The sequence below is a fragment of the Ochrobactrum sp. BTU1 genome (assembly GCA_018798825.1).
Taxonomy (GTDB): domain Bacteria; phylum Pseudomonadota; class Alphaproteobacteria; order Rhizobiales; family Rhizobiaceae; genus Brucella.
In genome coordinates, this window is record CP076354.1 from 459436 (window position 1) to 574778 (window position 115343).

Consider the following 115343-nt stretch of genomic DNA (forward strand, 5'->3'; position numbering starts at 1 on the left):
TGCTGTTTTTGAAGCACTTGAAAAGAAGTGGGGCAAGCTCGACTTCGTCGTTCACGCCATTGGTTTCTCCGACAAGGATGAACTGACCGGCCGTTACGTCGATACCAGCGAAGCAAACTTCCAGAACACCATGCTGATTTCGGTTTATTCGCTGACGGCAATTTCACGCCGCGCCGAAAAGCTGATGGCTGATGGCGGCTCCATTTTGACGCTGACCTATTACGGCGCTGAAAAAGTCATGCCGAACTACAACGTCATGGGTGTTGCAAAGGCTGCTCTTGAAGCAAGCGTCAAGTATCTGGCCGTTGATCTTGGCCCGCAGAATATCCGCGTCAATGCGATTTCGGCAGGTCCTATCAAGACTCTGGCTGCATCCGGCATTGGTGACTTCCGCTATATTCTCAAGTGGAACGAGTATAATGCGCCGCTGCGCCGCACGGTTACGATTGATGAAGTGGGCGATGTTGGCCTTTACTTTCTCTCTGACCTCTCGCGCTCGGTCACGGGTGAAGTTCACCACGCTGACAGCGGCTACCACGTCATCGGCATGAAGGCTGTTGACGCTCCGGATATCTCAGTCGTTAAAGACTGATTGGTGTAAGACGAAATCCCGAAAAGTTGACCGACTTTTCGGGATTTTTCTTTTGTCTTTCCGTCAGCGGGAAGGTTATCCAAAGAATGGGCACTAGCATAATGTGCGCCAGAAAATCATTTAGCGGCAGATAGAGGTAACGCTTTGGCTCGGGAGATCATCTACTTTTCGCGTCACGGTGAGACGGATTGGAATGTCTCGCAGCGCATTCAGGGGCAGCTTGATATTGATATCAACGCCCATGGACGTACACAGGCAGACCGTAACGGCGATATGCTGAAGTCACTGATCGGCGACGGTGCCGGTTATGATTTCGTTGCAAGCCCGCTGCGCCGCACACGCGAAACAATGGAGCGCATTCGCCTGCGCATGGGTCTCGACCCATATGATTTCCGTACTGATCCGCAGCTTATGGAAGTGAATTTCGGCGATTGGCAAGGCTTCATGATGGAAGATATTGCCAAGGAGCGTGATGACCTTGTGCAAGCGCGCGCTCGCGATAAGTGGAACTTCATCCCGCCGGGCGAAACGGCTGAAAGCTATATGCGTCTTTCTCAGCGTATCGGGCGCTGGGTTGAAGCGGTCGAATGGCCAACCGTCTGTGTGACGCATGGCGGCTGCATTCGCACCCTGTTTTATCTCTATGGTGATATCGACGGCCACGATGCTGCAAATATCTCCATCCCGCAGGACAAGATATTGAAGTTCGAAAACGGCAAGCTTGATTGGGTTTAAAGCATTTCCAGCAAAAGTTGGAAGCGGTTTTGCATAGGGATAATGCGTAAAAACAAAAAGATAGAGCGGTTCCAACGGTTCAATATTAACTGGAACTGCTCTTAAAAGCCGGGTAGCTTTTGATGTCGATGCGCTGCGTCATTGCGGTCGTTGAAAAGCCCTACTTAGCGAGTGTTCATGTCATTCAAACGCTTTGCGGTTATTGCTGACATTCATGGCAACAGTGATGCGCTGGCAGCAGTGCTTGCTGATATTGATGCCCTGAATATCCAAACCATTATCAATCTCGGCGATCATTTAAGTGGGCCGCTCGCTGCGCGCGAAACAGCGGATATGCTGATGGCGCGTGAGATGATTGCAATTCGTGGCAATCATGACCGTTGGCTGGTTGAAAAAGCCGTGGAAGACATGGGCCCCTCTGATCGCGTTGCCTATGACCAGCTGGAAGAGCGGCATCTTGCCTGGCTGCGAGATATGCCCGCAACCAAAGTTCTCGCAGATGGCCGCATTTTTCTGATCCACGGCACGCCCACGAGTGACACGACTTACTGGCTCGAAACTGTGACTGCTACTGGCGATGTCGTGCTGAGGCCGAAAAAGCAGATTGAAGCGGAAGCAGAAGGCATTGCCGCATCACTGATCCTCTGCGGTCATACGCATACGCCGCGCGTTGTGCGGTTGAGCGATGGTCGCCAGATCGTCAATCCCGGCAGCGTTGGCTGTCCCGGTTATGATGACGATCATCCCGTGCCACATATTGTGCAGACCGGAACGCCGAATGCGTCTTATGCCGTAATCGATGATGATGCAGATAACTGGCGTGTTACATTCCGCAGTATCCCATATGCCCCATCTCGAATGGCTTTGCTTGCTGAGAAGGCAGGCAGGGAAGAATGGGCACATGTCATTCGTACTGGATGGCTTCGCGTCGAATAAGCGCGTGAATTTCCGATTTCTTGCCATTTGGCAAAATTATGCTATCTTTCCGCCATAAGGAAGGTGTGCCATGGAGCTTCAGCCAATCAGCATAACGCCTGCGGGCAATCTGTCGAAGGTAATCACCGACGAAGAAGCGGGTGCATTGGCGCGCACCACGGTCAATTTGTTCAAGGCGTGGAAACTGTCAGATATGGAAGCCAGTACGCTTTTGGGTGATATGTCCCCGCGAACATGGGCGCGCTGGAAAGAAGGTAGCATAGGCCGCATCGACCGTGACTTGCGGATGCGTATGGCGCATCTTATGGGCATTCACAAAGGCCTGCGCTACATGTTCCGCGATGCTACGCGCGGCTACACCTGGATCAGAAAGCCAAATGGCGCATTCGGCGGTTTGTCGGCGCTCGATCTCATGTTACGTGGTGAAATCTCAGATCTTGCTGCACTGCGAGAATGGCTCAATGCGGAGCGCGGCGCATGGTAAGCGGACTGGCTCAAAAGCAACATGTTCACTGGCCACAGACTTTCCGCATCATCCGCTCCATTCATCCGCCAATCGACCTGTTTGAAGATATCGCTGATCCGCGTGATTGGGAAGCGCTGGCTTCGGTCGAGGAAAAGACAAACCCACGCATTCGTTTCGAAATTGGCGATCTTGGCAAGGTGCCTGCTGATCGGCGCGTTGCCGGGCAGGGTGCAACCTATGTCATGGCACCCTTTGTGCATTGCTCGACAACCCGCCCGGGGCGTTTCAGCGATGGCAGCTACGGTATTTATTATGCCGCTGATCGTGAAGATGTGGCGGTGGCGGAAACCATCCATCACCATGAAAAATTTATGCGGGCAACCAATGAAGAACCCGGTTGGACTTCCGATTTTCGGGTGCTGATTGGCAGCGTCGAACGGGAACTGGACGATGTGAGCAAAGTACCGGGCGTGCTTGATCCGGTTGACTATGGGGCTTCACATACTGAGGGAAAAGATCTGCGCGCAGCGGGAAGTAACGGACTTCTCTGGCCAAGTGTGCGGATGCGCGGTGGCTCTTGTATCGGGATTTTCTGGCCAAATGTTATAACGATTCCGGTTCAGGGTCGGCATTACAGCTATCACTGGAATGGAACCCGCGTCGATTTCGTTCGCCAATACGACACGGGTCTAGTGCTTGCGGTAAGCTGATCTTATGGGGCTTCCTGAATGTCGGTGACGAAGCGCGTATTGTCGGCTTCATCATAAAGAATGATGACCTTCATGCCTTTGTTAATAGCGGAATAATCAAACTCTCCCGGCAACTTATAGGTCTTGCCGTCATCCAGTGTAATTGTTTCCTTATCCTGATTGATGCCGGTGATCTTGCCTTCGACATCATCCGCCATGGCAACGGTCGAAAAGAGCGAGGCAATAATGAAGAGCAGTCCCACAATATACTGCATGGGTGTCATCCTCCTTTTGAGTGCCCGACCGTCAACTGACTGATTCGACACGAATTGCATTTTGCGCAATTGCTTCCCTCAAAGTTTATATGAGCCGACAGTATGGGCTGAAACTAAAGGGCGCAACTTGATTGTGGACGCATTTTAGCCGACGGAATGTGTCAAAAAGAATGCGGTATGTGGATGATCCGATGGAAATTTTGCGAACGGTATGTGGCTAATCCCAGCTATAATTTGACCGTTGCTCAAAAGGCCAATAAAACCGGCCCATATCTTGCCGGCAAAGGCGCTCCGTAATCAGGCTTAGCTCATGTCTCATAACAGTTTCGGTCATCTGTTTCGCGTAACCACCTGGGGCGAAAGCCATGGTATTGCGCTTGGTTGTGTCGTGGATGGTTGCCCTCCTGGCATTACCTTTACCGAAGCCGAAATTCAGTCCTATCTCGATAAGCGCAAGCCGGGTCAGTCGAAATATACGACCCAGCGTCGCGAGCCGGATCAGGTTCGTGTGCTTTCTGGTGTGCTTCTGGGCGACGATGGTGTCACCATGACCACCACTGGCACGCCGATTTCGATGATGATCGAAAACACTGATCAGCGCTCCAAGGATTATGGTGATATTGCAAAGCAGTATCGTCCGGGCCATGCCGATTATGCTTACGACGTCAAATACGGCATTCGCGATTATCGCGGCGGTGGTCGTTCCTCGGCACGCGAAACCGCAGCCCGCGTTGCGGCTGGCGCAATTGCTCGTAAGGTTGTTCCGGGTTTGCAGGTGCGTGGTGCGCTCGTCTCGATGGGCGTGCACGACATTGATCGTTCGCGTTGGGACTGGAACGAAGTCGATAACAACCCGTTCTTCACGCCGGATGCTGGTTCTGTGGAGGTCTTCGCGGACTATCTGGATGGCATCCGTAAGAATGGCTCTTCCATCGGCGCGATTATTGAAATCGTCGCAGATGGCGTGCCTGCAGGCATTGGCGCACCGATCTACGGTAAGCTTGATCAGGATATCGCCAGCCTGCTGATGTCGATCAACGCCGTGAAAGGCGTCGAAATTGGCAACGGCTTTGAGGCTGCACGCCTGACAGGCGAAGAAAACGCCGACGAAATGCGTATCGGTAATGATGGTCAGCCGATGTTCCTGTCCAATCAGGCGGGCGGCGTGCTTGGTGGTATTGCAACGGGTGCGCCCGTGGTGGCACGCTTTGCAGTGAAGCCGACGTCATCGATCCTGACGCCACGCAAATCCATTGATAAGGACGGCAAAGAAGTGGATGTGATGACCAAAGGACGCCACGATCCTTGCGTGGGCATTCGCGCTGTGCCGATTGGCGAAGCGATGGTCGCTTGCGCAATTGCCGATCACTATCTGCGCCATCGTGGACAGACGGGACGTATCTAAAAAATAGAAAGTTCAGTTTCAGGAACTGAGGGCCGGTTTTCGACTGAAGCTGTGGTACAACCATTGAGGCTGAAATGAGCTATAATCAGAAACAGGTCGTTGATGCGCTGCGCGCTTTTGAGCGTGGCGAAATTGTTGTGGTCATGGATGATGATGGGCGCGAGAACGAAGGCGACCTGATCGTTGCAGCCGTTCACTGCACGCCGGAAAAGATGGCCTTCATCGTTCGTTACACGTCGGGCATCGTCTGCACGCCAATGACGCGTGATGAAGCCAAGCGTCTTAATCTGGCGCCGATGGTAGCGGAAAATGAGTCCGCTCACACAACGGCTTTCACAGTCACGGTTGATTATCGCCACGGTACAACGACCGGCATTTCGGCCGAAGACCGCACGCTCACTGTCCGCAACCTCGCAAATCCGAATGCCGGTGCTTCGGATTTCGTGCGTCCCGGCCATATTTTTCCGCTGATCGCCCGCGAAGGCGGTGTGTTGATGCGCTCCGGCCATACGGAAGCAGCTGTTGACCTCTGCAAGCTCGCAAATCTCCCGCCAATTGGCGTGATCTGCGAATTGATCAATGATGATGGCACAGTCATGCGTGGCCCTGATGTGACGGCATTTGCTGAAAAGCACACGCTGCATCGCGTTACGGTAGCTGATCTCATCGCCTATCGTCAGCGCAAGGAAACGCTGGTCAAGCGCATCAGCGACGCGCCAGTGAAAACCTGTGCAGGCCCAGCCCATGCCTATACTTACGAATTGCCTTGGGAGCCGATGCAGCATGTCGCTGTTGTCTTTGGCGATATTCGTGATGGTGAAGAAGTCCCTGTCCGTCTGCACCGCGAAGACGTGATCAACGATGTTTTCGGCAGCACCGGCAACAATCTCGACGCGATTATGAAGCGTATGGGCAAGGAAGGCCGTGGCGTTCTGGTTTACCTGCGTGAAGGTTCTGTCGGGGTTCGTGCAGATCACCGTGATGCGCGTGCGCGTGAAGCGCTGCTTGGCGAACACGAAGCTCATGCTGAAGCTGTTGCTCGCGAAGAGGAATGGCGCCAGATCGGTCTGGGCGCACAGATTCTGAAAGACCTGGGCATCACATCGATCGTGCTTCTGGCATCGCGTGAACGCCACTATGTTGGTCTTGAAGGTTTCGGCATAAACATCGCCCGCACCGAAATCATCTGACACAGTGTTGTCGGCTAAAGATGCTACAGGATCGCAATGACAACACGGCTTTACTGGCATCCTACCTATCTTGAACATATAGTGCCGCCCGGACATCCCGAGCGGCCTGACCGCATTCGTGCGCTGATGAGCGAGCTGGAAGGACCGGATTTCTACCGTCTCGACCGTGTGGAAGCGCGGATGGCATCAGAAGATGCCATCCTGCTCGTGCATCCTGAAAGCTATGTCGACGAAATCCGTAAGCAAATTCCCGATGGCATAGACGATGAGGAAGCGCCGCAACCGATCAACAAGCTTGGCGTCGATACCTATGTGAGCCCGAAAAGCTGGGAAGCAGCATTGCTAGCCATTGGTGGCGCAAATGCTGCTGTCGATGATGTGTTTTCCGGGAAAGCTGATAACGTCTTTGTCGCTTCACGCCCGCCCGGTCATCATGCCGAGCTGTCAACGGCAATGGGCTTCTGCCTGTTTAACACTGTTGCTATCGCAGCGCGTCATGCGCAGCGCAATCATGGTGCGGAACGCATCGCAATCGTTGATTGGGACGTGCATCATGGCAACGGCACGCAAGATATCTTCAAAGATGATCCGAGCGTTCTTTACTGTTCGACGCACCAGTTTCCGCTTTTTCCTGGCACAGGCCGGAAAGATGAGGTGGGTGTCGGTAACATCGTCAATGCTCCGCTTTCGCCCAATACCGGCAGCCGGGAATTTCGCGAGGCATTTAATAGTCGTGTATTGCCTGCTTTGGACAACTTCCGGCCAGATTTGATCCTTATTTCGGCTGGCTTCGACGCGCATTTCCGCGATCCTCTTGCCGAGATCAATCTCGATGAATCGGATTTCGATTGGGCGACGGGCAAGCTCATGGAACGTGCTGAACGGTTCTGCAATCACCGACTGGTGAGTGTGCTTGAAGGTGGATATGATCTTGAGGGCTTGTCGCAGTCCGCGTCTTCTCATATTACGCGGCTGTTGAAAGGATAAACCATGGTAACCGAACCGTCCAACACCGACATTGCAGTTATGAGCTTTGAGGATGCCTTGAAGCAGCTAGAGAAGATCGTCGATGATCTGGAGCGGGGCGATGTGCCGCTGGAAGAATCCATCCGCATCTATGAGCGTGGCGAAGCGCTGAAGAAGCATTGCGATACGCTGCTCAAATCTGCAGAAGACAAGGTCGAGAAAATTCGCATTGGCCGTGACGGTCAGCCAGCGGGTACAGAACCGCTCGACGCTGAATAAATCTCAGACTTAAAACATCGCCTTGAGCTGGGCGGCGTAGGGCGCAAGCACGCCGCTCAGGAGATAGGGCCCTAGTCCCCAGACGAGTGTCCAACCGGCAGCGCCAATCACATTGGCAGCCAGAAAATGCATAGGGTTCATTTTCATGGAACCTGCGACAATGCCGTTTAATTGTCTAAGCAGGACGACAAAGCGCGCTGTCGCGACCACATAGATACCCTTGCTCTCAAACATTTTCTCGAATTTATCGAGACGCTCCGGCGTCAGTTTCACGTAGTGCCCGTATCGCAGAATGAGCGCGCGCCCGCCAAAGCGCCCAATCGCATAGCCGGTACAATCACCTAAAACCGCACCAACAAACACCGCCAGAATGACCATCTCGATATTGAGTGTGCCATGCAGCGCTAAGAGCGAACTTGCAATCAATGCGCTTTCACCGGGAAGCGGTGCGCCAAAAGACTCGAAATAGACGATGACGAAGAGGGCCAGCGCGCCATAGGCGGCGATATAAGGCTCAATAAAGCTCATACGGAAACCACGCTAAACATGAAAAGGCTCCGGCGCGAACCGGAGCCTAAGCACTATAGTTGGTTTTGTTAGCCGATGGAACGCTTGCCGGTGATCTTGTGGTAAGCCCACAAGACGATAATGGAACCGATAATTGCAATGATCAGGCTCATTGGATCAAATGCGCCTGTGACGCCTCGACCGAAAAGAGCGGAAGAAAGAACGCCGCCAACGATTGCTCCGACAATGCCCAAAGCAATGTCGAAAAACACCCCCTGACCGCTTTTATTGACGATTTTGCTGCCGATGAAGCCGGCAATCAAGCCTAATATAATCCAGCTTATTACAGACATCTAATATCTCCGATTGCGAAAATAAGGTTTTGCATCAGACAGTTAGAAAATTTTCACAATAGTTTCGATTTGGCAAGGTATAATGCTTGTCAAAGGCGGAAACTTATTTCACCTTAACTTATCGCGTGTGAGAAAACCACAGCGACCAACAGGGAGTATCGTGTGATGGGAAGTTATGACGACAATTCCAACAATTCGCCGATCCCCGGCGGCAGCCTTGCCAAGCCGGTTCTGATCGCGCTCGGTGCGCTTCTGGTCGGCAAGATGCTGAAAGGGCATAGTGAGGAGCCTGAACAGCCAGCTTCCATTCCAGACCAGTCTGCTCCTCAGCAGGCGGATAACGGTGGCGGTCTGCTTGGCGGTATTCTGGGTGGCCTCGGTGGTTTGCTGGGTGGTGCGCTCGCAAGTGGCGGTGCAGCTTCCGCACCGACTGCTCCCGGTCCACTTGGCGGCGGCTTAGGCGGTCTTCTCGATCAGCTCAAACAGGCAGGTCTTGGCGATAAGGTGGATTCCTGGGTTGGGCAGGGCAGCAATCATCAGATTGAACCGGGTCAGCTCGGAGATGCACTCGGCCAGAAGACTTTGAGCGAAATCGCTGCTCATGCAGGGATTGATCAGCAGGAATTGCTTAATCAGCTATCGCAAGTTCTTCCGGGGCTGGTGGACAAGCTGACGACCAACGGACAGGTGCCAGACACAAACGAATTGTCGCGCCTGTTGCACAATCGCTAATACGGTCTTATTTTTCTACATCACGCACCGGCAAACGGCTTGCCGGTGCGCTTTTATTTGGTGGCAGTCCGATGAGTTTTTTCCCTTGTCCTGATCCGGTTCTTGGCGACAAGACTTCCGTAGATGCAATCGAAACTCTGGTCATTCCGCGTACGAGCGATATTGGAGGGCTGGAAGTGCGTCGAGCTTTGCCGACCGTACGCAGGCGTCTGGTTGGGCCTTTCATTTTCTTTGATCGCATGGGACCTGCAGTTTTAAAGGATGGCGATGCGCTTGATGTCCGCCCGCATCCGCATATCGGTCTATCTACCGTGACCTATCTTTTCGATGGTCATATCCGCCATCGTGACAGCCTCGGCACTGAAATGGTGATCCGTCCGGGGGATGTGAACCTCATGACGGCAGGTCGTGGCATTGTCCATTCCGAGCGTTCGCCTGAAGAAGAACGCAATGGACCGCTGTCGATTTCCGGCGTGCAGACATGGTTGGCACTGCCGGAGCAATTTGAAGAAATCGATCCGCATTTCTATCATACCAATTCGCCCGATCTGCCACTGATGGAAGATCGCGAGTTTAACGGGCGTTTGATTATCGGCTCGCTGCATGGCGTTTCATCGCCGGTGATCCAGCACGCGGAGACACTTTATGCCGATATTGAAGTGTTGCCTGGAGGGCGCTTTCATATCCCGCCGACCACGGAAGAGCGTGCTATCTATACGCTGCGCGGCAATGTCGGCATTGGCGGTGACGTGTTTCCAGCGGACCGCCTGCTGGCTTTCCGTCCGGGTGATGATATCGTGGTGCAGGCTGGCCCTGACGGCGCGCATTTTATGCTATTTGGTGGAGCGGCACTTGGTTCCAAGCGATATGTCTGGTGGAATTTCGTTTCGTCTTCCAAAGAGCGTATTGAACAGGCCAAAGAGGAATGGCGCACTGGACGCTTTGATATTGTGCCGGGCGATGAAGAAGAATTCATACCTTTGCCGGAATGATGGAGCATTTCCAGTAAAAGTGCGAAGCGGTTTTGCGTTGGATAATGCGACAAAACAAAAAGCCGCCGCATAGGACAACATGTCTCGCTGGGCACAATGTGATCTTTGGTCCGCTTGATCTGCGTATAATGCTGCTATACCGACAAACCAAGATCTTACCAGAAACAGGTTGTTTCAATGTCCCGACCCATTACCCCGCTGCTCGACAAGGTGCCAACGCCTGATGCCTTGCGCGAATTGCCGGAACAGGATTTGCCAAAGCTTGCGGAAGAACTGCGCGCCGAACTGGTCGATGCAGTCTCCACGACGGGCGGACATCTCGGGGCGGGGCTTGGCGTGGTGGAACTGACCATCGCGCTGCACCATGTCTTTGACACACCGCATGACCGCATCATCTGGGATGTGGGTCATCAAGCCTACCCGCACAAAATCCTGACCGGACGCCGCGACCGTATCCGTACGCTTAGGCAGGAAAACGGCTTGTCCGGTTTCACCAAGCGTGCTGAGAGCGAATATGACCCATTCGGTGCCGCGCATTCCTCGACCTCCATTTCGGCAGGTCTTGGCATGGCAGTCGCTGCTGATCTTTCGGGCGAAAAGCGCAATGTGATCGCGGTCATCGGCGATGGCTCCATGTCGGCTGGTATGGCCTATGAAGCGATGAACAATGCCGGTGCGCTTGATGCGCGCCTCATCGTCATTCTCAATGACAACGACATGTCGATTGCCCCGCCGACAGGTGCCATGAGTGCCTATCTGGCGCGTCTGGTATCTGGCAAGACCTATCGCAGTGTGCGTGAAGCCGCCAAGCAGGTAGCCAAGAAACTACCGAAGTTCTTGCAGGACAAGGCGCGTAAATCGGAAGAGTTTACGCGTGCCTTCTTCACCGGCGGCACGATGTTTGAAGAGCTTGGCTTCTACTATGTCGGGCCGATTGATGGTCACAACCTCGACCATATGCTGCCGATCCTCAAAAACGTGCGTGATACGCAGGACGGCCCCGTGCTGATCCATATGGTGACGCAGAAGGGCAAGGGCTATGCGCCTGCCGAAGCTGCTGCCGACAAATATCATGGCGTGAACAAATTCGACGTCATCACCGGCAAGCAGTCGAAGCCACCGGCAAATGCGCCAAGCTACACCAAGATTTTCGGCACAAGCCTTATTGAGGAAGCCCGTCACGACGACAAGATCGTCGCTGTCACGGCGGCAATGCCGACCGGCACCGGCCTTGATCTCTTTGGCGAAGTCTTCCCGAAGCGCGTCTTTGATGTGGGCATTGCTGAGCAACATGCGGTGACATTTGCTGCGGGCTTGGCATCTGAGGGCTATAAGCCGTTTTGTGCGATTTATTCGACCTTCCTCCAGCGCGGCTATGATCAGGTCGTGCATGATGTGTCGATCCAGAACCTGCCCGTGCGTTTCCCAATCGACCGTGCAGGTCTGGTGGGTGCCGATGGTCCGACCCATGCTGGCTCGTTTGACACGGGCTTCCTCGCGGCGCTTCCGGGCTTTGTGGTGATGGCCGCGTCTGACGAAGCCGAACTGCGCCATATGGTGCGCACGGCGGCGGAATATGACGAAGGCCCGATCTCCTTCCGCTATCCGCGTGGCGATGGTGTCGGCGTGGAACTGCCGGAACGCGGTTCTGTGCTTGAAATCGGCAAGGGCCGCATCGTGCGCGAAGGCACCAAGGTTGCACTTTTGTCATTTGGTACCCGCTTGCAGGAATGCCTTGGCGCTGCTGATGAGCTGGCCGCTGCTGGTCTTTCTACAACGGTTGCCGATGCACGTTTTGCCAAGCCGCTTGATCATGATCTCATCCGTCGTCTGGCGCGTGAGCATGAAGTGCTGGTAACGATTGAAGAAGGTGCGGCGGGTGGCTTTGCTGCCCATGTGCTGCAATTCCTGGCGACCGACGGTCTGCTGGACCGTGGCCTCAAGGTGCGCGTGCTGACCCTGCCAGATACCTATCAGGATCACGCCAAGCCGGAAGTCATGTATGCCAATGCCGGTCTTGACCGCGCTGGCATCGTGCACACGGTCTTTGCAGCACTGGGTCGCGAAGAAATCGCGACACCTTTCCGCGCCTGATTGATGAGCGAAGCATCATTGGATAACCGCCCGCGTCTTGACCAGTTGCTGGTTGACCGCGGGTTGTTCGCCACGCGCTCGCGTGCGCGTGACGCCATTCAGCGCGGCACGGTGAAGGTTGACGGCAAACCCGTCACCAAGCCGGGGCAAAATGTTCTGCGTACGGCAGAACTAAGCGTGGATGATCCCGCAAGCGCCTATGTCTCGCGCGGTGCGCTGAAGCTTATCGCCGCACTCGATCACTTCAATCTCGATGTGAAGGGCCTGAGCGCGCTTGATATTGGCGCATCGACCGGCGGCTTTACGCAAGTGCTGCTTGAGCGCGGCAGCAATCATGTCATCGCCATTGATGTTGGGCATGACCAGTTGCATGAGAGCCTCCGCAATGACCCGCGTGTCACCAACAAGGAGGGCGTTAATGCCCGTGTGCTGGATTTCAGCCACCTTGATGGCCGCGATATTGGCTGCGTTGTTTCGGATGTGAGCTTCATTTCCTTGAAACTCGCTTTGCCACCGGCATTGGCCTTGGCGCAAAAAGATGCTATCTGCGCGCTTCTCGTAAAGCCGCAGTTTGAAGCCGGGCGTGAAGCCATCGGCAAAGGTGGCATTTTGCGTGACCCGAAAGACGGCGAACGCATTGCGGAAGAATTGAAATCATGGCTTGAGACGCAGCCCGGTTGGCGCGCGCTCGGCCTTTGCCCGTCACCCATTGAGGGCGGCGACGGCAATCGTGAATATCTCTTGGCAGGAAAGAAAGACCAATGACGACCCAGGTAACAATCCGCTCGATGGGTGCGGGCGGCGATGGCGTCGCCAATCTTCCCGATGGTCAGCTTTTTGTGCCTTTCACACTGCCCGGCGAAGTGGCCAATGTGGCGCGCGACAAAAACCGCGCGACAGTGATGGCATTGCTTGAAACCTCCGCTGAGCGTCAGGACCCAGCCTGCCAGCATTTTGAAGATTGCGGCGGCTGCGCTTTGCAGCATTGGCAGGATGAGCCTTACCGCGCATGGAAGCGCGAACTGGTGGTCTCTGCCTTAAAGGGCAGGGGCCTTGAGGTTGAAGTCGATGAGCTGGTCGCTTGCCAGCCACAGTCGCGCCGCCGTGCAACCTTTGCTGCGCGCAAGACGGAAAAGGGCGTGCTGCTTGGCTTTAACCGACACCAGAGCCACGAGATCATCGATATTGTCGAATGCGCCGTCACAGTGCCGGAAATCATTTCGCGGCTTGATGACCTGCGCGAAGTGGGCGCGTTGATTGCACCCGGCTCCAAGCCGTTCAAACTGGCGGCAACCGTAACCGCATCGGGCCTTGATCTGGCGGCAAGCGGCTGCGGCAAACTCACCGACGAGCAGCGCCGCGCGCTCACCGCACTCATTATGAAGAAAGGCTTTGCCCGCCTTTCGCATGAAGGTGAAATCATCGTCGAGCCTAAAAAGCCAGTTATTCATATCGGCAATGTGCCAGTTCCGGTGCCTCCGGGTTGCTTCTTGCAGGCAACGGTCGATGCAGAAGAAGCGATGGTGTCGCTGGTTCAGGCACATCTTGGCAAGGCCAAGCGCGTTGCAGACCTCTTCTGTGGTGTGGGCACATTCGCGCTGCATATTGCGGAAAAGTGCGCGGTCCACGCGATCGAAAACGATGCTCCGGCGCTGGCAGCGCTTGATCGCGGTATCCGCCATGTGCAGGGCCGAAAACCTGTCTCGGTTGAACGCCGCGACCTCTTCCGCCGTCCGTTGATGCCAAAGGAACTGCTGCCTTACAATGCAGTGGTCTTCGATCCGCCGCGCGCGGGTGCAGAAGAACAGGCGCTGGAACTGGCTAAATCCAAGGTGGAGAAGGTTGTCGCGATCTCGTGCAACCCGGTAACGCTTGCCCGCGACCTCGCCATTCTGGTGAAGGGTGGCTACCGCATTACCCGCGTCACACCGATTGACCAGTTCCTCTGGTCGCCACATGTCGAAGCCGTGGCGACGTTGGTGAAGAAGTAAAGTTGAGAGAAGAAGCCGGGCAATAAAGCTCGGCTTTTTTGTATTTCATTTTCGCGGGGGCGCTTATGAAAATTCCAGATAAGCTATATCGTTTTAGGCCGTTGGATGAGGCTCTCATAGAGCGAGAGTTGGACGCGCTTAAAAACAGTTATTTGTATTCTCCATCGTTTGCCAGCATGAATGATCCGATGGAAGCCTTTTACAATTTGGGAGATCCAGCGGACGCCATTGTTAATTCTATGCTCGAAGTGTCTGGGAAAAGCGTGGAGCATTTATATGGCTTAGCTAGAAATACTATAAGCGGTTTTGGCTTAGTTTCATTTTCAAATTCGTACGAAAATTTGCCGATGTGGGCATACTATGCCAGTAATTTTGCCGGTATGTGCTTGGAATTTGAAACCACAGATTTGCATATAGGTGATTTTCAAAACGAGAATGTTTACCCTGTGAAATATGAGCGGGATGCGCTGCCCGCTATTGGCTTTGTCGAGTTAGCTAACGGCTTTCCACACACCATCCAGGAAAGATTTACTCGCAAACGTATCGAGTGGAAACATGAGAACGAGTGGCGGCTTCTTGTTGGCAGTGTTGGGCGTAAGTACTATTTAGATGATGCGTTACGTCGAGTGTTCCTAGGGCCAAGAGTTAGTTCAGGCCATGTTAAGAAAATATGCTCACTTTTAGATCGACGTCCAGTTGAAATACTACAGGGCGAAGTTGAGGGATTCACATTAAAGTTTCACACCATAAAATCTGCTCGACCATTAGAAGAATGTGAGAAAACAGGCGCGGGGAGATTTGACTCAGACGACGCGTTGTACTCAGATTCATCGATAGCCGATAATATAATGGTTCCGATGGATGTTCTGCTTAAGCACTGTCAAAAAATCGCACTTCGTCCCAATTTGGAAGAGTTATCCTATATTGGCGTTGATAGCAGTAATAAGGACCAATTTTTTCTATCGATGCGGTTTAAATTGCGGAGTGGTCGTACAGTTTACCACACGCAATATCTAAGCAAGCGTTGCGAGTTGATTGAGGGAGCGCCTTGAAGTGGGGATGAAAATCACTTTTCGCTTAGCTTAACGCCCAATCAACCGCCGCTTCTGCATGTAGCCGTGTCGTGTCAAACACCGGCACGGGGCTGTCTTCTTGACCAATCAGCAGCATGATTTCGGTGCAGCCGAGGATGATAACCTCTGCGCCGCGCTCGACGAGGCGTTGGATCACCGCGCGGTATTTTTCGCGTGAGGCATCGCGCACTTCGCCAACAACAAGTTCTTGATAGATGATGTCATGCACGGTTTTGCGGTCGGCATCGTCGGGCGTCAAAACTTCAAGCCCATGCCTGGAGGCGAGGCGGCCTTTGTAGAAATCCTGCTCCATCGTGAAAGCGGTGCCGAGAAGGCCTACTTTGGAGAGGCCTTGGGCCTTGATCTTTTCTGCAGTCGGGTCTGCAATATGCACAAGCGGGATTGATGTGGCGCGTTCAATATCAGCGGCCATTTTATGCATCGTGTTGGTGCAGATGAGGATGAAATCCGCACCGCCCTTTTCAAGGTTTTGAGCCGCCTCAATCATCAGCTTTGTCAGTTCGTCCCATTTGCCCTGATGCTGGAGATGCTCGATTGCACCAAAATCCATCGACCACATCAGGCTCTTTGCCGAATGCGTGCCACCAAGCCTTGCACGGATTTCCTGGTTGATGATGCGATAATATTCCTGCGAGCTTTCCCAGCTCATCCCGCCAATCAGTCCAATCGTTTTCATCAAGCCCTCCCGGATATAATGAAGGGCGGATCGCTCCGCCCTCATTCTTCAATCACGCATAATGGTTCAGTGCGGTGATTACATCTTTTCGATGATTTTTGGATCGCCTTCATGCGCGCGGCCATTGGCAGCGAGGATTGCAGGCACGATGTCTTTGGCCTGATCGATCACCAGCGGCTTCACCTGATGCGCGGTGTGCAGGAAGCCCTCATTTGTCATGTGCTCAAGCAATGTGAGCATTGGTTGCCAGAAATTGTTGATATTGGCGAAGACCATCGGCTTGCGATGCTTGCCAAGCTGCGCCCATGTCATCATTTCCACGATTTCTTCAACCGTGCCAATACCGCCGGGAAGGGTGACGAAAGCGTCAGACTTCTGGAACATCAGATGCTTGCGCTCGTGCATGTCGCCGACGATGATGAGTTCAGTCAGCTCCTGCGCCTTTTCAAGGCTTGCTTCTTTGTCGAGCAGGAAGGTCGGGATGATGCCAGTGACTTCGCCACCAGCTTCCATCACACCCTGCGCAACCGCGCCCATGATGCCGCGTGTGCCGCCGCCATAAACAAGGCGAATGCCGTGTTCTGCAAGGGAACGACCGAGCGTCAAACCTGCTTCACGATAGATTGGATTTAAGCCCGTTGAAGAGCCGCAATAAACACAAATGGATCGAATCTCAGACATGATTTCTTGTGCGCCTTTGGCGTTTGAGCGTCAAGCTTTGGCTAGACTTTTCAAGCCAGACCTATAACTCTGGAAAGGTAAAATTTTGACAGGGAGTTCGATGGCATGAAGAAATGGATTTTGTTGGCAGGTCTTTCGCTGGCTGCATCGAATGCATCGGCAGGTGAGATCACGATCCAGCTTCCTGACGATGTTGATGTGACTGTAAATTCAGTGCTCTACAAATGCGGTGATCAGAATGTTTCTGCTACCTATTACAATGCGGGTGATAACTCGCTTGTTGAACTTGAAATGGAAGATAACACGGTCATCGCAGCCAATGTCCTTTCCGGTTCCGGTGCTAAATATGCGGGCGGGATTTACGTCTGGTGGACCAAAGGTGAAACTGCCGATTTGTATAATCTGATGGATGATCCGGAACAGGAAAAGCCGATCAGCTGCAAGGAAGAGTAATTTCACAGCAATAATCATTCGGATAGCGCTCGCAATTCGGCTCAACTTCTTGTGAGGTGCAGAAAAAAGCGATAAACCCGGAGGTTAATTTATCTCTTGTGGGTTTCGGGCCGAATGCAAAACTATAGATATGGGGTTATCGGTGTTCTTCTCGTCCTCGTTCTTGGCGGGGGCGCGTATTATTGGAATTCTCTGAAAGAGCAGGCTGTTACGTCGGATTCGGACGTTGCTGCAAAGGCTCCTGAAACCGGCAGTTCATCAAAGTCTGCCGAGGCGCAAGCGCCCGCTGCAACACAAGAGCCAGAAAAACCAGCCGATGCTCAGCCGCAGCAATCGACTGAACAGCCTGCGCCAGAGGCAGCAAAAGAAGCGCCGAAAGAAGCGAAAGTTCCGGTCTTCGATATTCTGCGTGTAGAAACAGATGGTTCTGTCGTAATTGCCGGTCAGGCTGCTGCGAATGCTGCCATCGAAATCATTTCCGGTTCCAAGGTGCTGGGGACGGCTAAGGCCGGTGAAAACGGCGACTTCGCTATCGTTCTCGATCAGCCGCTTGAACCGGGCGATCACCAGCTGGTGCTGCGTGCTGGCGGTGAGGGCGGCAATGTTGCAACCTCTGCGCAAACTGCGATTGTTTCCGTTCCCGATAACAGCAAGGGCCAGGTATTGGCGCTGGTTGAAGAGCCGGGCCAGGCCAGTCGCCTGATCACCAAGCCAGAAGTCCCAGCTCAGCAAACGACCGCTTCAACCGCGCCGGATGCAGCTCCTACCGAAACCGCGCCGCAGGCTAAGCCTGATCCCGATGCGCCGATTGCCATCGAGGCTGTCGAGATTGAAGGCGACAGGGTCTTTGTTGCAGGTAAGGCCAATGGTCCGAAGGATGGAAACAGCGTTGTTGTGAACGCCAATGATATCATGCTTGGTGCCAGCCCGATTTCGCCGGAAGGTCGTTTTCTGGTGCAGAGCCAGAAGCCCCTCGCAGTGGGCGACTACATTATTCGTGCTGATCTTCTCGATAGCTCTTCTCGTGTGATTGCCACAGCGCGCGTGCCTTTCCGCCGCGAAGCTGGCGAAAATGTTTCGGCTGTTGCTTCGGGAACTGGCGATCAGAACTCCAGTGCGGGAGAAGCAACCAGCGCCACACCTTTGCAGAAGGTGGAAGGCTCTGTGATCATCCGCAAGGGTGATAATCTCTGGACGATTTCGAAGCGAACATATGGTCAGGGTACACGATACACGACGATCTATCTCGCGAACCGCGATCAGATCCGTAATCCTGACCTGATTTTGCCGGGACAGGTCTTTGCAATGCCGCAGCAGCCGCTCGGTGATGACGAAGTGCAGCGCCGACTGCGGGATTCGGCAAACTGATATAAATCGGCAATATCTGTTTTGTGAACGCAGTGTCCTTTAGAAAGGATGCTGCGTTATATTGCCTTTTTGAGTATAATCGTATATCGTCGATTTACGATGAATATTTCCTTCGAGACGATGTCCGATGTTTTTCCGGGCGTAGACGACGACCTTGCGGCGCGTATTTATGCAGCGCTCGGTCATCCCGTTCGCATTCACATTCTCCGGCAGCTGATTCTTGAAGATGCCTGCTGCTGCAAGGATATTGTCGGCCGTCTCGACCTCGCTCAGTCCACGGTATCGCAGCATCTCAAGGTTCTCGTACAGGCCGGCCTTATCGACTATCGGCCCGACCGCCAGACTTCACGCTACAGCGTCAACTGGCAGCAATTGTCCATCATTCGTTCGCATCTCGCAGCCTTTCGAAATGGCTGCTGCGAAAAAACTGTCTGATTTGAAAGAAACATCATGAGTTCCCCCAAAACTGTTTCTGCCGATTCCGGCGAAACGTTCAAAACATTGCGAAATCTCTGGCCCTATATGTGGCCATCTGAACGCCCTGATCTGCGCATGCGCGTGGTTTGGGCGACGTTCTATCTGGTGATTTCCAAGATCGTTCTGATCCTTGTTCCCTATTTCTTCAAATGGGTGACGAATGCACTGAACGGACAGCTTTCAGCGCCCGATTACATTCCGCTGATCCTTACCGGCGCGGTCATGCTGGTGCTCGCCTATAATGCGGCCAAGATTATTCAGGCGGGGCTCAATCAGCTTCGCGATGCGCTGTTTGCCAGTGTCGGCCAATATGCGGTGCGTCAGCTTGCCTATAAAACCTTCGTGCATATGCACCAGCTTTCGCTCCGCTTCCATCTGGAGCGACGCACCGGTGGTCTCTCGCGTGTGATCGAGCGCGGCACCAAGGGCATTGAAACGATTGTCCGTTTCACGATCCTCAACACGTTGCCGACCATTCTAGAGTTTGCGCTGACGGCGGTGATTTTCGCCTTCGCCTATGGCTTTTCCTACTTGCTGGTAGTTGCTGCAACCGTATGGGCCTATACGTGGTTCACGATCAAGGCGAGTGACTGGCGCATCAATATTCGTCGCGAGATGAATGATTCCGACACCGATGCCAACACCAAGGCCATCGATTCGCTACTCAACTTCGAGACGGTCAAATATTTCGGCAATGAGACGATGGAAGCCAAGCGCTTCGATGCGTCGATGGCGCGCTATGAAGATGCCGCGACAAAAACCTGGACTTCGCTCGGCTGGCTGAACTTTGGTCAGGCTGTGATTTTCGGTGTCGGTATGGCCATTGTCATGGTGATGTCGGCGCGCGAAGTGCAGGCGGGTACGCAGTCGCTTGGTGACTTCGTATTCATCAACGCGATGTTGATGCAGCTTTCCATTCCGCTCAACTTCATCGGTTTCATCTATCGTGAAATCCGTCAGGGCCTGACTGACATTGAGCAGATGTTCGACCTTCTCGATGTACAGCAGGAAGTGCAGGACAAGCCAAGCGCCGAACCGCTTGATGTGGACAAAGGCGCAATCCGCTTCAACGATGTGCATTTCGCCTATGACGCCAACCGTCCGATCCTCAAAGGTGTCAGCTTTGAAGTGCCGGCGGGTAAGACGGTGGCGATTGTCGGCCCGTCAGGTGCAGGTAAATCCACGATCTCGCGTCTTCTGTTCCGCTTCTATGACGTTCAGTCCGGTTCGGTGACGATTGATGGGCAGGATGTGCGCGATGTAACGCAGGAGAGCCTGCGCAAAGTCATCGGTATGGTCCCGCAGGATACTGTGCTCTTCAATGACACGATAGCCTATAACATTCGTTATGGTCGCACCGATGCGAGCGATCAGGAAGTGGAAAAGGCAGCCGAAATGGCGCAGATTTCCGGCTTTATCAAACATCTGCCGGAAGGCTATCAGGCGATGGTCGGCGAACGTGGCTTGAAGCTTTCAGGCGGTGAAAAGCAGCGCGTGGCAATTGCTCGTACGATCCTAAAAGCTCCACCTATCCTCATTCTGGATGAGGCCACATCGGCACTCGATACAGCGACCGAGCAAGAAATTCAGTCAGCGCTCGATATCGTCAGCCGTGGCCGCACAACACTGGTGATCGCGCACCGTTTGTCGACGGTTATTGGTGCGGACGAAATCATCGTGCTGAAGGAAGGGCTGATTGCCGAACGTGGTACGCATAGGGCGCTTCTGAAGCAGGATGGTCTTTATGCTTCGATGTGGAACCGTCAGCGTGAGGCTGATGAGGCAGAAGAACGCCTGCGTCAGGTCCGCGAAAGTGACGACATGGGCGTCGTCACGCGTGGTGCGCCTGCTGCTGAGTAAATAATCGCTTGTTAAACCAAACACCTGTGACCTTTGCTCATAGGTGTTTGGTCAGGCCTGAGCGTAGATGAATTTCTCAAAGCTTGATGCTCAGCATTTTAGTGCTTTGGATTAGTATATGATCACGAACCCTGACAGTCGTGAATAAATTGCGAAATACGTTTCGATTTTAAACGGGATGAGGTAAAACCGGGCCAAGCGTCGCATCGTGCCGTTGATCAGGGGAGATTTTCGGCAAAGCGGTGCGCATATAATTCACTAGAACGCATGGTGTGTCGGAGAGACTTGCCGCGTTCCAGAAGGAAAAACGATGAGCCTGTCTGATACCATTCGCAACACTTTCGTGCCGATCCATCGTGAAGGTTATCCGTTTATCGCGGGCTTCTTCGTGGTTTCGCTCATTCTGGGCTGGCTGTGGAACCCGCTGTTCTGGATTGGTCTCGTTCTGACCATCTGGTGCATTTATTTCTACCGCGATCCTGAGCGTGTGACGCCAATCGCCGACGATCTTGTGATCAGCCCGGCTGATGGCAAGGTTTCTTTTGTTGGCCCCGCAGTGCCGCCAGCGGAACTGGATCTCGGCGCAGAGCCGCTTATGCGCGTGTCTGTGTTCATGAACGTGTTTTCCGTTCACATCAATCGTGCGCCAGTGCGAGGTCGTATCGAGAAGATCTTTCATCGCCCGGGCAAGTTCCTCAATGCAGAACTTGATAAGGCCAGCACCGAAAACGAGCGCAATTCCGTTCTCATCGACAGTTCAAACGGCAAGGTCGGCGTTGTACAAATCGCAGGTCTGGTTGCCCGCCGTATCGTCTGCTGGTCACGCGAAAGCGACAATCTCTCGGTCGGTGAACGCTTCGGCCTGATCCGTTTCGGCTCACGCGTTGATGTCTATCTGCCAGCCGGTGCATCGGTTCGCGTTGCTGTCGGCCAAACCGCTGTGGCTGGCGAAACGGTTCTTGCTGAATTCGGTAGCGAACGCGTTGAACCTGTGGTGCGGATCGCCTGAGCCGATGGAAACACCATTCCCACCCTTCGAGCCTAATGGCCGCGTGGATTCATCCCGCGGCCCAAGACTGTCGCAGATTCCTCTGCGCATCGTAATTCCGAACGTCATCACGGTTCTTGCCATCTGTGCAGGCCTGACTGGCATTCGTCTGGCATTTGAGCACCGCTTTGAACTCGCAGTAACGATGGTGCTGATTGCGGCGTTTCTCGACGGTATTGATGGCCGCGTCGCCCGCATGATGAAAGGCTCGTCGAAATTCGGTGAGCAGATGGATTCGCTGGCCGATATCGTCAATTTTGGCGTCGCGCCGGCATTGGTGCTTTATGTTTTCGTACTTGATCAGGCGCGCTCCTTCGGCTGGATTGCGGCTCTGCTTTACGCCATTGCCTGCTGCCTGCGTCTTGCCCGCTTCAACGTGATGCTGGAAGATCCGAACCGCCCTGCATGGCAGAGCAATTACTTCATTGGCGTGCCTGCACCAGCAGGCGCCATGTTGGTTCTGTTGCCCGTCTATCTCGGCTTCCTTGGGCTGACACCAAGCAAGGGGCTGGCTTTCGGTGTTGCGATCTACACAGTTGCCATAGCTTTCCTGCTGGTCAGCCGCTTGCCGGTTTATAACGGCAAGTCCGCCGGTAGCCTCGTGCGCCGCGACATCGTTATGCCGCTGATCCTCATGGTGGTGATTTATGTGGCATTTCTGATGAGCTTCACATGGCACACACTGACACTGACAGCGCTAGCCTATGTTGCCTTTCTGCCGCTTAGTCTGCTGGCATGGAACCGTCGTGAAGCAGCCGATAAGAAGGCCGCTCATGAAAACGAGCCGTCAGAAGACGTCTGACGGTAAGTTTTGGAGAATAAAATTTGCGCGCTTCTGAACCGTTGATTTCGGCAGGAGCGCGATTTCATATCCAAACTGCTGATATGTCTGCTCCATTGCATCGAATGTGCGTTTCGCCTCATCGAAGTCCTGTTTGCGCTCGGCGTCCTGGCCAAAAATCTCTGCCCAAGGTGGAGCGAGAAACACCGTTCTGTTATATCGAATCGTGGACGCTGTTTGCCGAATGTGTTCAGGCACCGGCAATCCACAAAGCGTGAGATAGCCGATAACATCAGGCACACCGCGATCAAAGAACACCGGTCCTTCGTTGTTACCGGCAAGATCGTAAGAGCGCATCTCCCACGAAAGCATCAGTTCCGCAAACAAGGAGCGATCTGCCCATGGCAGTGCTTTCCCGCCGATTTCTACCTGATGCTGAATGATGGCGCGGCCTGCTTCGACACTGCGTGCAAAGCCCCGCTTCTCCAGAGCATCGATGAGTGTGCTTTTGCCTGATCCGGGTCCGCCACTGATAATGATAAAGCGTTGATAGTCGTGAGACATTGGTCCTCCAGTAAAATGGGAATGTGCGCGTGCATAAGCGCGCGAAGGAACAGTCTTGTCTGGTAGGGGGAAGGTCCGCTTTAAAATGAGCCGGAAAGGTCGGCAGGAGCGGAATATTTAGAGCATATCCCGAAAAATGCGAAGCGGTTTTCGGAAAAAGATGCGCGTAGAAACAAATAGATAGAGCATTTCCAATGACTCAATCAAAACAGGAAATGCTCTAGAAAGGATAAGTCCGGCCTTGGCATCGTGCAAGGCCGGATCTGCAAAAATCAGGACGGCATATGATAGTCGAGGAAGCGATCCTGACGCACATCGTAAAGCTTGCCGGTAACATCAAGGTTCGGATCGGCTAGTTTGACGATCTTCTCGGCGACTGACTGTGGTGTTGGCAAAGTTTCCGGATCTTCACCTGGCATTGCCTGCGCACGCATGGCGGTGCGGGTTGCGCCCGGATTAACCGAGTTGACTTTGAGCTTCATCTGCTTTGCTTCTTCTGCCCAGCAACGCGCCATCACTTCGACTGCGGCCTTGGAAGCGGCATAAGGGCCCCAGAATGCGCGGCAGGAGTGAGCAACACCTGATGAGAGCAGAATTGCACGTCCAGCATCAGATGCACGCAGCAGCGGGTCTGTGGTACGGATGAGGCGCCATACGCTGGTCACGTTGACATTCATAACCTTGTCAAATGTCTTGGCTTCGACATGACCGATGGGGGAAATCGTGCCAAGGACGCCAGCATTTGCAACGAGAATATCGAGTTTACCCCAGCGCTCATGAATAGAGCCGCCGAGACGATCAATCGCTTCCATATCGGTAATGTCGAGCGGAACGAGCGTCGCGGTGCCACCGATCTTACGAATTTCGTCGTCAAGTTCTTCCAAACCGCCAACAGTGCGTGCAACGGCGATCACATGAGCGCCGCGCTTTGCAAGCTCAAGCGAAAGAAAATATCCAATACCGCGTGATGCGCCTGTTACCAAGGCGATACGGCCCGTAAGGTCGCCCTTAAGGTCAGTTGTCATTCTACCCCCAATTTCGTGCAGGAACATGAAACAGGCGGCCTTTGAGCCGCCTGCGTGAAGACTATCGATCAGCCGTTAGAAGCGAGAAGCGACAACGTGTGAACGTTGCTTTCGCCTTCCTGATCGACAATACGGGTTGGATATTCACCCGTGAAGTAGTGATCGGTGAAGGCGGGCGCCTTAGGATCACGAGGTTGTCCACCGACGGCCTGATAAAGTCCATCGATTGACAGAAATTCTAGCGAATCTGCACCGATATAGCGGCACATCGCTTCGAGACTATCATACTGGTTTGCCAGCAGCTTATCACCGTCCGGTGTGTCAATGCCATAGAAGTCTGGATGGAAGATCATCGGGCTTGCAACGCGAATATGCACTTCCTTGGCGCCTGCATCGCGGATCATCTGAACGATCTTGACCGAAGTGGTGCCACGGACGATGGAATCATCCACCAGAACAACGCGCTTGCCTTCGATCATCGCACGATTGGCGGAGTGCTTGAGCTTCACGCCAAGTGCACGGATCTGCTGGGTTGGCTCAATGAAGGTACGACCGACATAGTGATTGCGGATGATACCATATTCAAACGGAATGCCGCTGGCCTGCGCGAAGCCAAGCGCTGCCGGCGTGCCGCCATCCGGCACAGGAACAACCACGTCAGCTTCGATTGGCGATTCTTTCGCCAGTTCCATGCCCATGTTCTTGCGCGCAACATAAACGCTGCGACCGCCAACAACCGAGTCAGGACGTGCGAAGTAGACATATTCAAACAAGCAAAGGCGTTCCGGTTGCGGATTTTCGGCCTTGATGCAGTCAGTCGTGATCGAACCATCTTTCTGGATTTCACAGATGATGACTTCGCCGTTTTCCACGTCGCGAATATATTTCGCGCCGATAATGTCGAGAGCACAGGTTTCCGAGCAGAAGATCGGTTTTCCGTCGAGTTCGCCCATGACGAGGGGACGAATGCCAACCGGGTCGCGCGCCGCAATCAGCTTCGTGCGCGTAAGCGCCAGCATGGCATAACCGCCTTCGACCTGACGGATTGCATCGACAAAACGCGCGCTCGAGGAAGCTTGACGCGAACGGGCGATCATGTGCAGCACAACTTCGGTGTCCGATGTTGCCTGGAAAATGGCACCGGACGCGATCAGCTGCTTGCGCAGCGTAATGCCATTGGTGAAATTGCCGTTATGCGCAATCGCGATGCCGCCAACTTCCAGCTCTGCGAAAAGTGGCTGTACATTACGCAGGATCGTTTCGCCGGTGGTGGAATAACGCACATGGCCGATGGCGCGATCGCCGGGCAAACGATTGAGCGTCGAAGCATCGGTGAAGTGATCTCCAACCAGCCCCATATGGCGCTCCGAATGGAAGCGGCGGTTGTGGTAGGAAACAATACCGGCGGCTTCCTGTCCGCGATGCTGAAGGGCGTGCAGACCAAGCGCTGTCAGCGCTGCCGCGTCCTCATGGCCGAGAATACCAAATACACCACACTCTTCATGCAACGTATCATCGTCCAGCATAAAGGAAGTTTCGTCATGCGATTGTTGGAACATCGTCCGCAAGGCCTTTCGATTGCGGTTTGTTAAAAGCGGTATTTACAGGAAAAGGCGTCACTTTAAAAGCGGTCCGTTTCACCTGCGTCATTTTCAGCTCTCAATATAAGGATGGATTGAGGCTGAAAACAGATGAAACCGGCAGCGCTAGGCATACCGGTTTCAAAAAAGGTGGTTCAAGATCAGTTTGCAGCCGGTGTATCGTCCGGTACAGGTGCTTCCGTCTGATCGCCTGTCTGGCCACTTGGCTGGCCGGTTGCAGGTGCCTGACCTTCCTGGCCTGGCTTAAACTGCTTGATGGCCGCTTCTGGGTCCGCAGGCAAAAGATCGATCAGCTGCTGGCCAAAGGAATCAAGCATTGGCTTGGATTTTGCGTTGCTCACCCATGCAGGTTGGCCGGTTGGCACCAGCCAGTTGAAGAACAACATCGCGACAACAACGAGAAGAACACCGCGTGCAGCGCCGAACAAGAAGCCGAGCGTCCGATCGAGTGCACCGATGCGACTGTCGATGATGAAATCAGCGATCTTCATGGTGATCAGCGAAACAACGATCAGAACCACGAGGAAAACCGCACCGGCGGCTGCAATCTTCGCGATTGTTTCGTTGTTGATATAGGGCTGGAGGTACGGCAGAACCGGCTTATAGAAAAGATACGCAGCGGCGGCGGCTGCGGCCCATGAGACCAGCGAAAGCACTTCACGCGAAAAACCACGGACCATCGCAAGAACGGCCGAAACCAGCGTTATTCCGAGTAGAATTCCATCAAGTAACGTAATCGGCATTCTGGCCTGTCCTTAATTTATACGCAGCGTGGCTTTTTCGCCTGCGGGGCAGTCAAACTTGGCTGAGCATAACAGCGGAAAGTTGACGAAACCTTCCGCTATTAAATCTCATTAAATTCAATGATCTGCAACCTTATGGTCGCAGATGAAACTTACTTCTTACCCGGTCCCGATGCAGCGATACGCGCAACAAGATCGGGTAGCGCCGTAGTTTCTACGAGGCCGAAGTTGCGGTCTTTCCAGAGTTCGCTGCTTCCGCCCGGCACTACTGATTGCCGGAAACCGAGCTTTTCGGCTTCCTTCAGTCTCTGTACTGCATGCGAAACCGCACGAACAGCACCAGAAAGGCTGATTTCGCCGAAATAAACACTATCTGCGGGCAGGGCAATACCTGCAATGGATGAAACAAGCGCCGCAGCCACGGCAATATCCGCCGCTGGCTCACTGATGCGATAGCCACCCGCCACATTGAGATAGACATCATGCTGGCCAAAACGCACGCCGCAATGTGATTCGAGAACCGCCAAAATCATCGCGAGACGGCTTCCATCCCAGCCCACAACCGCACGGCGCGGTGTACCGAGCGAAGAGGGGGACACGAGTGCCTGTATCTCGACCAGAACCGGGCGCGTGCCTTCCATGCCTGCAAAAACAGCAGCTCCAGGCGACTTTTCGTTGCGCTCACCAAGGAACAGTTCAGAGGGATTGGAGACTTCGCGCAAGCCGCCATCCGACATCTCAAAAACGCCGATTTCATCGGTCGGGCCGAAACGGTTCTTGACCGTGCGTAGAATGCGGTACTGGTGTCCGCCTTCACCTTCAAAATAGAGAACGCCATCGACCATGTGTTCAACCACGCGCGGGCCGGCGATCTGCCCTTCTTTGGTGACGTGGCCAACGAGGACGACCGCAGCACCTGTCTGCTTGGCATAGCGGATCATTGCTTGAGCAGAGGAACGCACCTGCGTCACTGTACCGGGTGCGGAATCTGCCATGTCAGTCCAGAGCGTCTGGATTGAGTCAATGATAACGAGATCAGGTCGCTTGCCATCAGAAACGGTGGCAAGAATATCTTCGACATTGGTTTCGGCGGCCAGTTCTACCGAAGAAGACGCAACGCCTAAACGTTGTGCACGCAGACGTATCTGCGCGACGGCTTCTTCGCCGGATACATAGACGATTCGGTGCCCGCGATTGGCGAGAGCTGCCGCCGCTTGTGTCAACAGCGTTGACTTGCCGATGCCGGGATCGCCACCAATCAGGATAGCCGAACCACGGACGAAGCCACCGCCAGTTACGCGATCAAGTTCGCTGATGCCGGAAATGATGCGAGGCGCATCTTCGATTTCGCCAGACAAAGATGTGAGGGCAACGGCGCGGCCTTTGCGCTTTGAAAGCATGGAGCCAGGGCCGGAGCCAATGCCACTATTGGTGCCTTCTTCGACGAGTGTATTCCACTCGCCGCAGCCGTCGCACTTGCCAGCCCAGCGCGTATGAACTGCGCCACAATTCTGGCAGATGAACTGAATGCGTGCTTTGGCCATCAAGCACGCTCTTTAAGATCGGAAAAACTATTCATATTGCTCCGGGATACAAGCAATTCCAGGAAAAGTGCTTAGCGGTTTTCCGTTCGGAATTGCGACCAAAAGGAACATTCGATTTATTCATACTGCTCCGGGATATAAGATCCCTCGGCCAAATCTGCAAATCGCGTGAACTCGGCCTGGAAGGCGAGTTTAACTGTACCCGTTGGTCCGTGACGCTGCTTGGCAACAATAACGTCAGCGGTGCCCTTTACTTTTTCAAAGTGCTGTTTCCACTCTTCATACTTAGGGTCGAACTCATCGCGAGGCTCGAGGTTCTTAACGTAATATTCCTCACGGAACACGAAAAGTACTACGTCGGCGTCCTGCTCGATCGAACCCGATTCACGAAGATCGGAGAGCTGAGGGCGCTTGTCGTCACGGCTTTCCACCTGACGCGAAAGCTGTGATAGCGCGATGATCGGAACATTGAGTTCCTTACCAAGCGCTTTGAGACCCGTGGTAATTTCGGTGATTTCCTGCACGCGGTTCTGTGCCGAAGCTTTTGAGGAACCAGTCATCAGCTGAACGTAGTCGATGACCAGAACGTCGAGACCGCGCTGGCGCTTCAGGCGACGCGCACGCGCTGCCAGCTGCGCAATTGAGATACCACCGGTCTGATCGATATAAAGCGGGATCTTCTGCATATGCTGTGAGCAGGCGACCAGCTTTTCAAAATCCGATTCAGTAATATCACCGCGACGAATCTTCGAGGAAGACACTTCCGTTTGCTCAGAAATGATACGGGTCGCGAGCTGCTCCGCCGACATTTCGAGTGAGAAGAAGCCAACAACACCGCCATTGATTGCCTTCATCGTGCCATCGGCCTGCTGCTCGGCTTCATAGGCATTGGCGATGTTGAAAGCGATGTTCGTAGCAAGCGAGGTCTTACCCATACCCGGACGACCTGCAAGAATGATCAAGTCGGAAGGCTGCAAACCACCCATTTTGCCATCAAGCGTATGAATGCCCGTGGACACACCCGAAAGGTGGCCGTCGCGCATGAAAGCGGCGTTCGCCATATCAACGGCGGTGGTAACGGCATCCTTGAACGCCTGAAAACCACCATCATAACGGCCCGTTTCTGCAAGTTCGAACAGACGGCGCTCGGCGTCTTCGATCTGTTCCTGCGGCGCATTATCAACCGGCGCGTCATAAGCGACGTTGACCATATCTTCGCCAATGCCAATCAAAGCGCGGCGCGTTGCAAGATCATAGATCGCACGGCCATAATCTTCGGCATTGATGATGGTCACGGCTTCGGTGGCGAGACGCGCGACATACTGGAATACAGTCAGATCACCGATCTTGCCCTCATTGGGCAAGAAAGTTTTCATGGTGACAGGATTAGCCATCTTGCCGACGCGGATAAGATCCGTGGAGATCTCGTAGATACGGCGATGCAAGGGCTCGAAGAAATGGGTCGGTTTCAGAAAGTCTGAAACGCGATAAAAGGCGTCGTTGTTGATGAGGATAGCGCCCAAAAGCGCCTGCTCTGCTTCAATGTTGTGGGGTGCTTCCCGATAAAGCGTCTCTTTTTGATCGCGCGCATCGTCAAGTTTGCGTACCGCCGCTTCCGCCATGATTCTCTAGTCCTGTCCCTGATCTCTCCAGCTAGCTCTGAAGTGAAGCTAAACGCAACGCAGCCTCAAGGTGATTCCTGCTGGAAGATACAAGCTATACCATGATTCACAGGCATCCACAGTTCACGGTTCAATCTTTTGCACCGGGACTTGACGTTTGTTGTGATGCAGAATGGCTGCTGCTACGAAACCCGAAACAAGCTCAGAGGGATTCTTTTATGCGTTCTCGTTTCATATCGGCGTGGCTGGCGGCCATCGCTTCGTTGTCATTTCTGTCTTTTCCTGCGGCAGCTGCTGAACCGATCAAGGTTAAGGTCTTCATCGCTGCAATGTTCGAGATCGGCGAGAACAGCGGCGATCGCGCAGGTGAATTTCAAAACTGGTATGAGCGCTATTGGAAAGATGCCAAGCCTATCGAAGTGAAAGGCGCATTGAAGCCCGTCTATTGTAACGATGATGGTGTTTGCGGCGCAGTGCTTGGCATGGGCAAGGTGAACTCATCTGCCAGTATGCAGGCTATTCTTCTTGACCCGGCTTTTGACTTCTCGAAAAGCTATTACGTCCTGTCGGGTGTTGCCGGTACGCCACCTTCACGCGGTACGATTGGCGATGTGAGCTGGGCGACATGGCTTGTTGATTATGACCTTGGGCACCGCTGGGCTCCGGAAGAAGGCAAGGCAGGCGAGCCGGTCTTCATGCCGCGCAAAGGTTATGAAGACTATCGCGTCTTCAAGCTCAACCCCGATCTTGTTGCTGCCGCCATGCGTCTCGGCAAAGACGTGAAGCTTGAGGATTCGAAGGAAGCGCAGGCCTATCGGATGCGTTATCCGGACAAAGCTGCACAATCAGCACCGTCTTTGAAGGAAGGCACTCATATGACGGGTGATACTTTCTTTCATGGTCCGGGATTGTCGAAAGAAGCGCAATACATTGCAAAGCTTTACGGCGCTGACGACTATTTGATCACCGAAATGGAAGCTGCTTCGATCACCCTCGTCATCAAGCGCCAGTTCGGCACGGATCGTATTCTCAGCCTGCGTGGAGCCGTGAACTTCGATCAGGGCAATCCAAACGAAACCACGTTGCAGCACCTTGATCCAGCACCGGGCGAAACCGCTGGCGGCTTTGCCGAAACAGTCAAGAATATCTACCTCGTCGGCGCTCCGGTCGTCGATGAAATCACGACCCATTGGGATAAATGGGAAGCCGGTGTTCCTAAAGCTGAATAAGCAGAAAGGGGCTGTGTGAATGTTCACGCAGCCCCTTTCTTTGTATGTCAGCACTATTGAGCTTTGGCTCTTTTTTTGGGTGCTTGCGTCTCGCTGTTGGCACCTTTTGGCGCGCTGTCGAGCCGCTTGAGTCGCTTTTCCTCAGCCTCAATGTAATTGCGTGTTAGCGGCACGGCTTCCTGCTTATGTGCAATCTGAATATGGAACACCATCATGTTCTGCCAACGGAATGCACTCTCAGAGGCTGCGAGGTAAAATTCCCACATTCGGCAGAAACGTTCGTCATAAAGAGCTTTGGCTTCCTCGCGTCGAGCCATAAATGCAAGACGCCATTCTTTGAGCGTTTCGGCATAATGAAGCCGCAAGATTTCAATGTCAGTGACATAAAGCCCTGCTTTCTCGATATGCGGCAACACCTCGGAGAGGGCAGGGATATAACCACCCGGGAAAATATATTTGCGGATGAATGGGTTGGTTGCGCCAGGGCCATCGGCGCGGCCAATAGCGTGAAGCAGGAAGACGCCGTCTTTTTTTAGCAAGCGCGCCGCATGTTGAAAATATTCAGCGAAATGTCCGACGCCGACATGCTCGAACATTCCTACTGAGACAAGCCGGTCGAACTGGTCATCGATATTGCGATAATCGGTCAACTGAAACTTGGCGCGGTCCGCAAGATCTTCTTCGGCTGCGCGTTTGTTGGCGATAGCGTGCTGTTCTTCTGAAAGCGTGACACCGGTCACATTGGCTTTGAGATAACGGGCGAGATAAAGCCCCATGCCGCCCCAACCGCAGCCAATATCCAGAATTTTGTCGCCTTCATTGACGAGAAGTTTCGCTGCGATATGGCGCTTCTTCGCGAGTTGTGCCTCAGCGAGCGTCGTATTGGGTGTTTCAAAGTAAGCGCAGGAATACTGCTTGTCCGGATCAAGGAACAGATCGTAAAGCGCGCCTGAAAGGTCGTAATGGCTTTTCACATTGCTCGATGAGCGAGCCAGATTGTTCATCTGCTGGAAACGCCGAAACAGCACGCGGAATTTGCCAGCTGCCTTCATCCAAGGCTCGGTGGCGGCTATTGGCCCCGTGTTTTCGAAAACCACTTTCAGCAATGTGTAAATATCGCCGTAGAGAAAATCGATTTCGCCATCCATGAAGCATTCGGCAAGCTTCAATTCAGGGTCGAGCGCTACGGCGCGTTCAGCATGTCGAGTATTAAAACGGATATGAACCGGCTCGCCGGTCTTGTCTCCATACTGATTGGCAGTCCCATCAGAATCGGTAACCGTTAGGTCCCCGGTTTTGATCATATGCGAAAGAACAGTACGCAGCATTCCATACATCGGCCCCATCTCCTTGTTGAGATTAGAGCAGGTGCAAACATCCATGCGATTGCATGGCAGGCGGCCCGTTGCCTTTATAAAAGCCGCGCTGTCATCAGATTTTCAGGCAATTCCCATTTGGTCAGTCAGTCTTTGGCCGGCCTCTGGCTTTTCGCCTGAGCAAACGCGGACGTTTCCGTCAGCACCCTCTCCAATCCAATACTAAAATGAAGAATAGGCACTTTTGCCGATCTGAAAAGAGAAAATGCCCGACGGAGACCGCCGGGCATGATCATATAAAGTTTACCACTATGGGAATGCCAGCCAAAGAGGCTGGCATTTCTCGGATGATAGACGGCTAAATTAAGCCTGGTCTTCTGCTTCTTCGTCTTCGTCGAAGATTTCTTCAGCAAGCGGAGCTTCTTCGATGCCGTAGATAGCTTCGATAGAGGTGAGGTCTTCACCCTTTGCCTGACGTTCTGCTTCTTCGGTCGAACGTGCGATGTTGACAGTAACGCTGACCTGAACTTCTGGATGCAGCGAAATCGAAACTTCGTGCAGGCCAATTGCCTTGATTGGCTGGTTCAGTTCGACCTGGTTGCGGTGCAGGTTGAAGCCGTTTGCGGTGATGATGTCAGCGATGTCGCGGGTCGAAACCGAACCGTAGAGCTGACCGGTTTCACCAGCCGAACGAACAACGATGAACGATTCGCCGTTGAGCTTTGCAGCAACTGCTTCAGCTTCGTTCTTGCGCTCAAGGTTCTGAGCTTCGAGCTGCGCGCGCTGGCCTTCAAACTTCTTCTTGTTGGCTTCGTTGGCACGAAGAGCCTTGCCCTGCGGCAGAAGGAAGTTACGGGCAAAGCCGTCCTTGACCTTAACAGTGTCGCCCATCTGACCGAGGCGAGCGATGCGTTCCAGAAGAATAACGTCCATTTGAGTTTCCTTTCGAGTGTTTCAATATGTTTATTGGTTGTTGGCGTCTGGCATTTTTGAGATCGGCGCACCGCGCGATGTATCGAAAAGACCAAAAACCATGAAGACAAAAAGCAGGAATGCGAAGAGGATAATCGCCACATAAACGAGCCACAGCACCACTGGGCGCCAGGCTTTTCCACGCGTGCGCATGTGGAATGTTGCAAGACCTGCAATCATGAAGCCGAAGCTCAATGCTCCAACAACTACCGTTGCAATCAGGCCAGCTCCACCCGGCAGAAACGCTACTGCGAGCGCCACCGCAAAAACGAGCAATGCCGGACGCGGCATACGCATGGTCGCGGGCCAGTCATCACGCGGACGGCGTAAACGGCCAGAAAGAGCTGTAAGGCGCAGAGCCAGATAGAGATTACCGACCAGAATGGCAAGGCAGGTTGCAGGCTGAACCGCAGGCAAGGCTACCATCAGAAGAGCCGTAACGCTCTGGCGCATTTCATCGCTAGGTGTGAACTGTGGATCAGCCTCAGCCAGACGATCGATCAGCGTATTAGCCAGCTCGCGAGCCATATCCGGCCCGAAACCCAGAATGAAACCAATTATGATGAAGCTGACAGCAACCATCAGCGCGAGACGGAAAACAATATCCGAAAGCGGATACCAGACCATGACGTCTTTAGGACCGCCGAGTTCGGAAGCCGGACGTGCGAGGCCGGAAAGATACGCGCCTGTTGCAGCGGGCACGTAGCTTGTTAGTGCCATCAGCACTGCTGCCATGGGGGCTGCAAACACGCCGATCGCAATGGTGGCGGCTGCAGCGGCAACAAGCCCTGCGCTCGAACCCCAACCAAGGGCGGCAACAAAAATTGGTAACGGCGTCAGGAAATACAGAACCACCGCCATGCCCGATTGAGCAATGACACCAGACGACATCAATGCCGAGGCAAGCCCCGCCAATATGCCGACTCCAATGATGGTTCCGTTAAACTTCATAAACTCGCTGTCCTGCTCCGGCTATTCCGGTTCTGCAGTTAGAGACGGCACAAGGGCTTCGCCTCAACTTGGGTTTTAAATTACACTCCGTTGCGCCCATCGCAGTGGAGGAAAATGGGAGGCGAAGTGTCGCCTCCCAAAAAGTTTTACTTCACAACGTATGGAAGCAGGCCGAGGAAACGAGCGCGCTTGATCGCCTTGGCGAGTTCACGCTGCTTCTTCTGGCTGACAGCCGTAATACGCGAAGGAACGATTTTGCCGCGTTCCGAAATGTAACGCTGCAGAAGCTTGATGTCCTTGTAGTCGATCTTCGGTGCGTTTGCGCCGGAGAAAGGGCACGTCTTGCGACGACGATGGAAAGGACGACGGGTCGGAATCTGATTGATATCAACCATGATTATGCTCCTTCACCAGCTTCGTTGTCGCGTGGACGACGTGGGCCGCGATCACCGCGATCGCCACGGTCGAAACCGCCTTCACGTGGACGACGTGGGCCGCGGTCATCACCATCGCGTTCACGACGATCGTCGCGGCGCGAAAGCATAGCCGACTGGCCTTCTTCGTGTTCTTCAACGCGAACGGTCATGAAACGAAGAACGTCTTCGTTGATGCGCATCTGGCGTTCCATTTCAGCAACGGCTGCTGCCGGAGCTTCGATGTTTACGAGCGTGTAATACGCCTTGCGATTCTTCTTGATGCGGTAGGTGAGGGGACGAAGACCCCAGTTTTCAACCTTACCGACCTTGCCGCCATTAGCTTCGAGGACACCCTTGTACTGTTCGACGAGAGCGTCGACCTGCTGCTGGGAAATGTCCTGGCGGGCAAGAAGCACATGTTCATAAAGAGCCATTGGCTTTGCCTTTCTTCTGTTGCATCACGCTGGCACTAACGGCTAAGCCTCTGCGACTTCTCTTAGAACCGGAAAACCGGGAAGAAAGGACGCTTGGGTAAAGACAATCGAGAGCGGAGACACGGGAGGCAGAAGCACTTACGACTTCCACATGCATTCTCACTTTTAACGGTGAGGAAGACATGCTCCTCCGTTCAGCCCCCAGCTAATGCCAGCAACGAACGGGCGCCTATTACGTGTTTTTCCCCTGCTTTGCAAGCGTTGCGACTGGCAAAAATCCACAAATACTTGACTTTTCAACCCATGCTGGGGCACATCGCGTGAAATTGTTATATAAAAAGAGGCATTCATGGCGGTAGCATTTACCTTTCCCGGACAGGGCAGCCAGGCAGTTGGCATGGGCAAAGCCTTGGCGGAACAGTTCGCTGAAGCACGCGCTGTTTTCGAGGAAGTAGACGCAGCACTGGGCGAAAAGCTCTCCGCGACCATGTTTGAAGGTCCGGAAGATGTTCTTACGCTGACGGCCAATGCACAACCGGCTCTTATGGCGGTGTCGATTGCCACGCTGCGCGTCATGGAAGCGCGTGGCTTTTCGCTGAAGGACAAAGTCGCCTACGTTGCAGGCCATTCGCTCGGCGAGTATTCGGCGCTGTGCGCAGCGGGCACTTTTTCGCTTGCAGATACTGCCCGCCTCTTGCGTATTCGCGGTAACGCCATGCAGAAGGCTGTTCCTGTCGGGGAAGGCGCAATGGCTGCCATTATCGGCCTCGAGCACAGCGATGTTGAAACTATCTGTGCAGAAGCAAAGGCCTCCGGCTCGGTTCAGATCGCAAATGACAATGGCGGCGGTCAGCTCGTCATTTCTGGTTCAAAAGCGGCTGTTGAACTGGCGGCTTCGCTTGCTTCCGAAAAAGGTGCCAAGCGTGCGATCATGTTGCCCGTCTCCGCACCGTTCCATTCGACGCTGATGGCTCCTGCTGCGGAAGCTATGCGTGAAGCGCTGGCTCAGGTTGAGAAGCACAATCCGGTTGTGCCGCTGATTGCCAATGTGCGTGCGGCGCCTGTCACGGATGCCAATGAGATCGCTGATCTTCTGGTCGAGCAGGTCACGGGTCAGGTGCGTTGGCGGGAAACTGTTGAATGGTTTGCAGCCAATAGCGTAACCACGCTTTATGAAGTAGGTTCAGGCAAGGTTCTGACCGGTCTTGCGCGTCGCATCTCTAAGGATGTGACTGGCGTAACCGTTGGTTCGGCCGAAGAAATCGATGCAGCTCTTGCTGCGCTTAATGCATAAGAGGATCTGGAATGTTTGATCTGACTGGCCGCAAGGCTCTCGTAACCGGTGCGACTGGCGGTCTGGGCGAAGCGATTGCTCGCGCTCTTCATGCGCAGGGCGCAATCGTCGGCCTTCATGGTACGCGTGAAGAAAAGCTGAAAGAGCTCGCTGCTGAACTCGGTGATCGTACGTTCATTTTCCCGGCAAACCTGTCTGACCGCGAAGCCGTCAAGGCTCTTGGCCAGAAGGCGGAAGAAGAAATGGGCGGTATTGATATTCTCGTCAATAATGCCGGCATTACCCGTGATGGCCTGTTCGTACGCATGAGCGACGAAGATTGGGATGCGGTTCTCAATGTCAACCTGACCTCGGTGTTCAACCTGACGCGTGAGCTGACCCATCCGATGATGCGCCGCCGCAATGGCCGTATTATCAATATTACGTCGATTGTTGGCGTGACCGGTAATCCAGGTCAGGCAAACTACTGCGCGTCCAAAGCAGGCCTAATCGGCTTCTCGAAGTCGCTGGCCCAGGAAATTGCGAGCCGCAACGTTACAGTTAACTGTATTGCTCCGGGTTTCATCGAATCGGCTATGACCGACAAGCTGAACGAGAAGCAGAAGGAAGCAATCATGGGCAGCATCCCGATGAAGCGTATGGGCGCTGGCGGTGATATTGCTGCTGCGGTTGTTTACCTGGCAAGCGATGAAGCCGCATATGTGACTGGCCAGACACTGCACATCAATGGCGGTATGGCTATGATCTAAAAGCCCTTTACAGGCTTTGAGGTCACTATTTTACGGTATATAAAGGCTTAAAGTCGGACTGTGAAAACTAAAATGCGCTTTGCCTTGCTCAAGAAGCATGGTAATGCGCCCGACGAGAGTTTCGGCATTTCGGTTGCGAGATGTCGTTATCCTGTTCCGCAAGGAATATCCACAGGGTGACTGTCAGGCGAGTAAACTCGAAACTTGGCAGGCATCTTATAACTTGATTACAATCATGCATGCCGCTAACCAAGGCAGAGCAAACTAACAACAGGTCGAGGTTCCGACATGAGCGATACCGCAGAGCGCGTCAAGAAAATCGTTGTTGAGCATCTGGGTGTAGATGCCGACAAGGTCACCGAAGGCGCAAGCTTCATTGATGATCTTGGTGCAGACAGCCTCGACACCGTCGAGCTGGTCATGGCTTTCGAAGAAGAATTCGGCGTTGAAATTCCTGACGACGCTGCAGAAACGATCCTCACGGTCGGCGACGCTGTGAAGTTCATCGATAAGGCATCCGCCTAATCTGAGCTTTTGGGGCTGGGATTCTTGCAATCCCGGCCCTACTTGTCTTCTGCTTGGAGACACGAACGAACATAACCGGTTCTGGCCAAGCACAGGCCACATGCGAAACGCAATCCGGTAGCAAGATTGAGCATCGGCCGTATGAGGCGCTATTCGCCTGCGGGATGTCTCCAACGAAGTTTATCAAATCTAAGGGGTGGATATGAGGCGTGTCGTCATCACCGGTCTTGGTCTGGTGTCTCCGCTTGCGAGCGGTGTCGAAGAGACCTGGAAGCGTCTTGTTGCCGGTGAAAGCGGTGCTCGCCGCATCACGGAATTTGAAGTTGATGATCTGGCTTGCCAGATTGCCTGCCGTATTCCGATCGGCGATGGCTCCAACGGCACATTCAACCCCGATCTCCATATGGAGCCCAAGGAACAGCGCAAAGTTGATCCGTTCATCGTCTATGCTGTTGGCGCAGCCGATCAGGCTCTGGACGATGCCAACTGGCATCCTGAAAGCGATGAAGATCAGGTTCGCACTGGCGTTCTGATCGGTTCCGGTATCGGTGGCATCGAAGGCATCGTCGAAGCGGGCTACACGCTGCGTGATAAGGGGCCGCGTCGTATTTCGCCATTCTTCATTCCCGGTCGTTTGATCAATCTGGCTTCCGGCCATGTTTCGATCAAGCACGGACTTCGTGGCCCGAACCATTCCGTGGTAACTGCCTGCGCAACCGGAACGCACGCCATTGGCGATGCTGCCCGTTTGATTGCCTTTGGCGATGCCGACGTCATGGTTGCCGGTGGTACGGAATCGCCGGTCAGCCGCATTTCGCTGGCAGGCTTCGCTGCTTGTAAGGCTCTGTCCACCAAGCGCAATGACGATCCAACCGCAGCTTCCCGTCCTTATGACAATGACCGCGACGGTTTCGTCATGGGTGAGGGTGCAGGCGTTGTTGTTCTTGAAGAGCTGGAACACGCTCTTGCGCGTGGCGCAAAGATCTACGCTGAAGTCATCGGCTACGGTCTGTCAGGTGATGCTTTCCATATCACCGCTCCGACTGAAAGCGGTGAAGGCGCAGAGCGCTGCATGGTTGCAGCTTTGAAGCGCGCGGAAATCACTCCGGACCAGATCGATTACATCAATGCGCATGGCACTTCGACCATGGCTGATACCATCGAGTTGGGTGCAGTCGAACGTGTTGTTGGCGATGCGGCCTCGAAGGTCTCCATGTCTTCGACAAAGTCGTCAATCGGGCATTTGCTCGGCGCGGCAGGTGCTGCGGAGGCAATCTTCTCAACGCTTGCTATTCGCGACAATATCGCTCCGCCAACGCTTAATCTGGACAATCCAGCGGTTGAAACCAAGATCGATCTCGTTCCACACAAAGCGCGCGAACGCAAAATCGATATCGCCTTGTCGAACTCTTTCGGTTTCGGCGGCACCAATGCTTCGTTGATTCTGCGTCGCTATTCCTGAGTGGTAGCCTAAGCAAAAGTCGATCTATTTAAAAACGCGGGGATTTCTCCGCGTTTTTGCCAAAATATAACCCGATGCGATGTTTAAACCTGCTTTTTGTGGTTAGTGTGCTTCACAAGTATTTGGTTGATTTGTATGCCGTCTCGCGCGGGTCTCAGGACGAGGTGATGGAGTGAGTTCAGAAGAGAAGCCCGGAGCCAACCCTGCAGAGCAGCAGCCGCAAGGTGCTGTGGTGTCCGAACAGGCGGCAGCTAAGCCTTTCGTGCCGAAATCTGCTTCAGAGGCTCTGCGCCCCGAACCGGGTACGCCACCGCCGCGCAAGCGTTCGCGCCATGCACGAAGCCAGATCGTCGTCTTCATGAATTTCATGCTGTCACTGATCGTACTGGTTTTGCTCGGTGCATCGGCCTTGTTCTACTTCGGCAAGCTACAATTTGACTCTCAAGGGCCTCTGACTGCTGAAACCACATTCCTTGTGAAGCGTGGCGCTGGCGTTTCAGAAGTTTCGAACAGTCTCGAAGGCCGTGAAATCGTCAGCGACGCACGTATCTTCCGCTATGGTATGCGTGCTTACGGCCATGAGAATGATCTCAAGGCTGGCGAATATGCGATCCCTGCTGGCTCGACCATGCGCGACGTGATGAATATTCTGATCAGTGGCAAGTCGATCATGTATCCGCTGACAATTCCGGAAGGCCTGACTGTCAAACAGGTGTTCGACCGTATCTCTGCCGATCCAATTTTGGTTGGTGATATGCCAAAGAACATGCCTCCCGAAGGTGGTCTGTTCACCGACACGCTCAACTTCACACGCGGCTCGACACGCGAAGAAATCATCAATCGTATGATCGCTTCACAGCAGAAGTTGATTGACGATACTTGGGCGAAACGTCGCGCTGATCTGCCGGTCAAGGACAAAAATGAGTTCGTGACGCTTGCTTCTATCGTTGAGAAAGAAACAGGTATCGCATCGGAACGTCCGCATGTGGCTTCGGTTTTTGTGAACCGTCTCAACAAGGGTATGCGTATTCAGTCCGATCCGACTATCATTTACGGCCTCTTCGGTGGTGCTGGTAAGCCTTCTGATCGCCCGATCTTCAAATCAGATATCGAGAAACCAACGCCATACAACACTTATGTAATCAATGGTCTTCCGCCGACACCAATTGCCAATCCGGGTCGCGCAGCACTTGAGGCTGTGGCCAATCCGCTTGATACTGAAGACCTTTATTTTGTGGCTGATGGTACTGGCGGGCATGTTTTTGCCAAGACCTTGGCCGAACACAATGCCAATGTGCGCAAATGGCGCGCGGTTGAGCAAGAAAAGAACCAGCTACAGCAGCAAAACACCGCCCAGTAATGGGCGGTTTTACTTCGCAGGCTAGTTGTTGGTAAAGAAAGGTGCACATGGCGCTCCAGAGTATGACAGGGTTTGCGCGCCACGCGATACAGTATGGTGCAGCGGATAACGAAGCACGGATCGTGTGGGAAGTACGCTCGGTCAACGGCAAGGGCCTGGACCTGCGTTTGCGCTTGCCGCAAGGTCTGGAAGGTGCTGAGCACCCGGTTCGGTCACTTTTGGCGCGTTATTTTTCGCGCGGAAATTTTCAGGCAAGTCTGACAGTCGAACGTGCAGAAGCCCAGGCGGGTTTCACCATCAATCAAGCAATGCTTGATGAAGTTCTGAAACTTGGTGCGGAGCTGCAGGCCCGACACGGTCTTCAGCCAGCAAGCGTTGATGGCATTCTCTCGCTGCGTGGCATTATCGATCAGGCGCAAGTCAGCGAAGACGACAATTCACGCGCAGGGCTTGAAACAGCGGTAGTTGTGGCTTTTGAAGGCGCATTGAAATCCATTGCCGAAGCGCGCGCTCACGAAGGCCAATCGCTTTTCACGATCCTTTCCGGCCATGTCGATACGATTGAGCGTCTGACACTTGAAGCGCGGAACGATCCGTCGCGCAGTGTCGATGCTATCCGCACAAAGCTGGCCGGACAGGTCGCTCTACTCATGGAAACCGGACGCGATCTTGATGAAACGCGGCTTTATCAGGAAGCGGCCTTCCTTGCGACAAAGGCGGACATTCAGGAAGAGCTGGACCGGCTGGAAACCCATGTCGCTTCTGCCCGCAAGCTGCTTTCCGATGGCGGTCCGGCAGGGCGTAAGCTTGACTTTCTTTCACAGGAATTTAATCGCGAAGCCAATACGCTGTGTTCGAAGTCGAATGCAGCGTCGATCACCGCAATCGGCCTTGAGCTGAAAGCAGTCGTCGATCAGTTTCGCGAACAGGTACAGAATCTGGAGTAACGGAAAATGGCCATCTCTTCGGTCGAAAATGGCATTGCACGCAGAGGCTTGATGGTGGTGATTTCGTCACCGTCGGGTGCCGGAAAATCCACAATCGCGCGACAGCTGCTCGGCGATCCGGATATGAAGCTCTCGCTATCGATCTCCGTTACCACGCGTGAGCGCCGCCCAAGCGAAATCGATGGCGTGCATTACCACTTCATCACCAAGCGTGAATTTGAGCGGCTGCGTGACAATGACGAGCTGATCGAATGGGCGGAAGTGCATGGCAACTTCTACGGCACGTTGCGCCAGACCGCTGAGGAAGCGCTGGCAGACGGTCAGGACATGCTGTTCGACATTGATTGGCAGGGTGCTGAACAGCTCCAAGCCAAGATGCCTGCCGATGTGGTGTCGATCTTCATTCTGCCGCCTACCATGCGTGAGCTGCAGAACCGCCTCAACCGCCGTGCGGAAGACACGGCTGATGTGATCGAAACCCGCTTGCAGAACGCACGATTCGAAATCCAGAAATGGGTAAAATACGACTATATAGTCATCAATGAAGACCTTCAGCGCTCCTATGCGGGCATCAAAGGCATCATCGTTGCCGAGCGTTTGCGCCGTGATCGGCGTCCGGGACTTTTCGAATTTGTCGAAGGTCTTCTGGAGGAAAATCCGGGAATCTAAACAGCCATCAAAGCGCGGGGAGGGCGTGACTTGAGACCAGTTGTTGTCGTCACTGGAGGCAGCAGAGGTATTGGTGCTGCGACTGCAACGCTCTTCGCGCGCGAAGGCTATAATGTCTGCATCAGCTATGTAAGCGATGTTGATGCCGCTCTTGGCACTGTAAAAGCCTGCGAAGGCTTCGGTGCCAAGGCAATAGCTGTGCGAAGCGACGTTGCAAACCGGCAAAACGTGATCGATCTTTTCGCAACCTGTGATCGGGAGCTGGGCGCTCCCAGCTGTCTTGTCAACAATGCGGGCGTCATCGGGCAAAACACCCGCATCCAGAGGCTTGAGGAAGAAGCACTCGAACAAACATTCAGGACGAATGTCTTCGGGTTACTCTATTGCACACAGGAAGCCGCACGCCGCATGTCGACTGCGAACGGTGGCTCTGGCGGCACAATCATCAATATTTCATCAGTGGCGGCCGTTTTGGGAAGCCCGGGCGAATATGTCCATTATGCTGCATCGAAAGGTGCGGTTGAAACCATTTCGATCGGCGCTGGCAAAGAGCTGGCACCGGAAGGTATTCGGGTGAATGCCATTCGTGTCGGCACGACCAACACGTCTATTCATGCACTAAGCGGCAATCCTGATCGACCTGCAAAAATCGCAGCCATGACGCCGATGGGGCGTATCGCCGAGCCGCAAGACATTGCACAAACAGCGCTCTGGCTCGCTTCCGATAAATCAGGATTTGTAACCGGAACCGTCATTACAGTTGCGGGTGGTCTAAGCGCTTAATTTAGTTGATAATACTATGTCACGCTGTCGGTTTGATTTCCGATTGCGACGATATTGATTGGGCATTCGAAATGAACTGTCGAAAAATTGTAGAAAGTTGTGATTGCCGTGTCTTTTGTAAGTGCGCCCACCAAGCACTGGTCTGTTGTTGAGCTATTGCATGAAACGGTCAAGAACTCGAATATTCATGTACGAGGAAAACACAGCTATTACAGCAATGCCTGGACAGGTTCATTTGAAGATAGCGTTGTTCGGTACTTGTATGGGGATGAATACAGCCTCAAGGCTTGGGAATCTCAATGGCCGGTGGATCAGCTTCACATAGGTGATTATGTTTGTATCGGCGCAGAAGCAGTCATCCTGATGGGTGGCAACCATACGCATCGTACGGACTGGTTCAGTCTCTATCCATTTCCGGATGTCATTCTCGACGCCTATAAGGGAAAGGGCGACACCGTTATTGCGGATGGTGCCTGGATTGGAATGCGTGCCATGTTGATGCCGGGCATCACTGTCGGAGAAGGGGCAATCATTGCCTCTGGTGCTATCGTGACGAAGGATGTTGCACCTTACACGATTGTCGCCGGTAATCCTGCTACGGTGGTTCGCTCGCGGTTTCCAGCACCGGTCATTGAAACCCTGTTGGGTCTGGGAATATACAATTGGGATCAGAAAAAGTTCGATGCAATGAAAGCCTATCTCTGCGCAAGCGAGATTGAAGTGCTTGTCAGCGCTTCGGCAAAATACGATGCCTCGGTCAAAATAACGGAATGAGCTTTGCGCTCATTCCAGCCTAATCTTCACCCGATCCGTATCAGCAACCAATTGCCGAATTGCTTCCAGAAAAGGCTTGCCGCCGAGCGTTTTTAGCTCGCTCAGCGCTCCCACATTTCTGAATACGAGTTCGCATTCGCCTGGCCAGCCGGGGCCACCCCATTGCACACCATCCCAGAATGAATCGAGCGTATAGCCAAAGGATTTTGGATCAAGCGCGGGCACGGTGTCGAGATAGCGCTGCCAGAGCTCGTTGGGGGGCTTTATGCCGGTGCAGTCGATTTCATAGACCGGCAGCATCAGTCGACCAGTATGAGGATCGCGTCCACTACGGCCAGTGTGAAGAGCAGGGCGATCATGGTTGCAGCTGCAATTACCATCATGCGCTTTTGTCGGGAGCGCTTTTCAGGCTGCTTCCCACTCCAGTCATATGGTGTCTCAGGCATTATCTCCTCCGGCATGATTTATCTCTTCAACCAGTCTCCATGGGTCCTGATCTTTATAAGCGTGCACATGACTGCGCCCATCTGCAAGATAAACAATACCCTGAGCGCCATAAAATTTACCGTCGGGATATCGCATTACGATTATCACTTCATATCCGCGTGCATCTTTGTAAACGCCACCTGTCCGGATTTTGAGTGTCATGCGCGGTCCTCTCAGTTCGCTTTCAGCAATAAGGGCTGTGGAGAAAATGTTATAGCTGCTGGAGTGCGATCCGATTGCCTTCACTATCCATAATCTCAGCTACAAAGCTATTTTCGCCGAAAGCTGTCTTTGGAAACAGCACTTCGCTGCCGAATTTCGCGGCCTTTGCAATTACCTTATCGATGTCAGCAACGCTGAGATAGACAATCGCACCATTGATAGTTGGCACATAGACGTCGCCTTCTGCCAGCGCGCCACTAGCACCATCCTTACCTTCTTCGAAAGGAAAGTAAGCCATGCGATTGCCGTGGATTTTTACCACCTCGCCAAATGCGATGTCGAAGACTTCAGAATAAAACGCAATGGCACGTTCAAGCTTTGTAACCGGAATTTCGATGTGGGCGATGATATTCATCAAGAAGCTCCGAAAGAAGAAATGGCTGTTTCGCTGGCTTTCCTGATCGAATTGAGGATGCGGCTGCGGATTATGCCGCTGACTGGACGGATCAGATACCAATAGGGCGTGAAGCGAAGATGACTTTTACGATCAGGGCAAAAGACACGAGTTTCGGTGACTAGGCGCGTTTTGCTGCCCTGTTTGGTCACTGTGAATGTCAGTGCAAGCTTTGCAACGCCCGGTGTGCAGAAAGCGAGATAATCTTCCGCGCTTTCCATTTTTACGAGGCCGAAATCAGTTTTCCAAAACTGCCCCACCAGCCCATAAACCAGTGCTTCACTGGGCCTATGATCAAGCAGCGTAAACTCATGCAAGCCGAAAGGCGGCGCAACGTTATTTTCGCGCCCAAGCAATTTTGCGAGCGCCCGCATAGGCACTTCGCGTAGCGCAATCATGCTGCGGAAGAACATGTCAGTTTCTGGCCTGTAGCTCATTGCCGCCTGCAAGACGAGCTCAGGAGCAGCATTGACATCGCAGCCATGGATTTCGCTGAAACCATATTCGGGCAGGTATTTGTCGATCAGCTGCATGAGCAGGGATTATACCGCTGTACCGCCGACAGTCACCTGATCCATGCGCAGATGCGGCTGGCCAACGCCGACCGGAACCCACTGTCCGCCCTTACCACAATTGCCCGACCCGGTATCGAGTTTCATATCATTGCCGATCATCGAAATGCGCTGCATGGCATCCGGGCCATTGCCGATCAGCATCGCGCCCTTGATAGGCGCACCGATCTTGCCGTCTTCGATCATGTAAGCTTCCGTGCAACCGAACACGAATTTGCCAGACGTAATGTCCACCTGACCGCCGCCGAATGAAACGGCATAAATGCCCTTCCTCATGGAGGCGATGATCTCTTCCGGCGTTTTGTCACCAGAAAGCATATAGGTGTTGGTCATGCGCGGCATGGGTGCGTGTGCATAAGATTCGCGGCGACCATTGCCAGTGGCTTCCATGCCCATCAGGCGGGCATTCTGCCGGTCCTGCATGTAATTCACCAGCTTGCCATCTTCGATCAGCACGGTGCGATTGGTCGGTGTGCCTTCATCATCGATGGTCAGTGAGCCGCGACGCTCGGAGATCGTACCGTCATCGACAACGGTTACGCCTTTCGAAGCCACCTGCTGTCCGAGAAGGCCGGCAAAGGCGGAAGTCTTCTTACGATTGAAGTCGCCTTCAAGGCCGTGACCAACGGCTTCATGCAGCATTACACCCGGCCAGCCATTGCCCAGCACAATGTCATAGGTGCCAGCCGGGGCGGGGATCGCTTCGAGATTAATCAGAGCCTGACGCAATGCTTCATCGGCAACGCTCTGCCAGCTTTCCGTGGAGATAAAATCACCAAAGCCCTTGCGTCCACCAAGTGTGTGGGAACCGGATTCCTGACGGTCGCCATTGCCTGCTACCACCGAAACGCTCAAACGCACCATTGGGCGAACATCACGCACAAAATGCCCATCAGCCCGCAAAATTTCCACCTGCTGCCATGATCCGGCGATGGAAACAGAAACCTGCCGCACCTTGGGATCTTTCGCCCGCAGATAGGCATCGATTTTCTGCAGAAGCTGAACTTTTGCATCGAAAGTTGGCGAGCCGATTGGGTTCTCGTCAGTATAAAGATGGCGATTGGTACCAGCAGGTGCCGCTGCATATGTGCCGCTATGACCTGTCAGTGTGGCCGAGACCGCATCGGACGCGCGTTTGAGAGCCGCAACTGAGAGATCGCCCGCATGGGCATAGCCAATGGCTTCGCCAGCAACAGCGCGCAAGCCAAATCCCTGATCCTGATTGAACGAGCCGGTCTTCAGGCGTCCGTTATCGAAAACGAGTGCTTCCGCCTCGCGATATTCCATAAAGAGTTCGCCGTCGTCGCTACCTTTCAGGCTTTGCGAGACAAGGCGCTCAATATCGTCACGAGTTACATCGAAGCTATCGATCAGGCTCTTCATAAAAATAATCCTGCGGCATGTGTTTGCCACAGGATGTAAGCGCTAAATCGGTTGAGAACAACCTTGAGATTACGGCAAGGCGTCGAAGCCTTCACCAAATCCCTTCAAATCTACGGGAATTCCAACCCCTTCTTCCGGTGTCTGGAAGACGATGAAGGTTGCAGACTTGCCATTGCGGAATGTGTTGAGCAGTTCGTCTTCAAGGATGACCTCTGCATAGCAGCCGTCTTCAAAGCAGCGCACGAAATAGGCGCGGCCGATATCCTTGCCATCAACATTCAAGCCAAGGCCGTTTGGCAGCAATACGCCGAGCGGGGCCAGAACGCGCAGGATACGAGCCTTGTTATCAGCAGTTTTGAGAACAACGACCGAAAGACCGAGTTCGGGACGCTTGGCTGCAACCACGTTCTGAATGAGCGCGCATTGCTCGGTTTTGGCACCGGCTGGCGTATCACACAGAATTGCCCATGGGCCATGTTGTGATTTGAGCGTGCCGCTCTGCTGCGGCGTCGCGGAAGATTGCGGCTGCGCAGGTGTTTGTGCCGTTGGTGCTGGAAGTTGCGCAGGCGTTTCCTGCGCGACTGACGGCATTGTGGCAGCCGCGAAGACCAGAGCTACACTCGTTGCAAGGGTAGCAAAGCGTTGGAAAATCGAGCGGCGGGCGGATGTGCGGAAAATCATGAAATCTCCAGATCGAATCACCGGGACGTTACCCTCCGAAACAGGCGGTGAAAAGCTATTGTCGCTTCCGAGCCATCATCGCAAAGGTGATACCGGCATTGCATCTAAGATGCATCCCCGGCAGTTGCATCCATTATCACGCGGCACGTTAGAGGAAACCTCTTGCTAAATCATGGCTTCATTATGGGTTTATCAGGTTTTTCCCAAGTTTTCGAAGGGTTATGACGCTTTATTGAATGATCGGCATGCGGGCCTCTGACGCAGGCTTGCGCGCAAAAATGCCGCACAGGAACATATTCGCCTTCCTTGCGGTGTGCGTTAAGGTGTGGTTTGAACGCTGACGGGGGATACGGCCGTCTAAACGTCCGGCGTCGAGCCTGAAAGGGCGAAAAGGGAGAGAGTTCTGGTGGATAAATTTGTTGCCACAACGAGGGGTGCCGTCGTTGGTGCTTTCGCATTGCTGTGGACGAGCGGTGCCGCTTTGGCGGATCAGCCGCGTCCATGGGAGATAAGATTTCAAGAAGCTGCGACCGGTATTGCCGAGCAGATTCATTGGTTTGAGCGTTATACGCTCTGGTTCATCATTCCAATCACATTGCTGGTTCTGGCGCTGATCGTCTGGTGTGTGATCAGGTTCCGCGCAAGCGCAAACCCAGAACCATCCAAGACCAGTCATAATACGGCTATCGAGGTTATCTGGACCGTGGGTCCGGTCATTATTCTGCTTTTCCTTGCGGTGCCGTCGTTCCAGCTTCTGACTGCGCAATATTCGCCTCAGGATCCGACGCTGACGGTCAAAGCAACCGGTTATCAGTGGTACTGGGGCTATGAATATCAGACCGAAACGCCGGTAAGCTTTGATTCGCTTATCCTGAAGGATGCTGATCGCGCTGCTGCAGGCAAAGAAGATCATGCTCGTTATCCGCGCCTTCTGGCAGTCGATAACGAAGTGGTCGTGCCGATTGGCGAAACGGTCCGTCTTCTGGTAACAGCGGCCGATGTGATCCATTCATGGACCATTCCGGCCTTTGGTGTGAAAATGGACGCCGTACCGGGCCGTATCAACGAAGCCTGGTTCAAAGCCGACAAGGAAGGCCTCTATTATGGCCAGTGTTCCGAGCTCTGCGGCAAGGACCATGCCTTCATGCCAATCGCCGTTCGTGTCGTCTCAAAAGAGCAGTACAACACATGGCTGACGGCAGCCGCCTCGGATGTTCCGGGTGCAAACAAGGCGCTTCAGGCTGAGCTTGAAGGCGATGCAAACGATAAAGTGGCTGCGGCGGGTCTTTAAAGACTTCGATACGCAAGACTGTTGAAAAACGGGAGCGAATTCCATGGCTGGCACAGCAGCTCACGAGCATGGAGCCCATGACGACCACAAGCCTAAAGGCTGGGTGCGCTGGGTTTACTCGACCAATCATAAAGACATCGGTACTCTGTACCTGATCTTCGCAATCATTTCCGGCATCATCGGCGGCGCATTGTCTATTGCAATGCGTGCCGAGCTTCAGGAGCCGGGCATCCAGATTTTCCATGGTCTGGCACAGATGGTTTATGGTGTTGAGGGCGACGCAGCTCTCGATGCTGGTAAGCATATGTTCAACGTGTTCACCTCTGCGCACGCTCTGGTCATGATCTTCTTCATGGTTATGCCTGCGCTGATCGGTGGTTTCGCCAACTGGATGATCCCGCTGATGATCGGTGCGCCTGATATGGCGTTCCCGCGTATGAACAATATTTCGTTCTGGCTTCTTCCGCCGGCGCTCACACTGCTGCTGATCTCGCTGTTCATGCCTTCGGCACCCGGCGGTTGGGGTCCTGGCGGCGGCTGGACGCTGTATCCGCCGCTTTCGACGAGCGGTCAGCCTGGCCCGGCAATCGATTTCGCGATTCTCGCGCTCCATATTTCCGGTGCGTCGTCGATCCTTGGTGCGATCAACTTCATCACGACGATCCTGAACATGCGCGCTCCGGGCATGACGCTGCACAAGATGCCGCTGTTCGCCTGGGCTGTGCTGGTAACTGCATTCCTGCTGTTGCTTTCGCTTCCGGTTCTCGCAGGTGGCATCACCATGCTGCTGACTGATCGTAACTTTGGCACGACCTTCTTCACGCCGGATGGCGGTGGTGATCCGATCCTTTACCAGCATCTGTTCTGGTTCTTCGGTCATCCAGAAGTGTACATTCTGATCCTGCCGGGTTTCGGTATCGTTAGCCATATCATTTCGACCTTCTCGCGCAAGCCAGTCTTCGGTTACCTCGGCATGGCTTACGCTATGGTCGCGATTGGTGTTGTCGGCTTCGTCGTCTGGGCTCACCATATGTACACGGTCGGTCTGTCGCTCGACACGCAGCGCTACTTCGTTTTTGCAACGATGGTTATCGCGGTTCCGACGGGCATCAAGATCTTCTCTTGGATCGCGACCATGTGGGGCGGCTCGCTGACCTTCCGCGCGCCGATGCTCTGGGCAATTGGCTTCATCTTCCTGTTCACGGTTGGTGGTGTAACGGGCGTTCAGCTCGCCAATGCCGGTCTCGACCGTGCGCTGCATGACACCTATTACGTTGTGGCTCACTTCCATTACGTTCTGTCGCTGGGTGCTGTGTTTGCGATTTTCGCAGGCTGGTACTACTGGTTCCCGAAGATGAGCGGCTATATGTACGACGAATTCACCGCGAAGCTGCACTTCTGGGTCACCTTCGTCGGCGTCAATCTCGTCTTCTTCCCGCAGCACTTCCTCGGTCTTGCTGGTATGCCACGTCGTTACATCGACTATCCGGATGCCTATGCAGGCTGGAACATGGTGTCGTCTTACGGCTCATACATTTCCGGCTTCGCTGTGCTGATCTTCCTCTACAATGTCTTTGAGGCATTTGCGAAGAAGCGTGAAGCTGGTGCGAACCCATGGGGTGAAGGTGCGACCACACTGGAATGGCAGCTTTCATCGCCTCCGCCGTTCCACCAGTGGGAGCAGCTGCCGCGTATAAAGTAAATGTGCAAGGGGCGAGCCCTGAAAGGGGTTCGCCCTCGCGCAAAACTGTGATATGTGCGGGCGGCATTCAGTTCCGTCCGTCACCGATTGACGTTCAAGACGACGCTTCTGACTAGGAGTGAATGCATCTCCGGGAGGTAAAAGTCGTATTGAATAGCTGATGTGTGCTCTGGGCCGAGCACAGCATTGGCCCGGTGAATTCGAGGTTGTAGAAGTTAATGTCTCTGGTGGAAAAAAACACGGTTTCCGATGACGCATTCGCTCTTTCCGAGGCGACTGCGCGGGATTATCTCGTCCTGCTGAAGCCGCGTGTGATGTCACTTGTGGTGTTCACCGGGCTTGTGGGCTTGGTGCTTGCGCCTGGGCATATGAATCCTGTGCTGGCTGCGATCAGCATTCTCTGCATTGCGGTGGGTGCTGGCGCGTCCGGGGCTCTCAATATGTGGTACGATGCCGATATTGATGCCGTGATGAAGCGCACCCGCAATCGTCCAATTCCAGCAGGTATCATTGCACCGAACCAGGTTCTGGCATTTGGCCTCACGCTTTCGGTATTTTCTGTCATTACGCTTGGCCTGATGGTCAATTGGCTGGCTGCAGCTCTTCTTGCTTTCACCATCTTCTTCTATGCCGTGATCTACACGATGTGGCTCAAACGCTCGACGCCGCAGAACATCGTTATCGGTGGCGCCGCCGGTGCTTTCCCGCCAATGATCGGCTGGGCTGCTGCAACTGGCGAGATCACATGGGACAGCGTTGTGCTGTTCATGATCATCTTTCTTTGGACGCCACCACATTTCTGGGCTTTGTCGCTGTTTTCGACCAATGACTATGAAGCCGCACGAGTCCCCATGATGCCGAATGTGAGGGGCGAACTATCGACCCGTCGTCAGGCGATGTTCTATGCCGTAATCATGGCGCCTGTAGGTGTGCTGCCTTACGTGCTTGGTTTTGCTGGCATCACTTATGGCGTGATTTCTACACTGCTCGGTCTGGCATTCGTCTATTATGCATGGCGCATGTGGATGGCCGAAAGCCATGCTCAGATGCTGCTTGCCGCGCGCAAACTGTTCCGTTTTTCGCTGATGTACCTTTCGGGCGTCTTTGCGGTTCTGCTGGTGGAAGCGCTGGCGATCAGGCTGCTGACAGCCTTTGGAGTGATTTGATGGGTAATTCTGTACAGAAGCCAAATAACGAGGAACTAGATCTGGTTGTACCAACTGAGCAGCAGAGAAAAGCTCAGCGCAACCGTTCCTGGGGCCTCGCAATTGCTTTGGCTCTGTTCGTTGTCCTCGTTTATGTGGGCACAATGGCAAAGCTGGGAGCGAATGTTCTGGTTCGTCCACTCTAATTTTAGGGTGGACTGATAAGAGTTCTATCTGGGAGGAGAGAATGGCAGATCAGCAGAAAATTGATGAGAAGCAGAAGCGGCTCAATCGTTCAAACCGTACGGTTGCGATTGCGTGTCTGTCCTTCTTTGTCTGCATGATTGGCGCGGCTTATGCTTCAGTGCCGCTCTATCGTATTTTCTGCCAGGTAACGGGTTACGGCGGCACCACGCAGCGCGTTGAGCAATATTCCGATACCATTCTGGACAAGACCATGAAGGTGCGTTTCGACGCCAACACCGCAAATGGTTTGCCTTGGGAATTCAAGCCGGTTGAGCGCGAAGTGACCGTGCGTATCGGCGAAACCACCATGATAAAATATGAAGCGCGTAATCTGTTTGATGAGCCGACCTATGGTCGCGCGAGCTTCAATGTGGCTCCGGGCCGTGCAGGCGCTTATTTCAACAAGGTTGAATGCTTCTGCTTTACCGATACGACTTTGCAGCCGGGTGAAGACATGGAAATGCCGGTTGTTTTCTTCGTTGACCCGGAGATCGTCAATGATCCGGATTTGAAAGACGTAAAGACGATTACACTTTCCTACACGTTCTTCCCGATTGACAAGCCGAAGCCTGTTGCAAATGCAAAAGCGACACCAGCGGGTAATAGCGGAAGCTGATTTCGAAAATTGTGCGGCACACAATGCCGCAAAGACAAAAGAGCCAAGCGGCTCTATGTTGCGATACTAAGGGATTTGTCTGAGATTCTTAGGGGAGCTTAGACAGGAAGGCACAGAGAGGAGCCTTGGGGAGAGACATGGCTGACGTTCACGAGAAAAATCACGACTATCACATCATCGCGCCCAGCCCATGGCCGTTCCTGAGTTCGGTTGGCGCGTTCGTGCTTGCCGTCGGCGGCATTTCATGGATGCGTTATATCAATAACGGCCAGCTTCCGTTCTTCGGTATCAATCTGGTGACGCCATGGATTTTCTTCATCGGCTTGGCGATCGTTTTGTATTGCATGTATGCTTGGTGGGCAGACACGATCAAGGAAGGCCATGAAGGCCATCATACCCGCGTCGTGGCACTGCATCTGCGCTACGGCATGATCATGTTCATTGCCTCGGAAGTCATGTTCTTTGCTGCATGGTTCTGGGCATTTTTCGATGCAAGCCTGTTCCCGAACGAAGTGCATCAGGTGATGCGCGCTGAATTCACAGGCGGTCAGTGGCCTCCAAAGGGCATCGAAGTTCTCGATCCGCTGCACCTGCCGCTTTACAACACTGTCATTCTGCTCCTTTCGGGTACGACATTGACGTGGGCGCACCATGCTCTGCTCCACAAGGATCGCAAGGGCATGATCACAGGCCTTGCGCTGACGGTTGCTTTGGGCGTGCTGTTCTCGTTCGTTCAGGCCTACGAATACATCCATGCACCGTTCGAATTCAAAGACTCGATCTATGGCGCGACCTTCTTCATGGCAACTGGCTTCCATGGCTTCCACGTCATCGTGGGAACGATTTTCCTGCTGGTTATCCTGTTCCGCGCGATGGGTGGTGATTTCACCCCGGAACGCCATTTTGGCTTTGAAGCAGCCGCTTGGTATTGGCATTTCGTGGACGTCGTCTGGCTGTTCCTGTTCTTCACGATCTACGTGTGGGGCGGTTGGGGCGCACCAATGCACGGCGGCTGATCAGCTGTTTGATAAGATGATGGGGCGGCCTTGGAAACATGGCCGCCTTTTCTTTTCGCAAGTGTTAGGGAGCGTGTGATGTCGGACCATAATCTATATCCAGCAGTCGATCCGGTGAAGAGCGGGCTGACAGGGCATTGCCCGCGCTGCGGCGAGGGTAAACTGTTCGATGGCTTCTTAACTGTCGCGCCGTGCTGCAGGGTCTGTGGTCTGGACTATTCGTTTGCCGATTCTGGCGATGGGCCTGCCGCCTTCGTCATTCTCATCATCGGTTTCATCGTGGTTGGCCTCGCATTATGGATGGAGGTCAATTATTCGCCGCCTCTATGGGTGCATTTCATTCTGTGGGTGCCACTGGCGATTATCCTTAGTCTTCTTGCCATGCGCAGCATCAAGGGTATTCTCATCAATCTGCAATTTCGCAACAAGGCGTCACAAGGACGTCTGGATGATGACAATGAATGACCAATCAAAGCGGCAGCGCCTGCCATGGGGATTGCTGATCGCCTCGCTTATCGCGCTGATAATTCTCCTTGGACTGGGTACATGGCAGGTCGAACGGTTGCAGTGGAAAGAAGCGCTGATTGCGTCCACGCAGGAACGCATTCATGAGCCGCCTGTGCCGCTTGCAGAGATGGAAAAAATCTATCGTGAAAAAGGGACGGTTGAATATCTGCCGGTGACGGTTTCCGGCACTTTCATGCATCAGGGCGAACGCCATTTTCTGGCGACCTATGAAGGTAAGCCGGGTTTCAATATCTATACGCCGCTGATGCTTGAGGATGGCCGCTTCGTGCTGGTCAATCGCGGCTTCGTCCCTTACGAAAAGAAAGACCCGCAAACCCGCCTTGATGGACAACTGGATGGCCCTGTGACGATTACGGGGCTTGCACGCGATCCGCTCAGCGCAAAGCCGGGCTACTTCCTTCCGGACAATGATGTCGCAAAAAATATCTTCTATTGGAAAGATTGGTCGGCCATGGCTGAAAGCGCGGATATTCCGTCGCTTGATGATGCTGTGCCGTTCTTTATTGATGCCGATAACAAGCCAAACTTTGGCGGTTTGCCTGTTGGCGGCGTGACGATTATTGATTTCCCCAACAACCATTTGCAATATGCGGTTACATGGTATGGCCTCGCTTTGGCGCTGATAGGGGTTGTCGGAAGCTGGCTCTGGCGGTATCGAAAGGCTACAAAGACTTGACAAGGGCCTCGTTAGAGCCCAACTCCGGCCTTATATGCCGATCCTACATGCCCGACCCTATATGATTGTGAGCACTTCAAGCCACGCCGAACCCTGCGAGCACGCTTCATGACCGATACACGCCCCCCTCTGGAAATCCGCCTCTGCGGCCCGCGCGGCTTTTGCGCAGGTGTTGATCGGGCAATCCAGATCGTGGTGCTGGCTCTGAAGAAATATGGCGCGCCTGTCTATGTGCGTCACGAGATCGTGCATAATCGCTATGTTGTTGAAGGTCTGCAGTCCCGCGGTGCGATTTTTGTCGAAGAACTTGATGAAATTCCGGCTGAACATCGTGATCAGCCGGTGGTATTCTCCGCCCATGGCGTACCGAAATCAGTGCCAGCGGATGCGGAATCCAAGAACCTCTTCTATCTTGATGCAACTTGCCCACTGGTTTCCAAGGTGCATAAGCAGGCCATGCGTCATCAGCGCCTTGGCCGTCACGTCATCCTGATCGGTCATTCCGGCCATCCGGAAGTCATCGGCACTATGGGGCAGCTGCCCGAAGGCGCTGTGACGCTCATCGAAACGGTTGAGGATGCGCGGGCGATTGAATTCGCTGATCCAGATAATCTCGGATTCGTAACCCAGACGACACTGTCGGTAGACGACACAGCTGGTATCATCGTTGAGTTGCAGCAGCGTTTCCCGAACCTGACGGCACCTGCCGCAGAATCGATCTGCTATGCCACCACGAACCGTCAGGATGCGGTGCGCGCAGCGGCTCCTGGATGCGATCTGTTTCTTATCGTGGGTGCTCCGAACTCTTCCAATTCCAAGCGTCTTGTCGAAGTTGCTGAAAAGGCGGGCGCGGGCATGTCGATGCTTGTGCAGCGCGCAAGCGATATCGAATGGGACAAGGTCGGTGACATTTCGGTCGTCGGGCTTTCGGCTGGTGCTTCAGCACCTGAGATCATCGTTGATGAAATCATCGATGCTTTCAAAGCCCGTTTTGATGTGAAGATCGAACTGGCAGAAACGACAGTTGAAACCGAAAACTTCCTTGTGAATCGCGAGATACGCGATGTGGAATTGACGGTGCGTGATATGGCATTTGTCAACGGCGAAAACCGGGTCGTCGGTATTCCAAAATTAGAGCGCATCCCGAAAACTGGCTAACGGTTTTCGGGTAAGACGCGCGTGGTGAATATGGGGAAATAAGCGGCATGGCCGTCTATACAGATATCAACGAAATCGAACTTGGCGCTTTTCTCGAGCAATACGACATCGGTGCTCTGACTTCCTATAAGGGCATTGCGGAAGGTGTCGAGAATACCAATTATCTGCTCCACACCACGACAGGCTCTTTCATTCTCACGCTTTATGAGAAGCGCGTGAACCGCGATGATTTGCCGTTTTTCCTCAATCTGATGCTGCATCTTTCCAAGCGTGGTCTGGAATGCCCGCAGCCGGTTGTGCGTCGTGATGGCGCAACGATTGGTGAGCTTGCAGGGCGTCCTGCAGCAATCGTGACCTTCCTTGAAGGCATGTGGATGCGTAAGCCAACCGTCGCTCATTGCGAAGAAGTTGGTCGTGGATTGGCAGAAATGCATCTGGCGGGTGAGGACTTCGACATGCGCCGCCGCAACGGTCTGACATTGCCCGATTGGCGCCCGTTGTGGGACTTGTCCAAGGCGCGCGCCGATGCTGTTGAGCAGGGGCTGGTTTCAGAGGCAGAAAGCGATCTTGATTACCTTGAAAAAAACTGGCCAACGGGATTGCCTGAAGGCGTAATCCACGCTGACCTCTTTCCTGATAACGTGTTTTTCCTTGGTGATCGCCTGTCGGGCTTTATCGATTTCTATTTTGCTTGCACGGATATTCTCGCCTATGACGTGGCGGTCTGCCTGAACGCGTGGTGCTTTGAGAAGGATTTTTCCTTTAATCTAACCAAGGGCGCGGCCTTCCTGCGGGGTTATAATTCAGTGCGACCGCTTTCGACCGCTGAAATTGATGCTCTGCCAGTACTGGCGCGCGGCGCTGCTGTTCGCTTCATGCTGACCCGTCTTTATGACTGGCTTAATGTGCCGGATGGCAGCTTTGTCATGAAGAAAGACCCGATGGAATATGTGCGCCGTATGCGCTTCCACCGACAGGTCACATCTGCAACGGAATATGGTCTTGAACTGAGCGGAGCTGACGCGTGAAGCAGATTGAAGCTTTCACGGATGGTGCATGCTCTGGCAATCCCGGTCCCGGTGGTTGGGGGGCTATCGTGCGCTGGAACGGTCATGTGAAAGAGTTGAAGGGCGGCGAAGCCGATACCACCAACAATCGCATGGAGCTGATGGCTGCGATTTCAGCGCTTAATGCGCTCAAAGAGCCATGTGAAGTCGATCTCTATACCGACAGTGTCTATGTGCGTGATGGTATTTCCGGCTGGATTGAGGGCTGGAAGCGCAATGGCTGGAAAACTGCAGCCAAGAAGCCGGTCAAGAATGCAGAGTTGTGGCAGGCACTGGATGAGGCGCGCAAGCCGCATAAGGTGACGTGGCACTGGGTTAAAGGTCATGCTGGCCATCCGGAAAATGAACGCGCTGATGAACTTGCCCGCGCCGGTATGGAGCCATTCAAGTATAACGGTCACAAATCGCTTCAAGTTAAGTAATCAAAGCATTTCGAATAAAAGTGCGATGCATCGGATAATGCGAGAGAACAAAGCGATAGAGCGGTTTCAATGATTCAGCATTAGTTGGGATCGCTCTAGCTTCTGATATTTGGACATGAAAAAGCCGCGCCGGTTTCAGCGCGGCTTTTTAGTTTTAAGCAGATTACTTGCCCTGCTGTACTTCTGTTGGGTCTTTAAGACGACCTGTCAGGGAGAACGCCAGCAGCGAAGATACCAGCATGACAGCACCGACAATGAACATTGGCATTTCGTAAAGACCAGTCCAGTCTTTAACGAGGCCTGTGATGTATGGTGCTGCGAAGCCCGCAATATTGCCGATCGTATTGATCAGCGCGATGCCTGCTGCCGCTGCCGTGCCGCTTAGGAAGCGGGACGGAATGGCCCAGAAGTTAGGCAAGGCGGAGAAAATCGCGCAAGCCGTAACTGTGATCATCAGGATCGTGGTTGCAGGCGTTGGCATGAAAAGTGCTGCCGGAATGGCAATGGCACCAACAAGTGCTGGAATACCAATGTGCCATGGGCGAACACCGCGCTTTGCAGCATCGCGGCTCCAGAAATAGAGAGCGATAGCGGCTGGCAGATATGGAATTGCGGTGATCAGACCCTTGTCGAATACGTCAAACTTTGTGTCGAACTGCTGTTCGAAGCCGCCAATGATCGTTGGCAGGAAGAAAGCCAGTGCATAGAGGCCGTAGATCAGACCGAAATAGACGATCGACAGAAGCCAGACGCGCTTGTCTGCGAGAGCAAGGCCCGTCTTGTGGCTGCCGTGAGCCTTTTCCTTGATCTTCTCTTCCTGAGCGAGTGCGCCGTTAAGCCAGTCGCGTTCTTCCTTGTTCAGCCACTTGGCGTCATTTGGTGTGTCAGGCAGGTAGAAGAAGGTGATGATGCCGACAACGATTGCAGGGACTGCAACGCCGAAGAACATGATGCGCCAGCCTTCGAGGCCAAAAGCACCGTGCATTGCGATCAGCTCTGCAGCAAGTGGCGCGCCGATCACAGTGGTCAGCGGCTGTGCGAGATAGAACAGCGCCAGGATCTTGTTGCGGTGACGCGAAGGCACCCAGGTCGACAGGAACAGAATTGCACCTGGGAAGAAGCCAGCTTCAGCAACACCCAGCAAGAAGCGCAGGATGTAAAGCTCGGTTGCGCTGGAAACCCAAGTGAACAGAAGGGCGACGATGCCCCATGTCACCATGATACGGGCAAGCCATTTGCGCGCGCCAAATTTGTGCAACGCGAGATTGCTAGGCACTTCAAGAATGATATAGCCGACAAAGAAGATACCGGCGGCAAAACCGAACTGAGCTGCTGTCAGCGCAAGGTCGGCAGTCATCCCGTTCGGACCAGCAAAGGAAATTGCGGTGCGATCCAGGAAGTTGATGAAGAACATCAGCGCGATGAAGGGAACCAGCCGGATCGAAATTTTCGATATGGCTGACTTTTCAGCGGGCGTCATTTCGTGAGATTTTTGCTGCATTGCAGTTCCTCCCTGCTTGCATAGTAACAAGAGCGAAGGGAACTGCCTGAATGCATATCATACGATATAATGGATTCCAGCGGTGCTTTCGCCCCTAAATATGCGAGATAGCTAAAGAATGCGACATGCCGCCGCAAGCGATTTATTATCTGTGATTTGTGATATAACCTCACAGGTATGCTCAGATACGAACGGGAGTTTCCATGCGTCCATTGCCTTCTTTGAACGCGCTAAAGGCTTTTGAAGCCGTCGCACGCCATCGCTCTATGACGAGGGCGGCAGAGGAATTATGCGTGACGCATGGGGCAGTTAGCCGTCAGATACGATCACTGGAGGATTCCCTTGGGGTACTTTTGCTTACACGCAATGCGCGACTGAGCGATCCCACGCCCGAAGGTGCGCGACTGGCTGAGGGATTGGCCAGCGCATTTTCAATTATTGAAGGCAGTATAGAGCGGGTGAAACCGGGACCACTGACCTTGTCGTGTTCGTCCTCAATCATGATGGAGTGGATCATCCCGCGCATTGGCCGATTCCATGATCGCTATCCGGGCATCGAACTGCAGTTCAACATGAACTATGATCGCATCGATTTTATGCGCGACAAGATCGGCATAGCCATCCGCTCAAGCATTATTGAACCGCCAGCAGATGCGGTCATTCGCGATATGGGTCGTGAAGCGATCGGACTTGTCTGTGCGCCGTCCTATCTTGCACAATGCCCGTTGATAACGCCTGCCGACTTGAACCAAGCAGCTGTACTTGCCACGCAAACGCGTCTTGAAGCATTTGCTGACTGGCAAAAAGCGGCACATGCGGATTTCCCGGCGCCAGAGCCAAAATCCACGTTCCATCATTTCTATCTGCTGATTCAGGCGGTGCTGTGCGGGCTGGGCGTGGCAGTCGTACCGCATATGCTGGTTGCCGAGCATATTGCATCGGGACGTCTGGTAGCGCCTTTTGGCTTCCGTCCGGGGCCGCGTCGAATGTTGCTCTGGATTGCGCCGCACAGGGCGGGGCAACCAGATACGCTGGCACTTGAAAAATGGCTCACGCGTGAAATGCGCGCCCTGCCGGAAAAGCAGGGCGCATAAAGATTTGGATTACAGCTGCTCGATGAGGGTCGCAGCACTTGAAGTTGCGGCTTGACCAGCCTGTTCTTCGATATTGAGGGTCTTGAGCACTCCGTCTTCAACAATTGCCGAATAGCGCTTCGAGCGGATGCCAAGGCCACCAGCGGTCGCATCCAGTTCCAGACCAAGAGCTTTGGTGAACAGAGCCGAACCGTCAGCGAGATAGAGAATCTTGCCTTCTCCGCCTGTGCTCTGTGCCCATGCGCCCATAACGAAAGCGTCATTCACGGCAACGACTGCGATCTGATCAACGCCTTTTGCAAGGATGGTGTCGCGGTTTTCGAGATAGCCAGGCAGGTGGTTAAGGCTGCAGGTCGGCGTGAAAGCGCCGGGAACCGCAAACAGAACAACCTTCTTGCCTGAGAAGACTTCGTCGGTCGTCACTTCTTTGACGCCGTCTGCGGTCTTTACCTTGAAGGTTGCTGCGGGCAGCTTGTCACCAACTTTGATCGTCATCGTTTTTCTCCTGAAGGTGAGCTTTTGCCGTTATGGCCCACCTTTATGATGGCTGAATTTCGAGTGCCCATGTTTGAAACATGGCAAAGGCATTTAAGCTGATAATAGCCCATTCCACAATTTCAAATTACTGATCTTGCACGTTAATCCAGCCGAACTTGTCCGGAAACTGCTTTACCATTCTGAACTAGCGTATAGTCGATCAGTGCGCCGTCTGCGGCTTTACCATGTAGCGTTGCTGCGAAGCGCAACTGGTCGCTAGCGCTCTGGCGCTTTGCTTCGGAAAGGCTAAGCTGGTCGCTTCCGACAAACAGTTCAGCAGGTGCTTGTGCATCGGGAAGCGCGATCTCGAAAACCGCTTTGCTATCGTCCCGCGTGGCGGCTTTTATGCCGAATTCAGCCGATGCGCGAGCTGGCAGCCGATCAAAGGCTGTTTCGATGATGGTACGCGCGGCAATGGCTTGGGGCGATTGTTCAGAGGTTACATTCAATGGAAAATCAAACTGAGCCTGAACGGGAATGCAGATTTTTTCACACACGCCAAGGAAAACGTGTCCTTTCAGGCGTTGATCGCCGGGCTTTACGTGGAAGGTCAGTGGCAATGACACCGAATGTTTGTAGCCGATACCGCCTTCATCCCCAGCGTCAAAATGCACGGGGGCAGGGAAGTCGATCCGCGCAAAAGTGCCGCCTTCAATGTTCAGCTGCGGCGGTACGCCTGCATCACCCGGATTGCGCCAATAGGTCTTCCAGCCTGGGTTAAGATCGATCTGCAACGCGCCGCGCACTTCGCCATCCGGCTTTGCATCTTCGATAATAACGCGCACTTTGCCGCCCGGCGTTTCCGACCAGTCAGATGTAGCGGCTTGAGCAGAAAATGCGGCGCTCATGAGCAAAGGGAGGGCAAGAAACTTCAAAGATCTCATGCGGCGAGATTGGTAGAAAATCATGTTTCTATCAAGGCTGATTTTATGCGTGCAAATTGTAGTTCAGAGTTTCAGCAACAATTGCAGCGCGACACTAGAAAAGATCAGAAAGCCGAGACCAAGATGAAACAGAAACGCGATATTGGATATGATGCGCAGCCTGTCATAATCCGCGAAATTTGAAGCGATTTCATCGGGTGGTGTAGGGTTGTGCCAGAGATATAGTGCGAAACGATAGTTACCGCGTGGCATGGTGAAAAGATAATAGAGATCAGACACATCTCCGATCGCCTTCGTCATTGACGGGCTTTGTCTGATGTAATCAATAAGCGGAGAAAGTCTGACCTGCGCATATATAGAGTAAGCCAGGAAAAATACTGCTGAAACTACAACTATATACATCAACATGCTGGTGATTCTTCTCAATCATTAATTGCATTTCTTCGCCGAGAGGTTGCTTCATTAAGCAACCGGAAATCAAGCCCGTTCGAAACAATAAGGAACTTTGCACGATTTTCATTGTCATTTGGCGCAGTCTTGCTACCTTGATAGCTATGACCATTCTCAGGAAGCCAAACCAGGAGCAGGGTTTCTTGAACGGGCAATTCCTGCTCGCCATGCCCGGAATGAACGACGAGCGCTTCGCCCGCGCTGTGGTCTATATCTGTGCGCATTCTGAGGAAGGCGCGATGGGTTTCATTATCAATCAGCTTCAGCCGGTGGGTTTCCCCGATCTGCTTCGTCAGATTGGGGTTATCGACGATGAGGATCTGATCGTTCTTCCCTCGCGTGCGCAGAACATGATCGTGCGCAATGGCGGGCCTGTGGATCGCACGCGCGGCTTTGTGCTCCACACCGATGATTACATGGTGGATTCCACCATGCCTGTTTCAGAAGATGTGTGCCTGACAGCAACGGTCGATATCCTACGCGCTATCTATGGCGGGGGCGGCCCTGCTCAGGCTCTTATGACGCTCGGATATTCGGGCTGGTCTCCTGGGCAGCTTGATATGGAATTTGCCGAAAACGGCTGGCTCGCATGTCCAGCTCCCATGGACATGCTGTTCGACAGCGACATTGCCGGAAAGTACGACCGGCTGATGGCTCGTATGGGCATTGATGTGACCCGGCTCGTTTCCGAAGCAGGTCATGCGTGATCTAAGCCTAAGGGAAAATAGTGGGACTTAGGCAGTAGAGGTGTATGTTTCCGTTATCTGAAACAACCGCGAGATGCCTATTCCCTAAAATCACGCAGCAGCAGAATCCTGCTGCTCTCGGATCAGGCGTGTCGCTTCATCGCGGCTCGATGGTTCGCCGAACATGAAGCTCTGCACATATTCACAACCCATCTGGCGCAGTTGAAGCGCATCGCTTTCGCTATCGACGCCTTCTGTTACGACAGCGAGACCGAGGTCATGGGCCATGCTGACGATAGAGCGCAGAAGTGTGGTTTTCTGCGGTTGGTCGCCTTTAACGAATGAACGGTCAATCTTGATTATATCGAACGGGAAGCGGGTGAGATAAGCGAGCGACGAATAGCCAGTGCCGAAATCGTCAAGCGACAGTCCAACACCCATGGTTTTCAAGCGTGCCAGCACATGGGCCGATTGCTCGGGATTTTCCATCAGAACGGATTCTGTCAATTCGAGTTTGAGGCTACCCGGATTGAGGTGAATGCGCGAGAGAACCGAGCGCACATCATTGATGAGGTCTTGTCGTATCAATTGCGTGCTCGAAAGATTGACTGACACAAACAGATCGAGCTTGGAAAACTGTTCTTGCCACGCGAACAGATCTTCTGCCGCACGCTGAATAGCAAACAGACCGAGCTGCACGATCAGACCAGAGCTCTCTGCAATCGGAATGAATTCCGATGGTGGGATCGCACCACGGCGCGGATGCTCCCAACGCATCAGAGCTTCAAAGCCTGCAATTGTTCCTTCGTCCAATCGGACAATTGGCTGATAAACGAGACTGATTTCATCGCGCTCAAGCGCACGGCGCAAATCGGATTCGAGCTGCAATTTATCGCTGCCAATGGCGCGGAATGCCGGGCGGAATGGTTCGATGCGGTCGCCGCCGAAGCGCTTGGCCTGATGCATCGCAAGCTCTGCATCCTTAACGAAATCTTCAGCTGTTGATGCAGTCTTCGTCCAGGTGATGAGGCCGACCGATGCTGTCAGCACGATTTCGCGTTTTGCATAGGCGATAGGCGCGCGTACTGCCTGACGGAGGGCTTCAGCAAAGGAAGCAATACGCCCTGGGTCGCTTTCAGAGGCAAGGAGGAGGCCAAACTGATCAGAAGACAGGCGCGAAAGCGTATCCTGTGGCTTCATCAGGCGCGACAAGCGGCGAGAAATGGTGAGCAGGATTGTATCGCCTGCTGACATGCCGAGACTGTCATTGACCTGCTTGAAACGGTCAATGTCGATAATAAACACCGTCGGATGCAATCTGCTCTCGCCCCGCGCCATGTTCATCACATTGCTTAGGCGGTCGAGGAAAAGCTCACGATTTGGCAAGCCAGTCAGATTGTCATGCACGGCATCGTGCAGCAGACGTTCTTCGGCTTTTTTCTGCTCAGTCACGTTAATCAATGTGCCGACGCAGCGGACAATCTCACCGTCTGAACCAATCACGGGGCGAGCACGCAGCGCATACCAGTGATAATGGCCATCATTGGCGCGCAAGCGGAAAATCTGTCCAATTCGGCCGCGTCGATTTTCGAGAACGGCATCGAGTGTGGACCGGAAACGGTCGCGATCATCAGCGTGCATGGCCGGCAGCCAGTTACGGACTGGGCCTTGCAGTGAACTCGCTGTGTTGCCGAGATAGTTTGCGATATCTGGCGTTGTGACAACACGGTCACGCGGTACGTCCCAATCCCAGACAATGTCACCTGCACCAATCACAGCAAGTGCCTGACGTTCCATGTCAGAAAGCAGACCTTGCTGAAGTGCCCCGCCTGAAAAGGCGTGCTGCATGACGGTGAAGCCAATCAGCAATACAATAAGAACAAGACCGCCGCCAAGCGCAGGTTGGATTATGTCATTATCCAGTTTCCCCGAAACCGTCATCCATGCGCCGAGGAGCCATATGAGCGTGAGCAACCATGCGGGGATCAGCATCACCGCTCGATCATAGCCTTTGACGGCAAGATAACCGATGATGAAAATGCCTGACGCAACGGTCAATGCCAGCGACATGCGCGCAATACCCGAAGCAATTGGTGGGTCGAAAACCGCAACGCCTGCGAGCGCCAGAAGGCCGAGGACCCATGTAACGGCACCATAGCTGAAATGGTCGTGCCAGCGATTGAGGTTGAGATAGGTGAACAAGAAAATCACCAGAGAGGCGGCAAGGGCTACTTCGGTGCCCGCTCGCCAGACTTGCTCATTTCCGGGCGTTATCTCCATCAGCTTGTTCCAGAAGCCGAAGTCAACGCAGATATAGGCAAGAACCGCCCATGCAAGGGCTGCGGTGGCCGGAAACAGTGAGGTTCCCTTGACGACGAAGAGAATGGTCAGGAACAGGGCCAGAAGGCCCGAAATACCAAGCAGAATGCCGCGATAAAGCGTGTAGGAGTTAACCGCATCCTTGTAGGCTTCTGGCTCCCACAGATAGAGCTGTGGCAGATTATGCGAGGAAAGCTCTGCAACGAAGGTGACAACCGTACCCGGATTGAGCGTGATGCGGAAAACGTCGGCATCGGCACTTGGCTGACGATCAAGCGCAAAGCCTTCACTGGGCGTAATCGATGAAATGCGCGGCGAACCAAGATCCGGCCAGATGACGCCAGAGCCGACCAGACGGAAGTGTGGTGCAACAATCAGGCGGTCTATCTGCTCGTCTGTCGGGTTGGCGATGGAAAACGCGGCCCAGTCACCGGATGCGTTGGAATTTGGATCAGCCTGCACCTCAATGCGGCGAACAATGCCATCAGCACCGGGAGCTGTAGAAACCTGAACGCTTTCGCCCTGATTACGCAGCAGCTCAACAGCGCGCGAAAGATCAAGGGCAGTATCTTCCTTCGAGATTTTTATAGGTTCAACAGCAGATGCCTGAACGACTGAAAAGGTCACAAAGACGATAAGCGCGAGAAACCGCGCAAGAGTTGAAAATAACTTGTCTGTAAGACCGTTCACGAGCGTTCAACCTTGCCATTGATCATGCGTTTGTCGCTTTCTATCAGAGCAAACAGCAGGTGATCCTGCCAGAAGCCGTTTATCTTGAGATAGGAGCGCAACAGTCCTTCTCTCTGAAATCCGGCTTTTTCGAGAAGCCGTATCGAACGAACATTATGGGGAATACAGGCAGCTTCAATCCGGTGCAACCTCAGTTGACCGAATGCAAAGGGGATAACCAGATTGAGTGCCTCAGTCATATAGCCTTTTCCGGCAAATGAAGCGCCGCTCCAATAGCCGACCATGCCATTCTGACCCACGCCGCGCTTGATGTTGCCAAGCGTTATACCGCCGACAATCTGGTGGTCGTTGTTGCGGAAAATAAAAAACGGATAGCCGGTTCCGTCAGACATTTCGTCCTGAACGCGGCGTATCCGATAGCGAAAAGCACTTTTTGTAAGTTCGTCGTCGGCCCAGGTGGGTTCCCATGGGGTGAGAAAAGCCCGGCTTTGCGCCCGCAGGCTGGTCCAGGCGGCAAAATCACTCATCATCGGTTCGCGTATGTAAACGCGTGGACCGCGAAGAACTGTCGGATTGCTGCGCCGGAATGGCAGGCCGATCATGCGGGTTCCTGTGTTGTTATGAGAGCAGGGGGAGGGGAGTGATGGCGCGTGTTTTAAAAAATGAACAAACAGTATCGCTCTGTTGATTCAGCCAAGCCTACCCCGGTTTCCCCTATTTCCCTTAGACAGCAATCTTCCTTGTATGCGCGCTCGTCGAAAGCGCATCAGTCAGCCGATCAAAGCTCATCAAGCGTCCGACCGGACCAACACCGGCAATTGTCGGCTTGGTGTCGAGGAACAGTCGGCCTGCAAGATCACTCAGACGTTCAGGGGTGATCTGCGACAGGCGGTCCATCAGCTCACTGTTTGCAACCGGACGACCATAAAGCAGGAACTGACGCGCAAGTTGACCTGCACGGCTGGCAGCACTTTCCTGTGACATCAGCAGGCTAGCACTATACTGCGCACGAGCACGGTTCACTTCTTCGAGCTGAATGGAGTCTGCAGCCTTATGCAGCTCATCAATGATGACGGGCAGAAGCTCGACAAGCTCATCACGACCGGTTGCTGCATGAATGCCGAACAGGCCGGTGTCAGAGAAGCCCCAATGGAACGCATAGACCGAATAACAAAGGCCACGCTTTTCGCGCACTTCCTGGAACAGACGTGAGGACATGCCGCCGCCGAGAATCATCGACAGAAGCTGAGAGGCGTAGAAATCGCGTACATGATAGGCGCGGCCTTCAAAGCCGATCAGAACCTGCGCATCCATCAGATCACGATCTTCACGGAAGTCGCCGCCAACATATGTTGCGAGGTCAAGCGTAGGGGCTGTGTTGTGAGCACGGAAGCCACCCAGGCGTTGCTCCACTTCCTTCACGAACTGATCGTGATCGATGCCGCCAGCTGCGGTCACAACCATGCGGTCGGCGCTGTATTGCTCGTCCATATACTGACGAAGATCAGCGGACGTAAACGACATCACCGTATCCGGCTCGCCCAGAATGGCGCGCCCGATTGGCTGATGACGATAGGCCGTTTCCGTAAACCGGTCGAAGACGATATCGTCAGGCGTATCGTGCGCCGCACCGATTTCCTGCATGATAACCTGCTTCTCGCGTTCAAGCTCGGCTTCATCGAACTTGGAGGCGGTCAGAATATCAGCGAGAATATCGATTGCCAGCGGCACGTCATTGCGCAAGACACGCGCGTAATAGGACGTGGTTTCGACGCTCGTAGCTGCGTTTATCTCGCCACCCACATTTTCAATGTCGGAGGCAATTTGCCAGGCCGTTCGCTTTTCCGTCCCTTTGAACGCCATATGTTCAAGGAGGTGGGCTATGCCATGCCGGTCAGGCGCTTCATTTCGAGCACCAGCTTTGACCCAGATACCCAACGCAACACTTTCCACATGCGGCATGTTATCGGTGGCAATTGTCAGGCCGTTGGAAAGACGCGTTACTTCAACACCCATCAGAAAAATGCTCCCATAGTCCCATTCGGGTTCCCGTTCTTATTCTCGCAAAAGGTTTGAATTCATGCCCGAGAATGACGGCGAACGTATTCTTCCACGATTTTCAGGTCGTTGTGAAGAACCGTGAAACTTTCTTTTCGTTCCATAAGGTCCGAAAGCCATGTCGGAAGCGCTGGAGTAACACCGCTTGCAGCCTTTACAGCATCGGGGAATTTGGCCGGATGCGCGGTTGCCAGAACCACCATCGGAGCTGCTTCAGACACATTTTCGCGAGCGACCTTAACTGCAATCGCCGAGTGTGGATCCAGCAGATAACCGTCGGTTTCCAGAACAGATTGAATGGTTTGCGCCGTTTCTTCAACCGAAGAACGACCAGCCGAAAACTCGCTGCGGATAGCAGCAAGCGGCTTTTCGGAGATGGTGAAGCCTCCCGATTGCTTCAGGCCTTCCATCAAACCGCGTACCGCCGCCGCATCACGATCATGTGCTTCAAACAGCAGGCGCTCAAAGTTGGACGAAATTTGAATGTCCATCGATGGCGACGTGGTCTGTTCGACGCCGCGCATTTCATAAGCGCCGGTTTGAAGCGTGCGCGAAAGAATGTCGTTGTCATTGGTCGCAATAATGAGGCGCTCGATTGGCAAGCCCATTTTTTTGGCGACATAACCCGCAAAAATATCGCCGAAATTGCCGGTTGGCACGGTGAACGAGACTGCGCGATCTGGCGCGCCAAGGCTCAGTGCTGCGGAGAAATAATAAACCACCTGGGACATAATGCGTCCCCAGTTGATCGAATTAACGCCGGATAGCGAAATGCTGTCGCGGAATTGAAGATCGTTGAACATGCCTTTGACGAGGTTCTGGCAGTCGTCGAAATTGCCTTCGATGGAAAGGGCATGAACATTCGAGAAGCCCGAGCTGGTCATCTGGCGCTGCTGCACCGGAGACACACGGCCATTCGGGAAGAGAATAAAGATATCGGTGTTATCGCGACCGCCGAAGGCTTCGATAGCCGCACCACCTGTGTCGCCGGATGTCGCGCCAACAATGGTCGCGCGCTCGCCGCGTTGAGCAAGAACGTAGTCCATCATGCGCGCAAGGAGCTGCATGGCGACGTCTTTAAAGGCGAGTGTCGGGCCATGAAACAGCTCAAGCACATATTCGTTCGCGCCGGTCTGAACCAATGGGCAGACAGCATCGTGGCGAAAGGAGCTATAGGCTTCGCGTACCATGCGTTCGAAATCGGCCTGAGGAATCTCGCCGCCAGTGAAGGGTGTCAGCACGGCCAATGCGATATCCACATAGGATTTTCCACGAAGATCGCGGATCTGATCGGCGCTGAACTGCGGATATTCCTGTGGGAGATAAAGACCGCCGTCGCGGGCAAGTCCGGCGAGCAAAGCGTCGCTGAATCCCAGAACAGGTGCTTCGCCGCGGGTACTGATATATTTCATCTCAAAGGCCTTCATTTCGGGTCGAGGCGGATTTTTAGCCGTCAATGCAATAGAGCGTCCCTAAAAAAGCCGCAAGAATTAAAGCAACCTTTGAGGGATGGGGTTGCTCTTGGCGACAAAAAACAGGAAAACACCCTCACACTATGCATTGCGTAGTGGTATAGAACAGGTCGATCAGTGCAGGGAAGCCCGGTTTATGCAGAAAGCATTACAGAATCGTTCATCGTTGTTTCCAGTCTTTGCAACGGTTTTGCTCGCAGCGCTTGCAGGCTGCACCACAAGCGGCACGCAGAAGTCTGCGGATGGCGCGCTTACGGACGCAAGCCAACCTCGTGTGAAGGAATCGGAGCTTCGCGCCTTTTGTCCATCCGTCACGTTGCGTGACGGTACAGCCTATTTCAACACTTATGAAAAAGGCGGCGATAAGGATGCAAGCCGAGTGATTTATCAGGCTGCTCTGACCGACACCACTCGCAGCTGCCAATATGGCGAAGGGACTATCACCCTTGATGTAGCAGCGGCTGGTAAGGTCGTACCGGGTCCGAAGTACAAGAGCGGAAATGTCACTATGCCGGTGCGCGTAGCCGTGGTTCAGGGCGACAAGGTGATCTACTCCAAGCTCCACAAGCAGGCTGTTAGTGTTACCAGCGGTGGCGGTGCTACGCAGTTCGTCTTTAACGACAAGGGAATTACGGTGCCGTCTGAAAGTGCTCGCAGCGTTCAGATTTTCGTGGGCTTCGACGAAGGTCCGTATAACACCAAATAATTTCTCAATTTAGAACGCCGATCTGATCCAATCACATTGGCGCTCTAAGAATATGCATCGACATTACTGGTGCAGCTGGAAACTGCTAATCAAAAGAGGCGTTCACCGTGATTGTGAGCGCCTTTTTTAGACTTGCACTTTGAATTAATTGCTAATTATAGTGCTCCGAAAGTTTTAGTACTGTATTATATATTGCTTTTTTGAAAGTTTGGTTTTGATCTTTAGCAAGAATATTTGAGCATTATTCATTTACATTATTTGTTTTTGTGCGCCATATAAGTATGGCGGCGCAGTTTTAAACTGGATTTTCGATTGTCGATATTGAAACGGCAGGTTTTCTGATGGGACTTCAACGCAGGTCTGTTATTTTGCCTGTTTATATCCTGGTCGTCGTCATGCTGCTGCTTGGCGCAATAATAGGCAAATGGACCGGAGAACGTTTCCAGCTTCTGGAAGAAGAACGCGACATGGACGCGTATATGACCGTGCTCATGTCTCAGGCAAACCGCATTGTCACTTCCGCCCGGAAAACTCTGGAACAAACGAACCGCTCACCTTACCTGGTCTGCTCAGACGACGATAAACGTTATTTGAGAGAACTGCTTTTCAGTGCCTATCATATCAAAGACATCGGTCGTCTTATCAATGATCGCCTTCAGTGCTCGACCTTGTTAAACGACATTGACACCGATGAGGTCCGCTCGACTGAAGATGTGCTTTTGGGAGACGGAACTTATGTTTATGGCGACCATCAGCTGCTCACGCCCGGTAGTCATGGGCCTGTCATGGGGCGGGCTGAAGCCAATGTCGTATTAAGTTCGGTTGCTTTTGATGCTCTGCATGTCTCGCAGTATCATTTCGCAGTTTTTCTCGTGAATTCCGATAAAACAAAATCTGCTCGTCTCTATAGCTTTCCGGATGAATTTCCCGGCAATGTCCAGAATAGTTTTGTACCGACGAGGAATAGTCGATTTTTCGGTGTTGGAGACGATATCCTGCGGGAAAACACCTGCGATCCCGTCACGGGTGTTTGTATTGCTCTGGCGACGTCGGAAAGCTGGCATACGCAGTCGGATGGCATTTTGCCTGTCCTGTTCACGGTTCTTGGCACATGCGTAGGAGCAGGGCTCGGTGTCGGTTGGAATTACTATCGCAATCGCGACCGATCATTGATTTCACTTTTGAAAAAGGCGCTGGCGGCGAATAGTCTGACACTGGTTTATCAACCCGTTGTCTGCATCGGCAGCGGTAGAATTACCGGTTTTGAGGCGCTAATTCGTTGGGAAATAACAAAAGGCGATTTTGTCCCGCCCGATTTGTTTATAGCGCGTGCGGAAACTGCTGGGATTGCTGACAGGATCACAATTTACGTCGTCGATCATATGCTTGCAGAAATGGGTGAGCTGCTTCGTGAGCAGTGCGATTTACGTATCAATATCAATATGACGGCAGGCGATGTGCAGAATCCAACTTTCAGGGCCGCACTTGAGCAGCGCTTGCTTGCTGCCGACATTGATCCCCATCAGATTGGGCTGGAGCTGACTGAACGCACTGCTGTTGACTTTTCTAAGGCTTCCGAAGGTATCAAGGACCTGCGTGAGCGGGGCCACTGCATCTATATCGACGACTTCGGTACTGGCTATTCCAGTCTTGCCTATCTGGGAGAGTTGCAGGTCGACGCGATCAAGATCGATAAGGCTTTCACCCGAACCGTGGGTGACGAGGATGGCAAGGTTTCGATCGTTCCGCAGATCATTTCCATGGCGCATGGACATAATCTCGATATCGTCGTTGAAGGTATCGAAACCGCTGCTCAGGCGGAATATTTTCGCAGCATTAGTGGCGATATTTCAGGGCAGGGATGGTTTTTCGGAAAGCCGGTTGATGCCAAGTTCGCTCAAGCGCTTGTCGTTGGTTCTAAGATCTCCAAAAAACGCGGACAGGCAAAGACGCCTACTTCGAAATAGATATTTAACTATAGGACAAATCTATAAGATTCTAATTAAATTAAACCGCTTGTGTGAAGTGAATAGCAAGAGGTTTGCGCTAGAACAGTATCAACAGAGATGACTGCATCTGGAGTTCGGGCGCAATCATCTTCGACTGAAACTGCAACGAACAAGAGGATGGGGCGGCTCACAGAAACCGCTCTGGTCTATGCCCATGAAACAGAAATATGAACGCGTGCTTGAACCGACGGATACCTGGGCTATCTTCGATACGATCTCAGGCGAGCCTGCTTCACTGGGCGAGCGCATGCTGATCGGATTGAGCGAAAGCGAATCTGAAGAGCTGCTTGCGACACTAAATGCCGCGTCGAAGGGCAAGAGCAAGCGTAGCGCTGCCTGAGCGCTCTAATCATCTGTTTTAACGCGCATCTTGTTCCGAGAACCGTTTCACACTTTTCGGGATGCGCTTTAAGCGGACAGAAATGCTTCATTTCCATGAACTGATGCAGCGAGAATATGCTGCATCAATTGCACCAGCGGCTATAATTCTCCCGAAAATCCATTCCGGAGAAATGGACGAAAATCAGGCATCCGTCCAAATTGACAGTGCTTCGATCACGCCCGGAAGATCCTTGTGGCGGTGAATAACTGTTTCCGCTCCTGCATCAGTCAGCTTGTCTGCATGTCCGGGATAGGTGTGAGCGCCTCCGGTGAAGCCGATGACGCGCATACCCGCAGCGCGCGCGCCATGAATGCCGTGGGCTGAATCTTCAATAACAATTACATCAGCCGGATCGACGCCGAAGTGCTTCGCTGCATGAAGGAAGACGTCTGGTGCAGGCTTTGGCTTCTTGGAGCCAACTTCACGAGACGAGAAGATGTTCGGTTCAAAAAGATCGTAGAGGCCGACGCGCTTCAGCATGAGTTCAAGGCGAGCGCTGGTCGAGTTCGAGCAGATGCACTTTGGAAGGCCAAGAGCTGAAACGACTTCGACGATATCTTCAATCGCTTGAACTTCGTTCTTAAGGCGTTCATCCAGCAGCTTGTCGGCTTTATCGAGCAGGGACGCCGAAAGCGGAATTCCAGCTTCACGCTCAACGGTGAGAAGGATGTCCTGCCATGTAAGGCCTGCGAAACGCTCACCCACTTCTTCCGCTTCAATTGGATAACCGGCTTCAGTGAGAAGGGCTGCATCGACTTGTGCGGCGATGAATTCCGAGTCCACCAATACGCCATCACAGTCAAAAATAATCAGGGACGGAGCCGCCATTTCAAAAAGCCTTTGTGTGGGAGGTGTGGGGGTAATAGCACCCACCGAACTATCGCCGATGAGCTACACCTTTATGACTTAGGCGTCAAACTTGGCGTCTTCAAGGATGAAGGGATATCAGGAACGATATCAATTGCTGACCGTTTTCTCTTGGTCGGAGCGTGATGCGATCTGACAAACATACTTGACGCGTATCACCGTGAAGCTTGCTTAGGCTCTCCCTGATGCGCTCTCAAAGGAGAATTCGATGCGTAAATCCGTTGTACTGTTTGTTCTGGCAGTTATCGTCGTTCTAACTTTTATTTTTGCCACCCCGTATTATTACCGCGCAACGCCGGAAAACAACGGAAGCGAACCCACTTCCCAAACAAGCCAGTAAACTTAGACCTCGCCTGAAACCTCACGGCGGCGGCGATCCAGTTCTTCACTATAGCGACGCAATGTATGTGCTTCACTCAAAAGCCCCAGCACTTTGCGGTCCTGTGCATTGTTGATGACTGCGAGTGCTTCAGCTTCCGCACGGTCAAAACGCGCAACAGCTTCTTTGGCATTCATCTGTGGAAGCAGGAACTCATCCTGATAGCGCAACAATTCGGAGATACTGCGTGTCTCATCCGTTGTGTCGAAACTCTCGGAATAGGCAGCAGGAACGGGAATCATGCCGACATATCGGCCGTCGCTATCGACGGCGATTACGCGCTGTGTTGAACCAAGCGGAAAGTCGTGGCGGAATGTTTCGATATCTGTGTCGATCTGCACCGTACGCACGTCATGACGCATCATCCGGGTGACAGTCAGGTTACGTATCCAGCCAATATCGTGTGCGGAACGTATAGCTTCACCGCGCAAGTGGAAACGCCAGGTTGCGAAGGAATAGCCGAAGGTTTTGCGAACCATCAGAGATGAAGACACGACGGCACCAAGCACAAGCATCGCAATCGGGAAATCGCCAGTTAGTTCAAGAGCCAGAAAGGTCATCGTCAATGGGCCGCCAACGATGGCGACGGCCATCGAACTCATGCCGATCACAGCGTAGACCTCTGGTTCAAGCGTGAGTGGTAAGACATAGCCGGTCACGGCTGCAAAGAGCTTTCCAGTAAGCGCGCCAAGAAACAGGGACGCAAAGAACAAGCCGCCGCGAAATCCTGAACCGATTGAGATGGCTGAAGCCAGTGACTTGCTGAAAATTAGCAGCAGCAAAACCGGAATGGTTAGATTGGCATTCAGGTCGAGATGCAGGGCGCCATGGCCGGAAGCCAGAACTTGTGGCGAGACGAAAGCGATCATGCCAACAATTGCGCCACCAATGGCTGGAGCGAGAACTGTCGGGACCACGCTTTTGCGTGCGACACGCTCAACGTTTGTCACGCCACGCATGATGAGAATGGCAATGCCAGCAGCAAGAAAGCCGAGAACCAGTGCAGGCACATAGTCGCGTGCCGCAATGCTATCCAAAGGTCCGATGTGAATGACAAAAGGCGGACCACCGATGGCTTGTGTGACCAACATGCCGACGATGGCTGCGACCACCACAGGTGCAAGAGTGGCAATCGAGTAAACGCCGATAATGAGTTCAAACGCGTAGAAAGCGCCGGTCAGCGGTGCGTTAAAGGCGCTTGCAATCGCGGCTGCTGCACCACATCCAACTAAAGTACGCAAATCGGCGCGACGCAATTTCAGTGCACGTCCGATACGCGATGCGAAACCACTGGCGAGCTGCGTATAAGCTGCTTCAAGCCCGACGGACGCACCAAACCCGTTGGAAATAAGGTTCTGCCCGACGAGGATAAAACTGTCCGTCAGCGAAAGATGGCCGCCGTGCAAAGCATTGGCTTCAATGGGGTCAACGATGGGACGTTTACGCCAGCGCGCCAGTACCCATATGACAATGCCCATGAGGATGCCGCCGGCGAGTGGAGCAATGTAAGCGCTGGAACTCAGTTCCGAGGCGGAGCTGAGCCGCTCCCCTTCCGCAAGACCGAACAGAGCTTGGTGCATCCACTGAGAAATGCCGCCAATTGCTGCAACAGCAAGCGCGGAAATCACGCCGATAACCACGCCCGCGATAGCGAGACCAATTTCACTGCCGCGCACAAGCGCGCGCATACGGAAGGGTACGAAAAGAACCCGCAAATACCGGTTGTGGCGCAGCTCGTTGATATTCATGTCAGACACATAGAACAGGTACGCTTATCAGTCTCGGGTTGCGGTCCAAAATATGAAACGGTTTTCGGACAAGCAGCACGTTGAAGCAAATCACTTGAAGGCAATTATAGGCGCAAAACGAATAACCAAGCCTTATTGATTGCGTCATATTGCATTTCTGCACTGCAATTTGTTGACGGCTTTAATATGGCTGGAAGAAAACTGTTTAAGCCATATCGCTCGCAAAAGTGCCGGAAACGCGGGCATTTACCGCTCAATTAAGAAAAGGTTTACGATTTCAATCACTTGGCGTTAACCGCATATTTACCCTACTCAGTAACCATAAGGACAAGTTTTTAGCGTTCACAGGTAATCGAGTATCCCATGTCCCTAGTACGTCTTGCACATGAGTTGCCTATTGAGGCCCCACGTACCGCTTGGCTCGACTCTATCATCAAGGGTGATTGCGTTGCCGCTCTGGAACGCCTTCCTGATCACTCGGTGGACGTCATTTTCGCCGATCCTCCATACAATCTTCAGCTTGGTGGCGATCTCCATCGCCCTGATCAGTCGATGGTCAGCGCCGTTGATGATCATTGGGACCAGTTTGAAAGCTTTCAGGCCTATGATGCTTTCACTCGCGCATGGCTTTTGGCCTGCCGCCGCGTTCTGAAGCCAAATGGCACTATCTGGGTCATCGGTTCTTACCACAACATCTTCCGCGTCGGCACGCAGTTGCAGGATATTGGTTTCTGGCTGCTCAACGATATCGTCTGGCGCAAGACCAATCCGATGCCGAACTTCCGCGGTCGTCGTTTCCAGAACGCGCATGAAACGCTGATCTGGGCTTCGAGAGATGCAAAGGGCAAAGGTTACACCTTCAATTACGACGCCATGAAGGCTGCCAATGACGACGTACAGATGCGCTCTGATTGGCTGTTCCCAATCTGCACGGGCTCAGAACGCCTGAAAGATGAAAACGGCGACAAAGTTCATCCGACGCAAAAGCCGGAAGCACTGCTTGCCCGTATCATGATGGCCTCGAGCAAGCCGGGCGACGTTATTCTTGATCCGTTCTTCGGTTCCGGCACCACGGGTGCTGTTGCAAAGCGCCTCGGTCGCCACTTCGTTGGTATCGAACGGGAGCAGACCTATATCGATGCGGCAACCGCTCGCATTGATGCGGTCGAACCGCTGGGCAAGGCCGAACTGACGGTTATGACCGGCAAGCGTGCAGAGCCGCGGGTGGCCTTCACCTCGATCATGGAAGCAGGTCTCCTACGTCCGGGCACGGTTCTTTCTGATGCACGCCGTCGTCATGCCGCCATCGTTCGTGCTGATGGCACACTGGCTGCGAATGGTGAAGCGGGTTCGATCCATCGCATTGGGGCCAAGGTACAGGGATTTGATGCCTGCAATGGTTGGACATTCTGGCACTATGAAGAGGCAGGTATGCTGAAGCCTATCGATGATCTGCGCAAGGTGATCCGCGATCAGATGGCTGTCGCAGGCGCTTAATCTTGATCCATTTGTTTTTGCGCACATCTTGTTCCGAAAACCGCATCGCACTTTTCGGAATGCGCTCTAACACTCTATATTTGCAGCATATTTAAGGAATTATGCTGTAGAGCTTACTATCGGACGACCTCCAACAAAGTCTGATGAAAAGACCCCCGAAGTGTTTCGCTTCGGGGGTCTTTTTCTGTTTAGGTATTTTTTGGATCAGAATGAGAGACCGAGGCTTCTCAGATCGTCTGCCAATTTAGGTGCGCCGGTGAAATGCACAGCCTGCCAACCGGCTGCTTTGGCGCCTTCCACATTGGCCGGACTGTCATCAATAAAAAGCGTTGCAGCAGGATCAAGATCGAAGCTTGCAACGTGATGCTCGTAAATTTCGCGGTCTGGTTTCAACATACGGATATCGCCTGAGACCGTGACGCCGCGGCTCTCCGTCAGAAACGGAAACCGTCCTTGCGCTTCACGTAATGTGTCGGAAGCGAAGTTCGTGAGCATGGTTACGTCATTGCCCTCAGCAATAAGTCCGCGCAGGATTGCAACACTGTCGTCATAGGAATGGGGTACCATCAGATTCCAGTTTTGGCGAAATGCGCGAATGTGACTGCTCTTTTTTGGGTGCGCTTCAATCAGCAGCGCTTCCGCATCCTGCCAGCTGCGGCCACGATCCTGCTCGATATTCCAAGCGCCTGTGCAGATATTCTCCAGAAACCAGCGGCGCTCTGCCTCGTCAGGGATCACATCGAGATAGGCAAGCTCTGGGTCATAATGCAACAGCACTTTTCCAATATCGAAAACGACGTGTTTGACTTGATTGGTCAACGGTTTTTCCTCCCCCGTTTGAATGCGTCTGGAATAGCGGCAGTAATTGCCTTTTTCATGACAGTCGGCAGCGCTTCGCCTTCAAGTTCGGAAGGCGAAGACCACCAGCCTTCTGTAATATCGTGCTTGGTGATGTTGGCGGCTGAATAGACGGAAAGGCGCAATTCGAAATGTGTGAAGACATGCGTGATGCTGCCTGAGGCGACCCAGTCGCCAGCAAAAGGAGCGGCATCTACCGTTGCGTCGCCATCAATACGTGCCGTCCAGTGACTGCCCGGCACTTCTGTCATGCCAGCAAGCAGACCTTCACCTTTGCGTTTGCGCAACAAAACGGAACCATCATCGGCGATTGCAACGAAAGCAGCGCCCGTTCGGATTGGCTTCGACGCTTTAGGGGCTTTGACGGGAAATTCTTCCGGGTCGCGCTTTGTAAGAGCTTCGCAGCCGTCATTGACAGGACAGATCGCGCAAGCTGGGCGACGCGGTGTGCAGATGGTTGCGCCTAAGTCCATGACTGCTTGCGCAAAATCACCAGGCCTGTCTGCAGGTGTCAACTCTCCCATAAGGAGGCGGATTTCTGCTTTAGCTGCAGGAAGAGGAGTGTCGATAGCATAGAGACGTGAAATAACACGCTCGACATTGCCGTCCACTACGGCTGCTGGCTGACCAAACGCAATTGCTGCGATTGCCGCAGACGTATAATCGCCGATGCCCGGTAGTTCTTTTAACTCGGCAGCGGTTGTGGGGAAGCTTCCGGCATACTGAGCTGCAACCAGATCTGCGCATTTTTTGAGATTGCGCGCGCGCGAATAATAGCCAAGTCCTGCCCAGGCTCGCAAAATGTCGTCTTCGCTCGCAGCGGCCATAGCCATGACATCCGGCCAGCGTTCGACAAATTTGGTGAAGTATGATTTGACCGCTTCAACCGTTGTTTGTTGAAGCATAATCTCCGAAAGCCATATCCGGTAAGGGTCAGCCTTGATGCCGCGCGATTGCTCTGATGGTGATACACGCCATGGTAGAATACGATGGTGCCGATCATACCAGTCAAGAATTCGTCCAGTTCTGTGGCTAACGCAGGTATTAAGCATTTTTCCGGTATGATTTAAGTGTCGGGAGAGGTACTCATCTCTGATTAGAGACCTTTGTTTAGAATTGATAGAAATTAATGCGTGGCATCGCCTCACTGAGCTGCCAAGAGAATAGAAAATAAGGAGAGCCCGTGGTTGGTTCTGTCCCGGTTTACGCCATCAATCTTGCTCGCTCTCAGGACAGATGGGACGCCCTGCGCGCAAGCGCTGATGCATTCTCCATTGATATTCGTCGCGTAGACGCAGTCGAGGGTAAACTCCTTGCTCCAGAAGAGCTGACCGATTTGGACGAGAATAGCTTCCGCCGGTGGCATGGAAAAATTCCACTCCCTGCTGAAATCGGATGTTATTTCAGCCATATACGTGCGCTTGAAACAATAATCGCTGAAAACGAGCCTTTTGCAGTCATCGTTGAAGATGACGTGGAATTCACACCGGAGTTTCTTCCGTTTTTAGCCGCAGCCCGTAAGTTGGCAGGCTGGGATATTATAAAACTCGTCAATCATCGCACAAATAGCTACCGCAATTTTCACACTTTAGGTGCGGGATTTACGATTGGTCGGTGTATGCATGGACCTTTGGGCAGCTCTGCTGCCTACATCGTTACACTTGAGGGGGCCAAGCGGCTACTTACGGCGATAAAGCCTATGTATCTTCCATATGATGTTGCATTGGAGCGTGGATGGGCGGGCAGTTATGAAATCTTCACGACGAATAAGCCCATTGTCGCTCTGTCAGAAATACTAATATCTACTATAGCACAAGGTAGACAAGGCTACGCCAAAACGCGTTTACCTGCATACAAACGGCTGACAACGTTGTTGTTTAGAGCAACTGACTATATCAGGCGAATCGCATACGCTCTAAGGCGAAATAGCCTGAAAGAGGTTTAAGTGGCATTTCTAAAAAAATCTTTTCTTCTCCGCCGGCGGGTGGACCATTGGGTTCTAGGCGTTGCATCTGCAGCGATGCCCATCCGATTAGGATTGGGCCCAATCATTCTTTTTGTATTTTCATGCATTGGTATCTATCTCAGTTTTGCTCGACACGCAGCGACCCGTCTATTTGCTAAGAAGTTCTACATATTCATTCTACTTTATGCTGGTTGGTCTTTAGGCCTCATTCTGTTCCGTGGAGAGCCGTTCGCTAACAACCGACAAATTGGCTACACGCTTTTGATCACGGTATTCGCCTTTGCAGGTCCCGGAATGCTGCTGGTTCGGAACCCCCTTCGGGCCTATGTGCTAGGATCGCGTGTCGGTGTCATTATGGCCGTCCTTGCGATTATATACCTTGTATTCGCTGAGGGTGGGCGGATTGGTGTTGGTGGCAACGAGGCAGTCTTTGCCTTTGTCGCAGGCGTGGCAGCTATTTCAGCCGCTATTCCAATTGGCAAAACTCATCGCTATCTTCCAAACGGCCCTCATTGGCTGATTTTGGGTTTGGTTTCTGTTCTGGCGTCGGAAACGCGGGCAGTTATTGTTGTGCTGCCGGTTTTTGCAGCGATCGAAGTCATCTTCTTCCTCAAACGCTTTAGTATTCGACAACAGGGAGCTGCTTATGCAGCCATGCTGGCCGCTCTCGCGGCTCTTGTCGTTGTAGGACCTGTTGGAGATATCATCTCCAAACGTTTTGCGGGAATGGTTGAATACTACGACAGTGGTGACAGCTCACAATGGGAAGATAAAATTTCGGCAGATATCCGCGAAGTCATGTGGACTAGTGCTGCTAAGGTTATCGAGCGGAATCCGATAGCGGGGGTTGGTGCTTATACGAAAATGGACGTAGTCCGGGCGCAAGCTGGAGAGCAAGCTGCTCTGTTGGAGGGATTTCGCCACGTCCATAATACTGTGCTCGATGAATTGCTGAACGATGGCATCATTGGACTGTTCTTCATGTTTGCGGCGTTCCTGGCGATTTTTGTGCATCTTTGGCGCAACTCCGATAGTTGGGCTATGCGCCGAACCTTGATTTACTTTGCGGTGGTTTGTGGCAGCTATGGCATGTTGCATAATCCATTGCTGCATGAGGTTACGATCTCGTCGGTGATGTTCTTCCTCGCAGCGCTGAATGCTGCAGCATCACGCCGCATTATGGCTTTGCGTCGTGCCGGCCTTACAAACTACATTTGCAGGAAATGACATCCATGAAAGCAATCGTGACGGGCGCCGCTGGTTTCATCGGCTTTCACACCGCAGTGCGCCTTCTGGATGAGGGATGGCAGGTCATAGGTATCGATAATCTTAATGATTATTATCAGGTTGACCTCAAGGAAACGCGTCTTGCCAAGCTGAATGCGCGCGACGGCTTTCGCTTTGCGCAAGCGGATGTTTCCGATGCGGAAGCTTTCAATGCGGCAATTGGTGCTGATCGTGATGTCGATGTCATCGTGCATCTCGCAGCCCAGGCTGGCGTTCGTTATTCCATAGAAAACCCGGCAGCCTATGTGTCGGCCAATGTCATGGGGCAGGTTACAGTTTTTGAAACGGCTCTGAAGCTCGAAAAGCGTCCGCCAGTCGTTTATGCCAGCTCGTCGTCAGTCTATGGCGCTAACGAAAAAATTCCGTTTTCTGAAAGCGATGCTGTTGACCATCCGGTCTCGGTTTATGCCGCTACAAAGCGTTCAGGTGAACTTTTGGCCGTGTCTTATAAGCATGTTCACGGCCAGCATTCGACGGGTTTGCGCTTTTTTACGGTCTATGGTCCGTTCGGACGCCCGGACATGGCGCCATGGCTGTTTACCTCGGCAATCCTCAAGGGCGAGCCGATCCGTGTTTTCAACAATGGTGAAATGCAGCGAGATTTCACATTCGTTGATGACATCGTAAGTGGCGTTTTAGGCGCCATAAAACGCATTATGGAACAGCCTGAACAAACTGCGCCTGTCTATAACCTCGGCAATAACCGCCCGGTCATGCTCAGCGATTTCATCTCAGAAATTGAAAAAGCATGTGGAAAGCAAGCGATCCGCAAACTTGAACCGATGCCAGCTGCCGACGTTCCGCGCACCTATGCTGATATTACACTTGCTGCGCGCGATCTTGGTTTCAGCCCTAAAACCACACTCGATGAAGGTATTCCTTTGTTTGTTGAGTGGTTTCGCGGCTATAATGGAACGCGATGAGCGAACGTAAACCCAAAAGAGGCTTCCGCCCTCTGGCAGATATGGCATCTGGTTTGATGGACCCGATGTTGCAAAAGCGTGCGGGTATCAATCTCTCATTGCTGCAATCCTGGGAAGATATTGTCGGCCCGGCAATAGGTGCTTCATCACGCCCGCTGCGCATTATCTGGCCGCGGCGCCTGCATGAAGACGATCCATTCAGTCCCGCTACGCTGATTATTGCCTGCGAAGGTTTTTCTGCTTTGCAGATCCAGCACGAAACGGGTGAAATTATCAGTCGTGTGAATGGCTTCCTTGGCTTCTCGGCTATAGGTCGCATAAAGATTGAGCAGAAGCCGCCTGCGCTGGATTTCAGGCGTAAGCCAAAGCGAATGGCTCCTCTGGCGCCTTCAGAAGAACGGCGTATCGATAAGGCAACGGACGGTATTGAGGACGATGCTCTGCGCGCCGCTCTTGCCCGCCTTGGAAAAAATATACTCGCTGAGAAACGCGCCACGAAGAAGTGAGCGGCTTGCCTTAAATTTGATCCAAGAGTCGTGCTGAACTTCATTTGATCAAGTGAGGGCTGGTGATTAGTCATCGGCCACCCTAAATTGCTCTTAAACGTCAACATTTAAACAGGACTGGATGATTCGTATGCCTGCAACGCTTAACCGCAGACATGTTATTTCTCTTGCAGGCGCAGCTGCCGCAGGGTTGGCTCTTGCTGGCAATGCAAGCGCTCAGTCCCGCAGCGCGGAAGCCACCATCGATGCCGCCAAAGTCGCAGAACCTGGCAAGCTCAAGGACATGGTCTATGGTAAGGCCGATGCTCCAGTCACGATCGTCGAATATGCATCGCTGACCTGTTCGCATTGCGCTGATTTTGCAATCAACACTTTCCCGACCATCAAGGAAAAATACATCGATACCGGCAAGGCGAAGCTGATTTTCCGCGAGTTCCCGTTCGATCCACGCGCAACCGCTGCTTTCATGCTCGCTCGCTGCGCACCGGAAGATCGTTATTTCCCGATGGTTGAAGTGTTCTTCAAGCAGCAGCAGCAATGGGCTGGCGCCGCTGATGGCGAAGCTGCACTGCTCCAGATCGCAAAACTTGCAGGTTTTACACAGGAGTCATTCAAGGCTTGCTTGACGAACCAGCAAGTTCTCGATGATGTGAGAGCGACGATGGAACGCGGTTCGACGGAATTTGGTGTGAACGCCACGCCAACTTTCTTCATCAATGGACAGAAATACGCTGGAGCCCTTTCGGTTGACGAGATGTCGGCAATCATTGACAAGCTGCTCTAAGCCGCCTTTCGGCAAGAAAAGCGGACGCTTCGTTGCGTCCGCTTTTTGTGTTTATACGCAAGCGCCAGGCGAAAAAGTGGAAGCCGGTTTTTCGCATAACCGGCGCGTTGAAACAGTTTCGGGGAGGGCTCACTGATGCGCTTCTCCAAGCTGCGTCTTGTTGGTTTCAAATCCTTTGTCGAACCGATGGAGTTCGTCATTGAAGGTGGGCTGACGGGCGTTGTCGGACCCAATGGCTGTGGCAAGTCCAATCTCGTTGAAGCTCTGCGCTGGGTGATGGGTGAAAACTCATACAAAAACATGCGCGCTTCCGGCATGGACGATGTGATCTTTTCCGGCTCCGCTACGCGACCCGCGCGTAATACGGCGGAAGTGACGCTTTTCCTCGATAATTCTGACCGCACAGCACCTGCTGCCTATAATGATCAGGACGAGTTGCAGGTTTCGCGCCGTATCGAGCGCGAAGCGGGTTCGGTTTATCGCATCAATGGCAAGGAAGCGCGCGCCAAGGATGTGCAGCTGCTCTTTGCTGATCAATCAACCGGCGCCCGCTCGCCATCCATGGTGGGACAGGGCCGGATTGGTGAACTCATTCAGGCCAAGCCACAGGCGCGTCGCGCGCTTCTGGAAGAAGCCGCAGGCATTTCCGGATTGCATACCCGTCGCCACGAGGCGGAATTGCGCCTTCGTGCAGCTGAAGGCAATCTTGAACGTCTCGAAGATGTCGTTGGCGAGCTTGGCAGCCAGATTGAAAGTCTGAAACGTCAGGCGCGTCAGGCCAATCGCTTTAAAGCACTTTCGGCTGATATTCGTCGGGCCGAAGCAGCTTTGCTTCATTTGCGCTGGTCGCAAGCCAAAACGCAGGAAGGCGAGGCGCAAAGCGCACTGGCACAGGCAACCTCTGTTGTCGGCGATATGGCGCAGGCACAGATGAATGCCGCGCGCGAACAGGGCGTTGGCGCGCATAAATTGCCTGAAATGCGTGAGGCAGAAGCCAAAGCCGCTGCCGCTTTGCAGCGTCTTTCAATCGCTCGCACCCAGCTCGACGAAGAAGACGGTCGTATTCGTGCCCGCCGTGCCGAGCTTATGAAACGGCTCGAACAGTTGACTGCCGACATTGCACGCGAAGAGCAAATGGTGCGCGAGAATGCCGACATTCTGGCACGGCTTGACGAGGAAGAGCAGGAGCTGCTCGCATCCAATGAAGCATCTGGCGAACGGGATGAAGAGTTGCGTGCGATTTTCGAGGAATCGGAAATCCGGTTGCAGGATAGCGAAAACGCGCTTGCTCGCGTGACCGCGGAACGCGCAGAGGCCGCTGCCGAACGAACGCAGATCGAGCGGGCCTTGCAGGAGACGCAAAGCCGTCGTGACCGTCTGGCGAACCAGATGGAAACAATCGAGCGCGATATTGCGGCGGTCACGGAGCAGATCGGTGGACTGTTTGATCCGGCTGAGAAGCGCGTTGCAGTTGAAGCTGCAACTGACGCACTGGCAGCATCCGAAGACGCGGTGACTGCCGCTGAAGAACTCGTGAGTGCTGCGCGTGAGCAGGAGGCGGCAGGCCGCCAGCCGCTCAGCGAAGCGCGCACTGAGCTTAATCGGATCGAGACCGAAGCGCAGACATTGGCGCGCATTCTCAATGCTGGAGAGACAGGACAGTTTCCGCCGGTTGTCGAAGAGTTACAGGTCGAAAAGGGCTATGAAATTGCCTTGGGTGCCGCTCTGGGTGAAGACCTTGATGCAGCGAGCGACACCGATGCTCCGGTCTTTTGGGCCTATAATCCGGCAGCCGAAACCGATCCGGTTCTGCCTGAAGGCAGTGTATCGCTTGATCGTCTGGTGCAAGGCCCTCAGCAATTGCGCCGCAGACTGGCGCAGGTCGGCGTGGTTTCTGACAATGATGGTCCGCGTTTGCAGGCTTCTCTGCGTCCTGGCCAGCGACTGGTCAGCAAGGCTGGTGCTCTGTGGCGCTGGGATGGCTATACTGCAAGTGCCGATGCGCCGACACCAGCTGCTCAGCGGCTTGCGCAAAAGAACCGTCTGGCGGAGCTTGAGCAGGAAGCAATCAGTGCTGACGCCCGCGTAAAGAGTGCCGAACAGGCCGTGCAACGTTTTGAAATGGCTGTTCGCGAAGCGGTTGAACAGGAACGCGTTGCCCGCGATGCCTGGCGTGCCAATCAGCGCAAGCTAGATGATGCGCGTGAGGCTCTGGCTGCTGTTGAACGTGCTGCGGGTCAGCTGGCCACCAAACGTGCTGGTCTCGAAGAAGCCAAATCGCGCCTTGAGGAAAACCTTGAGGAAGCACAGATCCGCGTTGTTGAAGCCGAAGACCGTCTCAACGAAATGCCCGATATGGATTCTATCGGCGAACGTCATTCGGCCATGACTACGGAAGTGCAAGCTGACCGCGTTCAGCTTGCGGAAGCTCGCGCTGCCTATGAAGGTCAGCGTCGCGAAGCCGACAACCGTTCGCGCCGTTTGGCGATGATTGGGCTTGAACGCCGCAACTGGGCGTCTCGTGCAGAAAACGCCGCGCAGCAGATTGCTGCACTAAATGATCGTCGTTCTGAGACTGCCGATGAAGCTGAAGCACTGGCGGAAGCACCGGAAGAGATCGAAAGCCGCCGCCGCGCTCTGCTTAATGAGCTTTCGGGAGCTGATGAGCGTCGCAAGCAGGCTGCCGACATTCTTGCTGAAGCAGAGGCTGCACAGGCAGAGCTCGACAAGGCCGCAACGCTTGCCATCCAGCAGCTTGCGACCAGCCGCGAACAGCGTGCGCGTGCTGAAGAGCGCCTGACAGCTGCCGAGGAACGTCGCAAGGATACGGAAGCGCGTATTGTCGATGCACTTAATTGTGCGCCGCACGAAGCGATCCGCCACACAGGTTTGAAGCCTGAAGACCGTATGCCTGATCCTGATCAGCTCGAGCGCCAGCTTGAACGTTTGCGGATCGAACGCGAGCGTCTTGGTGCAGTCAACTTGCGCGCGGAAGAGGAAAGTCAGGAGCTTTCGGCGCGTCTTGAGGCGATTATCTCCGAGCGCGAAGACGTCATTGAAGCGATCAAGAAACTGCGTCAGGCGATTCAGAGCCTCAACCGCGAGGGCCGTGAACGGTTGCTGGCTGCATTTGATGTTGTGAATGCGCAATTCCAGCGTCTGTTCACGCATCTTTTTGGTGGTGGTACTGCGGAATTGCAGCTCATTGAGAGCGATGATCCACTGGATGCAGGGCTGGAAATTCTGGCACGCCCACCCGGCAAAAAGCCGCAGACCATGACGCTGCTTTCAGGCGGCGAACAGGCACTGACTGCAATGGCGCTGATCTTTGCCGTGTTCCTGACGAATCCGGCACCGATCTGCGTGCTGGACGAAGTGGACGCGCCGCTCGACGACCATAATGTCGAGCGCTATTGCAATCTGATGGACGAAATGGCGGCTTCAACCGAAACGCGTTTCGTAGTCATCACGCATAATCCGATCACCATGGCGCGCATGAACCGCCTGTTTGGCGTGACCATGGGTGAGCAAGGCGTGAGCCAGCTTGTCTCGGTTGATCTTCAAACCGCAGAGCAGCTGCGCGAAGCAAGCTGATTTTAGAGCGCATCCCGAAAAGTGTTACATGGCTCTGCGTCGGATGATGCGCAAAAGCAAATAATCAGATCGACGCGCTCATTTCTGAGTCAGAGTATCACTCTTCATTCCCGCTTTCGTCTTCGTCATCATCATCGGCTTCAATGACTTGCCAAATAAACGCATGAAGACGTTCTTCAATGCTTGCTCTGGATGCACCTGATGCTTCTATTTCACGCTTGATTTTGAAGAACTGATCTTTGTCGGATTGCGACAGATATTTAGCGGCGGTTTCAAGGGATGATAGAGATGTGGACATGGCGGTTGATACTGCTTTGTTTCGCAAGATGCGCTTAGAGCACGTTTCGAGCTGATTGTATCAGATCGGCACCCTAAGCCTTTTTATTTGAAGCATAATCTTATCGATCCTCGTTTCACTCCGATAGGACTTATGCTCTAAAACAGATAGACAGAGCATTTCCAACAGTTACAGCGGTTCCAGTTAAGAATGAATCGTTGGAACCGCTGTAACTGTTTGTTTTTACGCATTATCCGACGCAAAACCGCTTCGCACTTTTGCTGGAAATGCTATAAATCGAAACTGGAAATGCTCTCGCTTCGCGTTTGATCTGATTAGCGAGCCTTATAGGTTACGCTGATCTTTGCGCCTGTCAGCGCGTGTTGTGCAAGTTTGCCCGGCTCCAGATCCTTGAGACCGATTGGCAACGGCTTGTCGAAATGCACATCCATTGTGAAAAAGCCCGTCGGATTTGGCATGTCCTGAACAAAACGAGCCAGCGCTTTTCTGGAAGCCGCATCGATCTCGCTGTCGGGCATGGCTTCAATGGCTTTGCTGGCAATATTGCGTAGACGCGCAATGTCGACTTCCGGGTCGCTTTCGCCGGTCTCAGATGGCAGTGCAGCGAAATTGACGAGTGTCGGCAAAGCGACACTTTCCAACAGGCCCTGATTATCGAGGCGCAAACGCAGATGCGAAAGTGTGGCGGTCGGATTAACGGTCAGAGAAGCAACCGATGAATCGATCGGCAGGTTGATTTCCGCAGAAATTGAAGCTTTGCCCAGCTTTGTGCTGCTGATTTCTGCGTTCTGAATGTGCAGATAACCACTCTCCGGATTGAAGCGATAGGAGGCCGTAAAATCCATCGGCCATTGCTGAATTGAGGTGATGTAATCCGAGATTTTGCTGCCGCTTTGCATCGTGAAGCGCACACCATCGACCGCAATGCGTCCCCATTGCGGTGCAGTTTTGCTCAAATCAGGCGCTTCGGACAGATAGTCCTGCAAACGATCCACTTCGATGATGGCTCTGTCTACTGTCCAGCCCATAATGCTCGTGGCTTGATACAAACCGTTCAAAACAACGCAGCCATCGGGGATGTCTCTGACTGCATAATCCTTACCGGGCTTGAGAACGCTCATACCTTTGAGAAACTCTTCGCATCGGCTGAGCGGTGCGCTGTCGGGCGCAGGCGCTGTTGTCTGAGCGGATGCTGACGAAGCGGCGAGAGAAAGCAGAACGGCTGGGAGAATGAAGCGCATGTCACCAATTCTATGTTGAACTAAATAAGACATGGCGCATCATTTCCATGTGGTCGCTGCTGTCAACTAGCAACTATGATGTTGTTACTTCTCGCTCCAGACAGCAAGCTCATTGCCGGCAGGGTCGGTGAAGTGAAAACGACGGCCGCCGGGAAATGCAAAAATCGGCTTCACAACCGTTCCACCAGCTTCTGTCACAGCCTTCAAGGTTTCTTCGAGCTGCGCGGAATAAAGCACAGGCAACGGCTTGCGCGTCGCTTCCGGATCGGCATCAAAACCGCCATCCAGACCTTCCGCGAAGGCGGAATAGGTCGGCCCATAATCGACGAACGACCAACCAAAAGCCCGCGCATAGAAACTCTTCGCAGCGTCCAGTGATCCATTGCCCGCTGGCATTTCAAGATAATCAAGCTTGCCGGTGATACGCATAATCAACTCCAAATGTTCTATATTTGTTCTTATTTTTGATCTAATCCGTGATCAGAGTCAATCGGTGGATCGGCTTTATTGTCGTCTAATCGATTCTATTACGGTGCTTTGTCTTTTTTGATTGGCAGACAACGACTTGATCGCATAAGCACGAAGATAGTTTCTGCAAGCCTGTGGAAAACCACAGACATTGCGGACCGTTACCTGCGCAAGGGAGGCCGGCATGGCGAAGTGGGTGTACGCATTCGGTGATGGTAAGGCAGAGGGCGCTGCGAGTGATCGCAACCTTCTCGGCGGTAAAGGCGCGAACCTGGCTGAAATGAGCAGCCTTGGTCTGCCAGTGCCGCCCGGTTTTACGATCACGACGGAAGTGTGCACTTCCTATTACGACCATGAGCGGTCCTATCCCGACGAACTTGATCAGCAGGTGCAGACAGCACTTGATCAGGTGGCTGAGCGGACTGGACGCGTGTTCGGTGGTGCGGAAAAGCCGTTGCTTGTGTCGGTGCGATCGGGTGCGCGTGCATCCATGCCGGGCATGATGGATACGGTTCTGAACCTCGGTCTCAATGATGAGACAGTGCAGGCAATTGCGCGTGAGGCTGGCGACGAGCGTTTCGCCTATGACAGCTATCGCCGATTCATCCAGATGTATTCGGATGTCGTGCTGGGTGTCGACCATGGCTTCTTTGAAGAAATCCTCGAAGATAAGAAGGCCGATCTCGGCGTTGAAGTCGATACGGCTCTCAGTGCGGACGACTGGAAAGATGTGATCGGGCTCTACAAGGCGAAGGTCGAGGAAGAGCTCGGCGAGCCTTTTCCGCAAGACCCGCGCGAACAGCTTTGGGGAGCAATCAGTGCCGTTTTCTCCAGCTGGATGAACGCCCGCGCCATCACCTATCGTCGTCTGCATAACATCCCGGCCCAATGGGGTACGGCGGTGAATGTGCAGGCCATGGTGTTCGGCAATATGGGCGAAACGTCTGCGACCGGCGTTGCCTTCACCCGCAATCCATCGACCGGCGAAAAGAAGCTCTATGGCGAGTTTCTGGTCAATGCGCAGGGTGAAGATGTCGTTGCAGGCATTCGCACACCACAGAACATCACCGAAGAAGCGCGTATTGCTGCAGGCTCTGATAAGCCTTCGCTTGAAAAGGTCATGCCGGAAGCCTTTGCCGACTTTCTGAAAGTGGCAGATCGACTTGAACAGCATTACCGCGATATGCAGGATCTGGAATTCACCATCGAGCGCGGCAAGCTCTGGATGCTGCAAACCCGCTCCGGCAAGCGCACGGCAAAAGCAGCACTAAAAATGGCTGTTGAAATGGCCGCAGAAGGGCTGATTACTGAAGAAGAAGCCGTGCTGCGCATTGATCCGGCCGCACTCGACCAGCTTCTGCATCCGACCATCGATCCGCGAGCCGAGCGCATTGTTATAGGCCAAGGCTTACCTGCTTCTCCCGGCGCTGCGACAGGCGAAATCGTGTTCTCGTCTGAAGATGCAGAACAAGCAAAGGCCGAAGGCCGCAATGTCATTCTAGTGCGTGTTGAGACGAGCCCGGAAGACATTCACGGTATGCACGCGGCTGAGGGCATTCTGACCACGCGCGGCGGCATGACCAGTCACGCGGCAGTGGTTGCACGCGGCATGGGCAAGCCCTGCGTGTCGGGTGCAGGTTCTCTCCGTGTTGATTATCGCAACGGTACCATGCTGGCTGCTGGCCAGACTTTCAAAAAAGGCGATGTAATCACCGTTGATGGCGGCAACGGGCAAGTGCTGAAAGGCAAGGTTGCCATGCTGCAGCCCGAACTGTCGGGTGATTTCGGCAAACTCATGGAGTGGGCAGACAAGACCCGCCGCATGAAGGTGCGCGCCAATGCCGAAACGCCTGCCGATGCCCGTACTGCACGCTCGTTCGGGGCAGAAGGCATCGGTCTCTGCCGCACCGAGCATATGTTCTTTGAAGGCGAACGCATTATCGCGATGCGCGAGATGATCCTTGCCGACAAGGAGGATGGTCGCCGTGCGGCTCTAGCAAAGCTTCTGCCGATGCAACGCTCGGATTTTGTCGAGCTGTTCGAGATCATGAAGGGCTTGCCTGTCACAATCCGTTTACTCGATCCGCCTTTGCACGAATTCCTGCCACGCACCGATGAAGAAGTAGCAGAAGTGGCAAGCGCCATGGGCGTCGACGCCGATAGACTGCGCGAACGTGCCGATAGTCTTCATGAGTTCAATCCGATGCTCGGCCATCGCGGTTGCCGTCTGGCAGTATCCTATCCGGAAATCGCTGAAATGCAGGCGCGCGCGATCTTTGAAGCCGCCATTGAAGCAGGCAAGAAGACCGGTGAGCATGTCGTGCCGGAAGTCATGGTGCCGCTGGTCGGCCTCAAGGCAGAACTTGATTTTGTCAAAGCGCGCATCGATGCGGTGGCAAAAGAAGTGATCGGCGAGTCCGGTGTCCAGATCGACTATATGGTCGGCACGATGATCGAATTGCCGCGTGCCGCTCTTCGGGCCGCTGAAATTGCTGAAACGGCAGAGTTCTTCTCTTTTGGCACGAACGACCTCACGCAGACCACTTTCGGTATTTCGCGTGATGATGCAGCGCCATTCCTTTCGACCTATCAGAGCCGTGGTGTAATCGAACAGGACCCGTTCGTTTCATTGGATTTTGATGGCGTGGGAGAGCTGATCCAGATCGCAGCCGAGCGTGGACGCAAAACCCGCGACAAGCTCAAACTGGGTATTTGTGGCGAGCATGGCGGCGATCCGGCATCGATCAGCTTCTGCGAGCAAACAGGTCTTGATTACGTGTCCTGCTCGCCATTCCGAGTGCCGATTGCCCGACTGGCGGCAGCCCAAGCTGCAGCCCGCAATGGTAAAGCGTCCTGAAACGTGTGAAACGGTTTTAGGGTAATATGTGCCTGAAACGGAAATTTAGAGCGGTGATCTCAATCAATCGGATCGCTGCTCTAAATCATTGCCATAATTCGGCTTTGGTTCAGGCGCTGTAAACAGTAAATTTCAAAGCCAGAACTTTAATTAATCGGGGCAGCTATGTTTCGTCAGTTGTTAGCGGCGGGGGCCGCGCTTGTTTGCTTGAGCTCTGTGGCCAGCGCCTATGACGCGCTACCGCAGCCAGAGAAGCACGAGAAAATCAGCATTGTTGAACCGCAATTGCGCATCGCCAAAGGTGGTCCTGCTTCGCCACAGGTCGCGCTGACGCTTGATGCCTGCATGGGCAAAACGGATCACCGTATTCTCGATGTGCTGGTAGAAAACCGCATTCCGGCGACAATTTTTGTCACCGCGCGCTGGTTGAAACAGAATGCCGAAGCTTTCGCGGTGATGAAGGCCCATCCTGATCTTTTCGATATCGAGAACCACGGCAATTTGCATGTACCAGCCATTACCAATGCGCCGACCATGTATAATATCAAAACGGCAGGTTCGCTTGATGCGGTCCGCTCCGAAATCGATGGTGGCGCTGATGCGATCGCTAAATCCGGCGCATCAAAGCCGCAATGGTATCGGGATGCCACGGCCCGTTATTCGACTGACGCTATTAAACTTGCGCAGAGCATGGGCTATGAGATCGGCGGCTACTCGCTCAATGGCGATCAGGGCGCATCCCTCCTTGCACCTGTCGTGGCCCGCCGTATTTCAGCGGCGCGCGATGGCGATGTCATCATTTCCCATATCAACCAGCCGGCACGTTCGGCAGGTGAAGGTGTTGCCAAAGGCATTCTTGCGCTTCAGGCAAAAGGCATGAAATTCGTGAAGCTACGCGATGTTCGGACGACGATGACGCTCAATCCGGTGCCAGCACACAATCTTCATGCAATAGCACCAGCTGCAGCTGTGAAGCCGCAGGCCGAGAAATAGTGCTTTAGAGAGCATCCCGAAAAGTGCGAAGCGATCTTTGTGCGCCCAGGAGGGCGCACGGCGCTCTAGGTTCCGTTGGTTGACTTACCATTCGGTGTCAGGCTTTTCATGACAGCGGCATAATTGCGGCCAAGGCTTTCAAACAGCGCATTGTTGCCGGTTGGCGGAGCGACTGAAAGTGTTGTGCCATCGTGTCCAAGCGTAACGAAGACGACCTGATCTTGCGGCTGTCCGGGAATGGCAATTGCACCGATACGTTGTGCCTCGGTGGTGTCCAGCGCTGGCATATTGAAAAGTACTTCGCCGCCCACACGCTCCGCTGCCTTGGCAAGAGCCGTGTCAAATCCTTCGATGAGAACGTCTATGGCACCGAGCGCAAATTCAAGCTCGACTGCTTCCAGCGTCATGACATCCTGCTCCGCTTCAGCGGTGCTGGATGTGGCTGGCATTTGGCCATTATGAAGGGTTCGATCCATGTCGTCCTCTCCGACGAATCCGAAAAAAGCCCCCATATACGCGATCATGCCCTTCGTTAGAAGTTGCTGCAATAGCTTTTATATTGATTTCACTCTATTTTTCCCGCTGTTTTTTCATAGCTGGTTAAATTGCCAGCGAGTGTTGAGCGTTTTTCTTTTGCGCCAGTGCAGTCTCTGTTATGCATGATTGCGCTCTAAAGGCAGTTGGGACCCCGCATGAGAAAACTTCGCTATCAGCGCCGACAGTCGCGCTCCGCAATTTGGGCATTGCGGTTTGGCGTTTTTGCGGCTGTCCTGTCAGCGCTTGGTCTTATTCTGCACAGGTTCGGTAAAATCGAGACACCCGATTTTGTTCTGGTTGCAGCTGCAGGCGGGATATTCGCGATTTTAGCACTGCTTTGTGCCGCAAAGGGGCTACGCAATCTATGGGTGAATGGTGACAAAGGCGGTGCGCGTTCGTTCTGGGCCAGCTTTCTGGCATGTGCTGTTCTGCTGCCCCTCTGTTTCATTGCCTCGCTCTGGTATGGCTCGCCTCCGCTCTATGATCTGACGACCGACTTTGAGACGCCGCCGCAGTTTCCTTCGACCATGCCTGCACGCTTAACGCGTATGAATTCGCTGTCTGTTGAGGTCCAGAGCGATATGCTGAGGCAGATGTCCGCCTATCCTGATGTGATGGGGCGCCGCTATGAAGCTGCACCCGACCGGGTGGCGCAAGGCGTGGAAAACACCTTGAAAGCATTTGGCTGGAAACAAATCAGCCGTGACACGCCGCTGCCAGCGCAGAATGCGACACGCTTTGCAGCAACTGCGCACAGCACCATTCTTGGTTTGAAAAGCGATGTGGTCATCCGCCTGCTTGATGAAGGTGAGACGACTTATGTCGATATGCGATCCGTTTCGCGTTACGGCAATCGGGATATGGGCCTGAATGCTGCCTTTATCACCGAGTTTCTGTCTGCGCTTGAGGGCGAAGTGAACAAGGCTCCTGCTGACGTGGAGTGATCACCGCGGCTGGTAAATGCCGTTAAGCGATGGGTTGCCATCCGTAATGACTTCACCGCGCCCGACAAGATCTTCAAGGTGGGCGAGAACTGAGAGAGCTGCAGCACCATGCAGGCGCGGGTCTGTATCGCGGTAGATAGTCTTGACCATGTCGGGAATGGTGCGGTCGCCTTGCACGATCCGCTCCAATATCGCACGCTCCCGCATTTTCCGATGTGCGCGTAAACCACGCACAAATGCAGCTGGCTTGGTGACGGCTCCACCATGACCGGGCAGATAGATGCGATCATCGCGCTCCAGCAGCTTTTCAAGCGAAGTCATGTAATCGCTCATCGATCCATCGGGCGGTGCGACGATGGATGTGGCCCATGCCATCACATGATCGGCTGAAAAAAGAATGCCGGTGCCTTCAAGGCCAAAAGCCATATGATTGGCGGCGTGTCCGGGTGTGTGTATGCCGCGAAGGCTCCAGCCATCGCCATCGATTTTCGCACCATCGGCGAGGGCCAGATCGGGCGCAAAATCAATATCGGCGCTCGCCTCCAGCATATTGATCTCGCCGCTGTAATAGGGGCGGGCAGGGCGATGCGGACCTTCGGCGACAACGAGCGCGCCGGTCTGTTCCTTCAATCGCTTTGCGAGAGGCGAGTGGTCGCGATGCGTGTGGCTCACAAAGATATGACTGACAGGGCGACCGGCAATTGCTGCAAGCAGCGCCTGATAATGCGCTTCATCTTCCGGTCCAGGATCGATAACCGCCAGTGTATCGGTGCCTACAATGTAACTATTGGTGCCATGAAAGGTAAAAGCGCTGGGATTATTCGCGGTCAGCCGCAGCAGGCCTTTATTCAGGGCAACCGGAGTCCCATATTCAGGGGCAAAGCTGCCGTCAAAATCAAGCGCCATGGACTAACCCGTTCTTCTTTGGTTTTATTGATTAAGCGGCTTAGGACGAATATAGTCCGGTTTCAAATGATAATCTGGTGGAACGGTACTCACAGCGCCCATATTGGGTCGATATAAGGAGTGCGATGAACATGCGTCAGAGAAACAAATCAAGGGTTGCCGTTGCTTCTCTTCCTGTCGGCTACTTGCAAACCAGGCAATTGGCTCGTGCTTTCCGGTTTGTTTTGCTCGCGCTTATCGGTACCGCTGTTCTTACCATTTCCGCCAATATCAAAGTCGATCTTCTCTACGTTAACGTGACAATGCAGACCGCAGCGCTGTTTGCAATCTCTGCGTTTTATGGCTCGCGTCTGGCGGTTGCCACGGTTGCCCTCTATTTGCTTGAAGGCGCACTCGGCTTGCCGGTTTTCACCGGAACGCCGGAAAAGGGGCTTGGCCTCGCTTACATGGTTGGTCCGACAGGGGGCTATCTGCTGTCCTATCTCATTGCGGCCTGGATGGTCGGTCGCGCTGCCGATAAGGGGCTGGCGCGCAAACCGCTTTTTCTCGGCGGTGTCATGCTTGCTGCAGAGGTTGTCATCCTTGTGATGGGAGCAGGTTGGATGGCCTATTTGTTCGGTTTAGAAAAAGGTTTAGCATTCGGCTTTGGCGTGTTCATCATTGGTGATCTCGTCAAGCTCGCACTTGCTGCTTGTGGGGTTCCCGCAATCATGTCGCTTCTCAAGCGATAAACAGCACAAGTCTTTGATAATTTAGACAGGCCGGGCGACGATCCCGGCCTTTTTCATGTGTTTGTTGAAACTGCTTCGCGATTGACAATTTGCTGGCGGCAAAGCTTTGTTAGGTGTCATAAAATCAGGTTTGTGGGGAGGACAGTGTGAAATTTGAAGTGCTTGAAGTTGAGCCGCTGACAAAGGCGGCTTTTGCGCCATTTGGGGATGTAATCGAGATTGAAGGCGCCGAACGTCGCCTTATCAACAATGGCACGACGGAGCGCTTCCACGATCTGGCCCATGTTGAAGCAGCAGGCACCGACGCCCGCGTCCTCATCAATATTTTTAGAGGCCAGTCCTTCACAGCGCCTGTCGATGTCGTCATGCTGGAGCGGCATCCGTTCGGCTCGCAGGCTTTTGTGCCGCTGAATGGCAGGCCGTTTCTTGTTGTTGTTGCAGAAGATGCGGATGGCAAACCCGGAAAACCGAGAGCGTTTCTGGCGCAAGGTGATCAGGGCGTCAATTACTGGCGCAATGTCTGGCATCATCCGCTTGTGTCGCTGGAGCAGACATCGGATTTTCTTATTGTTGACCGGGCCGGAAGTGAGAATAATCTGGAGGAATATTTCCTGCCGGATGTCACTTATCGCATCGAGACAATCCCGGCTCTCGAAACGCAAATCTGAGGTGAACCATGGGCAAGCTATCAACACATGTTCTCGACACTGCACATGGTAGTCCAGCCGCAGCAATGCGGATTGAACTCTATCGGCTTGGCGCTTTAGGCAAAACCGAACTGATCAAGCGTACCGTAACCAATCTCGATGGTCGCACCGACGAACCATTGCTCAGCGGAAGTGAAATGCAGGAAGGCACCTATGAGCTTCAGTTTCACGTTGCTGAATATTTCGAAGGGCGCAGCGCCGATGTCGCCAATCCGCCGTTCCTTGATTTGATCCCGATCCGTTTTGCGATTGCAGATGAAGACGGCAATTATCATGTGCCGTTGCTGGTCAGCCCCTGGTCCTACTCGACCTATCGCGGCAGTTGACTTATCCCCACCAGCATAAGTGCGGTTAAGCTCCTCGCATTATCACAGCGAGGAGCTATTTATGGACCAGACACCCAATCTCAAACTTCCCTATATCATGCCCAGTCAGGCGCAGAAGCACGTCACACACAATGAGGCTTTGCGCTTTCTCGATGCAGTTGTGCATCTGAGTGTAAAATCCCGAACCCAAACGGGCGCTCCGGAAACACCTGCCGCAGGTGATCGTTATATCGTTGCTGCACCTGCTACCGGCCAATGGGCTGGAAAAGAGGGCAAGGTTGCCTTCTTTATCGATGGGGGATGGTCATTCGCGACCATCGCAAAAGGCTGGCTGGCCTACGTCGAAGAAGAGACCAAGCTATTTGTTTACAATGGCACAGAATGGCAGGTGACAGGCTCGGTGCCGGATAGTCTTTCGTTGTCCATGCTGGGCGTTCAGGCGACGGCTGATGCGATCAACCGTTTCGCCATTTCTTCAGAAGCGAGCCTCTTCAACAATGCCGGTGCCGGGCATCAGTTGAAAATCAACAAGCAGACCGCAACCAATACGGCCAGCCTTCTGTTTCAGTCGGGCTGGACCGGATATGCTGAAATGGGCCTGAATGGGGACAATAATTTCAGCATAAAAGTCGGCGACGATAGCGGAAACTGGCGAGAGGCCATGAAGGTCGATCGAGCAACCGGCAATGTGGCCGTTGGTCAGATTTGGCCGGAAACACGGCTGCATGTCGATGGCCCGATACGCCCGGCCGCCTATGCGGTTGCCGCTTTGCCATCGCCGTCCCAGCACGGGGCTGGCGCAATGGCTTTTGTGAGTAACGCCAGCGGCGGCGCGCAAATGGCCTATTCGGACGGATCGGTCTGGCGAAGCGTGCGCACGGGCGCTGTTATTGTCTGATACGCTTTTGATGGAATGCAGCGGTGTTGCAGCATTCTCAATGATTGTATGTTCTCGCCAATTCAGATGACAACGACCTTTTTTGCCTGTGACGATAGATGTTCGTGAATAACCAGCGTGCCGCCTTCCGATTGTAACGGCAGCGGGGCTTTGGCTTCTCGTGCTTCCTTCGGCGTAATACCGAAGCGCCCTTTGAAAGCCTTCGTCAGTTGTGTGCTGTCATTAAAACCGCAGCGATAGGCGATTTCTTTAAGTGAAACAGGCTTGCCTTTTTGTTCGATCAGAATCCGGTAAGCCATATCGAGCCTCTTGTCGCGAATGACCTTTGCCACGCCGCCGTCCGGTTCAAATGCGCGATAAATATGTGAGCGCGACATGCGGAAATATTGTTGTATCGAATGGGGATCAAGAAGCGGGTTCGTTATGTTCTTGTCGATATAGGCAAGAATGCGATTGCGTATCGGCAGGTTGATTGTTGCACTCTCAGCAGCGCCTGTGTCCGCCCTCTTAATACATGCAGCAAGTAGCGCCATCATTGCATCTTTGGCGGCGATGGCCTCCACGGCGGAGAGTTCCTGAACCACATCATTGAGCCCGCGCAGAAACTCGAAGAGGAGCTGGGTTGTCGCAGCTTCCGTTTTGAACACCATGCCATGAAGATTTCGCCATCCGATAAGCTTCTCCAGCTCTTGCCGTGGCATGATAACCGTCAGACGTGCGCCCGCTTCTGCATGACTGGTTATGACCTGTGACATGTCGAGGATGAAAATGTCACCGGGTTTCGCAGCAACAGAGGCTCCGTTGAAATCTCCACTCAGGGTGCCGGAAAGTAGGGCTTGAAGAACATAGTGATCGAGACCAGTCTGAGCGATCAGGTTCTTTGTGCGCTCATAATGCTGGGTGTTAAAGGTGGTGGAACCAACCAGCATGTTGCCGAATGGATAAGAGCGCAAAGTACCGATAAAGCCTTCTTCGTTTTCTTCATCGAGGGCAGATACTTCGTAAAATAGCTTGATAGCGTCGCGCCAAAAGTCGTCGCGCGCTTCGGCATCGACCATATCTGTCGATAAAAACAGCTCTTTTGTCATTCCAACCCCATTGTGGGAGGTAATTATTATTTCCCGCAAAAGGTTATTGCGACAAAAGCAATCAATTAGACGTTAAAATTCAATATAATAAGAAAGATGTGATCAATCTTTTGGGAAGTCGAAGTTTACTGGTCGCTTTTATGGCGTAAATATTGTGCTTGACCATAAATGACAAAGCCCCAATCAATATTAGTAGTTGCTAATATTGATTGGGGCTTTGTGTTGTTTGCTAGGTGGGATTAGTAGGGGCTGTCAACCTTGCCCATTTCCACATAGACAGTCTTGATCTGGCTGTAATGTGTCAGTGCGGCAATGCCGTTTTCGCGGCCAATGCCGGACTGTTTGTAGCCGCCAAATGGCACTTCAACAGGAGTCAGATTATAGGCGTTAATCCAGCAGGTTCCTGCCTTGATCTGTCCGATTACGCGATGGCCGCGGGCGATGTCGGCGGTGAATACACCGGCAGCCAGACCGAACTCGGTATCGTTGGCGCGCGCAATCACTTCATCCTCGTCCGAGAATTCGAGAATGCTCATGACCGGGCCGAAGATTTCCTCGCGGGCAATCGTCATGTCGTCAGTCACATCGGTAAAGACGGTTGGCTCGATGAAGTAGCCTTTGTCGAAACCCTGCAGCTTTGGAACGCCGCCGCCGCATACAAGCTTCGCGCCTTCTTGCTTGCCCTTTTCAATAAAGGACAAAACCTTGTCGCGCTGCGCGCTGTTGACGAGTGGTCCCATCTGGGTGGCTTCATCCAGAGGATCACCAATGCGGATTTTGCGGGTGCGTTCAACCAGACGCTCGACAAATGTTTCGCGAACATCCTTATGAACGAAAACGCGCGTGCCGTTGGAGCAGACCTGACCGGTCGAATAGAAGTTGCCGAGCATCGCACCGCCAATAGCGCTGTCGAGATCTGCATCATCAAATACGATGATCGGAGATTTGCCACCAAGTTCCATCGTGACATGCTTCAGATGCTCACCAGCCTGCGACATGATCCGCTTGCCGGTTGGAACTGAACCGGTGAGCGAAACCTTGGCTGTCATGCGGTGATTGACGAGTGCCGCACCAACATCGCCAAAGCCTTGTACAACATTGAACAGACCGTCAGGAAGGCCGGCTTCCTTATAGGCTTCTGCCAGAGCGAGTACTGAAAGAGGCGTATTTTCAGACGGCTTGAAAATGAAAGCGTTGCCCATGGCCAGTGCTGGCGCAGATTTCCATGCTGCGATCTGGATCGGATAATTCCACGCACCGATGCCGACACAGATGCCTAGCGCTTCGCGGCGCGTGTAAGCAAACGATCCGCCAAGCTCTACGAACTCACCATTAAAGCCGGAAATAATGCCGCCGAAAAACTCAAGCGCATCTGCAGCCGATGCTGCATCCGCCACCAGTGTCTCCTGCAATGCCTTGCCGGTATCAAGCGTTTCGAGCTTGGAGAGCTTCTTGTTTTTCTCGCGTAGGATTTCCGCCGTGCGGCGCAGAATGCGGCCACGTTCCACCGGCTTGAGTGCTGCCCATTCGCCTTGCGCTTTCAACGCGGCAGCATAGGCGCTCTCGATCACATCCGGTGTTGCTGAATAAAGCTTTGCGATTTCTTCGCCTGTCGCCGGATAGATGACGGGAAGCGGCTTGCCAGCTTTGTCTTCCACGAATGCGCCGCCGATGAAATGCGAGGCTTTAGGTTGGGCTTTCATTTTATTCTCCTCGAGTTTCATTAGCGATCAGATACTTCCCAGCGCGGGTTGATCCACGGTTCCTGATTGGATCGCGCCAGCGGAGTGCGTCCCAGAATATGATCCGATGCCTTTTCGCCAGTCATGATCGACGGGCCGTTGAGGTTGCCGTTGGTGATGCGCGGGAAGATGGATGAATCCGCAACCCGCAACCCCTCAACGCCAATAACCCGGCATTCTGGATCAACCACTGCCATTGGATCGTCAACTGATCCCATTTTGCAAGTTCCGCAAGGGTGGAATGCACTTTCCACATGCTCGCGAATGAAATTGTCGATCTCGTCATCAGACTGCACATTCGCGCCGGGCTGGATTTCCGCGCCGCGATAAGGGGCAAATGCGTCCTGTCCGAAAACTTCGCGTGTCAGTCGCACGCAATGACGGAAATCGGCCCAATCATCCTCATGCGACATATAGTTGAACTTTATGACAGGCTTTTCGCGCGGATTAGCCGAGCGCAAGGTAACACTGCCGCGCGACTTGGAGCGCATCGGTCCGACATGCGCCTGAAAGCCGTGCGATTCTGCAGCCGCTTTGCCGTCATAGCGGATCGCGACCGGCAGGAAGTGGTATTGGATATCCGGATATTCCACGCCCGCTTTAGAACGCACGAAGGCTGCGGATTCGAAATGGTTTGTCGCGCCGTCGCCGGTTTTGAAGAACAGCCATTCCGCGCCAATCTTGGCTTTGGAAAACAGGTTGAGCTTGGAATAGAGCGTGATCGGCTGCGTGCATTCCTGCTGGATATAGACTTCCAGATGATCCTGCAGATTTTGCCCAACGCCGGGACGATCAGCCACGACCTCAATGCCGTGCTCTTTAAGCTGCGCAGCAGGTCCAATGCCTGAAAGCATCAACAGCTTTGGCGAATTGATGGAGGATGCAGCGATGATGACTTCGCGGCGTGCGCGGATAGTCGAGAAAGTACGGCCCGCTTCGATTTCAACCCCGACCGCGCGCTTTCCTTCCATCACGATTTTTCGTGCTAAGCCTTTGACGAGCTTCACATTGGGGCGCTTGAGGGCAGGCTTCAGATAGGCATTGGCCGCAGACCAGCGACGTCCATTATGGATCGTCTGCTCCATCGGGCCAAAGCCTTCCTGCTTCTCGCCATTATAATCGTCAGTGACTTCAAAGCCCGCTTGTTGGCCGGCATCGACGAAGGCCTTGAACAGCGGGTTATCGCGACGACCGCGCTGAACATGCAGCGGACCATCGGTGCCGCGCCAGCCTTCCTGTCCGCCGTGGGAATTTTCCATCCGCTTGAAGTAGGGCAATACATCGGCATAGGACCAGCCGCGCGCGCCACTTTCCGACCAGTGATCGTAATCGCGTGCGTGCCCGCGCACATAGACCATGCCATTGATGGATGATGATCCGCCGACCACCTTGCCGCGTGGCGTGACGAGACTGCGCCCGCCGATATGCGGCTCAGGTTCGGTGGAAAAGCCCCAGTCATAGGTTTCCATATTCATGGGGAAGGAAAGGGCGGCTGGCATCTGGATCAGCGGGCCGATGTCTGGGCCGCCAAATTCAATGACAATAACCGAGTGCCTGCCATCTTCCGACAGCCGGTAGGCCATAGCCGAACCGGCAGAGCCGGAGCCAATAATAACGAAATCCGCTTCCATCTTATTTCTCCGCCGAAAGCTGAACAGCGATGTAATCTTCAACAAGGGCAATTGCCGATGCCGCATTTGGCGCATCGGCACCAAGGGCGTGGCGGATATAAAGCCCATCGATCAGCGCACCTGCGCCTTCGGCAATACGATTGGCGCGCTCGTGGCTGGTCAATTGTTCCAGCGCGAAGACGAAGTTTGAATGCAGGCGGCGCGCATAGATGCGCAAAAGCCGCTTTGTGTCTTCGGATTGCTGCGCATGAACATAGAAGGTCAGCCAGGCTGCAATCGTCTCCTGCGCAAACTGCGAGGCGGAAAAATTAACCGCGATGATGGCCGCAATACGCTCACGCGGAGTTTCTGCAAGCTTCACGGCGGCGTTCAAATCGCTCCCCAGCTCACGCAAGAGATGGCGCATGGTGGCCAGGATCAGCTTGTCTTTGCCGCCAAAATAGTGATGCGCAAGCGCGGGCGATACACCTGCTTCATGGGCGATCTGCGCAACAGTGACGTCCAACGAACCACGCTGGCCGATAGTACGGATGGCGGCATCGATCAGTTCGCGCCGCCGTAGGGGTTCCATCCCGATCTTGGGCATAATCGTCATCCGGGTTGAGGGCTGTTGATCCCTATTTTAACTTTGATTGACTGGTCAATCAATAAAAACTCGACGTGCACTGAAATACGGATTTTTATCCGGTTGCGCTCGTGTTCAGACTGTGGGCTTGCGGGGCGCGAGCGCTCTGCATACATTCAGATGATGAGTAGAGCTTTCACCAAAGAACAGGACGACGCGCCCATCGATCTCGGCGAGCGTCCCATCAGTCCGCACCGCAATCTCGTCACGCCGAACGGTTTGAAGATGATTGACGACGAGCTTGCACGGCTTCACCGCGAACTGGCCGAAGCGAATGTTGCAGGCGAGCGTTCGGCAATTGCCCGCGTTTCGCGTGATTTGCGCTACTGGACTTCGCGTCGTGAAACCGCAGAACTATCCGTGCCCGATCCGGACAGTGACGTTGTACGCTTTGGCATGACGGTGGAGTTGGAAAACCTCGATGAAGGTGGCGTGCGGGTCTGGACCATTGTTGGCGAGGACGAGGCCGACCCCGCCAATGGCAAAATCTCCCACGTCTCGCCCGTGGCCATTATGCTTTTTGGCAAGCCGGTGGGCGACGTGCTGAAAATTAACGGCAGAGACTGGGAGATTGTGGCTGCATCGGTGTGATTTACAGCCACCCCTTCCTGCGGAAATAAAACAGCGGCAGCAAAGCTGAGGCCACCATCAGGCCAAGCGCCATCGGATAGCCCCAGGGCGAGTTCAGCTCCGGCATGAATGAGAAGTTCATACCATAGATGGATGCGACGAGTGTTGGAGGCATGAAGCCCACTGCCGCAACCGAGAAAATCTTGATGATCGCGTTCTGCTCGACAGAGATAAGCCCGACAATCGTATCAAGCAGGAACGTCACCTTGTTGGACAGAAAATCCACATAGGCGACCAGCGACTGCGCATCGCGTTCTAGCGATTTGACCCAAGAGCGGGTGTCTTTCTTGGTTGCAACCGGGCTGTTGATCGCAGAGAGATAAACCAGCATTCTGCTGATGCCTGCCAAACTTTCGCGCATTCGTGATAGAAACGTACCCTGTCCACCGATCTGCGTGAGGATGTGCCGGAAATCCTCAGTCGTCATTGGCCGTGCCTTGGGCTGGCGACGATAGATCGAATGCGATGCCGCATCGATCTTGCCTGCAACGCCTTCCAGAATATCTGCCAGACGATTGGTGGTGGCCTCGATTATGCCGAGCATGATTGAAAGGCCGGAACATTTTGCATTCGGGATCAGGCCGTTGCCCGGCTTTGTCGCGCGCGTGATGTAAATGCTGACCGATTTCGGATCGGCATAGCGAACCGTTACCAGCCGCTGTCCATGCAGAATGAAAGTGACAGGTGCGAGTTCACGATGATCGAGATCCACCGCATGAAGGATCGGTACAGTCAGATATTGCGCGCCGTTCTCCATATAGAATCGGCTCGATTCCTCGATTTCCGTCATGTCTTCACGGGTCGGGATCGAGATGCCGGTCCACGCCTCAACGATATGATCTTCATTGACGCCGGGTGCGAGAAGGTCAATCCAGATAACGTTTTCAGGAAGGGGATTGCCCGGCTCAACCTCGACGCGGTCGAGATGGTCTCCGTTAAGGCAGTAAAGAGTAATCATGCGGCACCCGGTTGCGAAGGCTTCATTCTAGCGTGCCACATTGCGCGATAATTGTTAACGGAATGCGGCAGATAAGGTTAAAGCAGATTGCACGTCGCATGTAATCCACATTGACACGCGAGATTATGACATATAATTCATCAAGTCATCTGATGACTTTGGTGATCTATGGAAATACTCTCAAGAAAAAGCCTCGCCGATGCTGCAGAACAGTCCATTCGGGCTGAGATCACGGCCGGCAATTGGCGCGTGGGTGAGCAATTGCCCAATGAAGCAAGCCTCTCCGCAAAACTCGGGGTCAGTCGCGGCACTGTGCGTGAAGCCGTGCGTGCGCTGGTCGCCCAAGGAATGCTGGAAACGCGGCAGGGTTCAGGAACCTATGTTCTGTCGGCGGCAGACATGCGCCGCAGTCTTGATCGTATTCGCCATACAAGTTTGCGTGACCGGTTTGAAACGCGGGCAGCGCTTGAGGCGGAAGCTGCACGACTTGTTGCTCAACGAGCGACACCGGCAATGATCCGCCATCTTGAAGCGATGCTGGAGCAGCGCAACAAGCGTGCGGAAACAAGCCGAACCGATTTTGTTTCGCGAGATTTTGCCTTCCATGAAGCAATCGTCGCGGCATCGGGCAACAATGCGCTTATCGAGGTCTATGCCTTCTTTTCCCAATCCATCCGGGAATCAATAGAGGCGACGCTCGATGGAGAGCTGCCGGAACCCGATCACGAAGAACACAGCGCCCTTATTGAAGCTATCGCCACTGGTAATCCCGACCTGGCAGGCGAAGCAGTGCGTCGATTTATGGCGCCCCTAATCAAAGAACTTGAAAGGCTGTTGGCATCATGAGCCACACAAACAATGTTCCGTTGCAGGCAGCAACGGAAGAAAATCCGGCACACAATGCGGAGCCTTTTGTTGATGCCGAGGCCGACAGCGTGCCGCAACCCGCTGCACAACGCTTGCCAAGCCAAGCTTTGCGCGTGCTACTGGGCTTAAGTCTGGTGTTGATTGCTGCCAATCTGCGTCCGGTATTTTCAAGCGTTTCGGTCCTCCTTCCAGAAATCATCGACGCAACCGGCATGTCTGGTTTTGCTGCTGGCTTACTAACGACATTGCCGGTGGTCTGTTTGGGCGTATTCGCACCTTTCGCGCCGAGACTGGCCCAACGCTACGGTGCCGAGCGCGTCTTATTGTTTGTTCTGATTGTCTTGACCATCGGCACGGCAATCCGCGGCATCGGAAGCCAGGCGTCACTGTACATTGGCGCGATATTGGCTGGTGCTGCCATCGCTACCGGCAATGTATTGCTGCCGGGGGTCGTAAAGCGGGATTTCCCTAAAACCGCTGCGATTATGACCGGCTTTTATACGATGGCACTTTGTGGCGGCGCAGCCGCTGCTGCCGGGTTCACAATTCCGATTGAGCATATGCTCGGCGGTTCATGGAACCTTGCACTGGCTTTCTGGGCAATTCCAGCAGCGCTGGTTCTCGCACTTTGGCTACCACAGGCGCTGCGTGCGAAAAACAATGTCGCGCATTCAGGATTTAAGGTTGTCGGGCTTTGGAAAGACAAGCTCGCCTGGCAGGTCACACTGTTTATGGGCCTTCAATCCTCGATGGCTTATGTCGTTTTTGGCTGGCTTGCGCCAATTCTGCGAGAGCAGGGGCTGAGTGCTACGGCAGCTGGCGGCTTGGTTTCATTTTCGATCATGGTGCAGGTCGTGACCTGTCTCGCGATCCCATCGATTGCGATACGACAAAAGAGCCAGAGCCTGCTTAATGTGGTGCTTTGCATCAGCGCGGCGTTGCCTTTGATGGGCTTCCTTTATCTTCCGCAATGGAGCTTCTGGATTCTGGCCATTGTGCAGGGCTTTGGGCAGGGCGGTTTGATCGCTGCCGCTATGATGGTGATCGTGTTGCGCTCACCGGATTCACATACGGCAGCTCACCTGTCCGGCATGGCGCAATGCGTCGGCTATACATTGGCGGCTATTGGTCCGCTCGTTGTTGGCATGATCCATGGTGCGACAGGAAGCTTTGCCGCCTGCGGTATCTTCTTTGCAGCCCTTGGCTTAGGAGCAGCTATCAATGGCTGGGGTGCTGGGCGTACCCGTCATGTCGGCGTGACGGTCATAAAAGAAGCATAAAAAAAAGCCCCGGAAAACCGGGGCTTTTTCTTTGGTGGTCAAATTTATACGAACTGGCCGAGGCCTGGGATCGAGCCGACAACGGCGTCGACTGGTTCAGCACCAGCCTTTTCCTTGGCAAAACGGATGGTTTCCTTGGCAACGCCGGAGATTTCACCCATGCCGAGGCCAGCGCCCATCAGCTGCGAGCCGAGACCCATCACGCCGCCCATCAGGCCGGAAAGCAGACCGCCACCCTTGACCTGCGAAATGGCTTCTTCGGCGCCCGGGAAAGCTGCCAAAAGCTGCTGTACTTTATCCGCTGGGCCTTCTTTCTGCAGAAATGCCAAAATCATGCCAACAGCCTTTTCGGCAGTTGCTGCATCGATGCCAACATTGGAGGTGATGCGCGCGATCAGTTCGTCCATGAGAGTCTCCCAAATTTCTTACGTTTACGTAATATGCATTCTCATTGGCGCTTTGCAAGCTTTCCTGATTTAAAATATTCGCATTTTTCTGTGACGGCATGACGCCAAAATTGCACATCAATGGATAAAATGGCTTAATCATTGTTGCAGGGCGGTCGTGCTAGTATATCGTAAGGGAGCAAACCTTTTACGGAGCGACCTGCCTGATGACTGCTGATGATGCCATTTTCCTTGGTGCAAGCCGCAAACCAGATGATTCCTACCAGCAGCCTGAATATCTGGCGCTGAAATATGGTAACAGGCATGGCCTCGTTACCGGTGCGACAGGTACTGGTAAAACGGTCACGCTGCAGGTTCTCGCCGAGAGCTTTTCGGCGGCTGGCGTTCCAGTCTTCTGTGCCGATATCAAGGGCGATCTTTCCGGCATTGCCGCCAAAGGTGTCGTCAATGACAATCTGACCAAACGCGCAGAGGAAATTCAGCTCAACCCATATGAGATGCGAGCATCTCCCGTTATTTTCTGGGATATTTTTGGCGAGCAGGGCCATCCGGTCCGTGCCACGATCTCCGAAATGGGGCCGCTGCTGCTCTCGCGCCTGATGAACCTGACCGATGCCCAGGAAGGCGTTCTTAACGTTGCTTTCCGTTTGGCCGATGAAGAAGGCCTGCTGCTGCTTGATCTCAAAGATTTGCAGGCAATTCTCGCGGAAATGGCCGAACGTTCGGCTGAGCTTTCTGCAAAATACGGTAACGTCAACAAGGCGTCGGTTGGTGCGATTCAGCGCTCGTTGCTCGTGCTTGATCAGCAGGGCGGCTCCAAATTTTTTGGCGAACCCGCCCTTCGTATCGCTGATCTGATGCGGACGACGACCGACGGTCGCGGTGTTATTAGCGTGCTAGCAGCCGACAAGCTGATGATGAGCCCGCGCCTTTATTCTACTTTCCTTCTCTGGCTCATGTCGGAACTCTTCGAGGAGCTTCCCGAAGTAGGCGATCCTGACAAGCCGCGTCTGGTCTTCTTCTTTGATGAAGCGCATTTGCTGTTCGATGAAGCACCGAAGGCGCTGGTTGATCGCGTCGAGCAGGTGGTTCGCCTGATCCGTTCCAAGGGCGTTGGCGTTTATTTTGTGACGCAGAATCCGCTTGATGTGCCTGAAACAGTGCTCGCACAGCTTGGCAATCGTGTTCAGCACGCGCTCCGCGCTTATACGCCTCGCGAAACAAATGCAGTGAAGACCGCTGCCGATACGTTCCGTCCAAACCCGGATTTCAAGACGTTTGAGGCGATCACCAATCTTTCAACCGGTGAAGCACTGATTTCGACCTTGCAGGCCAAGGGCGTGCCTTCGATGGTGCAGCGCACATTGATCCGCCCGCCATCGTCGCAGATTGGCCCACTGACGCCTGAAGAACGGGCGAAGATCATTGCCGCAAGCCCTGTCTCCGGCCAATATGATCAGGCAATCGACCGCGATTCAGCGTTCGAAATGCTGGCGCGCAAAGCGCAGGCAGCAGCCGACGCCCAGCAGAAGACGAAGCAGGAAGAGGCCGGTGAAGGCGGCGGTATTTTTGGCGATCTGTTGGGAACTGCGCTTGGAACAGGTCGTCGATCTGGCCGTCAGACAGTTGCAGAAACGGCTATGAAATCAGTGGTTCGTTCTGTCAGTACGTCACTTGGACGTGCGCTTGTGCGCGGCATTCTGGGCAGCTTCAAGCGCTGACAGATATTCGCCTGAAATGAAAAAAAGCCCCGGTTTTCCGGGGCTTTTTTGTATCTCGTAAATTCTGGATTACATAACCAGAATAGGCGATTTCGGTGGAACGCGGTTGTAAAGATCGATGATGTCCTGGTTCATCAGGCGTACGCAGCCCGAAGAAACGGCCTTGCCGATCGACCACCATTCAGGATTGCCGTGCAGACGATAGATCGTGTCCTTGCCATCCTTGAAGATGTAAAGAGCGCGGGCACCGAGCGGATTCTTGAGACCTGGAGCCATGCCGCCGTTGCGCGAGCTGTATGGTTCGAGTTCTGGCTGGCGGGCAACCATTTCATCCGGTGGCGTCCAGCGTGGCCATTCGCGCTTGTACTGGATGACAGCGCGGCCCGACCATGCAAAGCCGTCGCGGCCGATGCCGACGCCGTAGCGCATTGCCTGTCCATTGCCCAGCACCAGATAGAGGAAACGGTTTGCCGTATCCACGACGATCGTGCCTGGCATTTCGCCAGTTGGATCCTGAACGACCTGGCGAAGATAGCGCTTGTCCATCTTCTGGATCGGAATGGCCGGTAGCTGAAAGCCATTGTCTTCTACAGCGGCATACATGGATGCCCAGCTTCCATAAGAAGCATCGACATTGGCCTGAGGGGTCCTGTTGATAGGATTGCCATTGGCATCAACATCAATGATTGGAACATTCTGCCCCAACTGAGCGCAACCGGCGAGGCCGGCCGCCGCTGTTGCTGTCATGGCCGTCAGAAAGGAACGGCGGGTAAGGGTCGTTTGCATATGAAAACCATTTTAGTGGCGGGAGGATTTTTAGATACAACGGTTAGGGTTAATGAAGTGCGACCAACTGGTTGTGATAATCGCAGATTCTGCGGTTATAACGGCGTTGGACGCGTTTTGTTGCGGGCAAAACGCCCGATAATTGTGGCTCTCAGCCGTTCGTAATAAGGCCTAAAAGTGGCTGAAGCGCTGCAGCAGGCCTCGTGTTGCCGTTGCGACACAATTTTAGCCGCAACAGGCGGTTGTCACCCAATTTGCGTTGTTCAAGTTTTAGTGAGATTCAGTCGAGCAATTGCAGGCTCGGCAGAATGAGGGCAGGGGGATATTGCTTATACTCGTCGGGTTGGTTGGACCGGTTGATCCAGACCGCGCGCATTCCGAATCGTGCGGCCCCAGCCACATCCCAGCGATTGGACGATTGAAACGAAATCGCCGACGGATAAAGCCGCCATTGCATCGTGATGAGTTCATAGACTGACGGTGACGTCTTATAACGCCTGACGCTATCGGCAGAGATGACATCATCAAGCAGGACATCAAGTGCTGAGGATTTGACTGCGGCTTCTAGCATAGCGGGCGAGCCATTGGACAAAATAGCCAGCCGCGCGCCCCGGCTTTTCAGGCTTTTGAGGGCCGCAGGCACTTCTGGATAACAGTCTAGCTTCCAGTATGCTTCAAGCAAATCGTTGCGAAGTGCCGGATCGACAGATGGATAACGTGCAAAGGCGAAATCCAGTGCTTCTTCCGTGAGCTTCCAGAAATCGCGATATTCGCCCATCAGACTGAGCGTCCACGAATATTCGAGCTGTTTGGTTCGCCAGAGCAGGGAGAAGGCCGCGCCATCCGGTCCCGCTTTATCTTCATGCCTACGCACGGCGGAATGCACATCGAACAATGTGCCATACGCGTCGAAAACATAGGAACTGTGGGACACCGATTTTCTCCGTTCGTGCATCAATCTCAAAAAAAGTAAAGTGAACCCTATCCTTATGCAATTTCAATAATAATTCATTGTGATGGGCGCTAAATTTAGAACATCCGGCATTGCCGCCTGCGGCATTGCGGCCTATGTAGATTGCGCACGCAAGTTTCCGGGTATGTGTTCGCACTGCCCCACAGTAGCTGCCTATTGTAAGCTGAAAGACAGAGGAGAGTTCCAATGGCCTTTGAACTGCCCGCCCTTCCGTACGATTATGACGCACTTGCTCCGTTCATGTCGCGCGAAACCCTCGAATTCCACCACGACAAGCACCATCAGGCTTATGTTACCAATGGTAACAAGCTGCTCGAAGGTTCCGGCCTTGAAGGCAAAAGCCTCGAAGAAATCGTCAAGGAAAGCTTCGGCAAGAATCAGGCGCTCTTCAACAATGCTGGTCAGCACTACAACCATCTCCATTTCTGGAACTGGATGAAGAAAGACGGCGGCGGCAAGAAGCTGCCAGGCAAGCTTGAAAAGGCTGTTGAATCCGATCTCGGCGGCTACGACAAGTTCCGCGAAGACTTCATTGCTGCTGGCGCTGGTCAGTTCGGTTCGGGCTGGGCATGGCTGTCGGTTAAGAACGGCAAGCTCGAAATCTCGAAGACCGCAAACGGTGAAAGCCCGCTGGTTCACGGCGCAACGCCAATCCTCGGCGTCGACGTATGGGAACATTCCTACTACATCGATTACCGCAACGCGCGTCCGAAGTACCTCGAAGCTTTCGTTGATAGCCTCGTAAACTGGGACTACGTCCTGGAGCTTTACGAAAAGGCATAATTTGCCTTTCGGTAATGACAATGAAGAGCCCCGCGAAAGCGGGGTTTTTCTTTGCTTAGAAAAAGTTCAATCGCCATTCGGGCTTAACCCAAACCCATGAGTCATACGCATGGTTTTGAGTGCAAGGGACCGGTGGGTCAGGAAATGCTTGAATTTAAAAGGTGAGTATTAATATCAAGTAATATCCTTTTTATATAGTGATAATCTTGAATGCCTCCATGATTAAACAATAGTATTAATATCAAGTTTTTCACGTTGTCGTGAATGCGCTGTAATAATCGATATAAACTCGGCGTGTTACTTTTGAGAAGTGGGATTTATTCGGCGTCTTTGTTGCAAAGACTGAGATTGTATCGGATATTTTTACCAAGGGACGATCGTTGTTCAATTTTTAGATGCGGAGGATCGCATGCGTTCATTTTTTCTCGCCGTCAGTTCAGTGGCTCTTTTGACTGCCGGTGTGGCTCATGCCGATGCTATTGCAGATCGTCAGGCAATCATGAAAGACATGGGCCGTTCAGTTGGACAGCTCGCGCCAATGGTGAAGGGTGATAAGCCTTTCGATGCGGCAGCCGCTCTGGCTGCCCTTGAAAAGATCGATGCGGACGCAAAGAAGTTCGACGTTGATACCCTGTTTCCTGCAGGTTCCGATCAGGGCGACACGGAAGCCTCACCAAAGATTTGGGAAAACAAGGAAGACTTCGTCAAGCACGTCGAAAAATTCCGCTCTGATGCAGCCGCAGCGCTCGCGGCCAAGCCTGCTGATCTCGATGCGCTGAAGCCAGCCTTTCAGCAGGTTGCCGCCAATTGTGGTTCCTGCCACCAGGCTTATCGCGTGAAGAAGAACTGACAAGAGTATCGGAGCCAATAGCGCGAAGCGTTTATGGGGCAGATAAGTCTACTGACTGATTTCTGAACCCGCTTCGATGCATCGGATAATGCGCAAACAAAGGGATAGGGCGGTTTCAACAATTCTACCTAAATAGAAACCGCTCTAGCAGAACAATGGTCCGTAAACTCGCATATGCTGCCGGCGCGATAGTTATTGTTGGTGCCGCCACCTTTTGGGTGCTGACAACGCCTCAGACGGTGGACCAGTCGGTGATTGCAGCTTTGCAGCCGGGTGATGCGACAAAGGGCGAGCATGTGTTCTGGGCAGGGGGCTGTGCTTCCTGTCATGCTGCTCCCGGCGCATCGGGTGACGACCGCAAGGTTCTTACCGGTGGACATGAACTGGTTTCAGATTTTGGCACATTCATTGCGCCTAACATCTCTCCGTCAGCGCAGGGCATCGGTAACTGGACCCTTCATGACTTTGCAAATGCCATGCTGAAAGGTGTCGGGCGGGCAGGGGAACACCTTTACCCTTCTTTCCCTTATACATCCTATGCAAAGATGCAGCCGCAGGATGTTGCAGACCTTTTCGCCTATATGAAAACCCTGCCTGCGTCGGATAATGTGGCACCACCCCATAAGCTGAGCTTCCCATTCAATATCCGCCGTGGATTGGGTCTTTGGAAGCAGCTTTACCTTTCCGATAAGCCGGTCGTTGAACTGGCAAATGCATCCGATCAGGTGAAGCGCGGTCAATATTTAACGGAAGCGCTTGGCCATTGTGGCGAGTGCCATACGCCGCGTAATGTCATTGGCGGGCTTGATGATAAGCAATGGATGGCCGGTGCGCTTTCACCTGAAACGGGAAGCGATGGTCGCAAAGGTGTGGTTCCCAATATTACCTCTGGTGAAGGCGGTATTGGCGAATGGGGCGAGAACGATATCGCCTATGCGCTGCAAAGTGGCTTCACACCGGATTTCGACTCACTCGGCGGATCGATGGCCGATGTCGTTGCCAATATGGCGCATCTGACAGACGCAGATCGCGACGCGATTGCCGCTTATCTCAAAGCCATTCCGGCGCATTCAAACGGCTATCCGTCCAATCGCTAGAGCATAATTTTTTAAACTTGAGTCAGTTTAAGATGAAATTATGCTCTAGTTTAAAGTGTTAGAGCGACCTTTGCGCGCCTATTCAGGCGCACGGCGCTCTAATTACCGCTTCGTACAGCGAACAACTGTTGCGGCACCGGCATTGGTGTATTTGCTCTGCATTGTGTAGAGCCAACCTTTACACTCAGCCATTGTCTTGAAGCAGCGGAAGCGATCAATCGGCACCAGCCCATCGCCATCGCTGACAAATGGTGAATCGTCTACACCGCTGAACTGACCGACAATAACGCCGCTACCGCGTGGTGGCGTATTGCAACGTTGACCCGCAAATTCGCTGACGTTTTTGCGGACTTGTGCGTTGGCGGCCGATACTGACGGTAGTGCTACAAAAGCGGAAACCAGTAAACCCAATGCGGCCGTTGAAACGGTGAAGCCCTGACGCAACATGGAACACTCCCACTATTTGAAGTTATTCAACTAGAGCGGTTTTAGCGAATGCTGAGCCATTGAAACTGCTCTATCTATTTGTTCTTACGCATTTCCATACGCAAAATCGGTTCCCACTTTTGCTGGAAATGCTCTAAGAAGATTATACGCCATTTGGTGAAGTTTTCTAATCTCAAATTTTCTTACAAGTTCCGATATTTGTTCACTAAATTAGGCTTAAGATCGAAAGTACGTTCACTTCTTAAGTATTAATCTTGTTGACGAAAGGCATCGTTATTTATAGACAGCAGCACGGTTCCGGCACCTGCCGCCTGCAGACGAATGTCTCGGTGAAGCCCGGCTTTTGATATCTTCACCCTCGAAGCATTTCGTTGGTGGTAATGCAGGCACCCATCGCAATTGAAATGTGATTTGAGGAGTCTGTGATGTCTTCGGGACAATCACTCGATAATCGTTTTCTGCACGCTTCTCCGGGGCGTGTGTTTCTGACCAATGTGCTGCCCATGACGCTCATCATGGTGATGAACGGCTTGCTGAGCGTGGTCGATGCAATCTTCCTGGGCCATTTTGTTGGCGCCAGAGCCATGGCTGCAGTCAGTCTGGTCTTCCCGGCAATTATGCTCACAATTGCCATGTCAACGCTGGTCAGCGGCGGCATGTCGAGCCAGATGGCAAGGCAGCTTGGTGGCCGCAGGATTTCAGAGGCGGAAGCAACCTTTGCACGCGCTCATGGTCTGGCACTCATCATCGCGTTGGGCTTGATTGCGCTATTTTTTCTGGTTGGACGCCCGCTTATCAATGGTATGGCGGACGGCGATATGGCGCTTGCAGAAATGGCATATCTCTTTCTGTTCATCACCATTCTAGCGCTGCCGCTTCAATTTGTCCTTGGCCTTCATGCCGATGCATGGCGCAATGAGGGGCGAGCTGGCCTGATCGCGATAATGTCGGTCTGCGTGACGCTCGCCAATATTGCACTGAACTACATTTTCATTGCGAAGATGGAGCTTGGCATTGCCGGATCGGCTTTGGGTACGGTTTTTGCTCAAACTCTTGGCTTGTTGTTGCTACTTGGTTTCAGGCAATTCAAGCAGGGTACGATTTCGCTCGATGCTTTGTGGCACAACTCCTGGGTCGGCGGTTGGGGACGTATCGCGGGTCTTGGGGCTCCGCTGAGTTTGAGCTTTATTGGCATTGCGTTGAGCACTGCCTTTGTGATCAGCGCGCTTCGTTTTTCCGAAGGCTCGGACTATGCTTTGAACGTCGCGGCTTATGGCATTGTAATGCGGATATTCGGCTTCACATATCTGCCTTTGATGGCCGTAGCGCTCGCAATGCAGAGCATCGTCGGCAACAATGTGGGTGCGGGTCTTTATAAGCGCTCGGATACTGTTTTGCGCATCGCGTTAACAACAGTGTTCGTCTATTGCCTCATCATTGAGATCATTGTCCTGATGGTCAGTAATTCCATCGGCTTGATCTTTGTGGACGACCTTGCAGTGAGTGAAGCGGTGGCACAGATCATTCGCCCAATGACCTATGCTTATCTTTTCACCGGGCCCGTTTTGGTTTTTGCGCTTTATTTTCAGGCCATTGGGCAGCCCGCACGCGCAGGACTTCTGACATTGAGCAAGCCGTTTGTGCTTCTGCCTGCTTTCGTAACGGTGCTTACAGCATTCTGGGGCGTTAATGCGATCTGGTTTGCATTCACGCTCGCAGATACGGTGATTGCGCTCATAGCTTTCGCAGTTCTGATTGCCGCTTTGAAGAAGCGGACATCTGCAGGCGGGCTTGGACTGTCACCTGCAGCAAAGCTTGCAACGGAACGTTACAGCGGTTCCAGTAAAGAATGAATCGTTGGAAGCGCTGTAACTGTTTGTTTTTACGTATTATCCGACGCGAAACCGCTTCGCACTTTTGCTGGAAATGCTATTAAAACGAGAACTCCCGCCGGATGAAAATCCGGCGGGAGTTCCAATTTTCTTGCATTTATTGATAAGCCGTCAGGCTTTTCCAACGGCCTTCAACGCAAAAGCATAAGTGTAGGCAACTTCTTCCAGTCGGGAGAAGCGACCCGAGGCACCGGCATGTCCGGCATCCATATTGATGCGGAAAAGAACCGGATTATTG

119 protein-coding genes (2 of these 119 only partly in view) are annotated in these 115343 nt (G+C 53.5%); 69 read left to right on the plus strand and 50 right to left on the minus strand.

The genetic code is table 11. The features are described from left to right. From fabI to KMS41_02155, 5 genes are all read left to right on the plus strand, one after another. A protein-coding gene (fabI, locus tag KMS41_02135) for an enoyl-ACP reductase FabI (GenBank protein ID QWK78067.1) crosses the window boundary here: on the plus strand, positions 1–592 show its 3' portion. The gene continues 227 nt to the left of window position 1, outside the view; the window shows 592 of its 819 coding nt (coding positions 228–819); its start codon lies beyond the left edge, outside the window; it ends in the stop codon at positions 590–592. A 144-nt stretch (positions 593–736) separates the two neighbouring features. Then, positions 737–1327: a phosphoglycerate mutase family protein gene (locus KMS41_02140; protein QWK78068.1), complete on the plus strand. Its 591-nt coding sequence runs from the start codon at positions 737–739 to the stop codon at positions 1325–1327. 177 nt (positions 1328–1504) lie between these two features. Further along, entirely contained in the window at positions 1505–2263 is a 759-nt protein-coding gene (locus KMS41_02145; protein ID QWK78069.1) for a metallophosphatase family protein, read from the plus strand. A 70-nt stretch (positions 2264–2333) separates the two neighbouring features. After that, the gene (locus tag KMS41_02150; GenBank protein ID QWK78070.1) at positions 2334–2747 is read left to right on the plus strand and encodes an MbcA/ParS/Xre antitoxin family protein; all 414 of its coding nucleotides are present in this window, start codon (positions 2334–2336) and stop codon (positions 2745–2747) included. Further along, the gene (locus tag KMS41_02155; protein ID QWK78071.1) at positions 2741–3439 is read left to right on the plus strand and encodes an RES family NAD+ phosphorylase; all 699 of its coding nucleotides are present in this window, start codon (positions 2741–2743) and stop codon (positions 3437–3439) included. The genes KMS41_02150 and KMS41_02155 overlap by 7 nt, the downstream gene beginning before the upstream one ends. A gap of 2 nt (positions 3440–3441) precedes the next feature. On the opposite strand, the gene KMS41_02160 is transcribed toward KMS41_02155, so the two are convergent. Continuing rightward, positions 3442–3693 (minus strand): DUF1344 domain-containing protein, encoded by a 252-nt coding sequence (locus KMS41_02160; GenBank protein QWK78072.1) that lies wholly within the window; start codon positions 3691–3693, stop codon positions 3442–3444. A gap of 310 nt (positions 3694–4003) precedes the next feature. Here KMS41_02160 and aroC point away from each other — a divergent pair, with 310 nt between their 5' ends. From aroC to KMS41_02180, 4 genes are all read left to right on the plus strand, one after another. Beyond that, positions 4004–5098, plus strand: coding sequence for a chorismate synthase (aroC, locus tag KMS41_02165; GenBank protein ID QWK78073.1), 1095 nt, complete (start codon positions 4004–4006; stop codon positions 5096–5098). A 74-nt stretch (positions 5099–5172) separates the two neighbouring features. Beyond that, positions 5173–6288: a 3,4-dihydroxy-2-butanone-4-phosphate synthase gene (gene ribB / locus KMS41_02170; GenBank protein QWK78074.1), complete on the plus strand. Its 1116-nt coding sequence runs from the start codon at positions 5173–5175 to the stop codon at positions 6286–6288. A 36-nt stretch (positions 6289–6324) separates the two neighbouring features. Further along, positions 6325–7275, plus strand: a complete 951-nt coding sequence (locus KMS41_02175) for a histone deacetylase family protein (GenBank protein QWK78075.1) — start codon at positions 6325–6327, stop codon at positions 7273–7275. Positions 7276–7278: 3 nt separating this feature from the next. After that, the gene (locus KMS41_02180) at positions 7279–7533 is read left to right on the plus strand and encodes an exodeoxyribonuclease VII small subunit (protein ID QWK78076.1); all 255 of its coding nucleotides are present in this window, start codon (positions 7279–7281) and stop codon (positions 7531–7533) included. 9 nt (positions 7534–7542) lie between these two features. On the opposite strand, the gene KMS41_02185 is transcribed toward KMS41_02180, so the two are convergent. Further along, positions 7543–8061 carry a DedA family protein gene (locus tag KMS41_02185; GenBank protein QWK78077.1) on the minus strand — a complete coding sequence of 173 codons (519 nt, stop codon included), beginning with the start codon at positions 8059–8061 and terminating at the stop codon, positions 7543–7545. Between the two features lie 68 nt (positions 8062–8129). Further along, the gene (locus KMS41_02190; protein ID QWK78078.1) at positions 8130–8393 is read right to left on the minus strand and encodes a GlsB/YeaQ/YmgE family stress response membrane protein; all 264 of its coding nucleotides are present in this window, start codon (positions 8391–8393) and stop codon (positions 8130–8132) included. 165 nt (positions 8394–8558) lie between these two features. On the opposite strand from KMS41_02190, the gene KMS41_02195 reads away from it, so the two are divergent. The 6 genes from KMS41_02195 (at position 8559) to KMS41_02220 (ending at position 15254) form a co-directional block, all read left to right on the plus strand. Further along, positions 8559–9125 (plus strand): DUF937 domain-containing protein, encoded by a 567-nt coding sequence (locus tag KMS41_02195; protein ID QWK78079.1) that lies wholly within the window; start codon positions 8559–8561, stop codon positions 9123–9125. Between the two features lie 71 nt (positions 9126–9196). Beyond that, entirely contained in the window at positions 9197–10117 is a 921-nt protein-coding gene (locus KMS41_02200) for a pirin family protein (protein ID QWK78080.1), read from the plus strand. Positions 10118–10294: 177 nt separating this feature from the next. Then, on the plus strand, positions 10295–12211 hold the full coding sequence (gene dxs, locus KMS41_02205; protein QWK78081.1) for a 1-deoxy-D-xylulose-5-phosphate synthase: 1917 nt from the start codon (positions 10295–10297) through the stop codon (positions 12209–12211). Positions 12212–12214: 3 nt separating this feature from the next. Then, positions 12215–12976 carry a TlyA family RNA methyltransferase gene (locus KMS41_02210; protein QWK78082.1) on the plus strand — a complete coding sequence of 254 codons (762 nt, stop codon included), beginning with the start codon at positions 12215–12217 and terminating at the stop codon, positions 12974–12976. Beyond that, complete coding sequence (locus KMS41_02215) at positions 12973–14202, plus strand: class I SAM-dependent RNA methyltransferase (protein ID QWK78083.1); 1230 nt, start codon at positions 12973–12975, stop codon at positions 14200–14202. The genes KMS41_02210 and KMS41_02215 overlap by 4 nt, the downstream gene beginning before the upstream one ends. A 128-nt stretch (positions 14203–14330) precedes the next feature. Next, positions 14331–15254, plus strand: coding sequence for a DUF2971 domain-containing protein (locus KMS41_02220; GenBank protein QWK78744.1), 924 nt, complete (start codon positions 14331–14333; stop codon positions 15252–15254). Positions 15255–15279: 25 nt separating this feature from the next. Here KMS41_02220 and KMS41_02225 read toward each other — a convergent pair whose 3' ends face one another. Together KMS41_02225 and KMS41_02230 are read right to left on the minus strand one after the other, a co-directional pair. Beyond that, complete coding sequence (locus KMS41_02225; GenBank protein ID QWK78084.1) at positions 15280–15972, minus strand: aspartate/glutamate racemase family protein; 693 nt, start codon at positions 15970–15972, stop codon at positions 15280–15282. Positions 15973–16050: 78 nt separating this feature from the next. Next, positions 16051–16653 (minus strand): TIGR00730 family Rossman fold protein, encoded by a 603-nt coding sequence (locus KMS41_02230; protein QWK78085.1) that lies wholly within the window; start codon positions 16651–16653, stop codon positions 16051–16053. Positions 16654–16758: 105 nt separating this feature from the next. Here KMS41_02230 and KMS41_02235 point away from each other — a divergent pair, with 105 nt between their 5' ends. From KMS41_02235 to pssA, 6 genes are all read left to right on the plus strand, one after another. Next, a complete protein-coding gene (locus KMS41_02235) occupies positions 16759–17106 on the plus strand; it encodes an MliC family protein (protein QWK78086.1) in 348 nt (115 codons plus the stop codon). 114 nt (positions 17107–17220) lie between these two features. Next, positions 17221–18474: a LysM peptidoglycan-binding domain-containing protein gene (locus tag KMS41_02240; protein ID QWK78087.1), complete on the plus strand. Its 1254-nt coding sequence runs from the start codon at positions 17221–17223 to the stop codon at positions 18472–18474. A gap of 48 nt (positions 18475–18522) precedes the next feature. Further along, a complete protein-coding gene (locus KMS41_02245; protein QWK78088.1) occupies positions 18523–18909 on the plus strand; it encodes a metalloregulator ArsR/SmtB family transcription factor in 387 nt (128 codons plus the stop codon). 15 nt (positions 18910–18924) lie between these two features. After that, complete coding sequence (locus KMS41_02250; protein ID QWK78089.1) at positions 18925–20811, plus strand: ABC transporter ATP-binding protein/permease; 1887 nt, start codon at positions 18925–18927, stop codon at positions 20809–20811. A 310-nt stretch (positions 20812–21121) separates the two neighbouring features. Continuing rightward, positions 21122–21820 carry a phosphatidylserine decarboxylase gene (locus KMS41_02255; protein ID QWK78090.1) on the plus strand — a complete coding sequence of 233 codons (699 nt, stop codon included), beginning with the start codon at positions 21122–21124 and terminating at the stop codon, positions 21818–21820. 4 nt (positions 21821–21824) lie between these two features. Further along, positions 21825–22661: a CDP-diacylglycerol--serine O-phosphatidyltransferase gene (pssA, locus tag KMS41_02260; GenBank protein QWK78091.1), complete on the plus strand. Its 837-nt coding sequence runs from the start codon at positions 21825–21827 to the stop codon at positions 22659–22661. On the opposite strand, the gene KMS41_02265 is transcribed toward pssA, so the two are convergent. The 6 genes from KMS41_02265 to KMS41_02290 form a co-directional block, all read right to left on the minus strand. Continuing rightward, on the minus strand, positions 22647–23204 hold the full coding sequence (locus KMS41_02265) for an AAA family ATPase (protein ID QWK78092.1): 558 nt from the start codon (positions 23202–23204) through the stop codon (positions 22647–22649). The two genes, pssA and KMS41_02265, sit on opposite strands and share 15 nt — an antisense overlap. Positions 23205–23476: 272 nt before the next feature. Next, complete coding sequence (locus tag KMS41_02270; protein ID QWK78093.1) at positions 23477–24229, minus strand: SDR family NAD(P)-dependent oxidoreductase; 753 nt, start codon at positions 24227–24229, stop codon at positions 23477–23479. Between the two features lie 68 nt (positions 24230–24297). Beyond that, the gene (locus KMS41_02275; GenBank protein ID QWK78094.1) at positions 24298–25788 is read right to left on the minus strand and encodes an amidophosphoribosyltransferase; all 1491 of its coding nucleotides are present in this window, start codon (positions 25786–25788) and stop codon (positions 24298–24300) included. Between the two features lie 182 nt (positions 25789–25970). Next, positions 25971–26573, minus strand: a complete 603-nt coding sequence (locus KMS41_02280) for a CvpA family protein (protein QWK78095.1) — start codon at positions 26571–26573, stop codon at positions 25971–25973. A 152-nt stretch (positions 26574–26725) separates the two neighbouring features. After that, complete coding sequence (radA, locus tag KMS41_02285) at positions 26726–28117, minus strand: DNA repair protein RadA (GenBank protein QWK78096.1); 1392 nt, start codon at positions 28115–28117, stop codon at positions 26726–26728. A gap of 116 nt (positions 28118–28233) precedes the next feature. Next, on the minus strand, positions 28234–29739 hold the full coding sequence (locus KMS41_02290) for a replicative DNA helicase (GenBank protein ID QWK78097.1): 1506 nt from the start codon (positions 29737–29739) through the stop codon (positions 28234–28236). Between the two features lie 218 nt (positions 29740–29957). On the opposite strand from KMS41_02290, the gene KMS41_02295 reads away from it, so the two are divergent. Continuing rightward, on the plus strand, positions 29958–30968 hold the full coding sequence (locus KMS41_02295) for a purine nucleoside permease (GenBank protein QWK78098.1): 1011 nt from the start codon (positions 29958–29960) through the stop codon (positions 30966–30968). 53 nt (positions 30969–31021) lie between these two features. Here KMS41_02295 and KMS41_02300 read toward each other — a convergent pair whose 3' ends face one another. The 5 genes from KMS41_02300 to rpsF all read right to left on the minus strand — a co-directional run bounded on the left by KMS41_02300 (position 31022) and on the right by rpsF (position 35057). Further along, positions 31022–32305, minus strand: a complete 1284-nt coding sequence (locus tag KMS41_02300) for a cyclopropane-fatty-acyl-phospholipid synthase family protein (GenBank protein ID QWK78099.1) — start codon at positions 32303–32305, stop codon at positions 31022–31024. 342 nt (positions 32306–32647) lie between these two features. Continuing rightward, complete coding sequence (rplI, locus tag KMS41_02305) at positions 32648–33217, minus strand: 50S ribosomal protein L9 (GenBank protein QWK78100.1); 570 nt, start codon at positions 33215–33217, stop codon at positions 32648–32650. A gap of 30 nt (positions 33218–33247) precedes the next feature. Further along, the gene (locus KMS41_02310; GenBank protein ID QWK78101.1) at positions 33248–34207 is read right to left on the minus strand and encodes a YybS family protein; all 960 of its coding nucleotides are present in this window, start codon (positions 34205–34207) and stop codon (positions 33248–33250) included. 146 nt (positions 34208–34353) lie between these two features. Continuing rightward, positions 34354–34602, minus strand: coding sequence for a 30S ribosomal protein S18 (gene rpsR / locus KMS41_02315; protein QWK78102.1), 249 nt, complete (start codon positions 34600–34602; stop codon positions 34354–34356). Between the two features lie 2 nt (positions 34603–34604). Next, entirely contained in the window at positions 34605–35057 is a 453-nt protein-coding gene (rpsF, locus tag KMS41_02320) for a 30S ribosomal protein S6 (protein ID QWK78103.1), read from the minus strand. A gap of 349 nt (positions 35058–35406) precedes the next feature. Between rpsF and fabD the strand changes: the two genes are divergently transcribed. The 9 genes from fabD to KMS41_02365 all read left to right on the plus strand — a co-directional run bounded on the left by fabD (position 35407) and on the right by KMS41_02365 (position 43620). Beyond that, on the plus strand, positions 35407–36351 hold the full coding sequence (gene fabD / locus KMS41_02325) for an ACP S-malonyltransferase (GenBank protein QWK78104.1): 945 nt from the start codon (positions 35407–35409) through the stop codon (positions 36349–36351). 11 nt (positions 36352–36362) lie between these two features. Then, positions 36363–37100: a 3-oxoacyl-[acyl-carrier-protein] reductase gene (fabG, locus tag KMS41_02330; GenBank protein ID QWK78105.1), complete on the plus strand. Its 738-nt coding sequence runs from the start codon at positions 36363–36365 to the stop codon at positions 37098–37100. A 288-nt stretch (positions 37101–37388) separates the two neighbouring features. Beyond that, positions 37389–37625, plus strand: coding sequence for an acyl carrier protein (locus tag KMS41_02335; GenBank protein QWK78106.1), 237 nt, complete (start codon positions 37389–37391; stop codon positions 37623–37625). A 202-nt stretch (positions 37626–37827) separates the two neighbouring features. Next, the gene (gene fabF / locus KMS41_02340) at positions 37828–39087 is read left to right on the plus strand and encodes a beta-ketoacyl-ACP synthase II (GenBank protein ID QWK78107.1); all 1260 of its coding nucleotides are present in this window, start codon (positions 37828–37830) and stop codon (positions 39085–39087) included. Positions 39088–39259: 172 nt separating this feature from the next. After that, positions 39260–40447 carry an endolytic transglycosylase MltG gene (gene mltG / locus KMS41_02345; protein QWK78108.1) on the plus strand — a complete coding sequence of 396 codons (1188 nt, stop codon included), beginning with the start codon at positions 39260–39262 and terminating at the stop codon, positions 40445–40447. 47 nt (positions 40448–40494) lie between these two features. Further along, positions 40495–41394 (plus strand): YicC family protein, encoded by a 900-nt coding sequence (locus KMS41_02350; GenBank protein ID QWK78109.1) that lies wholly within the window; start codon positions 40495–40497, stop codon positions 41392–41394. Positions 41395–41400: 6 nt separating this feature from the next. Next, positions 41401–42063, plus strand: coding sequence for a guanylate kinase (gmk, locus tag KMS41_02355; protein ID QWK78110.1), 663 nt, complete (start codon positions 41401–41403; stop codon positions 42061–42063). 30 nt (positions 42064–42093) lie between these two features. Next, positions 42094–42846, plus strand: a complete 753-nt coding sequence (locus KMS41_02360; protein QWK78111.1) for an SDR family oxidoreductase — start codon at positions 42094–42096, stop codon at positions 42844–42846. A gap of 108 nt (positions 42847–42954) precedes the next feature. After that, positions 42955–43620, plus strand: a complete 666-nt coding sequence (locus KMS41_02365; protein QWK78112.1) for a CatB-related O-acetyltransferase — start codon at positions 42955–42957, stop codon at positions 43618–43620. Positions 43621–43629: 9 nt separating this feature from the next. Here the strand turns inward: KMS41_02365 and KMS41_02370 are convergent, their stop codons facing one another. From KMS41_02370 to KMS41_02400, 7 genes are all read right to left on the minus strand, one after another. Beyond that, positions 43630–43920 carry a hypothetical protein gene (locus tag KMS41_02370; GenBank protein ID QWK78113.1) on the minus strand — a complete coding sequence of 97 codons (291 nt, stop codon included), beginning with the start codon at positions 43918–43920 and terminating at the stop codon, positions 43630–43632. After that, positions 43920–44066, minus strand: coding sequence for a hypothetical protein (locus tag KMS41_02375; protein ID QWK78114.1), 147 nt, complete (start codon positions 44064–44066; stop codon positions 43920–43922). Before KMS41_02375 ends, KMS41_02370 begins: the two co-directional genes overlap by 1 nt. After that, positions 44059–44268, minus strand: a complete 210-nt coding sequence (locus tag KMS41_02380; GenBank protein ID QWK78115.1) for a hypothetical protein — start codon at positions 44266–44268, stop codon at positions 44059–44061. Before KMS41_02380 ends, KMS41_02375 begins: the two co-directional genes overlap by 8 nt. Before the next feature lie 49 nt (positions 44269–44317). Next, the gene (locus tag KMS41_02385; protein QWK78116.1) at positions 44318–44683 is read right to left on the minus strand and encodes a VOC family protein; all 366 of its coding nucleotides are present in this window, start codon (positions 44681–44683) and stop codon (positions 44318–44320) included. Then, positions 44683–45255: a hypothetical protein gene (locus tag KMS41_02390; protein ID QWK78117.1), complete on the minus strand. Its 573-nt coding sequence runs from the start codon at positions 45253–45255 to the stop codon at positions 44683–44685. The genes KMS41_02385 and KMS41_02390 overlap by 1 nt, the downstream gene beginning before the upstream one ends. 9 nt (positions 45256–45264) lie before the next feature. Further along, positions 45265–46677: a metalloprotease TldD gene (gene tldD / locus KMS41_02395; protein QWK78118.1), complete on the minus strand. Its 1413-nt coding sequence runs from the start codon at positions 46675–46677 to the stop codon at positions 45265–45267. Positions 46678–46746: 69 nt separating this feature from the next. Next, on the minus strand, positions 46747–47358 hold the full coding sequence (locus tag KMS41_02400) for an invasion associated locus B family protein (GenBank protein ID QWK78119.1): 612 nt from the start codon (positions 47356–47358) through the stop codon (positions 46747–46749). Positions 47359–47764: 406 nt separating this feature from the next. Here KMS41_02400 and coxB point away from each other — a divergent pair, with 406 nt between their 5' ends. The 11 genes from coxB (at position 47765) to rnhA (ending at position 57225) form a co-directional block, all read left to right on the plus strand. Beyond that, positions 47765–48649: a cytochrome c oxidase subunit II gene (gene coxB, locus KMS41_02405; GenBank protein QWK78120.1), complete on the plus strand. Its 885-nt coding sequence runs from the start codon at positions 47765–47767 to the stop codon at positions 48647–48649. A gap of 43 nt (positions 48650–48692) precedes the next feature. Further along, the gene (gene ctaD, locus KMS41_02410) at positions 48693–50351 is read left to right on the plus strand and encodes a cytochrome c oxidase subunit I (protein ID QWK78121.1); all 1659 of its coding nucleotides are present in this window, start codon (positions 48693–48695) and stop codon (positions 50349–50351) included. A gap of 218 nt (positions 50352–50569) precedes the next feature. Next, complete coding sequence (locus KMS41_02415; protein ID QWK78122.1) at positions 50570–51517, plus strand: heme o synthase; 948 nt, start codon at positions 50570–50572, stop codon at positions 51515–51517. Continuing rightward, positions 51517–51702 carry a hypothetical protein gene (locus KMS41_02420; GenBank protein QWK78123.1) on the plus strand — a complete coding sequence of 62 codons (186 nt, stop codon included), beginning with the start codon at positions 51517–51519 and terminating at the stop codon, positions 51700–51702. Before KMS41_02415 ends, KMS41_02420 begins: the two co-directional genes overlap by 1 nt. Positions 51703–51743: 41 nt before the next feature. Next, positions 51744–52358 (plus strand): cytochrome c oxidase assembly protein, encoded by a 615-nt coding sequence (locus KMS41_02425; GenBank protein ID QWK78124.1) that lies wholly within the window; start codon positions 51744–51746, stop codon positions 52356–52358. A gap of 137 nt (positions 52359–52495) precedes the next feature. Continuing rightward, positions 52496–53374 (plus strand): cytochrome c oxidase subunit 3, encoded by an 879-nt coding sequence (locus KMS41_02430; protein QWK78125.1) that lies wholly within the window; start codon positions 52496–52498, stop codon positions 53372–53374. A 78-nt stretch (positions 53375–53452) separates the two neighbouring features. Further along, the gene (locus tag KMS41_02435) at positions 53453–53839 is read left to right on the plus strand and encodes a DUF983 domain-containing protein (protein QWK78126.1); all 387 of its coding nucleotides are present in this window, start codon (positions 53453–53455) and stop codon (positions 53837–53839) included. Next, positions 53832–54578: an SURF1 family protein gene (locus tag KMS41_02440; GenBank protein QWK78127.1), complete on the plus strand. Its 747-nt coding sequence runs from the start codon at positions 53832–53834 to the stop codon at positions 54576–54578. The genes KMS41_02435 and KMS41_02440 overlap by 8 nt, the downstream gene beginning before the upstream one ends. 108 nt (positions 54579–54686) lie before the next feature. Then, positions 54687–55736 carry a 4-hydroxy-3-methylbut-2-enyl diphosphate reductase gene (gene ispH, locus KMS41_02445; GenBank protein ID QWK78128.1) on the plus strand — a complete coding sequence of 350 codons (1050 nt, stop codon included), beginning with the start codon at positions 54687–54689 and terminating at the stop codon, positions 55734–55736. Between the two features lie 47 nt (positions 55737–55783). Beyond that, complete coding sequence (locus KMS41_02450) at positions 55784–56764, plus strand: homoserine kinase (GenBank protein ID QWK78129.1); 981 nt, start codon at positions 55784–55786, stop codon at positions 56762–56764. Then, on the plus strand, positions 56761–57225 hold the full coding sequence (gene rnhA, locus KMS41_02455) for a ribonuclease HI (GenBank protein ID QWK78130.1): 465 nt from the start codon (positions 56761–56763) through the stop codon (positions 57223–57225). Before KMS41_02450 ends, rnhA begins: the two co-directional genes overlap by 4 nt. 163 nt (positions 57226–57388) lie before the next feature. Here rnhA and KMS41_02460 read toward each other — a convergent pair whose 3' ends face one another. Then, the gene (locus KMS41_02460; protein QWK78131.1) at positions 57389–58726 is read right to left on the minus strand and encodes an MFS transporter; all 1338 of its coding nucleotides are present in this window, start codon (positions 58724–58726) and stop codon (positions 57389–57391) included. Positions 58727–58929: 203 nt separating this feature from the next. Here KMS41_02460 and KMS41_02465 point away from each other — a divergent pair, with 203 nt between their 5' ends. After that, positions 58930–59820: a LysR family transcriptional regulator gene (locus tag KMS41_02465; protein QWK78132.1), complete on the plus strand. Its 891-nt coding sequence runs from the start codon at positions 58930–58932 to the stop codon at positions 59818–59820. A 9-nt stretch (positions 59821–59829) separates the two neighbouring features. On the opposite strand, the gene KMS41_02470 is transcribed toward KMS41_02465, so the two are convergent. The 3 genes from KMS41_02470 to KMS41_02480 form a co-directional block, all read right to left on the minus strand. Further along, positions 59830–60315 (minus strand): peroxiredoxin, encoded by a 486-nt coding sequence (locus KMS41_02470; GenBank protein QWK78133.1) that lies wholly within the window; start codon positions 60313–60315, stop codon positions 59830–59832. A gap of 143 nt (positions 60316–60458) precedes the next feature. Then, the gene (locus KMS41_02475; protein ID QWK78745.1) at positions 60459–61241 is read right to left on the minus strand and encodes a hypothetical protein; all 783 of its coding nucleotides are present in this window, start codon (positions 61239–61241) and stop codon (positions 60459–60461) included. A 63-nt stretch (positions 61242–61304) separates the two neighbouring features. Then, positions 61305–61541, minus strand: a complete 237-nt coding sequence (locus tag KMS41_02480) for a hypothetical protein (GenBank protein QWK78134.1) — start codon at positions 61539–61541, stop codon at positions 61305–61307. A gap of 254 nt (positions 61542–61795) precedes the next feature. Between KMS41_02480 and KMS41_02485 the strand changes: the two genes are divergently transcribed. Beyond that, a complete protein-coding gene (locus KMS41_02485; GenBank protein QWK78135.1) occupies positions 61796–62398 on the plus strand; it encodes a YqgE/AlgH family protein in 603 nt (200 codons plus the stop codon). 90 nt (positions 62399–62488) lie between these two features. Here the strand turns inward: KMS41_02485 and KMS41_02490 are convergent, their stop codons facing one another. The 4 genes from KMS41_02490 to KMS41_02505 form a co-directional block, all read right to left on the minus strand. Further along, positions 62489–65386, minus strand: coding sequence for an EAL domain-containing protein (locus KMS41_02490; GenBank protein QWK78136.1), 2898 nt, complete (start codon positions 65384–65386; stop codon positions 62489–62491). Continuing rightward, the gene (locus tag KMS41_02495) at positions 65383–65988 is read right to left on the minus strand and encodes a GNAT family N-acetyltransferase (GenBank protein QWK78137.1); all 606 of its coding nucleotides are present in this window, start codon (positions 65986–65988) and stop codon (positions 65383–65385) included. Before KMS41_02495 ends, KMS41_02490 begins: the two co-directional genes overlap by 4 nt. 121 nt (positions 65989–66109) lie before the next feature. After that, positions 66110–67402, minus strand: coding sequence for an insulinase family protein (locus KMS41_02500; protein QWK78138.1), 1293 nt, complete (start codon positions 67400–67402; stop codon positions 66110–66112). 62 nt (positions 67403–67464) lie between these two features. Further along, positions 67465–68856, minus strand: coding sequence for a threonine synthase (locus KMS41_02505; GenBank protein ID QWK78139.1), 1392 nt, complete (start codon positions 68854–68856; stop codon positions 67465–67467). 196 nt (positions 68857–69052) lie between these two features. On the opposite strand from KMS41_02505, the gene KMS41_02510 reads away from it, so the two are divergent. The 3 genes from KMS41_02510 to KMS41_02520 all read left to right on the plus strand — a co-directional run bounded on the left by KMS41_02510 (position 69053) and on the right by KMS41_02520 (position 71971). Next, the gene (locus tag KMS41_02510; protein ID QWK78140.1) at positions 69053–69622 is read left to right on the plus strand and encodes a hypothetical protein; all 570 of its coding nucleotides are present in this window, start codon (positions 69053–69055) and stop codon (positions 69620–69622) included. Positions 69623–69963: 341 nt separating this feature from the next. Then, a complete protein-coding gene (locus KMS41_02515) occupies positions 69964–71589 on the plus strand; it encodes an EAL domain-containing protein (protein ID QWK78141.1) in 1626 nt (541 codons plus the stop codon). 196 nt (positions 71590–71785) lie between these two features. After that, a complete protein-coding gene (locus KMS41_02520) occupies positions 71786–71971 on the plus strand; it encodes a hypothetical protein (GenBank protein QWK78142.1) in 186 nt (61 codons plus the stop codon). A 183-nt stretch (positions 71972–72154) separates the two neighbouring features. Here KMS41_02520 and KMS41_02525 read toward each other — a convergent pair whose 3' ends face one another. Both KMS41_02525 and KMS41_02530 read right to left on the minus strand, forming a co-directional pair. Continuing rightward, on the minus strand, positions 72155–72841 hold the full coding sequence (locus tag KMS41_02525; GenBank protein QWK78143.1) for an HAD family phosphatase: 687 nt from the start codon (positions 72839–72841) through the stop codon (positions 72155–72157). A gap of 381 nt (positions 72842–73222) precedes the next feature. After that, on the minus strand, positions 73223–75007 hold the full coding sequence (locus KMS41_02530; protein ID QWK78144.1) for a chloride channel protein: 1785 nt from the start codon (positions 75005–75007) through the stop codon (positions 73223–73225). 363 nt (positions 75008–75370) lie between these two features. On the opposite strand from KMS41_02530, the gene KMS41_02535 reads away from it, so the two are divergent. Continuing rightward, the gene (locus KMS41_02535; protein QWK78145.1) at positions 75371–76504 is read left to right on the plus strand and encodes a site-specific DNA-methyltransferase; all 1134 of its coding nucleotides are present in this window, start codon (positions 75371–75373) and stop codon (positions 76502–76504) included. 204 nt (positions 76505–76708) lie between these two features. Here KMS41_02535 and KMS41_02540 read toward each other — a convergent pair whose 3' ends face one another. Together KMS41_02540 and mutY are read right to left on the minus strand one after the other, a co-directional pair. Then, the gene (locus tag KMS41_02540; protein QWK78146.1) at positions 76709–77323 is read right to left on the minus strand and encodes an HAD family phosphatase; all 615 of its coding nucleotides are present in this window, start codon (positions 77321–77323) and stop codon (positions 76709–76711) included. Then, positions 77320–78414, minus strand: coding sequence for an A/G-specific adenine glycosylase (gene mutY / locus KMS41_02545; GenBank protein ID QWK78147.1), 1095 nt, complete (start codon positions 78412–78414; stop codon positions 77320–77322). Before mutY ends, KMS41_02540 begins: the two co-directional genes overlap by 4 nt. Positions 78415–78545: 131 nt before the next feature. On the opposite strand from mutY, the gene KMS41_02550 reads away from it, so the two are divergent. From KMS41_02550 to smc, 6 genes are all read left to right on the plus strand, one after another. Then, on the plus strand, positions 78546–79307 hold the full coding sequence (locus KMS41_02550; GenBank protein QWK78148.1) for a glycosyltransferase family 25 protein: 762 nt from the start codon (positions 78546–78548) through the stop codon (positions 79305–79307). After that, a complete protein-coding gene (locus KMS41_02555; protein QWK78149.1) occupies positions 79308–80555 on the plus strand; it encodes an O-antigen ligase family protein in 1248 nt (415 codons plus the stop codon). Between the two features lie 5 nt (positions 80556–80560). Continuing rightward, positions 80561–81538 carry an SDR family NAD(P)-dependent oxidoreductase gene (locus tag KMS41_02560; GenBank protein ID QWK78150.1) on the plus strand — a complete coding sequence of 326 codons (978 nt, stop codon included), beginning with the start codon at positions 80561–80563 and terminating at the stop codon, positions 81536–81538. Beyond that, on the plus strand, positions 81535–82044 hold the full coding sequence (locus KMS41_02565; protein QWK78151.1) for a DUF721 domain-containing protein: 510 nt from the start codon (positions 81535–81537) through the stop codon (positions 82042–82044). The genes KMS41_02560 and KMS41_02565 overlap by 4 nt, the downstream gene beginning before the upstream one ends. A 130-nt stretch (positions 82045–82174) precedes the next feature. After that, positions 82175–82828, plus strand: a complete 654-nt coding sequence (locus KMS41_02570) for a DsbA family protein (GenBank protein ID QWK78152.1) — start codon at positions 82175–82177, stop codon at positions 82826–82828. A 135-nt stretch (positions 82829–82963) separates the two neighbouring features. Then, the gene (smc, locus tag KMS41_02575; protein QWK78153.1) at positions 82964–86422 is read left to right on the plus strand and encodes a chromosome segregation protein SMC; all 3459 of its coding nucleotides are present in this window, start codon (positions 82964–82966) and stop codon (positions 86420–86422) included. A gap of 97 nt (positions 86423–86519) precedes the next feature. On the opposite strand, the gene KMS41_02580 is transcribed toward smc, so the two are convergent. The 3 genes from KMS41_02580 to KMS41_02590 form a co-directional block, all read right to left on the minus strand. Beyond that, positions 86520–86720, minus strand: coding sequence for a hypothetical protein (locus KMS41_02580; protein ID QWK78746.1), 201 nt, complete (start codon positions 86718–86720; stop codon positions 86520–86522). A gap of 314 nt (positions 86721–87034) precedes the next feature. Then, positions 87035–87961, minus strand: coding sequence for a hypothetical protein (locus KMS41_02585; GenBank protein QWK78747.1), 927 nt, complete (start codon positions 87959–87961; stop codon positions 87035–87037). Between the two features lie 84 nt (positions 87962–88045). Beyond that, a complete protein-coding gene (locus KMS41_02590; GenBank protein QWK78154.1) occupies positions 88046–88390 on the minus strand; it encodes a VOC family protein in 345 nt (114 codons plus the stop codon). Between the two features lie 223 nt (positions 88391–88613). Between KMS41_02590 and ppdK the strand changes: the two genes are divergently transcribed. Continuing rightward, the gene (gene ppdK / locus KMS41_02595) at positions 88614–91286 is read left to right on the plus strand and encodes a pyruvate, phosphate dikinase (GenBank protein ID QWK78155.1); all 2673 of its coding nucleotides are present in this window, start codon (positions 88614–88616) and stop codon (positions 91284–91286) included. A gap of 165 nt (positions 91287–91451) precedes the next feature. Then, entirely contained in the window at positions 91452–92279 is an 828-nt protein-coding gene (locus KMS41_02600; GenBank protein QWK78156.1) for a polysaccharide deacetylase family protein, read from the plus strand. A gap of 65 nt (positions 92280–92344) precedes the next feature. Here the strand turns inward: KMS41_02600 and KMS41_02605 are convergent, their stop codons facing one another. Beyond that, positions 92345–92755, minus strand: a complete 411-nt coding sequence (locus KMS41_02605; protein QWK78157.1) for a hypothetical protein — start codon at positions 92753–92755, stop codon at positions 92345–92347. Between the two features lie 216 nt (positions 92756–92971). On the opposite strand from KMS41_02605, the gene KMS41_02610 reads away from it, so the two are divergent. Next, the gene (locus KMS41_02610; GenBank protein ID QWK78158.1) at positions 92972–93760 is read left to right on the plus strand and encodes a DUF1499 domain-containing protein; all 789 of its coding nucleotides are present in this window, start codon (positions 92972–92974) and stop codon (positions 93758–93760) included. On the opposite strand, the gene KMS41_02615 is transcribed toward KMS41_02610, so the two are convergent. Next, positions 93761–94666, minus strand: coding sequence for an MBL fold metallo-hydrolase (locus tag KMS41_02615; protein QWK78159.1), 906 nt, complete (start codon positions 94664–94666; stop codon positions 93761–93763). A gap of 131 nt (positions 94667–94797) precedes the next feature. Between KMS41_02615 and KMS41_02620 the strand changes: the two genes are divergently transcribed. The 4 genes from KMS41_02620 (at position 94798) to KMS41_02635 (ending at position 97328) form a co-directional block, all read left to right on the plus strand. Continuing rightward, positions 94798–95397, plus strand: a complete 600-nt coding sequence (locus tag KMS41_02620; GenBank protein QWK78160.1) for a biotin transporter BioY — start codon at positions 94798–94800, stop codon at positions 95395–95397. A gap of 146 nt (positions 95398–95543) precedes the next feature. Further along, entirely contained in the window at positions 95544–96065 is a 522-nt protein-coding gene (locus tag KMS41_02625) for an ureidoglycolate lyase (protein ID QWK78161.1), read from the plus strand. A gap of 8 nt (positions 96066–96073) precedes the next feature. Then, entirely contained in the window at positions 96074–96430 is a 357-nt protein-coding gene (uraH, locus tag KMS41_02630; GenBank protein QWK78162.1) for a hydroxyisourate hydrolase, read from the plus strand. A gap of 61 nt (positions 96431–96491) precedes the next feature. Beyond that, positions 96492–97328 carry a DUF2793 domain-containing protein gene (locus KMS41_02635; GenBank protein ID QWK78163.1) on the plus strand — a complete coding sequence of 279 codons (837 nt, stop codon included), beginning with the start codon at positions 96492–96494 and terminating at the stop codon, positions 97326–97328. 62 nt (positions 97329–97390) lie between these two features. Here the strand turns inward: KMS41_02635 and KMS41_02640 are convergent, their stop codons facing one another. From KMS41_02640 to betI, 4 genes are all read right to left on the minus strand, one after another. Then, entirely contained in the window at positions 97391–98416 is a 1026-nt protein-coding gene (locus KMS41_02640; protein ID QWK78164.1) for a helix-turn-helix domain-containing protein, read from the minus strand. 239 nt (positions 98417–98655) lie between these two features. Then, positions 98656–100119, minus strand: coding sequence for a betaine-aldehyde dehydrogenase (betB, locus tag KMS41_02645; GenBank protein ID QWK78165.1), 1464 nt, complete (start codon positions 100117–100119; stop codon positions 98656–98658). A 20-nt stretch (positions 100120–100139) separates the two neighbouring features. Next, positions 100140–101789, minus strand: coding sequence for a choline dehydrogenase (gene betA, locus KMS41_02650; GenBank protein ID QWK78166.1), 1650 nt, complete (start codon positions 101787–101789; stop codon positions 100140–100142). 1 nt (position 101790) lies between these two features. Then, entirely contained in the window at positions 101791–102375 is a 585-nt protein-coding gene (gene betI / locus KMS41_02655; protein ID QWK78167.1) for a transcriptional regulator BetI, read from the minus strand. Positions 102376–102537: 162 nt separating this feature from the next. On the opposite strand from betI, the gene KMS41_02660 reads away from it, so the two are divergent. Further along, the gene (locus KMS41_02660) at positions 102538–103005 is read left to right on the plus strand and encodes a GreA/GreB family elongation factor (GenBank protein QWK78748.1); all 468 of its coding nucleotides are present in this window, start codon (positions 102538–102540) and stop codon (positions 103003–103005) included. Between the two features lies 1 nt (position 103006). On the opposite strand, the gene KMS41_02665 is transcribed toward KMS41_02660, so the two are convergent. Then, positions 103007–104002, minus strand: a complete 996-nt coding sequence (locus KMS41_02665; protein ID QWK78168.1) for a magnesium transporter CorA family protein — start codon at positions 104000–104002, stop codon at positions 103007–103009. Between the two features lie 168 nt (positions 104003–104170). On the opposite strand from KMS41_02665, the gene KMS41_02670 reads away from it, so the two are divergent. After that, positions 104171–104848 carry an FCD domain-containing protein gene (locus KMS41_02670; GenBank protein ID QWK78169.1) on the plus strand — a complete coding sequence of 226 codons (678 nt, stop codon included), beginning with the start codon at positions 104171–104173 and terminating at the stop codon, positions 104846–104848. Beyond that, positions 104845–106149 carry a CynX/NimT family MFS transporter gene (locus tag KMS41_02675; protein ID QWK78170.1) on the plus strand — a complete coding sequence of 435 codons (1305 nt, stop codon included), beginning with the start codon at positions 104845–104847 and terminating at the stop codon, positions 106147–106149. Before KMS41_02670 ends, KMS41_02675 begins: the two co-directional genes overlap by 4 nt. 44 nt (positions 106150–106193) lie before the next feature. Here KMS41_02675 and KMS41_02680 read toward each other — a convergent pair whose 3' ends face one another. After that, positions 106194–106556 carry a DUF2267 domain-containing protein gene (locus KMS41_02680; protein QWK78171.1) on the minus strand — a complete coding sequence of 121 codons (363 nt, stop codon included), beginning with the start codon at positions 106554–106556 and terminating at the stop codon, positions 106194–106196. Positions 106557–106762: 206 nt separating this feature from the next. Between KMS41_02680 and KMS41_02685 the strand changes: the two genes are divergently transcribed. Further along, complete coding sequence (locus KMS41_02685) at positions 106763–108277, plus strand: DUF853 domain-containing protein (protein QWK78172.1); 1515 nt, start codon at positions 106763–106765, stop codon at positions 108275–108277. A 69-nt stretch (positions 108278–108346) separates the two neighbouring features. Here the strand turns inward: KMS41_02685 and KMS41_02690 are convergent, their stop codons facing one another. Together KMS41_02690 and KMS41_02695 are read right to left on the minus strand one after the other, a co-directional pair. Then, positions 108347–109063 carry a L,D-transpeptidase gene (locus tag KMS41_02690; GenBank protein ID QWK78173.1) on the minus strand — a complete coding sequence of 239 codons (717 nt, stop codon included), beginning with the start codon at positions 109061–109063 and terminating at the stop codon, positions 108347–108349. Between the two features lie 280 nt (positions 109064–109343). Further along, positions 109344–109997, minus strand: coding sequence for a haloacid dehalogenase type II (locus KMS41_02695; GenBank protein QWK78174.1), 654 nt, complete (start codon positions 109995–109997; stop codon positions 109344–109346). 225 nt (positions 109998–110222) lie between these two features. Here KMS41_02695 and KMS41_02700 point away from each other — a divergent pair, with 225 nt between their 5' ends. The 3 genes from KMS41_02700 to KMS41_02710 all read left to right on the plus strand — a co-directional run bounded on the left by KMS41_02700 (position 110223) and on the right by KMS41_02710 (position 112766). Continuing rightward, positions 110223–110819: a superoxide dismutase gene (locus tag KMS41_02700; GenBank protein QWK78175.1), complete on the plus strand. Its 597-nt coding sequence runs from the start codon at positions 110223–110225 to the stop codon at positions 110817–110819. Positions 110820–111228: 409 nt separating this feature from the next. Beyond that, positions 111229–111669: a cytochrome c gene (locus KMS41_02705; protein QWK78176.1), complete on the plus strand. Its 441-nt coding sequence runs from the start codon at positions 111229–111231 to the stop codon at positions 111667–111669. A gap of 155 nt (positions 111670–111824) precedes the next feature. After that, on the plus strand, positions 111825–112766 hold the full coding sequence (locus KMS41_02710; protein ID QWK78177.1) for a cytochrome c: 942 nt from the start codon (positions 111825–111827) through the stop codon (positions 112764–112766). 102 nt (positions 112767–112868) lie between these two features. Here the strand turns inward: KMS41_02710 and KMS41_02715 are convergent, their stop codons facing one another. Further along, positions 112869–113177: a hypothetical protein gene (locus tag KMS41_02715; protein ID QWK78749.1), complete on the minus strand. Its 309-nt coding sequence runs from the start codon at positions 113175–113177 to the stop codon at positions 112869–112871. A gap of 461 nt (positions 113178–113638) precedes the next feature. Here KMS41_02715 and KMS41_02720 point away from each other — a divergent pair, with 461 nt between their 5' ends. Then, positions 113639–115066 (plus strand): MATE family efflux transporter, encoded by a 1428-nt coding sequence (locus KMS41_02720; GenBank protein ID QWK78178.1) that lies wholly within the window; start codon positions 113639–113641, stop codon positions 115064–115066. Positions 115067–115216: 150 nt separating this feature from the next. Here the strand turns inward: KMS41_02720 and KMS41_02725 are convergent, their stop codons facing one another. Next, positions 115217–115343, minus strand: partial view of a S9 family peptidase gene (locus KMS41_02725; GenBank protein ID QWK78179.1) — the end only. Its footprint extends 1967 nt past the window's final position; the window shows 127 of its 2094 coding nt (coding positions 1968–2094); its start codon lies beyond the right edge, outside the window; its stop codon occupies positions 115217–115219.

Bases quoted from the DNA above. Each gene is read 5' to 3' on its own strand.
- betB (QWK78165.1), bottom strand. From the start codon at position 100,119: ATGAAAGCCCAACCTAAAGCCTCGCATTTCATCGGCGGCGCATTCGTG.
- betA (QWK78166.1), bottom strand. From the start codon at position 101,789: ATGGAAGCGGATTTCGTTATTATTGGCTCCGGCTCTGCCGGTTCGGCT.
- KMS41_02705 (QWK78176.1), top strand. From the start codon at position 111,229: ATGCGTTCATTTTTTCTCGCCGTCAGTTCAGTGGCTCTTTTGACTGCC.
- KMS41_02300 (QWK78099.1), bottom strand. From the start codon at position 32,305: ATGTATGGAATGCTGCGTACTGTTCTTTCGCATATGATCAAAACCGGG.
- KMS41_02635 (QWK78163.1), top strand. From the start codon at position 96,492: ATGGACCAGACACCCAATCTCAAACTTCCCTATATCATGCCCAGTCAG.
- betI (QWK78167.1), bottom strand. From the start codon at position 102,375: ATGCCCAAGATCGGGATGGAACCCCTACGGCGGCGCGAACTGATCGAT.
- KMS41_02530 (QWK78144.1), bottom strand. From the start codon at position 75,007: ATGAATATCAACGAGCTGCGCCACAACCGGTATTTGCGGGTTCTTTTC.
- KMS41_02350 (QWK78109.1), top strand. From the start codon at position 40,495: ATGGCGCTCCAGAGTATGACAGGGTTTGCGCGCCACGCGATACAGTAT.
- KMS41_02370 (QWK78113.1), bottom strand. From the start codon at position 43,920: ATGCTGCCGGTCTATGAAATCGACTGCACCGGCATAAAGCCCCCCAAC.
- KMS41_02600 (QWK78156.1), top strand. From the start codon at position 91,452: ATGTTTCGTCAGTTGTTAGCGGCGGGGGCCGCGCTTGTTTGCTTGAGC.
- KMS41_02525 (QWK78143.1), bottom strand. From the start codon at position 72,841: ATGGCGGCTCCGTCCCTGATTATTTTTGACTGTGATGGCGTATTGGTG.
- KMS41_02620 (QWK78160.1), top strand. From the start codon at position 94,798: ATGCGTCAGAGAAACAAATCAAGGGTTGCCGTTGCTTCTCTTCCTGTC.
- pssA (QWK78091.1), top strand. From the start codon at position 21,825: ATGGAAACACCATTCCCACCCTTCGAGCCTAATGGCCGCGTGGATTCA.
- KMS41_02200 (QWK78080.1), top strand. From the start codon at position 9,197: ATGAGTTTTTTCCCTTGTCCTGATCCGGTTCTTGGCGACAAGACTTCC.
- KMS41_02430 (QWK78125.1), top strand. From the start codon at position 52,496: ATGGCTGACGTTCACGAGAAAAATCACGACTATCACATCATCGCGCCC.
- KMS41_02150 (QWK78070.1), top strand. From the start codon at position 2,334: ATGGAGCTTCAGCCAATCAGCATAACGCCTGCGGGCAATCTGTCGAAG.
- KMS41_02195 (QWK78079.1), top strand. From the start codon at position 8,559: ATGGGAAGTTATGACGACAATTCCAACAATTCGCCGATCCCCGGCGGC.
- KMS41_02185 (QWK78077.1), bottom strand. From the start codon at position 8,061: ATGAGCTTTATTGAGCCTTATATCGCCGCCTATGGCGCGCTGGCCCTC.
- uraH (QWK78162.1), top strand. From the start codon at position 96,074: ATGGGCAAGCTATCAACACATGTTCTCGACACTGCACATGGTAGTCCA.
- aroC (QWK78073.1), top strand. From the start codon at position 4,004: ATGTCTCATAACAGTTTCGGTCATCTGTTTCGCGTAACCACCTGGGGC.
- KMS41_02210 (QWK78082.1), top strand. From the start codon at position 12,215: ATGAGCGAAGCATCATTGGATAACCGCCCGCGTCTTGACCAGTTGCTG.
- KMS41_02580 (QWK78746.1), bottom strand. From the start codon at position 86,720: ATGTCCACATCTCTATCATCCCTTGAAACCGCCGCTAAATATCTGTCG.
- KMS41_02225 (QWK78084.1), bottom strand. From the start codon at position 15,972: ATGAAAACGATTGGACTGATTGGCGGGATGAGCTGGGAAAGCTCGCAG.
- KMS41_02680 (QWK78171.1), bottom strand. From the start codon at position 106,556: ATGGACGAACTGATCGCGCGCATCACCTCCAATGTTGGCATCGATGCA.
- KMS41_02335 (QWK78106.1), top strand. From the start codon at position 37,389: ATGAGCGATACCGCAGAGCGCGTCAAGAAAATCGTTGTTGAGCATCTG.
- KMS41_02255 (QWK78090.1), top strand. From the start codon at position 21,122: ATGAGCCTGTCTGATACCATTCGCAACACTTTCGTGCCGATCCATCGT.
- KMS41_02230 (QWK78085.1), bottom strand. From the start codon at position 16,653: ATGTCTGAGATTCGATCCATTTGTGTTTATTGCGGCTCTTCAACGGGC.
- KMS41_02295 (QWK78098.1), top strand. From the start codon at position 29,958: ATGCGTTCTCGTTTCATATCGGCGTGGCTGGCGGCCATCGCTTCGTTG.
- dxs (QWK78081.1), top strand. From the start codon at position 10,295: ATGTCCCGACCCATTACCCCGCTGCTCGACAAGGTGCCAACGCCTGAT.
- KMS41_02700 (QWK78175.1), top strand. From the start codon at position 110,223: ATGGCCTTTGAACTGCCCGCCCTTCCGTACGATTATGACGCACTTGCT.
- KMS41_02720 (QWK78178.1), top strand. From the start codon at position 113,639: ATGTCTTCGGGACAATCACTCGATAATCGTTTTCTGCACGCTTCTCCG.
- KMS41_02515 (QWK78141.1), top strand. From the start codon at position 69,964: ATGGGACTTCAACGCAGGTCTGTTATTTTGCCTGTTTATATCCTGGTC.
- rpsF (QWK78103.1), bottom strand. From the start codon at position 35,057: ATGGCTCTTTATGAACATGTGCTTCTTGCCCGCCAGGACATTTCCCAG.
- KMS41_02415 (QWK78122.1), top strand. From the start codon at position 50,570: ATGTCTCTGGTGGAAAAAAACACGGTTTCCGATGACGCATTCGCTCTT.
- KMS41_02310 (QWK78101.1), bottom strand. From the start codon at position 34,207: ATGAAGTTTAACGGAACCATCATTGGAGTCGGCATATTGGCGGGGCTT.
- KMS41_02245 (QWK78088.1), top strand. From the start codon at position 18,523: ATGCTGCGTTATATTGCCTTTTTGAGTATAATCGTATATCGTCGATTT.
- mutY (QWK78147.1), bottom strand. From the start codon at position 78,414: ATGCTTAATACCTGCGTTAGCCACAGAACTGGACGAATTCTTGACTGG.
- KMS41_02215 (QWK78083.1), top strand. From the start codon at position 12,973: ATGACGACCCAGGTAACAATCCGCTCGATGGGTGCGGGCGGCGATGGC.
- KMS41_02660 (QWK78748.1), top strand. From the start codon at position 102,538: ATGAGTAGAGCTTTCACCAAAGAACAGGACGACGCGCCCATCGATCTC.
- rpsR (QWK78102.1), bottom strand. From the start codon at position 34,602: ATGGTTGATATCAATCAGATTCCGACCCGTCGTCCTTTCCATCGTCGT.
- KMS41_02690 (QWK78173.1), bottom strand. From the start codon at position 109,063: ATGCAAACGACCCTTACCCGCCGTTCCTTTCTGACGGCCATGACAGCA.
- KMS41_02145 (QWK78069.1), top strand. From the start codon at position 1,505: ATGTCATTCAAACGCTTTGCGGTTATTGCTGACATTCATGGCAACAGT.
- KMS41_02390 (QWK78117.1), bottom strand. From the start codon at position 45,255: ATGCAGCTGATCGACAAATACCTGCCCGAATATGGTTTCAGCGAAATC.
- radA (QWK78096.1), bottom strand. From the start codon at position 28,117: ATGGCCAAAGCACGCATTCAGTTCATCTGCCAGAATTGTGGCGCAGTT.
- KMS41_02290 (QWK78097.1), bottom strand. From the start codon at position 29,739: ATGGCGGAAGCGGCGGTACGCAAACTTGACGATGCGCGCGATCAAAAA.
- KMS41_02275 (QWK78094.1), bottom strand. From the start codon at position 25,788: ATGTTCCAACAATCGCATGACGAAACTTCCTTTATGCTGGACGATGAT.
- KMS41_02270 (QWK78093.1), bottom strand. From the start codon at position 24,229: ATGACAACTGACCTTAAGGGCGACCTTACGGGCCGTATCGCCTTGGTA.
- ppdK (QWK78155.1), top strand. From the start codon at position 88,614: ATGGCGAAGTGGGTGTACGCATTCGGTGATGGTAAGGCAGAGGGCGCT.
- KMS41_02435 (QWK78126.1), top strand. From the start codon at position 53,453: ATGTCGGACCATAATCTATATCCAGCAGTCGATCCGGTGAAGAGCGGG.
- KMS41_02450 (QWK78129.1), top strand. From the start codon at position 55,784: ATGGCCGTCTATACAGATATCAACGAAATCGAACTTGGCGCTTTTCTC.
- fabG (QWK78105.1), top strand. From the start codon at position 36,363: ATGTTTGATCTGACTGGCCGCAAGGCTCTCGTAACCGGTGCGACTGGC.
- ribB (QWK78074.1), top strand. From the start codon at position 5,173: ATGAGCTATAATCAGAAACAGGTCGTTGATGCGCTGCGCGCTTTTGAG.
- KMS41_02480 (QWK78134.1), bottom strand. From the start codon at position 61,541: ATGACGAAGGCGATCGGAGATGTGTCTGATCTCTATTATCTTTTCACC.
- KMS41_02670 (QWK78169.1), top strand. From the start codon at position 104,171: ATGGAAATACTCTCAAGAAAAAGCCTCGCCGATGCTGCAGAACAGTCC.
- KMS41_02665 (QWK78168.1), bottom strand. From the start codon at position 104,002: ATGATTACTCTTTACTGCCTTAACGGAGACCATCTCGACCGCGTCGAG.
- KMS41_02475 (QWK78745.1), bottom strand. From the start codon at position 61,241: ATGAGATCTTTGAAGTTTCTTGCCCTCCCTTTGCTCATGAGCGCCGCA.
- KMS41_02570 (QWK78152.1), top strand. From the start codon at position 82,175: ATGCCTGCAACGCTTAACCGCAGACATGTTATTTCTCTTGCAGGCGCA.
- KMS41_02175 (QWK78075.1), top strand. From the start codon at position 6,325: ATGACAACACGGCTTTACTGGCATCCTACCTATCTTGAACATATAGTG.
- KMS41_02235 (QWK78086.1), top strand. From the start codon at position 16,759: ATGAAGAAATGGATTTTGTTGGCAGGTCTTTCGCTGGCTGCATCGAAT.
- KMS41_02470 (QWK78133.1), bottom strand. From the start codon at position 60,315: ATGACGATCAAAGTTGGTGACAAGCTGCCCGCAGCAACCTTCAAGGTA.
- KMS41_02250 (QWK78089.1), top strand. From the start codon at position 18,925: ATGAGTTCCCCCAAAACTGTTTCTGCCGATTCCGGCGAAACGTTCAAA.
- KMS41_02265 (QWK78092.1), bottom strand. From the start codon at position 23,204: ATGTCTCACGACTATCAACGCTTTATCATTATCAGTGGCGGACCCGGA.
- KMS41_02375 (QWK78114.1), bottom strand. From the start codon at position 44,066: ATGCCTGAGACACCATATGACTGGAGTGGGAAGCAGCCTGAAAAGCGC.
- smc (QWK78153.1), top strand. From the start codon at position 82,964: ATGCGCTTCTCCAAGCTGCGTCTTGTTGGTTTCAAATCCTTTGTCGAA.
- KMS41_02380 (QWK78115.1), bottom strand. From the start codon at position 44,268: ATGACACTCAAAATCCGGACAGGTGGCGTTTACAAAGATGCACGCGGA.
- KMS41_02605 (QWK78157.1), bottom strand. From the start codon at position 92,755: ATGGATCGAACCCTTCATAATGGCCAAATGCCAGCCACATCCAGCACC.
- KMS41_02400 (QWK78119.1), bottom strand. From the start codon at position 47,358: ATGATTTTCCGCACATCCGCCCGCCGCTCGATTTTCCAACGCTTTGCT.
- KMS41_02500 (QWK78138.1), bottom strand. From the start codon at position 67,402: ATGGGTGTTGAAGTAACGCGTCTTTCCAACGGCCTGACAATTGCCACC.
- KMS41_02190 (QWK78078.1), bottom strand. From the start codon at position 8,393: ATGTCTGTAATAAGCTGGATTATATTAGGCTTGATTGCCGGCTTCATC.
- KMS41_02565 (QWK78151.1), top strand. From the start codon at position 81,535: ATGAGCGAACGTAAACCCAAAAGAGGCTTCCGCCCTCTGGCAGATATG.
- KMS41_02465 (QWK78132.1), top strand. From the start codon at position 58,930: ATGCGTCCATTGCCTTCTTTGAACGCGCTAAAGGCTTTTGAAGCCGTC.
- KMS41_02510 (QWK78140.1), top strand. From the start codon at position 69,053: ATGCAGAAAGCATTACAGAATCGTTCATCGTTGTTTCCAGTCTTTGCA.
- KMS41_02460 (QWK78131.1), bottom strand. From the start codon at position 58,726: ATGCAGCAAAAATCTCACGAAATGACGCCCGCTGAAAAGTCAGCCATA.
- ctaD (QWK78121.1), top strand. From the start codon at position 48,693: ATGGCTGGCACAGCAGCTCACGAGCATGGAGCCCATGACGACCACAAG.
- rplI (QWK78100.1), bottom strand. From the start codon at position 33,217: ATGGACGTTATTCTTCTGGAACGCATCGCTCGCCTCGGTCAGATGGGC.
- KMS41_02560 (QWK78150.1), top strand. From the start codon at position 80,561: ATGAAAGCAATCGTGACGGGCGCCGCTGGTTTCATCGGCTTTCACACC.
- KMS41_02615 (QWK78159.1), bottom strand. From the start codon at position 94,666: ATGGCGCTTGATTTTGACGGCAGCTTTGCCCCTGAATATGGGACTCCG.
- KMS41_02610 (QWK78158.1), top strand. From the start codon at position 92,972: ATGAGAAAACTTCGCTATCAGCGCCGACAGTCGCGCTCCGCAATTTGG.
- KMS41_02505 (QWK78139.1), bottom strand. From the start codon at position 68,856: ATGAAATATATCAGTACCCGCGGCGAAGCACCTGTTCTGGGATTCAGC.
- KMS41_02385 (QWK78116.1), bottom strand. From the start codon at position 44,683: ATGAATATCATCGCCCACATCGAAATTCCGGTTACAAAGCTTGAACGT.
- KMS41_02440 (QWK78127.1), top strand. From the start codon at position 53,832: ATGAATGACCAATCAAAGCGGCAGCGCCTGCCATGGGGATTGCTGATC.
- KMS41_02520 (QWK78142.1), top strand. From the start codon at position 71,786: ATGAAACAGAAATATGAACGCGTGCTTGAACCGACGGATACCTGGGCT.
- KMS41_02710 (QWK78177.1), top strand. From the start codon at position 111,825: ATGGTCCGTAAACTCGCATATGCTGCCGGCGCGATAGTTATTGTTGGT.
- KMS41_02155 (QWK78071.1), top strand. From the start codon at position 2,741: ATGGTAAGCGGACTGGCTCAAAAGCAACATGTTCACTGGCCACAGACT.
- fabD (QWK78104.1), top strand. From the start codon at position 35,407: ATGGCGGTAGCATTTACCTTTCCCGGACAGGGCAGCCAGGCAGTTGGC.
- tldD (QWK78118.1), bottom strand. From the start codon at position 46,677: ATGAAGAGCCTGATCGATAGCTTCGATGTAACTCGTGACGATATTGAG.
- KMS41_02425 (QWK78124.1), top strand. From the start codon at position 51,744: ATGGCAGATCAGCAGAAAATTGATGAGAAGCAGAAGCGGCTCAATCGT.
- KMS41_02280 (QWK78095.1), bottom strand. From the start codon at position 26,573: ATGCCGATTACGTTACTTGATGGAATTCTACTCGGAATAACGCTGGTT.
- KMS41_02535 (QWK78145.1), top strand. From the start codon at position 75,371: ATGTCCCTAGTACGTCTTGCACATGAGTTGCCTATTGAGGCCCCACGT.
- KMS41_02675 (QWK78170.1), top strand. From the start codon at position 104,845: ATGAGCCACACAAACAATGTTCCGTTGCAGGCAGCAACGGAAGAAAAT.
- KMS41_02485 (QWK78135.1), top strand. From the start codon at position 61,796: ATGACCATTCTCAGGAAGCCAAACCAGGAGCAGGGTTTCTTGAACGGG.
- KMS41_02640 (QWK78164.1), bottom strand. From the start codon at position 98,416: ATGACAAAAGAGCTGTTTTTATCGACAGATATGGTCGATGCCGAAGCG.
- KMS41_02160 (QWK78072.1), bottom strand. From the start codon at position 3,693: ATGCAGTATATTGTGGGACTGCTCTTCATTATTGCCTCGCTCTTTTCG.
- KMS41_02585 (QWK78747.1), bottom strand. From the start codon at position 87,961: ATGCGCTTCATTCTCCCAGCCGTTCTGCTTTCTCTCGCCGCTTCGTCA.
- KMS41_02240 (QWK78087.1), top strand. From the start codon at position 17,221: ATGCAAAACTATAGATATGGGGTTATCGGTGTTCTTCTCGTCCTCGTT.
- KMS41_02180 (QWK78076.1), top strand. From the start codon at position 7,279: ATGGTAACCGAACCGTCCAACACCGACATTGCAGTTATGAGCTTTGAG.
- KMS41_02495 (QWK78137.1), bottom strand. From the start codon at position 65,988: ATGATCGGCCTGCCATTCCGGCGCAGCAATCCGACAGTTCTTCGCGGT.
- ispH (QWK78128.1), top strand. From the start codon at position 54,687: ATGACCGATACACGCCCCCCTCTGGAAATCCGCCTCTGCGGCCCGCGC.
- KMS41_02685 (QWK78172.1), top strand. From the start codon at position 106,763: ATGACTGCTGATGATGCCATTTTCCTTGGTGCAAGCCGCAAACCAGAT.
- KMS41_02590 (QWK78154.1), bottom strand. From the start codon at position 88,390: ATGCGTATCACCGGCAAGCTTGATTATCTTGAAATGCCAGCGGGCAAT.
- fabF (QWK78107.1), top strand. From the start codon at position 37,828: ATGAGGCGTGTCGTCATCACCGGTCTTGGTCTGGTGTCTCCGCTTGCG.
- gmk (QWK78110.1), top strand. From the start codon at position 41,401: ATGGCCATCTCTTCGGTCGAAAATGGCATTGCACGCAGAGGCTTGATG.
- KMS41_02420 (QWK78123.1), top strand. From the start codon at position 51,517: ATGGGTAATTCTGTACAGAAGCCAAATAACGAGGAACTAGATCTGGTT.